At 52.9% G+C, this 114420-nt stretch carries 109 protein-coding genes, 5 tRNA genes, 1 other RNA gene, 1 pseudogene and 1 riboswitch (1 of these 117 only partly in view); of the genes and pseudogenes, 69 read left to right on the top strand and 47 right to left on the bottom strand.

What is annotated here, in order from left to right:
* Positions 1-35: 35 nt before the first annotated feature.
* The 3 genes from fldA to ybfF all read right to left on the bottom strand — a co-directional run bounded on the left by fldA (position 36) and on the right by ybfF (position 1911).
* On the bottom strand, positions 36-566 hold the full coding sequence (gene fldA / locus OGV85_RS22245; protein WP_003022839.1) for a flavodoxin FldA: 531 nt from the start codon (positions 564-566) through the stop codon (positions 36-38).
* A 155-nt stretch (positions 567-721) separates the two neighbouring features.
* Positions 722-1009 carry a LexA regulated protein gene (ybfE, locus tag OGV85_RS22240; RefSeq protein ID WP_003022842.1) on the bottom strand — a complete coding sequence of 96 codons (288 nt, stop codon included), beginning with the start codon at positions 1007-1009 and terminating at the stop codon, positions 722-724.
* Between the two features lie 128 nt (positions 1010-1137).
* Positions 1138-1911, bottom strand: a complete 774-nt coding sequence (ybfF, locus tag OGV85_RS22235) for an esterase (RefSeq protein ID WP_003022844.1) — start codon at positions 1909-1911, stop codon at positions 1138-1140.
* A 194-nt stretch (positions 1912-2105) separates the two neighbouring features.
* On the opposite strand from ybfF, the gene seqA reads away from it, so the two are divergent.
* Positions 2106-2648, top strand: a complete 543-nt coding sequence (gene seqA, locus OGV85_RS22230) for a replication initiation negative regulator SeqA (RefSeq protein WP_003022848.1) — start codon at positions 2106-2108, stop codon at positions 2646-2648.
* Positions 2649-2672: 24 nt separating this feature from the next.
* The gene (pgm, locus tag OGV85_RS22225; protein ID WP_003022854.1) at positions 2673-4313 is read left to right on the top strand and encodes a phosphoglucomutase (alpha-D-glucose-1,6-bisphosphate-dependent); all 1641 of its coding nucleotides are present in this window, start codon (positions 2673-2675) and stop codon (positions 4311-4313) included.
* Between the two features lie 99 nt (positions 4314-4412).
* Here pgm and kdpE read toward each other — a convergent pair whose 3' ends face one another.
* From kdpE to kdpF, 6 genes are read right to left on the bottom strand one after another with little or no spacing between them, the layout of a single operon-like run.
* Complete coding sequence (kdpE, locus tag OGV85_RS22220; RefSeq protein WP_003022856.1) at positions 4413-5090, bottom strand: two-component system response regulator KdpE; 678 nt, start codon at positions 5088-5090, stop codon at positions 4413-4415.
* Positions 5087-7771, bottom strand: a complete 2685-nt coding sequence (gene kdpD, locus OGV85_RS22215) for a two-component system sensor histidine kinase KdpD (RefSeq protein ID WP_016149791.1) — start codon at positions 7769-7771, stop codon at positions 5087-5089. The genes kdpE and kdpD overlap by 4 nt, the downstream gene beginning before the upstream one ends.
* 10 nt (positions 7772-7781) lie before the next feature.
* Positions 7782-8348, bottom strand: a complete 567-nt coding sequence (kdpC, locus tag OGV85_RS22210) for a potassium-transporting ATPase subunit KdpC (protein ID WP_057063307.1) — start codon at positions 8346-8348, stop codon at positions 7782-7784.
* Positions 8349-8356: 8 nt separating this feature from the next.
* Entirely contained in the window at positions 8357-10405 is a 2049-nt protein-coding gene (gene kdpB, locus OGV85_RS22205) for a potassium-transporting ATPase subunit KdpB (RefSeq protein ID WP_286554022.1), read from the bottom strand.
* 20 nt (positions 10406-10425) lie between these two features.
* Entirely contained in the window at positions 10426-12105 is a 1680-nt protein-coding gene (gene kdpA / locus OGV85_RS22200; protein WP_061548074.1) for a potassium-transporting ATPase subunit KdpA, read from the bottom strand.
* On the bottom strand, positions 12105-12194 hold the full coding sequence (gene kdpF, locus OGV85_RS22195) for a K(+)-transporting ATPase subunit F (RefSeq protein WP_001670793.1): 90 nt from the start codon (positions 12192-12194) through the stop codon (positions 12105-12107). The genes kdpA and kdpF overlap by 1 nt, the downstream gene beginning before the upstream one ends.
* A gap of 308 nt (positions 12195-12502) precedes the next feature.
* Between kdpF and OGV85_RS22190 the strand changes: the two genes are divergently transcribed.
* From OGV85_RS22190 to OGV85_RS22175, 4 genes are all read left to right on the top strand, one after another.
* Positions 12503-12709 carry a YbfA family protein gene (locus OGV85_RS22190; protein WP_003022870.1) on the top strand — a complete coding sequence of 69 codons (207 nt, stop codon included), beginning with the start codon at positions 12503-12505 and terminating at the stop codon, positions 12707-12709.
* 89 nt (positions 12710-12798) lie between these two features.
* Positions 12799-13752: a YbgA family protein gene (locus OGV85_RS22185; protein WP_003835465.1), complete on the top strand. Its 954-nt coding sequence runs from the start codon at positions 12799-12801 to the stop codon at positions 13750-13752.
* 20 nt (positions 13753-13772) lie between these two features.
* Complete coding sequence (gene phrB / locus OGV85_RS22180) at positions 13773-15191, top strand: deoxyribodipyrimidine photo-lyase (protein ID WP_048219310.1); 1419 nt, start codon at positions 13773-13775, stop codon at positions 15189-15191.
* 160 nt (positions 15192-15351) lie between these two features.
* Positions 15352-16266, top strand: coding sequence for an Rpn family recombination-promoting nuclease/putative transposase (locus tag OGV85_RS22175; RefSeq protein ID WP_049014679.1), 915 nt, complete (start codon positions 15352-15354; stop codon positions 16264-16266).
* A gap of 50 nt (positions 16267-16316) precedes the next feature.
* Here the strand turns inward: OGV85_RS22175 and dtpD are convergent, their stop codons facing one another.
* Positions 16317-17798 carry a dipeptide permease DtpD gene (gene dtpD, locus OGV85_RS22170; RefSeq protein ID WP_181522610.1) on the bottom strand — a complete coding sequence of 494 codons (1482 nt, stop codon included), beginning with the start codon at positions 17796-17798 and terminating at the stop codon, positions 16317-16319.
* 289 nt (positions 17799-18087) lie between these two features.
* Between dtpD and ybgI the strand changes: the two genes are divergently transcribed.
* The 8 genes from ybgI to nei are packed head-to-tail and all read left to right on the top strand — an operon-like array spanning position 18088 to position 24381.
* Positions 18088-18831, top strand: coding sequence for a radiation resistance protein YbgI (ybgI, locus tag OGV85_RS22165; protein WP_003022887.1), 744 nt, complete (start codon positions 18088-18090; stop codon positions 18829-18831).
* A gap of 15 nt (positions 18832-18846) precedes the next feature.
* Entirely contained in the window at positions 18847-19503 is a 657-nt protein-coding gene (gene pxpB, locus OGV85_RS22160; protein ID WP_061548076.1) for a 5-oxoprolinase subunit PxpB, read from the top strand.
* Positions 19497-20429 (top strand): 5-oxoprolinase subunit PxpC, encoded by a 933-nt coding sequence (gene pxpC / locus OGV85_RS22155; protein WP_061548077.1) that lies wholly within the window; start codon positions 19497-19499, stop codon positions 20427-20429. Before pxpB ends, pxpC begins: the two co-directional genes overlap by 7 nt.
* The gene (pxpA, locus tag OGV85_RS22150) at positions 20419-21153 is read left to right on the top strand and encodes a 5-oxoprolinase subunit PxpA (protein WP_061548078.1); all 735 of its coding nucleotides are present in this window, start codon (positions 20419-20421) and stop codon (positions 21151-21153) included. The genes pxpC and pxpA overlap by 11 nt, the downstream gene beginning before the upstream one ends.
* A gap of 53 nt (positions 21154-21206) precedes the next feature.
* Entirely contained in the window at positions 21207-21929 is a 723-nt protein-coding gene (locus tag OGV85_RS22145) for a DUF969 domain-containing protein (protein WP_003835449.1), read from the top strand.
* Positions 21926-22921 (top strand): DUF979 domain-containing protein, encoded by a 996-nt coding sequence (locus OGV85_RS22140; RefSeq protein ID WP_003847337.1) that lies wholly within the window; start codon positions 21926-21928, stop codon positions 22919-22921. The genes OGV85_RS22145 and OGV85_RS22140 overlap by 4 nt, the downstream gene beginning before the upstream one ends.
* A gap of 9 nt (positions 22922-22930) precedes the next feature.
* Positions 22931-23575 (top strand): pyroglutamyl-peptidase I, encoded by a 645-nt coding sequence (gene pcp / locus OGV85_RS22135; protein WP_016149798.1) that lies wholly within the window; start codon positions 22931-22933, stop codon positions 23573-23575.
* 14 nt (positions 23576-23589) lie between these two features.
* Positions 23590-24381 (top strand): endonuclease VIII, encoded by a 792-nt coding sequence (gene nei, locus OGV85_RS22130; protein WP_049003266.1) that lies wholly within the window; start codon positions 23590-23592, stop codon positions 24379-24381.
* Here nei and OGV85_RS22125 read toward each other — a convergent pair.
* From OGV85_RS22125 to OGV85_RS22115, 3 genes and pseudogenes are all read right to left on the bottom strand, one after another.
* Positions 24378-25424, bottom strand: a complete 1047-nt coding sequence (locus OGV85_RS22125; RefSeq protein ID WP_032948847.1) for an AbrB family transcriptional regulator — start codon at positions 25422-25424, stop codon at positions 24378-24380. The genes nei and OGV85_RS22125 overlap by 4 nt on opposite strands.
* A 175-nt stretch (positions 25425-25599) precedes the next feature.
* Positions 25600-26883 carry a citrate synthase gene (locus tag OGV85_RS22120; protein WP_003022909.1) on the bottom strand — a complete coding sequence of 428 codons (1284 nt, stop codon included), beginning with the start codon at positions 26881-26883 and terminating at the stop codon, positions 25600-25602.
* A gap of 203 nt (positions 26884-27086) precedes the next feature.
* Positions 27087-27197: pseudogene (locus OGV85_RS22115) on the bottom strand (hypothetical protein).
* Between the two features lie 383 nt (positions 27198-27580).
* Between OGV85_RS22115 and sdhC the strand changes: the two are divergent.
* From sdhC to OGV85_RS22070, 9 genes are all read left to right on the top strand, one after another.
* Positions 27581-27985 carry a succinate dehydrogenase cytochrome b556 subunit gene (sdhC, locus tag OGV85_RS22110; protein WP_003831406.1) on the top strand — a complete coding sequence of 135 codons (405 nt, stop codon included), beginning with the start codon at positions 27581-27583 and terminating at the stop codon, positions 27983-27985.
* Positions 27979-28326 (top strand): succinate dehydrogenase membrane anchor subunit, encoded by a 348-nt coding sequence (gene sdhD, locus OGV85_RS22105; RefSeq protein WP_061548079.1) that lies wholly within the window; start codon positions 27979-27981, stop codon positions 28324-28326. The genes sdhC and sdhD overlap by 7 nt, the downstream gene beginning before the upstream one ends.
* The gene (gene sdhA, locus OGV85_RS22100) at positions 28326-30092 is read left to right on the top strand and encodes a succinate dehydrogenase flavoprotein subunit (protein WP_003022919.1); all 1767 of its coding nucleotides are present in this window, start codon (positions 28326-28328) and stop codon (positions 30090-30092) included. Before sdhD ends, sdhA begins: the two co-directional genes overlap by 1 nt.
* Before the next feature lie 15 nt (positions 30093-30107).
* A complete protein-coding gene (sdhB, locus tag OGV85_RS22095; protein ID WP_032948848.1) occupies positions 30108-30824 on the top strand; it encodes a succinate dehydrogenase iron-sulfur subunit SdhB in 717 nt (238 codons plus the stop codon).
* A 257-nt stretch (positions 30825-31081) separates the two neighbouring features.
* Positions 31082-33883, top strand: a complete 2802-nt coding sequence (gene sucA, locus OGV85_RS22090) for a 2-oxoglutarate dehydrogenase E1 component (RefSeq protein ID WP_003022923.1) — start codon at positions 31082-31084, stop codon at positions 33881-33883.
* A gap of 14 nt (positions 33884-33897) precedes the next feature.
* A complete protein-coding gene (gene odhB / locus OGV85_RS22085; protein ID WP_003022925.1) occupies positions 33898-35121 on the top strand; it encodes a 2-oxoglutarate dehydrogenase complex dihydrolipoyllysine-residue succinyltransferase in 1224 nt (407 codons plus the stop codon).
* A 90-nt stretch (positions 35122-35211) separates the two neighbouring features.
* Positions 35212-36378 carry an ADP-forming succinate--CoA ligase subunit beta gene (gene sucC, locus OGV85_RS22080; protein ID WP_003022927.1) on the top strand — a complete coding sequence of 389 codons (1167 nt, stop codon included), beginning with the start codon at positions 35212-35214 and terminating at the stop codon, positions 36376-36378.
* Positions 36378-37247, top strand: coding sequence for a succinate--CoA ligase subunit alpha (sucD, locus tag OGV85_RS22075; RefSeq protein ID WP_003022929.1), 870 nt, complete (start codon positions 36378-36380; stop codon positions 37245-37247). Before sucC ends, sucD begins: the two co-directional genes overlap by 1 nt.
* Before the next feature lie 225 nt (positions 37248-37472).
* The gene (locus tag OGV85_RS22070; RefSeq protein ID WP_008320064.1) at positions 37473-38363 is read left to right on the top strand and encodes a PocR ligand-binding domain-containing protein; all 891 of its coding nucleotides are present in this window, start codon (positions 37473-37475) and stop codon (positions 38361-38363) included.
* Here the strand turns inward: OGV85_RS22070 and cobA are convergent.
* Positions 38342-39130: a uroporphyrinogen-III C-methyltransferase gene (gene cobA / locus OGV85_RS22065; protein WP_003835432.1), complete on the bottom strand. Its 789-nt coding sequence runs from the start codon at positions 39128-39130 to the stop codon at positions 38342-38344. The two genes, OGV85_RS22070 and cobA, sit on opposite strands and share 22 nt — an antisense overlap.
* A 405-nt stretch (positions 39131-39535) precedes the next feature.
* Here cobA and OGV85_RS22060 point away from each other — a divergent pair, with 405 nt between their 5' ends.
* Positions 39536-40438 carry a LysR substrate-binding domain-containing protein gene (locus OGV85_RS22060; RefSeq protein WP_003022936.1) on the top strand — a complete coding sequence of 301 codons (903 nt, stop codon included), beginning with the start codon at positions 39536-39538 and terminating at the stop codon, positions 40436-40438.
* Between the two features lie 82 nt (positions 40439-40520).
* On the opposite strand, the gene cobO is transcribed toward OGV85_RS22060, so the two are convergent.
* The 10 genes from cobO to glmS all read right to left on the bottom strand — a co-directional run bounded on the left by cobO (position 40521) and on the right by glmS (position 51676).
* A complete protein-coding gene (cobO, locus tag OGV85_RS22055; protein WP_286554016.1) occupies positions 40521-41123 on the bottom strand; it encodes a cob(I)yrinic acid a,c-diamide adenosyltransferase in 603 nt (200 codons plus the stop codon).
* Between the two features lie 9 nt (positions 41124-41132).
* The gene (locus OGV85_RS22050; protein ID WP_003022941.1) at positions 41133-42785 is read right to left on the bottom strand and encodes a class I fumarate hydratase; all 1653 of its coding nucleotides are present in this window, start codon (positions 42783-42785) and stop codon (positions 41133-41135) included.
* A gap of 60 nt (positions 42786-42845) precedes the next feature.
* Complete coding sequence (gene glsA, locus OGV85_RS22045; protein ID WP_003022944.1) at positions 42846-43847, bottom strand: glutaminase A; 1002 nt, start codon at positions 43845-43847, stop codon at positions 42846-42848.
* A 125-nt stretch (positions 43848-43972) separates the two neighbouring features.
* Complete coding sequence (locus tag OGV85_RS22040; protein WP_003022946.1) at positions 43973-45277, bottom strand: dicarboxylate/amino acid:cation symporter; 1305 nt, start codon at positions 45275-45277, stop codon at positions 43973-43975.
* Positions 45278-45445: 168 nt separating this feature from the next.
* Positions 45446-45763 carry a DUF4387 domain-containing protein gene (locus OGV85_RS22035; protein WP_008320068.1) on the bottom strand — a complete coding sequence of 106 codons (318 nt, stop codon included), beginning with the start codon at positions 45761-45763 and terminating at the stop codon, positions 45446-45448.
* Positions 45760-47130, bottom strand: coding sequence for an acyclic terpene utilization AtuA family protein (locus OGV85_RS22030; RefSeq protein WP_003022951.1), 1371 nt, complete (start codon positions 47128-47130; stop codon positions 45760-45762). The genes OGV85_RS22035 and OGV85_RS22030 overlap by 4 nt, the downstream gene beginning before the upstream one ends.
* A gap of 3 nt (positions 47131-47133) precedes the next feature.
* Positions 47134-48375 carry a methylaspartate ammonia-lyase gene (locus OGV85_RS22025; RefSeq protein WP_003022953.1) on the bottom strand — a complete coding sequence of 414 codons (1242 nt, stop codon included), beginning with the start codon at positions 48373-48375 and terminating at the stop codon, positions 47134-47136.
* A complete protein-coding gene (locus OGV85_RS22020) occupies positions 48375-49820 on the bottom strand; it encodes a methylaspartate mutase subunit E (protein ID WP_003022957.1) in 1446 nt (481 codons plus the stop codon). Before OGV85_RS22020 ends, OGV85_RS22025 begins: the two co-directional genes overlap by 1 nt.
* 18 nt (positions 49821-49838) lie before the next feature.
* Positions 49839-51227 (bottom strand): methylaspartate mutase accessory protein GlmL, encoded by a 1389-nt coding sequence (gene glmL / locus OGV85_RS22015; RefSeq protein ID WP_003835417.1) that lies wholly within the window; start codon positions 51225-51227, stop codon positions 49839-49841.
* On the bottom strand, positions 51227-51676 hold the full coding sequence (gene glmS / locus OGV85_RS22010; protein WP_003022963.1) for a methylaspartate mutase subunit S: 450 nt from the start codon (positions 51674-51676) through the stop codon (positions 51227-51229). The genes glmL and glmS overlap by 1 nt, the downstream gene beginning before the upstream one ends.
* A 1217-nt stretch (positions 51677-52893) precedes the next feature.
* On the opposite strand from glmS, the gene cydA reads away from it, so the two are divergent.
* The 19 genes from cydA to pnuC all read left to right on the top strand — a co-directional run bounded on the left by cydA (position 52894) and on the right by pnuC (position 64800).
* Positions 52894-54462, top strand: coding sequence for a cytochrome ubiquinol oxidase subunit I (gene cydA, locus OGV85_RS22005; RefSeq protein ID WP_003022965.1), 1569 nt, complete (start codon positions 52894-52896; stop codon positions 54460-54462).
* Positions 54463-54477: 15 nt separating this feature from the next.
* The gene (cydB, locus tag OGV85_RS22000) at positions 54478-55617 is read left to right on the top strand and encodes a cytochrome d ubiquinol oxidase subunit II (protein ID WP_003022968.1); all 1140 of its coding nucleotides are present in this window, start codon (positions 54478-54480) and stop codon (positions 55615-55617) included.
* A 14-nt stretch (positions 55618-55631) separates the two neighbouring features.
* Positions 55632-55745 carry a cytochrome bd-I oxidase subunit CydX gene (gene cydX, locus OGV85_RS21995; protein ID WP_003022970.1) on the top strand — a complete coding sequence of 38 codons (114 nt, stop codon included), beginning with the start codon at positions 55632-55634 and terminating at the stop codon, positions 55743-55745.
* Positions 55745-56038 carry a cyd operon protein YbgE gene (gene ybgE / locus OGV85_RS21990; protein ID WP_003022971.1) on the top strand — a complete coding sequence of 98 codons (294 nt, stop codon included), beginning with the start codon at positions 55745-55747 and terminating at the stop codon, positions 56036-56038. Before cydX ends, ybgE begins: the two co-directional genes overlap by 1 nt.
* Positions 56039-56188: 150 nt before the next feature.
* Positions 56189-56593, top strand: a complete 405-nt coding sequence (ybgC, locus tag OGV85_RS21985) for a tol-pal system-associated acyl-CoA thioesterase (protein ID WP_003835413.1) — start codon at positions 56189-56191, stop codon at positions 56591-56593.
* Positions 56590-57282 carry a Tol-Pal system protein TolQ gene (gene tolQ, locus OGV85_RS21980; RefSeq protein WP_003022976.1) on the top strand — a complete coding sequence of 231 codons (693 nt, stop codon included), beginning with the start codon at positions 56590-56592 and terminating at the stop codon, positions 57280-57282. Before ybgC ends, tolQ begins: the two co-directional genes overlap by 4 nt.
* Before the next feature lie 3 nt (positions 57283-57285).
* Positions 57286-57714 (top strand): colicin uptake protein TolR, encoded by a 429-nt coding sequence (gene tolR / locus OGV85_RS21975; protein WP_003022978.1) that lies wholly within the window; start codon positions 57286-57288, stop codon positions 57712-57714.
* 64 nt (positions 57715-57778) lie between these two features.
* Positions 57779-59035 (top strand): cell envelope integrity protein TolA, encoded by a 1257-nt coding sequence (gene tolA, locus OGV85_RS21970; RefSeq protein ID WP_003022980.1) that lies wholly within the window; start codon positions 57779-57781, stop codon positions 59033-59035.
* Positions 59036-59163: 128 nt separating this feature from the next.
* Positions 59164-60456: a Tol-Pal system beta propeller repeat protein TolB gene (gene tolB, locus OGV85_RS21965; protein WP_003022981.1), complete on the top strand. Its 1293-nt coding sequence runs from the start codon at positions 59164-59166 to the stop codon at positions 60454-60456.
* 34 nt (positions 60457-60490) lie between these two features.
* Positions 60491-61009 (top strand): peptidoglycan-associated lipoprotein Pal, encoded by a 519-nt coding sequence (gene pal, locus OGV85_RS21960; protein WP_003022983.1) that lies wholly within the window; start codon positions 60491-60493, stop codon positions 61007-61009.
* Between the two features lie 9 nt (positions 61010-61018).
* Entirely contained in the window at positions 61019-61810 is a 792-nt protein-coding gene (gene cpoB, locus OGV85_RS21955; protein ID WP_003847309.1) for a cell division protein CpoB, read from the top strand.
* A 165-nt stretch (positions 61811-61975) separates the two neighbouring features.
* Positions 61976-62051: transfer RNA gene (locus OGV85_RS21950), tRNA-Lys, on the top strand.
* Between the two features lie 137 nt (positions 62052-62188).
* Positions 62189-62264, top strand: a tRNA-Val gene (locus OGV85_RS21945).
* A gap of 3 nt (positions 62265-62267) precedes the next feature.
* Positions 62268-62343, top strand: a tRNA-Lys gene (locus OGV85_RS21940).
* 45 nt (positions 62344-62388) lie between these two features.
* Positions 62389-62464: transfer RNA gene (locus tag OGV85_RS21935), tRNA-Lys, on the top strand.
* A 32-nt stretch (positions 62465-62496) separates the two neighbouring features.
* Positions 62497-62572 (top strand) — tRNA-Lys (locus OGV85_RS21930).
* 22 nt (positions 62573-62594) lie between these two features.
* Positions 62595-62728: non-coding RNA, RtT sRNA (locus OGV85_RS21925), on the top strand.
* Between the two features lie 281 nt (positions 62729-63009).
* Positions 63010-64053, top strand: coding sequence for a quinolinate synthase NadA (gene nadA / locus OGV85_RS21920; RefSeq protein WP_003837113.1), 1044 nt, complete (start codon positions 63010-63012; stop codon positions 64051-64053).
* Positions 64054-64080: 27 nt separating this feature from the next.
* Positions 64081-64800 carry a nicotinamide riboside transporter PnuC gene (gene pnuC, locus OGV85_RS21915; RefSeq protein WP_003022990.1) on the top strand — a complete coding sequence of 240 codons (720 nt, stop codon included), beginning with the start codon at positions 64081-64083 and terminating at the stop codon, positions 64798-64800.
* On the opposite strand, the gene zitB is transcribed toward pnuC, so the two are convergent.
* Positions 64797-65738 carry a CDF family zinc transporter ZitB gene (zitB, locus tag OGV85_RS21910; protein ID WP_003022992.1) on the bottom strand — a complete coding sequence of 314 codons (942 nt, stop codon included), beginning with the start codon at positions 65736-65738 and terminating at the stop codon, positions 64797-64799. The genes pnuC and zitB overlap by 4 nt on opposite strands.
* A 113-nt stretch (positions 65739-65851) precedes the next feature.
* Positions 65852-66226 carry a YbgS-like family protein gene (locus tag OGV85_RS21905; RefSeq protein ID WP_003022994.1) on the bottom strand — a complete coding sequence of 125 codons (375 nt, stop codon included), beginning with the start codon at positions 66224-66226 and terminating at the stop codon, positions 65852-65854.
* A 317-nt stretch (positions 66227-66543) separates the two neighbouring features.
* Here OGV85_RS21905 and aroG point away from each other — a divergent pair, with 317 nt between their 5' ends.
* Entirely contained in the window at positions 66544-67596 is a 1053-nt protein-coding gene (aroG, locus tag OGV85_RS21900) for a 3-deoxy-7-phosphoheptulonate synthase AroG (RefSeq protein WP_003022997.1), read from the top strand.
* Between the two features lie 107 nt (positions 67597-67703).
* Here aroG and gpmA read toward each other — a convergent pair whose 3' ends face one another.
* The 7 genes from gpmA to modE form a co-directional block, all read right to left on the bottom strand.
* Positions 67704-68456, bottom strand: a complete 753-nt coding sequence (gpmA, locus tag OGV85_RS21895) for a 2,3-diphosphoglycerate-dependent phosphoglycerate mutase (RefSeq protein WP_003022999.1) — start codon at positions 68454-68456, stop codon at positions 67704-67706.
* A gap of 232 nt (positions 68457-68688) precedes the next feature.
* Complete coding sequence (galM, locus tag OGV85_RS21890; RefSeq protein WP_032948869.1) at positions 68689-69729, bottom strand: galactose-1-epimerase; 1041 nt, start codon at positions 69727-69729, stop codon at positions 68689-68691.
* Positions 69723-70871, bottom strand: a complete 1149-nt coding sequence (gene galK, locus OGV85_RS21885; RefSeq protein ID WP_003845362.1) for a galactokinase — start codon at positions 70869-70871, stop codon at positions 69723-69725. Before galK ends, galM begins: the two co-directional genes overlap by 7 nt.
* Before the next feature lie 3 nt (positions 70872-70874).
* Positions 70875-71921 carry a galactose-1-phosphate uridylyltransferase gene (galT, locus tag OGV85_RS21880; protein WP_032948871.1) on the bottom strand — a complete coding sequence of 349 codons (1047 nt, stop codon included), beginning with the start codon at positions 71919-71921 and terminating at the stop codon, positions 70875-70877.
* A 9-nt stretch (positions 71922-71930) separates the two neighbouring features.
* A complete protein-coding gene (gene galE, locus OGV85_RS21875; RefSeq protein WP_003023012.1) occupies positions 71931-72947 on the bottom strand; it encodes a UDP-glucose 4-epimerase GalE in 1017 nt (338 codons plus the stop codon).
* 217 nt (positions 72948-73164) lie between these two features.
* Positions 73165-74637 (bottom strand): molybdate ABC transporter ATP-binding protein ModF, encoded by a 1473-nt coding sequence (modF, locus tag OGV85_RS21870; RefSeq protein ID WP_003837099.1) that lies wholly within the window; start codon positions 74635-74637, stop codon positions 73165-73167.
* A 67-nt stretch (positions 74638-74704) separates the two neighbouring features.
* Positions 74705-75493: a molybdenum-dependent transcriptional regulator gene (gene modE, locus OGV85_RS21865; RefSeq protein WP_003023018.1), complete on the bottom strand. Its 789-nt coding sequence runs from the start codon at positions 75491-75493 to the stop codon at positions 74705-74707.
* Positions 75494-75623: 130 nt separating this feature from the next.
* Between modE and OGV85_RS21860 the strand changes: the two genes are divergently transcribed.
* From OGV85_RS21860 to modC, 4 genes are all read left to right on the top strand, one after another.
* Positions 75624-75773 (top strand): AcrZ family multidrug efflux pump-associated protein, encoded by a 150-nt coding sequence (locus OGV85_RS21860; RefSeq protein ID WP_003023026.1) that lies wholly within the window; start codon positions 75624-75626, stop codon positions 75771-75773.
* Between the two features lie 199 nt (positions 75774-75972).
* Complete coding sequence (gene modA / locus OGV85_RS21855; RefSeq protein WP_003023029.1) at positions 75973-76746, top strand: molybdate ABC transporter substrate-binding protein; 774 nt, start codon at positions 75973-75975, stop codon at positions 76744-76746.
* A complete protein-coding gene (gene modB / locus OGV85_RS21850) occupies positions 76746-77435 on the top strand; it encodes a molybdate ABC transporter permease subunit (RefSeq protein WP_003023032.1) in 690 nt (229 codons plus the stop codon). Before modA ends, modB begins: the two co-directional genes overlap by 1 nt.
* A gap of 2 nt (positions 77436-77437) precedes the next feature.
* Positions 77438-78496 (top strand): molybdenum ABC transporter ATP-binding protein ModC, encoded by a 1059-nt coding sequence (gene modC, locus OGV85_RS21845; protein WP_003837092.1) that lies wholly within the window; start codon positions 77438-77440, stop codon positions 78494-78496.
* Here modC and OGV85_RS21840 read toward each other — a convergent pair whose 3' ends face one another.
* Positions 78497-79315 (bottom strand): pyridoxal phosphatase, encoded by an 819-nt coding sequence (locus OGV85_RS21840; RefSeq protein ID WP_061548080.1) that lies wholly within the window; start codon positions 79313-79315, stop codon positions 78497-78499.
* Between the two features lie 165 nt (positions 79316-79480).
* Between OGV85_RS21840 and pgl the strand changes: the two genes are divergently transcribed.
* A complete protein-coding gene (pgl, locus tag OGV85_RS21835) occupies positions 79481-80476 on the top strand; it encodes a 6-phosphogluconolactonase (protein WP_061548081.1) in 996 nt (331 codons plus the stop codon).
* 57 nt (positions 80477-80533) lie between these two features.
* Here the strand turns inward: pgl and OGV85_RS21830 are convergent, their stop codons facing one another.
* Positions 80534-81484, bottom strand: coding sequence for a LysR family transcriptional regulator (locus tag OGV85_RS21830; protein WP_061548082.1), 951 nt, complete (start codon positions 81482-81484; stop codon positions 80534-80536).
* A 178-nt stretch (positions 81485-81662) separates the two neighbouring features.
* Between OGV85_RS21830 and OGV85_RS21825 the strand changes: the two genes are divergently transcribed.
* The 3 genes from OGV85_RS21825 (at position 81663) to OGV85_RS21815 (ending at position 86681) form a co-directional block, all read left to right on the top strand.
* Positions 81663-82715, top strand: a complete 1053-nt coding sequence (locus OGV85_RS21825; RefSeq protein ID WP_061548083.1) for a 4-oxalomesaconate tautomerase — start codon at positions 81663-81665, stop codon at positions 82713-82715.
* Between the two features lie 82 nt (positions 82716-82797).
* On the top strand, positions 82798-84231 hold the full coding sequence (locus tag OGV85_RS21820; protein WP_003023047.1) for an anion permease: 1434 nt from the start codon (positions 82798-82800) through the stop codon (positions 84229-84231).
* Positions 84232-84419: 188 nt separating this feature from the next.
* Complete coding sequence (locus tag OGV85_RS21815) at positions 84420-86681, top strand: hydratase (RefSeq protein ID WP_061548084.1); 2262 nt, start codon at positions 84420-84422, stop codon at positions 86679-86681.
* Positions 86682-86734: 53 nt separating this feature from the next.
* Here the strand turns inward: OGV85_RS21815 and OGV85_RS21810 are convergent, their stop codons facing one another.
* Positions 86735-88018, bottom strand: coding sequence for a putative acyl-CoA thioester hydrolase (locus OGV85_RS21810; RefSeq protein WP_003837077.1), 1284 nt, complete (start codon positions 88016-88018; stop codon positions 86735-86737).
* Between the two features lie 224 nt (positions 88019-88242).
* Here OGV85_RS21810 and hutI point away from each other — a divergent pair, with 224 nt between their 5' ends.
* The 5 genes from hutI (at position 88243) to hutH (ending at position 94555) form a co-directional block, all read left to right on the top strand.
* A complete protein-coding gene (hutI, locus tag OGV85_RS21805) occupies positions 88243-89466 on the top strand; it encodes an imidazolonepropionase (protein ID WP_061548085.1) in 1224 nt (407 codons plus the stop codon).
* Complete coding sequence (gene hutG, locus OGV85_RS21800; RefSeq protein WP_003023056.1) at positions 89463-90404, top strand: formimidoylglutamase; 942 nt, start codon at positions 89463-89465, stop codon at positions 90402-90404. Before hutI ends, hutG begins: the two co-directional genes overlap by 4 nt.
* Positions 90405-90491: 87 nt before the next feature.
* Positions 90492-91211, top strand: coding sequence for a histidine utilization repressor (locus OGV85_RS21795; protein WP_003023059.1), 720 nt, complete (start codon positions 90492-90494; stop codon positions 91209-91211).
* 136 nt (positions 91212-91347) lie between these two features.
* Positions 91348-93033 (top strand): urocanate hydratase, encoded by a 1686-nt coding sequence (gene hutU / locus OGV85_RS21790; protein WP_003023061.1) that lies wholly within the window; start codon positions 91348-91350, stop codon positions 93031-93033.
* A gap of 1 nt (position 93034) precedes the next feature.
* Positions 93035-94555, top strand: coding sequence for a histidine ammonia-lyase (gene hutH / locus OGV85_RS21785; RefSeq protein WP_016149818.1), 1521 nt, complete (start codon positions 93035-93037; stop codon positions 94553-94555).
* Between the two features lie 95 nt (positions 94556-94650).
* Here the strand turns inward: hutH and OGV85_RS21780 are convergent, their stop codons facing one another.
* Positions 94651-95127: a kinase inhibitor gene (locus OGV85_RS21780; protein WP_061548086.1), complete on the bottom strand. Its 477-nt coding sequence runs from the start codon at positions 95125-95127 to the stop codon at positions 94651-94653.
* Between the two features lie 57 nt (positions 95128-95184).
* Positions 95185-96474: an adenosylmethionine--8-amino-7-oxononanoate transaminase gene (bioA, locus tag OGV85_RS21775; protein ID WP_003837064.1), complete on the bottom strand. Its 1290-nt coding sequence runs from the start codon at positions 96472-96474 to the stop codon at positions 95185-95187.
* A 76-nt stretch (positions 96475-96550) separates the two neighbouring features.
* On the opposite strand from bioA, the gene bioB reads away from it, so the two are divergent.
* From bioB to bioD, 4 genes are read left to right on the top strand one after another with little or no spacing between them, the layout of a single operon-like run.
* Positions 96551-97591, top strand: coding sequence for a biotin synthase BioB (bioB, locus tag OGV85_RS21770; protein WP_003837062.1), 1041 nt, complete (start codon positions 96551-96553; stop codon positions 97589-97591).
* Complete coding sequence (gene bioF / locus OGV85_RS21765; RefSeq protein ID WP_003035174.1) at positions 97588-98745, top strand: 8-amino-7-oxononanoate synthase; 1158 nt, start codon at positions 97588-97590, stop codon at positions 98743-98745. Before bioB ends, bioF begins: the two co-directional genes overlap by 4 nt.
* Positions 98729-99484 (top strand): malonyl-ACP O-methyltransferase BioC, encoded by a 756-nt coding sequence (bioC, locus tag OGV85_RS21760; protein WP_003035177.1) that lies wholly within the window; start codon positions 98729-98731, stop codon positions 99482-99484. Before bioF ends, bioC begins: the two co-directional genes overlap by 17 nt.
* Positions 99477-100175 carry a dethiobiotin synthase gene (gene bioD, locus OGV85_RS21755; RefSeq protein ID WP_048219262.1) on the top strand — a complete coding sequence of 233 codons (699 nt, stop codon included), beginning with the start codon at positions 99477-99479 and terminating at the stop codon, positions 100173-100175. Before bioC ends, bioD begins: the two co-directional genes overlap by 8 nt.
* Here bioD and OGV85_RS21750 read toward each other — a convergent pair.
* Both OGV85_RS21750 and OGV85_RS21745 read right to left on the bottom strand, forming a co-directional pair.
* On the bottom strand, positions 100141-100863 hold the full coding sequence (locus OGV85_RS21750) for an ABC transporter ATP-binding protein (protein ID WP_061548087.1): 723 nt from the start codon (positions 100861-100863) through the stop codon (positions 100141-100143). The genes bioD and OGV85_RS21750 overlap by 35 nt on opposite strands.
* 11 nt (positions 100864-100874) lie before the next feature.
* Positions 100875-101222 carry a hypothetical protein gene (locus OGV85_RS21745; protein WP_149029355.1) on the bottom strand — a complete coding sequence of 116 codons (348 nt, stop codon included), beginning with the start codon at positions 101220-101222 and terminating at the stop codon, positions 100875-100877.
* A gap of 410 nt (positions 101223-101632) precedes the next feature.
* On the opposite strand from OGV85_RS21745, the gene uvrB reads away from it, so the two are divergent.
* A complete protein-coding gene (gene uvrB, locus OGV85_RS21740) occupies positions 101633-103654 on the top strand; it encodes an excinuclease ABC subunit UvrB (RefSeq protein WP_003831523.1) in 2022 nt (673 codons plus the stop codon).
* A 121-nt stretch (positions 103655-103775) separates the two neighbouring features.
* Here uvrB and yvcK read toward each other — a convergent pair whose 3' ends face one another.
* Entirely contained in the window at positions 103776-104684 is a 909-nt protein-coding gene (gene yvcK, locus OGV85_RS21735) for a uridine diphosphate-N-acetylglucosamine-binding protein YvcK (RefSeq protein WP_061548088.1), read from the bottom strand.
* A 329-nt stretch (positions 104685-105013) separates the two neighbouring features.
* Positions 105014-105159: riboswitch (molybdenum cofactor riboswitch) on the top strand.
* Between yvcK and moaA the strand changes: the two genes are divergently transcribed.
* The 6 genes from moaA (at position 105147) to OGV85_RS21705 (ending at position 108594) form a co-directional block, all read left to right on the top strand.
* On the top strand, positions 105147-106136 hold the full coding sequence (gene moaA / locus OGV85_RS21730; protein WP_003035186.1) for a GTP 3',8-cyclase MoaA: 990 nt from the start codon (positions 105147-105149) through the stop codon (positions 106134-106136). Its footprint overlaps the riboswitch before it by 13 nt.
* A 19-nt stretch (positions 106137-106155) precedes the next feature.
* On the top strand, positions 106156-106668 hold the full coding sequence (gene moaB, locus OGV85_RS21725) for a molybdenum cofactor biosynthesis protein B (protein WP_003035187.1): 513 nt from the start codon (positions 106156-106158) through the stop codon (positions 106666-106668).
* A gap of 2 nt (positions 106669-106670) precedes the next feature.
* On the top strand, positions 106671-107156 hold the full coding sequence (gene moaC, locus OGV85_RS21720) for a cyclic pyranopterin monophosphate synthase MoaC (RefSeq protein WP_003035188.1): 486 nt from the start codon (positions 106671-106673) through the stop codon (positions 107154-107156).
* Positions 107149-107394 carry a molybdopterin synthase sulfur carrier subunit gene (gene moaD, locus OGV85_RS21715; RefSeq protein ID WP_061548089.1) on the top strand — a complete coding sequence of 82 codons (246 nt, stop codon included), beginning with the start codon at positions 107149-107151 and terminating at the stop codon, positions 107392-107394. Before moaC ends, moaD begins: the two co-directional genes overlap by 8 nt.
* Before the next feature lies 1 nt (position 107395).
* Positions 107396-107848, top strand: coding sequence for a molybdopterin synthase catalytic subunit MoaE (gene moaE, locus OGV85_RS21710; RefSeq protein WP_003035193.1), 453 nt, complete (start codon positions 107396-107398; stop codon positions 107846-107848).
* Between the two features lie 41 nt (positions 107849-107889).
* A complete protein-coding gene (locus OGV85_RS21705; protein WP_003035195.1) occupies positions 107890-108594 on the top strand; it encodes a Bax inhibitor-1/YccA family protein in 705 nt (234 codons plus the stop codon).
* Positions 108595-108694: 100 nt separating this feature from the next.
* On the opposite strand, the gene OGV85_RS21700 is transcribed toward OGV85_RS21705, so the two are convergent.
* The 3 genes from OGV85_RS21700 to OGV85_RS21690 are packed head-to-tail and all read right to left on the bottom strand — an operon-like array spanning position 108695 to position 111656.
* Positions 108695-109657, bottom strand: a complete 963-nt coding sequence (locus tag OGV85_RS21700) for a lysylphosphatidylglycerol synthase domain-containing protein (RefSeq protein ID WP_061548090.1) — start codon at positions 109655-109657, stop codon at positions 108695-108697.
* Entirely contained in the window at positions 109657-110898 is a 1242-nt protein-coding gene (gene clsB, locus OGV85_RS21695; RefSeq protein WP_061548091.1) for a cardiolipin synthase ClsB, read from the bottom strand. Before clsB ends, OGV85_RS21700 begins: the two co-directional genes overlap by 1 nt.
* Entirely contained in the window at positions 110895-111656 is a 762-nt protein-coding gene (locus OGV85_RS21690) for an endonuclease/exonuclease/phosphatase family protein (RefSeq protein ID WP_061548092.1), read from the bottom strand. Before OGV85_RS21690 ends, clsB begins: the two co-directional genes overlap by 4 nt.
* Positions 111657-111787: 131 nt before the next feature.
* Here OGV85_RS21690 and OGV85_RS21685 point away from each other — a divergent pair, with 131 nt between their 5' ends.
* Positions 111788-112198, top strand: coding sequence for a YbhQ family protein (locus tag OGV85_RS21685; protein ID WP_003035203.1), 411 nt, complete (start codon positions 111788-111790; stop codon positions 112196-112198).
* Here the strand turns inward: OGV85_RS21685 and OGV85_RS21680 are convergent.
* The 3 genes in view from OGV85_RS21680 to OGV85_RS21670 are tightly spaced (at most 10 nt apart) and all read right to left on the bottom strand, a layout consistent with a single transcriptional unit that may run on beyond the window.
* A complete protein-coding gene (locus tag OGV85_RS21680) occupies positions 112160-113266 on the bottom strand; it encodes an ABC transporter permease (protein ID WP_003837035.1) in 1107 nt (368 codons plus the stop codon). The genes OGV85_RS21685 and OGV85_RS21680 overlap by 39 nt on opposite strands.
* Positions 113267-113276: 10 nt before the next feature.
* Positions 113277-114410, bottom strand: coding sequence for an ABC transporter permease (locus tag OGV85_RS21675; protein WP_003035208.1), 1134 nt, complete (start codon positions 114408-114410; stop codon positions 113277-113279).
* Positions 114403-114420, bottom strand: the 3' end of a protein-coding gene (locus OGV85_RS21670; RefSeq protein WP_003845404.1) for an ATP-binding cassette domain-containing protein. It continues 1719 nt past the right edge of the window; the window shows 18 of its 1737 coding nt (coding positions 1720-1737); the start codon falls outside the window, past its right edge — the gene reads right to left on this strand; it ends in the stop codon at positions 114403-114405. The genes OGV85_RS21675 and OGV85_RS21670 overlap by 8 nt, the downstream gene beginning before the upstream one ends.

Raw genomic sequence — 114420 nt, 5'->3', positions numbered from 1 at the left:
GATGCGGCGCAGATGGAAATCTGCGCCGCACGAAATCAGGCATTAATGATTTCGTCGAGGTGCAGCTCTTCAGAGATCTGCTTAACCCATTTTTCTACGCGTTCTGCGGTCAGTTCAGGTTGGCGATCTTCATCGATAGCCAGACCGACAAAGTGGTCGTCGTCAGCCAGACCTTTGGACGCTTCAAAGTGATAACCCGCCGTTGGCCAGTGACCAACGATGGTTGCGCCGCGCGGTTCGATGATGTCGCGAATGGTCCCTAACGCATCGCAGAAATATTCTGCGTAATCTTCCTGGTCGCCACAGCCGAACAATGCAACCAGTTTGCCGTTAAAATCAATGTCTTCGAGGGTAGGGAAGAAGTCGTCCCAGTCGCACTGCGCTTCACCGTAGTACCAGGTTGGGATGCCGAGCAGCAGAATGTCATACCCTTCGAGGTCTTCTTTGCTGCTTTTTGCAATGTCATGAACATCGGCAACGTCTTTACCAAGCTGTTTTTGAATCATTTTTGCGATGTTTTCGGTATTACCGGTGTCGCTGCCGAAAAAGATGCCAGTGATTGCCATGAGTAAAATAACCTCTTGAAACTTATTGAAATGGTGGTGGCGCATTGCCCACGGATAAGGGCAATCATAGCAGAACAGTCAGGCATGCGGAAACAGCAAACACGCAGGACTGCACTCTGTGCTACACGATTTATGATTTAGAGCAGAAATTCAGACTATGCCTGACCGCGCAATGCGCTGAGTTGGTTCATCAGCATCTCTTCGATGAGTTCACTGCGACTCATGTTGCGTGCCTCAGCCAGCTCGTTCAGAGCGTCAACGGCATCAGCGTTCAGTTTCAGTTCGACACGCTTAAGCCCGCGAACTTTGTCACGCTTAAGCTGATTACGTTTATTAATACGTAACTGTTCATCACGCGAGAGCGGATTAGTTTTGGGTCGTCCCGGGCGACGCTCCTGCGCGAACAGATCTAATGTCGTACGGTCCGTTTGTTCTTTGGCCATGATCTTGGTGACTTCGGGGAAACAATCAGCCAGGCGTCTGCCCGGATGGATAGCGCGCCATAATACATCAGCAGGGGAGACACGCCAACGCCCGCGCGCGTAATCGCGCGCAGACGCTGAGTTTTTAATCAGTTAGCCTGCTCGCTCAGATAACGACGGATGGCGCGCAGCACCGCCTCCGGTTTTTCGGCATGCACCCAATGCCCGGCGCCTGCTATAACGTGCGCACGAGCTTGTGGGAATTGCGCCAGCAGTTGTTCGCGATACGCTTCGGTAACATACGGTGAGTTGCCGCCTGGGATAAACAGCGCCGGGTGCTCCCACGCAGGAATGGTTTCCCAACCGACGATATGCGGATATTGATCCCACAATACGGGAACGTTAAAGCGCCACTCGCCGTCAACAAAGGATTTCAGCAGAAACTGGATAACACCTTCCTCTTGCAGGTGCTGGCGCATGACGCTTGCCGCCTGCTGGCGTGAGGACGCTTGTGCATCGGTTACGGCATTGATTGCCGCAAAAATCTCATCGTGGCGGCGAACATGGTAGTCAACGGGAGCAATGTCGATGGCGACCAGCCGTTCGACGCGTTCCGGAGCCAGAGCAGTCAGCGCCATGACGGCTTTTCCGCCCATCGAGTGGCCAATAAAGATCGCTTTTTCGATCTGCCGATCGTCCAGCGTATCCAGCAGATCTTGCGCCATGGCCGGATAATTCATCTCAGGTGAACGAGGGGAGAGGCCATGGTTTCGCATATCGACCTGGATGATGTCGTGGTCGGCTACTAGATCGCGTGCCAGGATCCCCAGGTTATCCAGGCTGCCAAACAAGCCGTGAACCAGGACGATGGGAGAATTATTGTGCAGGTTTTGCGCAGATTGCGCTCGGATATTCAATTTCATGGCAAAGTTCTTTTTTTCACACTCACGGGTTAGGGTATCATGTTGACCATTCTGCCACATGGCTGCAACAACTACGGTTACTCTGAGTTTTGCTGGCCACCAGGCTTGACGCTATCCGCTGTTGGGATTTGCCTTTACACTACGTGTGTTTACCCCGACAACTTGTATTCAGCTAAACACTGCACTGGATTAAGATGAAAACGATTGAAGTTGATGATGAACTCTATAGCTATATTGCCAGCCACACCAAGCATATTGGCGAGAGCGCATCCGACATTTTACGGCGTATGTTGAAATTTTCCGCCGCATCACAGCCTGTCACTCCGATAGTCAAAGAAGTCCGCGCTGTGCAACCTGTCGTGGAAGCCAAGCCGGTTAACCCCGTAAAAGATAAAGTGCGCGCGATGCGTGAGCTGCTGCTGTCCGACGAATACGCGGAACAGAAGAAAGCAGTAAATCGCTTTATGCTGGTGCTGTCTACACTCTATTCACTGGATCAAAACGCGTTCGCCGAAGCAACGGAATCGTTGCATGGTCGTACGCGTGTTTATTTTGCAGCTGATGAACAGACGCTGCTGAAAAATGGTAATCAAACCAAACCGAAGCACGTGCCAGGCACGCCGTACTGGGTGATCACCAATACCAATACCGGCCGTAAATGCAGCATGGTTGAACACATCATGCAGTCAATGCAATTCCCTGCGGAATTGATTGAAAAGGTTTGCGGAACAATTTAATCCTTGCATTAGAAGGACCAGGCAATGGCAATCCACAATCGTGCAGGTCAACCTGCGCAACAGAGTGATTTGATTAACGTCGCCCAACTGACGGCACAGTACTATGTACTGAAACCAACGGCAGGGAACGCTGAGCACGCTGTTAAGTTCGGTACGTCCGGACATCGCGGCAGTGCAGGTCGTCATAGTTTTAATGAGCCGCATATTCTGGCTATCGCCCAGGCGATTGCTGAAGAACGTGCGAAAAACGGGATTACTGGCCCGTGCTATGTGGGCAAGGATACCCACGCGCTGTCTGAACCGGCTTTTATCTCTGTACTGGAAGTGCTGGCGGCGAACGGTGTTGACGTCATCGTGCAGGAAAATAACGGCTTTACGCCAACCCCTGCTGTATCGAACGCTATCCTGGTCCACAACAAAAAAGGCGGCCCGCTGGCTGACGGCATTGTGATCACGCCGTCCCACAACCCGCCGGAAGATGGCGGCATTAAATACAACCCGCCAAACGGTGGTCCGGCAGACACCAATGTCACCAAAGTGGTGGAAGACAGAGCCAACGCGCTGCTGGCGGCCGGTCTGCAAGGCGTGAAGCGTATGTCGCTGGACGCTGCGCTGGCATCTGGTCATGTGAAAGAGCAGGATCTGGTTCAGCCGTTTGTTGAAGGACTGGCTGACATCGTAGACATGGCGGCGATCCAGAAAGCGGGTCTGACGCTGGGTGTCGATCCGCTGGGCGGTTCCGGTATCGAATACTGGAAGCGTATTGCTAAGCACTACAACCTGAACCTGACTATCGTTAACGATCACGTTGATCAGACTTTCCGCTTTATGCATCTCGACAAAGATGGCGCAATCCGCATGGACTGCTCCTCCGAGTGTGCGATGGCGGGGCTGCTGGCGCTGCGCGACAAGTTCGATCTGGCCTTTGCCAATGACCCAGACTACGACCGTCACGGTATCGTCACCCCGGCAGGGCTGATGAATCCGAACCACTATCTGGCGGTGGCGATCAACTACCTGTTCCAGCATCGTCCGCAGTGGGGCAAAGATGTTGCCGTCGGTAAGACGCTGGTGTCATCGGCGATGATTGACCGAGTGGTCAACGATCTGGGCCGCAAGCTGGTGGAAGTGCCGGTGGGCTTTAAATGGTTTGTTGACGGTCTGTTTGACGGCAGTTTTGGCTTTGGTGGGGAAGAGAGCGCGGGGGCATCTTTCCTGCGTTTCGACGGTACACCGTGGTCAACCGACAAAGACGGCATCATCATGTGCCTGCTGGCGGCAGAAATTACCGCAGTGACCGGTAAGAACCCGCAGGAACACTACAACGAACTGGCTGCTCGCTTTGGCGCACCGAGCTACAACCGCCTGCAGGCAAGCGCGACCTCCGCGCAGAAAGCGGCGCTGTCTAAGCTGTCTCCGGAAATGGTGAGCGCCAGTACGCTGGCGGGCGACCCGATCACCGCGCGTCTGACGGCTGCACCGGGCAACGGCGCTTCTATCGGCGGTCTGAAAGTGATGACTGACAACGGCTGGTTTGCCGCGCGTCCTTCTGGTACGGAAGACGCTTACAAGATCTACTGTGAAAGCTTCCTCGGTGAAGAACATCGCAAGCAGATCGAAAAAGAAGCGGTTGAGATCGTCAGCGAAGTGCTGAAGAACGCGTAAACCGTAGGCCGGATAAGACGCTAGCGTCTTATCCGGCATGAATAATGAAAAAGCCGGACAGCAAATACGCTGGTCCGGTTTTTTATATTCAACTTAACGTCATGGCATGAACCGATAACCAATCCCGGTTTCGGTCAGAAAATGACGCGGACGTGCCGGGTCCAGTTCCAGTTTCTGGCGCAGGTGTCCCATGTAAATTCGCAGATAGTGGCTGTGTTCGACGGCGTTTGGTCCCCAAACCTGATTGAGCAACTGGCGCTGCGTCAGTACCTTTCCGGCATTATTCAGCAGTACCGCTAGCAGGCGAAACTCAATCGGCGTCAAATGAATCTCTTCATCACCACGATGTACTAGTCGGGCGGCGATATCTACTTTTACGTTGGAAAAATGCACCACCGGCTCGGGAGACGTGCCGCTGGCGTGGCGACGCAATGCCACGCGCAATCGCGCCTGTAGCTCGCCAATACCAAAGGGTTTACTGAGATAGTCATCGGCACCGGCATCCAGGGCGGCAATTTTATCACTTTCTTCGCTGCGGGCTGAAAGCACAATTACCGGTATCGCGCTCCATTGTCGCAGGTCACGAATAAAATCAATGCCGTCACCGTCCGGCAGACCGAGATCGAGAATGATGAGATCGGGTTTTCGCGTGGCGGCTTCCAGCAGACCACGTTGCAGCGTTTCCGCTTCATATACACGCAGACCATCGGCTTCCAGCGCGGTGCGCAGAAAGCGACGGATAGCCTGTTCATCTTCAACAATCAGTACGTTCGTCACATATCCTCATGAAAATCTTCAAGTTCAGGGGGGATTTCCTGGGGCAGTGTAACACGGAAACATGCTCCTCCCTGCGCGCGATTGTGGACGGAAATTGTACCGCCGTGCACGTCCACAATGGCCTGGCAGATTGCCAGCCCCAGCCCAACGCCCGGTACAGATGACTCTTTGTTTCCCCGGGAGAACTTGTCAAAAACTCGTTGCTCCATTCCCGATGGAATGCCAGGGCCATTATCCCAGACGTCCAGTTGCAGATGCTCACCATCGACGCTGGCATCAATACCGATTTGCGCCGCTGGACCTGCGTATTTAACAGCGTTTTCCAGCAGGTTAATCAGCACCCGTTCAAATAGCGGGCCATCGACGTGGATCAGCGTCAACGGCGCGGGTAGCGACAAATTAATAGGAGCAGAGAGTCCTGGCTCCAGCATCTGCAGGGCACTACCGACCACCTCTTCCAGCGTTAACCACTCTTTCTTAAGATTAAAGCCGCCAGACTGAATTCGCGCCATATCCAGTAGGTTATTAACCAGTCGGGTCGTATTCAGGACGTGCTGGCGAATTTCGCTGGCTTGGCGCGCGTGCGGCGATCCTTCGCTTGCCAGATCCAGCGTTAAGATCTCTGCCTGACCAAACAACACCGTCAGCGGCGTGCGCAAATCGTGGGAAAGGGCGGCGAGCAGGGCATTGCGAATGCTTTCACGCTCGCTGGCAAACCGGGCCTGCTCTTCGCTGGCGGTGAGCGTCAGGCGTTCCAGCGCACTGGCGACCAGTAAAGTGAAAGTTTCCAGCAGGCGTTGCTGTTCGGGGATCATCAACTGGCGTAAATTTCCTGGTTCCACAACCAGCAGCCCATGCGTTTTGTCGGCGCTTTTTAACGGTAAAATTTGATACGGCACACCGGGTAAGGTGTCAGTGCCTGCGCCGGCCGGTTGCCCTTTATCAAAGCTCCACTGGGCAATGGCGTCATCCCACGGCGTCATGCCCTGTTGATGAGTGAGAGGGGCCAGCTTACCGTTCTCACCGGGCAGTAAAACCTGGCTGCGGGCCTGGAACGTTGAGGCAATAAACTGTTCGCTGGTGGCGGCGATATCCTGCTGGCTCCGTCCGACGGCCAGCGCTTTCGACATCTCATATAAATGACGCGTACGCTGTTCACGATAACGCGCTACCCGTGCCTGATAACGCACTCCGGCGGTGAGATTACCGATAACCAGCCCTACCGTTAACATCACGGCAAAGGTAAGCAGGTACTGGACGTCGGAAACGGCCAGCGTACCGCGTGGGGCAATAAAGAAGAGATCGAAGCTGGCAACGTTAATAAAGGTTGCCAGCACTGACGGCCAGCGTCCGTAAAAGAGGGCGATAACCACCACACCCAATAAATAGACCATCACCAGGTTGGCGGCGTCAAAGGCCATCAACCACTGCATGGCAATCAACGTAATGATGGCGCACAGCGCGACGGCAACCACGCAACCCTGAATTTGAACCCGCCACTTATCCTTAAAGGTGCGGCTATCTGCAGTTTGCAGCACAGGGCGCGAAGGTGGTTCGTCGAGCGCAACAATCATCAGGTCGAGATCCGGTGCGCGATGGGCCAGTTTGTCAGCAAAGGAATCACTGCGCCACCAGCGTCGCGTAGTCGGACGTCCGAGGACAATTTTTCCCAGATTATGCTCACGGGCGTAGCGGATTACTGCTTTATCTTCAGCGGGATCGGAAAGGGTGGCGGTTTCTGCACCCAGCTCTTGGGCTAATCGCAGGGCGCTTAAAATTGCGCGGCGCTGTTTTTCGGGCAGTCGGTGCAGCGCTGGCGTTTCGACATACACTGCATGCCATACGCTGCCGAGGCGCGCTGCCAGACGCGCGGCGGCACGCACGAGCTTTTCGCTGCCGGTGTTGTGTCCAATACACAGCAATATGGCGTCGCGGGTATGCCAGACTTTCTCCTCTCCCGGACGTCCACGCCAGGCACGCATCTGATCGTCAACCCGATCGGCTGTGCGGCGCAGGGCCAGCTCACGTAGCGCGATCAAGTTACCTTTGCGAAAGAAATGCTCGATGGCTCTTTCCGCCTGACCGGCGATATAGACCTTGCCTTCGTTCAGGCGCTGGCGCAAATCGTCGGGGGGAAGATCGACCAGCACCACATCGTCAGCAGCATCGAAAAAAGGATCGGGGACGGTTTCGCGAACCTGAATGCCGGTGACGCCGCTGACCACATCATTGAGGCTCTCCAGATGCTGCACGTTGACGGTAGTAAAAACGTCAATACCGGCTTCCAGCAGCTCTTCAATATCTTGCCAGCGTTTAGGGTGGCGTGAGCCTGGCGCATTACTGTGCGCCAGTTCATCCATCAAAATGAGTGCCGGACGGCGGGCCAGCGCCGCGTCGAGATCGAACTCGCTGATATGACGACCATGGCGCGCCTGTCGCTTTAGCGGCAGAATACTGAGACCGTCCAGCAGCGCGGCGGTCTCTTTGCGTCCGTGGGTTTCCACCACGCCAATCAGCACATCTAATCCCTGCGCCCTTAGCCGCTGGGCCTCTGCCAGCATGGCCCAGGTTTTACCGACGCCTGCACACGCGCCGAAGAAAATTTTCAGTTTTCCCCGGTGCGGAGCGGTGGTCTGCTCCAGCAGGCGATCGGGGTCGGGGCGTAAGGGTTCGTTATGCATGTCCTTTTTCTCAGTGCTTATCCAGCGCTAAATTAAGTTCCACCAGGTTCACCACCGGTTGGCCGATAAAACTGACCAACGGCTTTTGCGTGTATTGTGCAACCAGGCGCGTGACCTCTTCAACGCTGAGGTTGCGAGCCTGCGCCACGCGGGGGATTTGCCAGACCACCGCAGCTGGCGTCAGGTTGTTATCCAGCCCGCTGGCGGAAGCTGTTACCAGCTCTACCGGAACGGCAGGATTTGCCTGCGGGTTAGCGGCACGCAGCGCGGCAATCCGGCTTTGCAGCTGTTTATCCAGTTCCGGGTTGCTGGCTGCCAGATTACTGCCGCCTGAAGCCATTGGATTATAGGGCATTTCCGCTGTGGCTGAGGGGCGTCCCTGAAAATAACCGGCAGCGGTAAACTGTTGCCCAATGAGCTCGGAGCCGCGAACAATCTGACCTTCGCGGAGAAGCGAACCGTTAGCCTGGTGGGGAAACCACCATTGCCCCAGCGCAGTGGTCAGCAGCGGGTATGCCCCGCCGGTGATAAGCATCAGGAAAATCAATGTTGATAATGCAGGACGTAATCCACTCATCAGAAACCTCACACCAGACCCAGCAGGGTCAGCAGTAAATCAATTGCTTTGATACCGATAAACGGCACAACCAGACCACCCAGGCCATAGATCCACAAATTGCGGCGCAGCATCGCGGAAGCGGATAACGGTTTGTAACTCACGCCTTTCAGCGCCAGTGGGATCAGAAAGACGATAACCAGTGCGTTAAAGATAACCGCGCTGAGGATCGCCGAGTCCGGCGAATGCAGCCCCATCACGTTCAGCGCATTGAGCTGCGGGTAGGTGGCGGCGAACGCGGCCGGGATAATGGCAAAATACTTCGCTACGTCGTTGGCGATACTGAAGGTGGTCAGCGAACCGCGCGTCATCAGCATCTGTTTACCAATGTGCACCACTTCAATCAGTTTGGTGGGGTTGGAGTCGAGGTCCACCATGTTGCCCGCTTCTTTCGCTGCCTGGGTTCCGGAGTTCATGGCAACGGCCACATCGGCCTGCGCAAGGGCTGGTGCGTCGTTAGTTCCGTCGCCGGTCATCGCCACCAGACGACCTTCCGCCTGATACTGACGAATCAACGCCAGCTTGGCTTCCGGTGTGGCTTCGGCTAAGAAGTCATCCACTCCGGCTTCCGCGGCGATTGCGGCGGCGGTCAAACGGTTGTCGCCAGTGATCATCACCGTTTTGATCCCCATTTTACGCAGTTGGGCAAAACGCTCTTTAATCCCGCCTTTTACGATATCTTTCAGGGCAATCACGCCAAGTACGTGGGAGCCTTCAGCAACCACCAGCGGCGTAGCGCCAAGGCGTGCGACGTTTTCGACCTTCTGCTCAACGTCGGCGGGGAAGTGGCCGCCGTTGGCCTCGACGTGACGACGAATAGCATCGACCGACCCTTTGCGGATCATACGGTTGTCGATGTTGATCCCGCTCATCCGACTTTGGGCGGTAAACGGTACAAAGGTGGCGTGCAGCGATTGCACGTCGCGTATACGCAGATTAAAGCGCTGTTTAGCCAGAATCACGATGCTGCGGCCTTCCGGCGTTTCATCGGCCAGGGATGAAAGCTGCGCGGCATCGGCCAGCGTTTTTTCGTCCACGCCGTGGGCGGGCAGAAAATCTGAAGCCTGGCGGTTACCTAGCGTAATGGTGCCGGTTTTATCCAGCAGCAGTACATCCACGTCACCCGCCGCTTCTACTGCACGTCCGCTGGTGGCAATGACGTTCGCACCCAACATGCGGCTCATCCCGGCGACGCCAATCGCGGAGAGCAGCCCGCCTATCGTCGTAGGGATTAAACACACCAGCAGCGCAACCAATACCGTGACGCTGACCGCGCTACCGCCCCAGGCGGAAAACGGCCACAGCGTGGCCGTAGCCAGTAGAAAGACGATGGTCAGGGCTATCAACAGGATCGTCAGGGCAATTTCATTGGGCGTTTTACGCCGCTGTGCACCTTCAACCATGGCGATCATCCGGTCGAGGAACGTTTCACCAGGGTTTACGCTGCATTCGATAACCAACCAGTCGGAGAGGATGCGAGTCCCGCCGGTGATGGAGGCGAAATCACCACCGGATTCACGAATCACCGGCGCGGATTCACCGGTAATGGCGCTTTCATCTACCGACGCGCCGCCTTCGATCACCTCGCCGTCACACGGGATAATATCGCCAGCTTCCACCAGCACGATATCGCCTTTACGTAAATCATCGGCAGGGACGTGATCCATTGCCGCGCCGTATTTCGGTTCGCGAAGCTTGCGGGCAAAGGCGGTTTTTTTGACGCCTTTCAGGCTGTTGGCCTGAGCTTTACTGCGTCCTTCCGCCAGCGCTTCAGCAAAGTTGGCGAACAGAACGGTAATCCACAGCCACAGACTTATCGCGCCGGTAAACCAAGGATTACCCTGCATATGGCCTGTTGCCATCGCCACGGTTAACAGGGTCGTTAACAGACTACCCAGCCAGACGATAAACATCACCGGATTACGCCATTGGGTATGTGGGCTTAATTTTTTCACGGCGTCCATCAGCGCCTGTGCGACCAGAGAGGGTTCGAACAGCGCCAGTTGCTTGCGACTCATAGTAATGTGCTCCGCATCACTCAGTGTAATGACAGGTATTCTGCGACCGGGCCAAGCGCCAGGGCAGGAACAAAGGTGAGAGCGCCAACCAGTAACACTGTACCGATCAACAACCCGACAAACAGCGCTCCGTGGGTAGGTAGCGTGCCGGAGCTGGCTGGCTGGATCTTTTTACTGACCAGCGATCCGGCAATCGCCATCACGGGAATGATCACGCCGAAGCGACCGAAGAACATGCATAAGGCCAGCAGGCAGTTCCAGAACGGGCTGTTGGCGCTTAACCCGGCGAAGGCGCTACCGTTGTTGTTCGAGGCGGACGACACGGCATACAGCACTTCGCTAAACCCGTGTGGACCCGGGTTAAGCATGGCGCTGCGGCCAGCTTCGGTCATCATGGCGATCGCTGTGCCGATCAGGACCAGCGCAGGGGTGACCAGAATCGCCAACGCGGTCATTTTCATTTCGCGCACGTCGATTTTCTTACCCAGATACTCTGGTGTGCGGCCAATCATTAACCCGGCGATAAATACCGCCAGCAGCACGAACAGCAGCATGCCGTACAGACCTGAACCCACGCCGCCGAAGACCACTTCACCAATCTGCATTAACCACATCGGCACCATGCCGCCCAGTGCGGTGAAGGAGTCATGCATAGCATCGACAGCGCCGCAAGATGCCGCTGTCGTCACGACGGAAAACAGACTCGTGGCCAGCACGCCAAAGCGGCTCTCTTTGCCTTCCATGTTGATATTGCTGTCTGCACCGAATGCCATCAGGTGCGGGTTGCCCTGAACTTCGGCCCACATCACCACGGCTACGCAGACCACAAATATCAGCGACATGGCCCACAGCAGGGTCCGTCCCTGGCGACGATCGCCCACCACATCACCAAAGGCAAAACACAGCGCGGTAGGAATTAAGAAAATAGCCAGCATCTGTACCAGATTGGTCAACGCGGTAGGGTTTTCAAACGGATGTGATGAGTTAGCGTTAAAGAAACCGCCCCCGTTAGTGCCAAGCATCTTAATCGCTTCCTGTGAGGCGACGGGCCCCATCGGCAGCAGTTGTTTAACCCCTTCAAGGGTGGTGATGGGCTGATAAGGCAACACGTTTTGCAGCACACCTTGCTGAATGAAGAACAGCGCAATGAGCAATGCAATGGGGAGCAAGATCCACAGCGTAATGCGAATCAGATCGACCCAGGCGTTGCCCAAGGTGTTCATACTCTGGCGCGTGAAGGCGCGGGTCAGGGCAAAAATCACCGCAATCCCGGTTGCCGCTGACAGGAAGTTTTGTACGGTCAGCCCGACCATCTGGCTGAAGTAGCTTAAGGTGGTTTCACCAGCATAGGATTGCCAGTTGGTATTAGTGACAAAACTCACCGCGGTGTTAAGCGCCAGATCCCATGAAAGCCCTGGCAGTTGCTGGGGATTTAACGGCAGCAGGTTTTGCGCCATCAGCATCGAAAACAGGACCAGCAGGCCCAGTACATTGAGCGCGAGGATCGCCAACAGATACTGCCGCCAGTTCATCTCCTGCTGCGAGATGCCCAGAGAGCGCCACAGCATATGTTCCACGCCAGCCAGGCCCGGCAGGGACGTATTATTGATCAGTCGAGCCAGCCCAAAGCCCAGCGGTCTGACGACGACAAACAGCACCAGCAAGAAACTGGCAATGAGTAAAAATCCTTGGGCCGCCATCAGAACGCCTCCGCATTAATCAGGGCATACACCAAATAACCTAATAATAAAAAGACCAGCACAATGCCGGTTATCACGCCTGCACTCACGGTGCACCTCCAGTGGCATAAATGTGATAACCAGAGCGTAGATTTTTGCTTGCAAAGATTTCGCAAAAATCAGTGGGTGGGGTGTAAAAAAAGTATAAAAATGGCAAAGACCATTATTTAACTAATGGTTAGTATTAATTTAACTTTTATGTAACTTAATTACAGTTTTTAGCTAAACGGAGCATCAATAGATAAAAATAAGTGGTCGGATGAGTAGCAAAATTACACACAAGGCGGTATTATTTTCATCAGTTAACCAAGTTTATTTTTCCGGTGCGATTCACCGAACAGATATATGGGAGAGGATTATGGACTTTTATAAAGAATATCCAGCACACATTGTTTTCTTGCGCCGTACCTTTGCCGTTGTGGCGGGCGTGCTGGCGCTGCCGGTCATGTTGTTCTGGAAAGACCGCGCCCGTTTTTACAGCTATCTGCACCGCGTCTGGTCTAAAACCAGTGATAAACCGGTGTGGATGGAGCAGGCTGAAAAAGCCACCTGCGATTTCTACTGATAGCTAATAAATCCCCAAAAGCCGCTGATATCAGCGGCTTTTTTGTTCATGATAGCTACACTTATCTCAGGAATGAGAAAGGAGCGATCATGAGCGAGAAAATCCCTGTTGGTATCAGTGCCTGTCTGTTGGGGGAGGCGGTTCGCTATGATGGTGGGCATAAGCGGCTGGCCTTTGCTGTAGAAGAACTGTCGCCGTGGGTCGCGTTCGAACCCGTATGCCCTGAAATGGGTATCGGGTTACCGGTCCCGAGACCTGCGCTGCATCTGGTCAAAGAGGGCGAGGCTGTCTCCCTGCGTTTTAGTGATAAGCGCGAGGGTGATTTGACAGACGTAATGACGGCTTTTAGTCAGCGACAAAGCAATCGTCTGGAGCATTTGTGTGGCTATATTGTCTGTGCAAAATCCCCCAGTTGCGGTATGGAACGGGTGCGGGTCTACGACGTGGAAGGCAAAAACAACCGTAAAGCGGGACGAGGGATCTTTACGTCCGTGCTGATGTCGACGTTACCCTGGCTTCCCGTGGAAGAGGACGGGCGTTTGCACGACCCGCAGATTCGGGAAAATTTTGTTGAGCGCATTTATGCCTTGCACGAGCTCAACGGTATCCGTCAGCAAGGGTTAACGCGCGGCGCACTAATCGATTATCACAGCCGTTACAAGCTATTACTGTTGGCCCATTCCCAGCCGGACTATCGCGAACTCGGGCGTTTTGTCGCGGCGATCGGCGAATGGCAAGATTTGCAGGCTTATTTTGTCGAGTATCGCTTAAGGCTGATGAGTTTGCTGGCGCATCTTCCCTCGCGGCGCAACCATACCAACGTGCTGATGCATGTCCAGGGCTATTTCCGTACGCAATTAAATTCTCGTCAGCGGCAGGAGCTGGCCTCTCTCATTGACGGGTATCGACGTTCGACTCAACCGCTGCTTGCGCCAATAACATTACTCAAACACTATATGGCGGAATATCCGGATGCTTATCTCTCCGGGCAGCGCTATTTCAATCCCTGGCCAGAGGCTCTGCGTTTGCGCTACGGGCGTTAAATTTTTTCTTCAGGAGTGTTATGACCACCCATTTGGTCTGGTTTCGGCGTGATTTACGCCTGCACGACAACCTCGCACTGGCGGCGGCTTGTCGGGATCGTTCTGCGCAGGTGCTGGCGTTATATATCGCTACCCCCGAGCAGTGGAAGGCGCATGATATGGCTCCGCGCCAGGCGGCATTTACCTGCGCGCAGTTGAATGCGTTACAAACAGCGCTGGCAGAAAAAGGCATCCCTTTACTGTTTTACGAAGTGGCTGATTTTGCGGCCAGCGTGGACACCATCAAAAGTGTCTGCCTGCAGCATAACGTCAGTCGATTATTTTATAACTATCAATATGAAATAAACGAACGCCAGCGTGATGCCGCCGTCGAAAAGTCCTTACCTCAGGTGGTATGCGAAGGGTTTGACGACAGCGTGATCCTGCCCCCGGGGGCGGTGATGACCGGCAATCATGAGATGTATAAAGTGTTCACGCCGTTTAAAAATGCCTGGCTGAAGCGGATTAAAGACGGTATTCCAGAATGCGTTAGCGCGCCGAAAATGAGGCACAGCGGCGCACTCAGCACGTCGTTAAGCGCAATAACGCTGAGCTATCCGCAGCAATATTTTGATGCGCAGAGGTTTGTGGCAGATGAAAAATTGGCCATCGCGCAATTACGCCATTTTTGCCAGCAGGCTGCGGGAGAATACGAGCAGCAGCGTGATTTTCCAGCGATTGACGGGACCAGTCGATTATCCGCGAGCCTGGCGACTGGAGGACTATCACCGCGCCAGTGCCTGAATCGACTGCTCGCGGAGCAGCCGCAGGCGCTTGAGGGCGGCAGGGGTAGCATGTGGCTGAACGAGCTTATCTGGCGCGAATTTTATCGTCATCTGATGACTTACCATCCGGCGCTGTGTCGGTATCAACCCTTTATCCGCTGGACCGATCGCGTGCAATGGCAGAATAATCCGACGCATTTACAGGCCTGGAAAACGGGTAGTACGGGTTACCCTATTGTGGATGCGGCGATGCGTCAGCTCAACGCCACGGGCTGGATGCATAATCGTTTACGCATGATTGCGGCCAGTTTTTTGGTGAAGGACCTGCTGATTGACTGGCGTAAAGGCGAACAATATTTCATGTCGCAACTGATTGATGGTGACCTCGCGGCCAATAACGGCGGCTGGCAGTGGGCAGCCTCAACCGGAACCGACGCCGCACCGTATTTCCGTATCTTTAACCCCACGACGCAGGGCGAAAAATTCGACCGTGACGGTGAGTTTATCCGCCAGTGGGTGCCGGAATTGCGCGACGTGCCGGGTAAAGCCATTCATAACCCGTGGTCGTGGGCAGAAAAAGCGCAGGTAACACTAAGTTATCCTCGCCCGATTGTGGATCATAAACAGGCAAGGCTGGCGACGCTGGCGGCATATGAGGCGGCGCGTAAAGGGTAAAGGCATGGTGGATTTTGCGTAATACCTTCCAACAGAATGAACATGTTGCAGTTGGGTGATTTTAGCGCTGAAGCGTGCGCTCAGTACCGTGAATACCCTGCTGCACAAGTTTTCTCTCAGCAGTAAATTTCCGTCATCTGAATGAAAATGACGGAAATTAATGACAACGCCAACGACCTCCACCCCGCATGATGCGGTGTTTAAAACGTTTTTACATCATCCCGAAACTGCACGGGATTTTCTCGACATTCACCTGCCAGCTGAACTGCGGATGCTTTGCGATTTGAATTCGCTGCAACTGGAGTCAGAAAGCTTTATTGAAGCGGATTTACGTTCGCGCTACTCCGACGTGCTCTGGTCTTTGCACACACGCAACGGTGACGGTTATGTCTATGTGGTGATAGAGCATCAAAGTTCAGCCGAGCCACATATGGCTTTTCGTCTGTTGCGTTATGCGCTGGCGGCGATGCAGCGCCATCTGGACGCAGGGCACAAGGAACTGCCACTGGTGATACCGATGCTGTTTTATCATGGCTGCCGAAGCCCCTATCCGTACTCATTGTGCTGGCTGGATGCCTTTGCCGACCCCGTGGCGGCAAGACAGCTTTATTCCAGCGCATTTCCGTTGGTAGACATAACGGTGGTACCCGATGATGAGATCATGGCTCACAGGCGAATGGCGCTGCTGGAATTAATGCAAAAACATATCCGTCAGCGGGATTTGATGGGGCTGATAGAACAACTGACCACGCTACTACTTACTGGATGCGCTAATGACACGCAACTGCAGGCGATGTTTAATTACATCCTACGATCCGGCGATGAATCTCGCTTTAATGAGTTTATGCAAGAGATGGCGCAACGGATCCCCCAACATAAGGAGAGGCTGATGACTATTGCGGAGCGGTTACGGTTAGATGGATTACAGGAAGGTTTACAACAAGGCAAAGAAGTAGGAAAGCGAGAAGCCGCATTACGTATAGCGCAAACTATGCTGGAGCAGGGAATAGATCGCGCAATGGTACTACTAGTGACGGGGCTTACTGAAGAGGAACTCGCTGCAAGTTATGCGTAATTACCCGAAAAAACAGGCCCGAATAGTATTACATCATCGGGCCCTTACACTCAGGATTCTACCGCCAGCGGACGGTTTCTGAACTTAAGCGACTGATATAGCCAAATCAGCAGCACCAACACCACGCAGGCCAGCGCACCCCAGGTAATTTCGCTAAAGACATCAATATACGCATTGATGGAGTAGTTGATAGCGCCTGCAGCATCAAACGAGCCTTGCGACGTCTGAGCGGCGATAACGCCTGCCAGATAGTTGGCGATGGCGCCGGACAGCAGCATATAAATGCCTGTTAATACGCCAGTCACCCCAGGGATCTCAATACGCGTAATTTGCGACATCGCCACCGGGTCGATAAACAGTTCGGCAAAGCCCATGACCGCCAGCCCCAATACCATCAGCGGCATAGAAGAGTGGCCGTAAGCTGCGGACCAGCGGGCGCTTAAGGTCAGAATGCAGAACCCTGCGCTCATTAAACCGAGGCCAAGGGCGAATTTACCCCAAATACGTACGGTACGATTGCCGCCAACGCTTTCTTTGACTACCCAGGCCAGAACGATACCGCACAGCATAACGGCAAAGGCGTTAACCGACTGGAACATCGCGGTCGGGACGGAATACCCAAAAATATCGCGGTTAACGAAGCGGTCAATATACAGGCTAATCGAACTGCCGCCCTGTTGAGCAAAGGCCCAAAACAACAGGCTGAAGAAGGTCAGCGTGACGATAAGCCCCAATTCTTTGCGCTGCTTTTGGGTTTGCGCCTGACGGTAAATCTTCGCCAGAACCGCCAGACCAATAACCGTGGCAACGATCAGTGCGTAAACGGACCACTCTTTCCAGAACAGGACGGTAATCAGTAACGGTGCTGCAACCAGCAGAACTAACAGCCAGGCCCAGTTTGGCAGCATATACTTTTTCGCACACAGCACGGCCTTGTTGACGCCAGTGGTATGAGCGAAATGGCGATTACCGCATAAGAAAATCACCAACCCTGCCAGCATGCCAATCGCAGCCAGCGCGAAGCCCATCGCCCAGCTGTACTCTTCCTGCACGTATCCGCAGGCAATCGGTGCGATGATCGAACCGATGTTACCGGCTGCATAGAGCAGAGAGAATCCACCGTCGCGACGCGGATCTTCAGGTTGATATAACTCGCCCAGCAGGCAACTAATGTTGGATTTAAACAGACCGTAGCCGCAGACAATGATCGCCAGCGACAAATAAAGGAACGCCGGAGCCATTTCGCTTGCGCCCAATACCAGATGTCCCACCGCCATTAAAAATGCGCCGATCATCACCGCCATTCGATTACCGAGCACTTTATCTGCCAGGTATCCCCCGAGAATGGGGGTGACATAGACCAGTGAACAGTAGGCGCTGAACAGTTCATATGCGTGATTATCGTCGTACTTGAGCTGGTTAGTGAGATACAGGATCAGCAGCGCACGCATGCCGTAAAAACTGAAATATTCCCAGATTTGTAGCGCGACGACGTAATAAATCGCCCGTGGTTGAGATGCTTGTTTATTCATTATTTTCTCGAAGTAAATGCCTCGCGACAGGCTGAGCGTACTGTGCGAGTGTGTTTCCTTAAAGTTGTAACTTAGATACAGATCTGATTATTTTTGCAATATGCTGTCTGATTGCATAAATATACATGAATTGGATCGCGTAGTGGTAAGCAAATCATGTTCAAAGCGGGTGTGATTGTTTCTTGATGGGTCAGTGAAATGGCTATCGACGAACGCAGGCGAGGACGCTATTTTAACCTAAGCTGTGTTGCTGATTAGGCAGGCAGAATTAATGACTACGAGGACGATGATGAAAAACACCGAACTGGAACAACTGATCAACGACAAACTGAACAGCGCCGCCATTAGCGACTATGCGCCGAATGGTTTGCAGGTTGAGGGCAAAGAGACGGTGCATAAAATCGTGACCGGCGTGACCGCAAGTCAGGCGCTGCTGGATGAGGCGGTGCGCCTGCAGGCCGATGCGGTTATCGTTCATCACGGTTATTTCTGGAAAGGCGAATCTCCGGTAATTCGCGGCATGAAGCGCCATCGTCTGAAAACGCTGTTGGAAAACGATATCAACTTGTATGGCTGGCACCTGCCGCTGGATGCTCACCCGGAACTGGGGAATAACGCGCAGTTGGCCGCGCTGTTGGGGATTACCGTGATGGGTGAGATCGAACCGCTGGTGCCATGGGGAGAACTCTCCATGCCGGTTCCGGGACTGGAGTTGGCATCGTGGATTGAAGCGCGTTTAGGCCGTAAACCGTTATGGTGTGGTGATACCGGTCCGGAAAAAGTTCAGCGCGTCGCCTGGTGTACGGGGGGCGGTCAAAGTTTTATTGATAGCGCAGCCCGATTTGGCGTCGACGCTTTTATCACTGGTGAAGTTTCAGAGCAAACCATTCACTCAGCCCGCGAGCAGGGGCTGCATTTTTATGCTGCCGGTCACCATGCGACCGAACGCGGCGGCATTCGCGCATTAAGCGATTGGCTTAATGAAAATACCGATTTGGACGTGACTTTTATCGATATTCCTAATCCAGCGTAATAAAGAGGGACGAAAGTGCAGCGAGCGCGTTGTTATCTGTTAGGTGAAACGGCAGTGGTTCTTGAACTGGAACCGCCCATTACGCTGGCGACTCAGAAACGCATCTGGCGTCTGGCCCAGCGTCTGGTTGATGCCCCGAATGTACTGGAAGCTATTCCAGGCATGAACAATATCACGGTGACCTTGCGCGACCCGCAAACGCTGGCGCTGGATGCGATTGAGCGCCTGCAACGCTGGTGGGAAGAGAGTGAAGCACTGGAGCCGGATTCGCGCTTTATTGAAATTCCCGTTACCTATGGCGGTGAGGCCGGCCCCGATCTGGCAGAGGTCGCCCGGCACAGCGGATTAAGTGAAAAGCAGGTTGTGGAACTTCATGCGTCGGTTGATTACGTGGTGTGGTTTATCGGTTTTCAGCCGGGATTCCCCTATCTCGGGAACTTACCTGAACAACTGCATACCCCCAGACGTGCGGAACCGCGTTTGCTTGTTCCGGCAGGTTCTGTCGGTATCGGTGGATCTCAAACGGGGATCTACCCGCTTTCCACGCCTGGCGGGTGGCAATTGATTGGGCGTACCTCCGTTTCGTTATTTGATCCAAAACGGGAGGAGCCGATTCTGTTACGGGCTGGCGATACCGTGCGTTTTGTCCCGCAGAAGGAGGGGATATGTTAAACATCATCCGCGCTGGTATGTACACCTCAGTACAGGACGGGGGACGTAATAGTTTTCGTCAATCCGGAATCAGTCACTGTGGGGCGCTGGATAAACCGGCGCTGAACGTGGCTAACCTGCTGGTGGGTAATGATGCGAATGCCGCAGCGCTGGAAATCACGCTGGGGCAACTGGTGGTGGAGTTTGAAGCCGATGGCTGGTTTGCCCTGACCGGTGCCGGATGCGAAGCACAGCTGGATCGTACGCCCGTGTGGAGCGGATGGCGGTTACCGGTAAAAGCCGGGCAGCGCCTGACGCTAAAACGTCCGCTTCATGGCATGCGCAGTTATCTGGCGGTAGCGGGCGGTATTGATGTTCCCGAAGTGATGGGCTCGCGTAGTACCGATCTGAAAGTGGGCATTGGTGGGTTTGAAGGGCGTCTACTGCGTGATGGCGATCGACTGGCGATTGGCGTATCTACCCGGCAATTCAGCGAGCCGCAAGGTGTTAAGCAACTGATGTGGGGTAATCTCATTCGCGCGCTGCCCGGACCTGAATATCAGGAGTTTGATGAGGTATCGCAGGCTTCGTTCTGGCGCTCACCGTGGCAACTTAGCCCACAAAGTAACCGTATGGGGTATCGTCTTCAGGGGCAGCCGCTGACGCGCACGACCGATCGCGAGCTGCTATCACATGGCTTGCTCCCCGGCGTGGTGCAGGTTCCACATAATGGTCAGCCAATTGTGCTGATGAACGATGCGCAGACGACGGGCGGCTATCCGCGCATCGCCTGTATTATTGAGGCAGATATGTATCATCTGGCGCAGATCCCGCTCGGTCAACCGATTCATTTTGTGCAGTGCTCGCTGGAGGAAGCGCTGAAGGCGCGGTACGACCAGCAGCGTTACCTGGAACAGTTAGCATGGCGACTTAACAATGAAAATTGATCTCAATGCAGACCTCGGTGAGGGATGTGCGAACGATGCAGCGTTGCTGCAATTGGTGTCATCGGCCAACATCGCCTGTGGGTTTCACGCAGGCGATGCGCAAACCATGCTCTCAAGCGTGCGCGAAGCGCTAAAAAATGGCGTAGCGATAGGTGCGCACCCCAGCTTTCCGGATCGGGAAAATTTTGGCCGTAGTGCCATGACCCTGCCTGCGCAAACGGTGTATGCGCAGACGCTGTATCAAATTGGCGCGCTGGCTGCCATCACGCGGGCGGAGGGCGGTGTGATGCATCATGTCAAACCGCATGGCATGCTCTATAACCAGGCAGCGAAAGATCCTCAACTGGCTGATGCGATTGCGAAAGCGGTTCATGCCTGCGATCCGTCGCTGGTTTTAGTGGGACTGGCGGGAAGCGAACTGATTCGTGCTGGAGAACACTATGGCCTGGTAACGCGTCAGGAGGTGTTTGCCGATCGGGGTTATCAGGCCGATGGCAGCCTGGTGCCGCGTAGTCAGCCGGGCGCACTGATTGAGGATGAAGAGCAGGCGTTGGCGCAAACGTTAGAAATGGTGCAATCCGGCAGAGTAAAAAGCCAAAGTGGGACATGGGCGAGCGTGACTGCCCAGACGGTATGCATTCATGGGGATGGCGAGCACGCACTCGCTTTTGCCCGCCGCTTGCGTAGCGCCTTTGAAGCATGCAATATTCAAATTAGCGCATAAATTTATTCATACAAAACAATAATATATTACACAACAACATAAGGGATTTAATTATGGGAGAGGCTATTTCTCTCTGGCCATTGACGGGGATCGCCGTCATCGTGGTCGGATTTCTTTTACGTTTTAACCCGGTATTGGTGGTTATTATTGCCGGGATTGTCACGGGGCTGGCGGCGCATATGCCTATCGCCACTATTCTCGAGAAACTGGGTGAAGGTTTTCTTAACACCCGCAACCTACCGTTTATCCTGCTGATCCCACTGGCGGTAATCGGTCTGCTGGAACGTCACGGTCTGAAAGAGCGTGCGCAGGCGTGGATTGCAAAAATCCGCAGCGCTACCAGCGGCCGCCTGCTGATTGTCTATCTGTTCATTCGCGAAGCGACCGCTGCATTAGGACTCACCAGTCTGGGGGGGCATCCGCAAATGGTGCGTCCGCTGCTGGCGCCGATGGCGGAAGGGGCCGCTGAGAAAAATCACGGCGAGATACCTGGGGCGGTACGCTATCGACTGCGCGCAATGTCAGCGGCGACCGATAACGTCGGGCTGTTTTTCGGTGAAGATATCTTTGTTGCTTTCGGCGCTATCATCTTCATGCATAACTTTATGCTGGAGTCTGGTGGGATCCAGACCGAACCGCTGCATATCGCCCTATGGGGGATCCCAACGGCAATTTGTGCTTTCCTGATCCACGGCACACGTTTGTGGCGTCTGGATAGCTATTTGCAACGTGAGGTGGCGAAAGCGAATGCCGCAGCGAAAGGGGAAGCGCAATGAATTTTCAACAAAGTTATCTCTACTGGCTGGCGGGCGCGGTATTACTGATTGTGGCCGTCATGTCCTGGCAGGATAAAGCGAACCCGCGTCGTTTCACCACTGGCCTGTTTTGGGGCATATACGGCGTACTGTTTCTGCTTGGCGACTGGACATTCTCGCTGTTTGGCGACAAGCGCGCGGTGCATATTGCCGTCGGTATTGCGGTGGTCGTCCTGGCGCTGATCGCCGGTTTTGGCGGCGTGAAGCTGGGAAGTTACCATCAACGGACGCAGCAACAGCGCGAAGAAAGTGCCAGTCGCCTGGGCAACCGCCTTTTTTTTCCGGCGCTGGCGATCCCGGTGGTAACGGTTATTGGCGTGCTGATGTTCAACCATATTCCGGGCTTACAGGATGCGCTGTTTGGGCCGGGTAATCACGCCACGCTGGTGACGCTTTTTTCCATGACCGCAGGTTCGTTGATTGGTCTGGCGATGGCAATAAAAATGACCCATGAGCGGGTGCATCAACCGATCCAGGAGGCGCGCCGTCTGCTGGACTCCATCGGCTGGGCGTTCATCCTGCCACAGATTCTGGCTACGCTCGGGCTGTTGTTTACGGCAGCGGGCGTAGGCAGCGGCATTTCATATCTGACGCAGGAATATCTGGCGGTAGACAGTCGCTTTATCGCAGTGGCGGTGTACACCATCGGCATGGCATTGCTGACTATGGTCATGGGCAATGCGTTTGCTGCTTTCCCGATCGTGACCGCTGGGATTGGTATTCCAATTCTTGTACTGCAACACGGTGGTAATCCGGCGGTAATGGCGGCGATTGGTATGTTCTCCGGTTATTGCGGGACACTGATGACGCCGATGGCGGCGAACTTTAACATTGTCCCTGCTGCGCTGCTGGAACTACCGGACAAAAATGCGGTGATTAAAGCGCAGGTGCCAACCGGCATACTGCTGCTATTGGTCAACGTGTTCCTGATGTATTTCCTGATGTTCTTGTAAGGTGACAGGATGAAAACAGTACTCATCACGGGATTTGAACCCTTTGGCGGCGAGTCAGTTAACCCTTCCTGGGAAGTGGTCTCGGGACTCGATAATGCTATCATCGGTGGATGCCGCGTCGTTGCCCGCCAACTGCCGTGCGTCTTTGGCGAGTCTCTTGCCGTACTCAATGGCGCGATTGACGCGCTGTCGCCATCGCTGGTTCTGGCGGTGGGGCAGGCGGGTGGTCGCACGGATATCACCGTGGAACGCGTGGCGATTAACGTTGACGATGCGCGTATTGCGGATAATCAGGGGCAACAGCCGGTAGATGTGCCGGTTGTAGCCGATGGTCCAGCGGCATGGTTTAGCACGCTGCCGATCAAAGCGATGGTTATGGCTATGCGCAACGCGGGAATTCCGGCTTCGGTTTCCCAGACCGCTGGCACTTTCGTGTGTAACCACGTGATGTATGGCCTGCTGCATAAACTACGCGACGCACCGGCGGTGAAGGGCGGCTTTATTCACATCCCTTATTTGCCGCAACAGGCCGCACAGCATCCCGGGGCGCCAAGTATGGCGGCTGAAACAGTACGCCGGGCGCTGGAAGTCGCAATTGCCACCGCCTTGCAGGTGGAAAGCGATATCGCAGTCACGGGCGGCGCAACACATTAACAAAGGACAGTATTATGCCTGAAGGCCCGGAGATCCGCCGCGCGGCGGATAACCTGGAGGCGGCTGTCAAAGGCAAACCCCTGACGGAAGTCTGGTTTGCCTTTGAGCAGTTAAAACCGTATGAATCTCAACTAATTGGGCAGAGTGTTACCCAGCTTGAAACGCGAGGGAAAGCATTACTGACCCATTTTTCCAATGGCCTGACGCTGTACAGTCACAATCAGCTCTATGGCGTGTGGCGCGTGGTGGATACGGGCAACATCCCGCAGACCTCGCGGGTACTCCGTGTCAGATTGCAAACGCAAGACAAAACTATCCTGCTGTATAGCGCGTCTGATATCGAAATGCTGACGCCAGAACAGCTCGCCACCCATCCGTTCCTGCAACGGGTAGGACCGGATGTACTGGATTTACGTTTAACGCCCGATGACGTTAAAGCGCGTCTGTTATCTCCGCGTTTTTGCAATCGTCAGTTTTCTGGCCTGCTACTGGACCAGGCTTTTTTGGCGGGATTAGGTAACTACTTGCGGGTAGAGATCCTTTGGCAGGTTGGGTTGACCGGGCAGCATAAAGCGTCGCAGCTTAGTGATGAGCAACTGGATCAACTGGCACATGCGCTGCTTGATATTCCACGTCTGTCTTATAACACCCGTGGGCTGGTGGATGAGAACAAACATCACGGTGCGTTGTTTCGCTTCAAGGTCTTTCATCGGGACGGCGAAGCCTGTGAGCGTTGTGGTGGGACTATCGAGAAAACGATGCTCTCTTCGCGACCTTTTTACTGGTGTCCGGGATGTCAGCACTAAGCGGGCCGTTTTGGCGCGTGCACCGAAATAAACCGCGCGACTGCGGGGCCAGTTAACAAAATGCTGAACAGTCGCAGGGTTTGCATCGCCATGATGAGCGCCATATCAGCGTGGCTTCCTGCGGCGATCACCGCAACAGAATCCACTCCTCCAGGACTGGTTGCCAGATAGGCAGTGAGAAAATCTATCTGCATGTAATGCGCCAGTCCCCAGGCCATAGCGGCGCAGATCGCCATCAGTGAAAAAATGGACAACAGGATCTGCGGCAAAGGGCGCAGCGCCATTAAAAATATCTGCTTGTCAAAGCCCAGGCCGATTTGCCAGCCGATGGCCATATAGGCTATCGCCAGTAGCCATTCCGGCAGTTCAATCACCATCACTCCGCTTGCATTCAGCAAGGCACCCACCAGCATCGGCAATAGCATGACGCCAGAGGGAATACGCAGTAAGCGTCCAGCCGTGCCGGCAACGGCGGCCAGCATCAGAGTGCTGAAAAGATTGCCGCTTAGAGGCGGAAACCAGATGATTTGTTCACTGACCGCCTGCGCCTGGTCGCCCATCACCAGACGGGTGACCATCGCCGCCGCGCCGACCACCAACAGTACGCGCAGATACTGCATAAACGCCACCAGTCGGATGTCGGCACCATAATCCTGCGCCATCGCCACCATTGCCGCTGCGCCGCCTGGTGACGAGCCCCATGCGCCGGTGTTACCCGGTAGCGTACTGTAGCGAACCAGCAGCCAGCCGATTATCGCGCTGCTGATAAGGGTTGCCAGCAGGATAACAATCACCATCGGCCAGTGGGCTGCAAGGGTTGTGAAGATTGAACCGGTCAGATTTTGGGCAATCATGCAGCCGAGAATCGCCTGCGCGCCAAGAAATGTGCAGCGGGGAGGATGCAGAGTGATGCCGCGCAGACTGAAGATGATGCCGACGATCATCGAACCGAGCAGCAAGGGTCCTGGAAGATGGATAAACAGAAAGAGCAGGGAAAGCAGGAGCGATAGCACAAACAACAGGCTCCACTGCAAAACAGGCATCCCATGCTCCTGAGTAAAATGTGAGAAATCTCAGTAAATCATAGAGAAAGCACGATAAGAATAAAATAATGTGGATCAAATAAAAACAGGCCGGATACAGGCATTACCGCCTTGTCCAGCCTGGGAGCGTTTATAACTGCAAGCCGGACAGACGCTGGCGCCATCCGGCAGACAATTAACGCTTAATATCAGATTTAAAATCGCGCTTGTCGTAGCCGGTGTACAGCTGACGCGGACGGGCGATTTTCATGCCGTCGGTGTGCATTTCGTTCCAGTGTGCAATCCAGCCAACGGTACGCGCCATGGCGAAGATAACGGTGAACATGGAGGACGGAATACCCATCGCTTTCAGGATTATGCCGGAGTAGAAGTCTACGTTCGGGTAGAGTTTCTTCTCGATGAAGTATGGGTCGTTGAGCGCAATGTGCTCAAGTTCCATCGCCACTTCCAGCAGATCATCTTTGGTGCCCAGTTCTTTCAGCACTTCGTGGCAGGTTTCACGCATGACGGTAGCGCGCGGGTCATAGTTTTTATAAACACGGTGACCAAAGCCCATCAGGCGGAAGGAATCATTCTTGTCTTTCGCGCGGCGAACAAATTCCGGAATGTGTTTAACAGAGCTGATTTCTTCCAGCATTTTCAGCGCAGCTTCGTTTGCGCCGCCGTGTGCCGGTCCCCACAGGGAAGCGATACCAGCCGCGATGCAGGCAAACGGGTTAGCGCCAGAAGAGCCCGCGGTACGTACGGTAGAGGTTGAGGCGTTCTGTTCGTGGTCAGCGTGCAGGATTAAGATACGATCCATTGCGCGTTCCAGAATCGGATTCACTTCGTATTTTTCGCACGGCGTAGAGAACATCATGTTCAGGAAGTTACCGGCGTAGGAGAGATCGTTACGCGGGTACACGAACGGCTGCCCGATGGAATACTTATAGCACATCGCTGCCATGGTTGGCATTTTGGACAGCAGGCGGAAGGCGGCGATTTCACGGTGACGCGCGTTGTTTACATCCAGCGAGTCGTGATAAAACGCTGCCAGCGCTCCGGTGACACCGCACATAACGGCCATCGGGTGAGAGTCGCGGCGGAAACCGTGGAACAGACGCGTGATCTGCTCGTGGATCATGGTATGGCGAGTGACTGTGGTTTTGAACTCGTCGTACTCTTCCTGCGTCGGTTTTTCGCCGTACAGCAGGATATAACACACTTCCAGATAGTTGGACTCGGTCGCCAACTGGTCAATCGGGAAGCCGCGATGCAGCAAAACACCTTCGTCACCGTCGATGAAAGTAATTTTGGATTCGCAGGATGCGGTAGAGGTAAAACCTGGGTCAAAAGTAAACATCCCTTTTGAGCCAAGGCTACGAATATCAATAACGTCCTGACCGAGCGTACCTTTCAGCACATCCAGTTCAATAGCAGCATCACCATTTAGAGTGATTTTTGCTTTAGTATCAGCCATTTACGGTCTCCTTAGCGCCTTATTGCTTAAGACTGCCGGAACTCAAATTTGCCTTCGTGCATCAATAAACCGTTACCAGTTTGTTATTTGGCTCGCCGCTCTGCGAAAGAGGGGATGACCTGGGTACAGAGCTATGGGCGCTTGCAGGTAAAACGGTCTTTTTATGGCGAATAAACTGCAAATCAAGAACTTAGCAATCCGAATTATTTAACCTGTCTATCACTAATAACTGTCCTGAAGGTATTGGTCAATACTTCCACACTGTTACATAACTAAATCTCCGGTGAAAGAGTGACCCCATAACTTTTACGCATTATATGCTTTTTCTGGTGTCGTTTGTAACAACTTTGTTTAATGATTGTCAAATCAGATGATTAAAAATTAAAATAATGTTGTTATCGTGACCTATGTCACTGTTCGGGATAAAACCCGACAAACTATATGTAGGTTAATTGTAATGATTTTGTGAACGTCCTATACTGCCGCCAGGTCTCCGGAATACCCTGCAATCCCGAGCCAACCAGCGTTGTAACGTGTCGTTTTAGCATCTGGAAGCAGTGTTTTATATGACGCGTAGTTATAGTAAGGACGCTGTCTGACCCGCACGCAGACCGGAGGAAGGAAATCCCGTCGTCTTTCAGGCTACAGGTGTCTTCATCTTCTGTACCCGAAGTCTAAAGGGAATAATAAGAACAGCATGTGGGCGTTATTCATGATAAGAAATGTGAAAAAACAAAGACCTGTCAATCTGGATCTGCAAACGATCCGGTTCCCAATCACGGCGATAGCGTCCATTCTCCATCGCGTATCCGGAGTGATCACCTTCGTGGCGGTCGGGATTCTGTTGTGGTTATTGGGTACCAGCCTTTCCTCCCCTGAAGGTTTCCTCACCGCGTCATCCATTATGAATAACTTCTTTGTGGAGTTAATTCTGTGGGGGATCCTGATTGCGCTGGCATATCACGCCGTAATGGGCATTCGCCATCTGTTGATGGATTTTGGCTATATCGAAGAAACCCTCGAAGCAGGGACACGCTCCGCCAAAATTTGTTTCGTTATCATTGTCGTGCTTTCACTTCTCGCAGGAGTCCTCGTATGGTAAGCAACGCCTCCGCATTAGGACGCAACGGCGTACATGACTTCATTCTGGTCCGTGCTACCGCTATCGTTCTGACGTTATACATCATCTTTATGGTCGGTTTCTTCGCCACCAGCGGCGAGCTGACGTTTGAAGTCTGGACCGGTTTCTTCTCATCGGCATTCACCAAAGTCTTTACCCTGCTGGCACTTTTCTCCATCTTGATTCATGCCTGGATCGGCATGTGGCAGGTGTTGACCGACTACGTTAAACCTCTGGCTGTGCGCCTGATTCTGCAACTGGCTATCGTTGTTGCGCTGGTGGTTTACGTCATTTATGGATTTGTTGTGGTGTGGGGTGTGTAATGAAACTGCCAGTCAGAGAATTTGATGCTGTTGTGATTGGTGCCGGCGGCGCAGGTATGCGCGCGGCGCTGCAAATTTCCCAGAGCGGGCAGACTTGTGCGCTGCTCTCTAAAGTGTTCCCAACCCGTTCCCATACCGTATCCGCGCAGGGTGGCATCACCGTTGCGCTCGGTAATACCCATGAAGATAACTGGGAATGGCACATGTACGACACCGTTAAAGGGTCGGACTACATTGGTGACCAGGACGCTATTGAATATATGTGTAAAACCGGTCCGGAAGCAATTCTGGAGCTGGACCACATGGGGCTGCCGTTCTCTCGCCTCGACAATGGCACAATTTATCAACGTCCGTTTGGCGGCCAGTCGAAGAACTTCGGCGGTGAGCAAGCGGCACGTACTGCGGCAGCGGCAGACCGTACCGGTCATGCGCTGTTGCACACGCTGTATCAGCAGAACCTGAAAAACCATACCACCATCTTCTCAGAATGGTATGCGCTGGATCTGGTAAAAAATGCCGATGGCGCGATTGTCGGTTGTACCGCGCTGTGTATTGAAACCGGTGAGGTAGTTTACTTCAAAGCCCGTGCGACCGTGCTGGCGACCGGCGGTGCTGGCCGTATTTATCAGTCCACCACCAATGCCCACATCAATACTGGTGACGGTGTTGGTATGGCTATCCGCGCTGGCGTGCCGGTGCAGGATATGGAAATGTGGCAGTTCCACCCAACCGGCATCGCCGGTGCGGGCGTTCTGGTAACAGAAGGCTGCCGTGGTGAAGGTGGTTATCTGTTGAACAAACACGGCGAGCGCTTCATGGAGCGTTATGCCCCGAATGCGAAAGACCTGGCGGGTCGTGACGTGGTGGCGCGTTCCATCATGATCGAAATCCGTGAAGGTCGCGGCTGTGACGGCCCGTGGGGTCCGCACGCTAAGCTGAAACTCGACCACCTGGGTAAAGAAGTGCTGGAATCCCGTCTGCCGGGTATTCTCGAACTGTCCCGTACCTTTGCTCACGTTGACCCGGTTAAAGAGCCGATTCCGGTTATCCCAACCTGCCACTATATGATGGGCGGTATTCCGACCAAAGTAACTGGCCAGGCGCTGACCGTGAATGAGCAGGGCGAAGATGTGGTGATCCCTGGGCTGTTTGCCGTTGGTGAAATCGCCTGCGTATCGGTTCACGGTGCCAACCGTCTGGGCGGCAACTCGCTGCTGGACCTGGTGGTATTTGGTCGTGCGGTGGGTCTGCATCTGCAGGAGTCTATCGCCGAGCAGGGCGACCTGCTGGATGCGACCGAAGATGAAATCGACGCTTCTCTGGCGCGTCTGAATCGCTGGAACGGTAACCGTAACGGTGAAGATCCGGTAGCCATTCGCAAAGCGCTGCAGGAATGTATGCAGCACAACTTCTCGGTATTCCGCGAAGGCGATGCGATGGCGAAAGGTCTGGAAGAGCTGAAAGCGATTCGCGAACGCCTGAAAAATGCCCGTCTGGACGATACCTCCAGCGAGTTCAACACCCAGCGCGTTGAGTGTCTGGAGCTGGATAACCTGATGGAGACCGCGTACGCCACTGCAGTATCTGCAAACTTTCGTACCGAAAGCCGTGGCGCGCATAGCCGCTTCGACTTCCCGGAACGTGATGATGAAAACTGGCTGTGCCATTCCCTGTACCTGCCAGAGTCGGAATCCATGACGCGACGTCAAGTCAATATGGAACCGAAGCTGCGCCCGGCATTCCCGCCGAAGATTCGTACTTATTAATGCGGAGACAGGACAATGAAACTCGAGTTTTCAGTTTATCGCTATAACCCGGATGTTGACGACGCTCCGCATATGCAGGATTACACCCTGGAGGCGGAAGAAGGGCGCGACATGATGCTGCTGGATGCATTGATGCAGCTGAAAGAAAAAGATCCGTCTCTGTCGTTCCGCCGCTCCTGCCGTGAAGGGGTCTGCGGCTCCGACGGTCTGAATATGAACGGCAAAAATGGACTGGCCTGTATCACACCTATTTCTGCGCTGAATCAGCCGGGCAAGAAAATTGTCATTCGCCCGCTGCCGGGTTTACCGGTTGTGCGCGATTTGGTGGTAGACATGGGGCAATTCTACGCACAGTATGAGAAGATTAAGCCTTACTTGTTGAATAATGGGAAAAATCCGCCGGCTCGTGAGCATTTACAAATGCCTGAGCAGCGTGAGAAGCTCGATGGGCTGTATGAATGTATTTTGTGTGCATGCTGCTCAACGTCCTGCCCATCATTCTGGTGGAATCCGGACAAGTTTATTGGCCCGGCAGGCCTGCTGGCCGCGTATCGCTTCTTAATTGATAGCCGCGATACCGAGACCGACAGCCGCCTGGAAGGTTTAAGTGACGCTTTCAGCGTATTCCGCTGCCATAGCATCATGAACTGCGTCAGCGTATGTCCTAAAGGACTGAACCCGACGCGCGCCATCGGCCATATTAAGTCGATGCTGCTTAAACGTAGCGCATAAATTGTAGTGGTTGCCCGATGGCGACGTAAACGTCTTATCCGGCCTATAAGGGACATACCCGTAGGCCTGATAAGCTACGCGCCATCAGGCAATATAAGTGCAGGAAACCTCTAAAAACTGCCTCTTATCTCTGACAGTTTTTAAAGGTTCCTTCGCGAGCCAAACAAAAAGAGCTCGCAAGTGAACCCCGGCACGCACATCGGTGTGCGTGGTAGTATCCACGGCGAAGTAAGCATACAAATGCTTAAGGGATCACGATGCAGAACAGCGCTTTGAAAGCCTGGTTGGACTCTTCTTACCTCTCTGGTTCTAACCAGAGCTGGATAGAACAGCTCTATGAAGACTTCTTAACCGACCCTGACTCGGTAGATGCTAACTGGCGTTCGACGTTCCAGCAGTTACCTGGTACCGGAGTCAAACCGGATCAACTCCACTCAAAAACACGTGATTATTTCCGTCGACAGGCGTTGATTACCCCACGTTACTCTTCTTCTATTTCCGACCCTGATGCCAATGTGAAGCAGGTTAAAGTCCTGCAGCTCATTAACGCCTACCGTTTCCGCGGTCATCAGCATGCGAATCTTGATCCGCTGGGACTGTGGCAGCAAGAAAATGTGGCTGATCTGGACCCGTCTTTCCACGATCTGACCGATGCGGATTTCCAGGAAAGCTTTAACGTAGGTTCTTTTGCCGGCGGCAAAGACACCATGAAGTTGAGCGACCTGGTTGTTGCGCTGAAACAAACTTACTGCGGCCCAATTGGCGCCGAGTATATGCACATCACCAGCACCGAAGAAAAACGCTGGCTTCAACAGCGTATCGAGTCTGGCCGTGCCGCATTCAGTAGCGAAGAGAAGAAACGCTTCCTGAGCGAACTGACCGCAGCAGAAGGTCTGGAACGCTACCTGGGCGCTAAGTTCCCGGGCGCGAAACGCTTCTCGCTGGAAGGCGGTGATGCGTTAATCCCAATGCTCAAAGAGATGATCCGCCACGCTGGTAACAGCGGTACCCGTGAAGTGGTGCTGGGTATGGCGCACCGTGGTCGTCTGAACGTTCTGGTTAACGTACTGGGCAAACGCCCGCAAGAACTGTTCGACGAATTTGCGGGCAAACATAAAGAACACCTCGGCACCGGTGACGTGAAGTACCACATGGGCTTCTCGTCTGATATCGAAACCGAAGGCGGTCTGGTACACCTGGCGCTGGCGTTTAACCCGTCGCACCTGGAAATCGTTAGCCCGGTGGTTATCGGCTCCGTACGTGCACGCCTGGATCGTCTGGACGAGCCGAGCAGCAATAAAGTACTGCCAATCACCATCCACGGCGATGCGGCGGTAACCGGGCAGGGCGTGGTTCAGGAAACCCTGAACATGTCGAAAGCGCGTGGTTACGAAGTGGGCGGTACCGTGCGTATCGTCATTAACAACCAGGTTGGCTTTACTACCTCTAACCCGTTGGATGCGCGTTCTACGCCGTACTGCACCGACATCGGTAAGATGGTTCAGGCGCCGATTTTCCACGTTAACGCGGATGACCCGGAAGCGGTCGCTTTCGTGACGCGTCTGGCTCTGGATTTCCGTAACACCTTCAAACGCGATGTGTTCATCGATCTGGTGTGCTACCGCCGTCACGGCCACAACGAAGCCGACGAGCCGAGCGCAACCCAGCCGCTGATGTATCAGAAAATCAAAAAGCATCCGACCCCGCGTAAAATCTACGCTGACAAGCTGGAAGCGGACAAAGTCGCCACGCTGGAAGATGCGACCGAAATGGTCAATCTGTACCGTGATGCGCTGGATGCTGGCGAATGCGTGGTGAAAGAGTGGCGTCCAATGAACATGCACTCCTTCACCTGGTCGCCGTACCTCAACCACGAGTGGGACGAAAGCTACCCGAACAAGGTTGAGATGAAGCGTCTGCAGGAGCTGGCAAAACGCATCAGCACCGTGCCTGAAGCCGTTGAAATGCAGTCGCGTGTTGCCAAAATTTACGGCGACCGTCAGGCCATGGCCGCAGGCGAGAAGCTATTCGACTGGGGTGGTGCAGAGAATCTGGCTTACGCCACGCTGGTTGACGAAGGCATTCCGGTTCGTCTGTCGGGTGAAGACTCCGGTCGCGGAACCTTCTTCCACCGTCACGCGGTCATTCATAATCAGGCGAACGGTTCAACCTACACGCCGCTGCAGCATGTGCATAACGGCCAGGGCACGTTCCGCGTATGGGACTCCGTGCTGTCTGAAGAAGCGGTGCTGGCGTTTGAATACGGTTATGCCACGGCAGAACCGCGCACGCTGACCATCTGGGAAGCGCAGTTCGGCGACTTCGCCAACGGTGCGCAGGTGGTTATCGACCAGTTCATCTCTTCCGGCGAGCAGAAATGGGGCCGTATGTGCGGTCTGGTGATGCTGCTGCCGCACGGCTACGAAGGTCAGGGTCCGGAGCACTCCTCCGCGCGTCTGGAACGTTATCTGCAACTTTGCGCTGAGCAAAACATGCAGGTTTGCGTCCCGTCTACCCCGGCACAGGTTTACCATATGCTGCGTCGTCAGGCGCTGCGCGGTATGCGCCGTCCGCTGGTGGTGATGTCACCGAAGTCGCTGCTGCGTCATCCGCTGGCGGTGTCTACGCTGGACGAACTGGCAAATGGCACCTTCCTGCCAGCCATTGGCGAAGTCGATGAACTTGATCCGAAAGGCGTGAAGCGTGTCGTGATGTGTTCTGGTAAGGTTTATTACGACCTGCTGGAGCAACGCCGCAAGAACGACCAAAAAGATGTTGCCATTGTGCGCATCGAACAGCTCTATCCGTTCCCGCATAAAGCGGTGCAGGAAGCGCTGAAACCGTTTGCTCATGTACATGATTTTGTCTGGTGCCAGGAAGAGCCGCTCAACCAGGGCGCATGGTACTGCAGCCAGCATCATTTCCGTGAAGTAATTCCATTTGGGTCAGCTCTGCGTTATGCAGGTCGCCCGGCCTCTGCCTCTCCGGCAGTAGGGTATATGTCCGTTCACCAGAAGCAGCAACAAGATCTGGTAAATGACGCGCTGAACGTCGATTAAATAAAGGATAAATAATGAGTAGCGTAGATATTCTTGTTCCCGACCTGCCTGAATCCGTAGCGGATGCAACGGTTGCAACCTGGCACAAAAAACCGGGCGATGCAGTACGTCGTGATGAAGTACTGGTAGAAATCGAAACTGACAAAGTGGTACTGGAAGTACCGGCATCAGCGGACGGTATTCTTGATGCGGTTCTGGAAGATGAAGGGACAACCGTCACTTCTCGCCAGATCCTTGGTCGCCTGCGTGAAGGCAACAGCACCGGTAAAGAAACCAGCGCTAAGTCTGAAGAGAAAGATTCTACTCCGGCACAGCGCCAGCAGGCGTCTCTTGCTGAGCAGAACAACGATGCCCTGAGCCCGGCGATCCGTCGCCTGCTGGGTGAGCATAACCTCGAAGCCAGCGCTATCAACGGCACCGGTGTCGGCGGTCGTATCACGCGTGAAGATGTTGAAAAACATCTGGCGAAAGCCCCGGCTGCGAAAGCCGAAGCCAAAGCGCCGGCAGCAGCACCTGCACCACAGGCTCAACTGGGCGCGCGTGGCGAAAAACGTGTTCCGATGACCCGTCTGCGCAAACGCGTAGCCGAGCGTCTGCTGGAAGCGAAAAATTCCACCGCCATGCTGACCACCTTCAACGAAGTCAACATGAAGCCAATCATGGACCTGCGTAAGCAATACGGTGATGCGTTCGAGAAACGCCACGGTATCCGTCTGGGCTTTATGTCTTTCTACGTGAAAGCGGTTGTTGAAGCGCTGAAACGCTATCCGGAAGTGAACGCGTCCATCGACGGCGATGACGTGGTTTATCACAACTACTTTGATGTCAGCATGGCGGTCTCCACGCCGCGTGGTCTGGTCACGCCGGTCCTGCGTGATGTGGATCTGCTGGGTATGGCTGACATCGAGAAGAACATTAAAGAACTGGCAGTTAAAGGTCGCGACGGCAAGTTGACGGTTGAAGATCTGACGGGCGGTAACTTCACCATCACTAACGGTGGTGTGTTCGGTTCCCTGATGTCCACGCCGATCATCAACCCACCGCAGAGCGCCATCCTGGGTATGCATGCCATCAAAGATCGTCCGATGGCGGTAGACGGCAAGGTTGAAATCCTGCCGATGATGTATCTGGCGCTGTCTTATGACCACCGTCTGATCGATGGTCGTGAGTCAGTAGGCTTCCTGGTAACCATTAAAGAGTTGCTGGAAGATCCAACGCGTCTGCTGCTGGACGTGTAGTTAATAAGAGTATCACCTGCCCCGTAGGTCTGGATGCTTATCAGACCTACGGGTAAAAGATAACGATTACCTGAAGGATGGACAGAACACATGAACTTACATGAATATCAGGCAAAACAACTTTTTGCCCGCTATGGCTTACCGGCACCGGTGGGTTATGCCTGTACTACTCCGCGTGAAGCAGAAGAAGCCGCTTCAAAAATCGGCGCTGGCCCGTGGGTAGTGAAATGTCAGGTTCACGCTGGTGGCCGCGGTAAAGCGGGCGGTGTGAAGGTTGTGAACAGCAAAGAAGACATTCGCGCTTTTGCTGAACACTGGCTGGGTAAACGTCTGGTTACTTACCAGACAGACGCTCATGGCCAACCGGTAAATCAGATTCTGGTTGAAGCCGCGACCGACATTGGTAAAGAACTTTACCTCGGCGCAGTTGTTGACCGTAGCTCCCGTCGCGTGGTCTTCATGGCCTCTACCGAAGGCGGCGTGGAAATCGAAAAAGTAGCGGAAGAAACCCCGCACCTGATCCACAAAGTGGCGCTCGATCCGCTGGCAGGCCCGATGCCTTACCAGGGTCGCGAGCTGGCGTTCAAACTGGGTCTGGAAGGTAAACAGGTTCAGCAGTTCACCAAGATCTTCATGGGTCTGGCGACTATCTTCCTGGAGCGCGACCTGGCGCTGATCGAAATCAACCCGCTGGTTGTCACCAAGCAGGGTGACCTGATCTGCCTCGACGGCAAACTGGGCGCTGACGGCAACGCGCTGTTCCGCCAGGCTGACCTGCGCGAAATGCGCGACCAGTCTCAGGAAGATCCGCGTGAAGCGCAGGCTGCGCAGTGGGAACTGAACTACGTTGCGCTCGACGGCAACATCGGTTGCATGGTTAACGGTGCGGGCCTGGCAATGGGCACCATGGACATCGTTAAGCTGCACGGCGGCGAACCGGCTAACTTCCTCGACGTTGGTGGCGGTGCGACCAAAGAGCGTGTAACCGAAGCGTTCAAAATTATCCTCTCAGATGACAATGTTAAAGCCGTACTGGTTAACATCTTCGGAGGTATCGTACGTTGCGACCTGATCGCTGACGGTATCATCGGCGCGGTAGCAGAAGTAGGTGTAAACGTTCCGGTCGTGGTACGTCTGGAAGGTAACAACGCTGAACTCGGCGCGAAAAAACTGGCTGATAGCGGCCTGAATATTATTGCAGCGAAAAGTCTGACGGATGCAGCTCAGCAGGTTGTTGCCGCAGTGGAGGGGAAATAATGTCAGTTTTAATTAATAAAGATACCAAGGTTATCTGCCAGGGCTTCACCGGTAGCCAGGGGACATTCCACTCCGAACAAGCGATTGCTTACGGTACGCAGATGGTTGGCGGCGTAACGCCAGGTAAAGGCGGCACCACGCACCTGGGCCTGCCGGTGTTCAACACCGTACGTGAAGCCGTAGAAGCGACGGGCGCGACCGCCACCGTTATCTACGTTCCGGCACCGTTCTGCAAAGACTCCATACTGGAAGCGATTGATGCTGGTATCAAACTGATTATCACCATCACCGAAGGCATCCCGACGCTGGATATGCTGACCGTGAAAGTGAAGCTGGATGAAGCTGGCGTGCGCATGATCGGCCCGAACTGCCCAGGTGTTATCACCCCGGGCGAGTGCAAAATCGGCATCATGCCGGGCCACATTCACAAGCCGGGTAAAGTGGGTATCGTTTCCCGTTCAGGTACCCTGACCTATGAAGCGGTTAAGCAGACTACCGACTACGGTTTCGGCCAGTCCACCTGTGTGGGCATTGGTGGCGACCCGATCCCAGGTTCTAACTTCATCGACATCCTGAAGCTGTTCCAGGAAGATCCGCAGACTGAAGCGATCGTCATGATCGGTGAGATCGGCGGTAGCGCTGAAGAAGAAGCGGCGGCATACATTAAAGATCATGTAACCAAGCCGGTTGTGGGTTACATCGCGGGTGTGACTGCGCCGAAAGGTAAGCGTATGGGTCACGCGGGTGCGATCATCGCAGGTGGGAAAGGTACGGCGGATGAGAAATTCGCTGCGCTGGAAGCCGCAGGCGTGAAAACTGTTCGTAGCCTGGCCGATATCGGCGAAGCGCTGAAAACCGTTATTAAGTAATAAATAAAAAACAGCCCTGACTCTCTGCGTAGTCAAGGGCTGGTCCCGTTTCGACATGGTTGGCCATCTGATGATGGCCTTTTTTTATTTTTAGTTATCTGAATCTTGCAAATTACTCATAATCATCTGCATAAATAAGATTATTTTTTGCGGTGAACATCATTCTTTCTCTTGATTAAATTCTGCATATTACCGGCTTTAATTTGATTAATGCCGGAGGATACCGTGTCGTTGAAAATTCAGGATGATTACCTACAATGTTTTTTCTCAATAGCAAAGGTATTTTCCAGTGCGACTGGATTAGCCACCGTCGTGGTTGATGTTACCGGAAAAATTCTCTCGGATTGTCATAATTTTAATTCGTTCTGCACATTAATGCGGGCGGATGAACGCTATTGTGTGAGTTGTCAAAAGTGTGACAAGTATTGTGCTTTTGAAGGATTAAAACACCTTAAACCCAGAATACTCAGCTGTCATGCGGGGCTAAGTCTGTTTTCTATGCCATTAATTCGCGAGGGGAATCTGTACGGTTTTATGCTCTGTGGGCAGGTGCGGGCAAAATATCAGGAATATAAAACTATCATTATTGATAATGAATACTCATGGATGGATGAACCAAAAATAAAAACTGAATGGAGTAAGGTGGCGGTAGTCGATAATAATACGCTGGTGGCATCAGCAAATTTATTGAATTTTATTATTGATAATTTTGAGACAGAACAACAATCTGATGAGATTGTTATCCCAGCGACCAGTTACATGCGTCATTATTTTACAGAACCTTCCCGACACGAGAAAAAGCTACTGGCAGCGTTGCGTTATATCGATGAGAATTTGTATGGTGAATTATCCCTTGAATCCGTAGCAGCTCACGTCTGCTTAAGCGCAAACTATTTCAGCCGTTTTTTTAAGAAACGGCAGGGCGTTAACTTTAAAACCTGGGTGAATCAGAAAAAAATGCAAAAAGCGGGGGAGTTATTGCACGATCCCGTTCATTCCATAGATAGCATTGCCCGGAAACTCCAATACGCACAAACCAGCTACTTTTGCCGCGTTTTCCGGGCGGCGCATCAAACGTCGCCCCAGTCTTTTCGTCATGCCAGACTGTCACAGTAAAGGTTTTCTGGCAGCTTGAAGGCTTCAGGGATAAAAGAGAGCCGATCGCTCAGGGTTACCACATCACCAATCACTATCAGTGCAGGGGGAAGGATGTTAGCTTCCTGCGCCTTGCTCAGTAGTGAACCGAGCGTACAGGTCAGTCGGCGTTGATTATCGCGGGTGGCAGACATAATAAGCGCTGCAGGCGTATCTGCTGATTTTCCACCCATCAATAATTCCTCACAGATAAACGCCAGATTGGCGATACCCATGACGATAACCAGCGTACCATTCAGTTTTGCCAGTTGACGCCAGTCCTGCTGTTGGTTGCCCTCCCGCGTATGGCCGGTCACGACGTGAAATCCCGAGGCGAAATCGCGGTGTGTTACCGGAATCCCGGCATAGGTCAGGCCACCAATGGTTGAGCTGATACCCGGCACCACTTCAAACGGGATGCCCGTCTCGACGAGATCCTCAACTTCTTCAGCCCCGCGTCCAAAAACATACGGATCGCCACCTTTCAGGCGTACAATATTATTGTGAGTTTGGGCATACTGGACAAGCAGCGCATTGATTTCATCCTGGGGTACACAATGGAAGCCTGGGTTTTTGCCGACATTGATAAGCAGGCAATCTGGTAATGCCCATTCCAAAATTTTAGGATTGACCAGCCGATCGTAAATAATGACGTCAGCCTGTTTAATGCACATCATTGCTTTGAGGGTGAGCAATGAAATATCACCGGGACCTGCCCCAACGAGCCAGACCTTTCCGAAAGTTTTCACATTGTGTCCTTTATCACGTCTAACAAAAAAAGGCAGAAACTACATCAAGGAATGATAAAAAGCAGTCGTTTGCCCGTAAGTTATAACGTGAAATTATCCAAAATTATCGCATTGATAATATTGATTAATCTCGCAAAGTTTTTTCTGCAATAAACAAGATGACTTGAAAAATTATTAAGAACTTATTGGCACTATTTGCTTAAGTTTAACCTTATTTAAATTGTGTTTATTGTTTCCCTTAAGTATTATTGGTTAATATTTACCCGTCATCAGTGTGAGTAAATCATGGATTGGATCAATGACATCAATGGATAAAATAAAATATAACTCTCGATGCTTATCTGGGTGTCTTGAATTATTTTTTATAAATTAAACTATTTTTGTACGCTGCAAATGGAAGAGGTTATGAGAGGAAAAATACCCAAGACGGAGTTGCTGGTAACTTTTGAAGTGGTTGCGCGTCACGAAAGTTATACCCGGGCAGCTGAAGAGCTGGCTTTAACACAAAGTGCTGTTTTCCGCCAGGTAAATGCACTGGAGGATTTTCTCAATACCGCGCTATTTAATCACGCCAAAAAACGCATTTTTTTAAATGCGGCGGGCAAACACTATTTAAGCATCGTTAAAGAAACGTTAAATAAGCTTGAACGAGATACGACGACGATAATGACCTGGCAGCCGACGGTACAGGTTATTGAGCTGGCGGTGAATCCGACGTTCAGCACGCACTGGCTGATCCCAAACCTGCGTGAATTTAACAAACTTAATCCTGATATTATCGTGAACATTCATTCCCTGGCGAATATTGGTGATTTTCTCAATCGAGAGTATGACGCGGCAATCATGCGCGAAGACTTTTATTCGCCATGGTCAGGGGTTGAGTACCTGTTTGAAGAGGAGATTCTGCCGGTATGCAGTCGCTGTTTGCTGGCCGAACCGGAACGAAAACTGGCGGTAAACGAATTACTAAACGAATTCCCGCTATTGCACCAAAGCACGCGCATTAAAGGGTGGCAGGAATGGTTTGCGCTGTCAGATGTCAGCAGTCCGTTGGTGAATAAAGGTCCGAGATTTGATTTGTTATCGATGCTGATCGCGGCGGTCCGCTCTAATCTGGGCGTTGCGCTGCTCCCGCGTTTTGCCATTCAGCACGATCTGGACAGTGGCGATATGGTCATTCCTTGCGATGTTCCGATGCGTACCGGGAATCGATTTATTATGACGTGGCGTGAAGAAAAATCGGAATCCGAGCATTTACAGATTTTCCGCAACTGGTTGCTCAGTAAGTCCGTAGTATCGGCTGCCTGAGGGTGGCTTATGCCTTATCAGGCCTACAACGATGGGTAGGCCGGATAAGACGCGTTAGCATCGTTATCCGGCAAAAGAACGGCTACCAGTCGATCCCAATCTGTGCCTGAATACCGCGGTCAAACGCGTGTTTGACCGGGCGTATTTCACTGACCGTATCGGCCAGTTCCAGTAACAGCGTATGGCATCCGCGTCCTGTGACGATAACGCTCTGACCGGCAGGACAATTTTCGATGGCGCTGATAACCTCTTGCGTATCCAGATAGTGGTAAGCCAGCATGTAGGTGAGTTCATCCAGCACCACTAGATCGTAATGCGCATCAGCCAGCATGCGCTTACTTTCCTGCCAGACAACCGTTGCCGCCTCGATATCTGCTTGCCGATTTTGGGTTTCCCAGGTAAATCCGGTACCCATAATATGGAATTCGACGCCGAGCGGTTGCAGTGTGTTGTACTCACCATTATCCCACTGACCTTTAATAAACTGCGCGATGCCAACGGTTTTTCCGTGACCCACTGCGCGCGTTGCCGTGCCAAAGGCTGCGGTGGATTTTCCTTTTCCGTTGCCGGTGAAGACAATCAGGATCCCTTTCTTCTCCGTTGCCGCCGCTACGCGGGTATCAACCTGCTCTTTCAGCTTCTGCTGACGCTGACGGTGTCTGTCGTTATTGGCGCGCGCTTCCATGGAAACTCCTTAATGCCCTGCCGGACAGGTTGCGCAGCGATGCTGCTGCTCGAACTGGCTGAAGAAGTTATTACCTTTGTCATCCACTAATACGAAGGCGGGCATATTTTTAACTTCCATCATCCACACCGCTTCCATTCCCAGTTCTGGATATTCAAGACACTGCAGACTCTTCACGTACTGTTGCGCCAGTAGGGCTGCGGCACCGCCAATGCTGCCGAGGCTAAATCCACCGTGTTTGTGACAGGCATCAGTGACCTGCTGGCTGCGGTTACCCTTGGTGAGCATAATGAGGCTGCCGCCTTGTGCCTGGAAAGCATCGACATACCCATCCATGCGCCCGCCGGTGGTGGGTCCCATTGAGCCACAGGCCTGATTTTCCGGGGTTTTGGCTGGACCAGCATAGTAAACGATATGCTTTTTCATGTATTCCGGCATCGGTTCACCGTTATCCAGTCGCGCTTTGATGTTCGCGTGAGCGATATCGCGAGCCACAACAATCGGGCCGCTTAACGACAGACGTGTACCAATGGGCAAGGCGGAGAGATCATGCAGGATCTCACGCAGCGGACGGTTCAGATCCAGTTGTACGGTCTGGGCGCCGTTTTCTACCCGGTGAGAATCGGGGATAAATTTGCCCGGATTATGCTCGAGTTTTTCCAGCCAGATACCGTGTTTATTAATTTTGGCTTTAATATTGCGGTCGGCAGAGCAGGAGAGGGCCATCGCGATTGGGCAGGAGCCGCCGTGGCGCGGTAAGCGAATTACGCGAATATCGTGGGCAAAGTATTTGCCGCCAAACTGCGCCCCGATGCCAAACTCACGGCTGGCATTGAGCAACTCGGCTTCCAGCGCCGTATCACGGAACGCCTGGCCCAGCTCGTTCCCGCTGGTGGGCAGATTATCGTAATATTTGGTTGAAGCCAGTTTGGCGACTTTCAGCGTCTGGTCGGCGGATAAGCCCCCAACCACAAAAGCGATGTGATACGGCGGACAAGCGGCTGTACCCAGTGATTTCATTTTTTCGATCAGGAACGCAGTGAGCTTTTCCGGCTGCAGAATGGATTTGGTTTCCTGGAATAACGCCGCCTTATTGGCAGAACCGCCGCCTTTGTTAACGAACAGGAATTTATATTCATTACCCGGCGTGGCGCTGATGTCAATTTGCGCCGGCAGGTTTGTCTGAGTATTGACCTCGGTATACATGTCCAGCGGGGCATTTTGCGAGTAGCGCAGATTGTTTTCGGTGAAGGTGGTATACACGCCTTTGCTTAAGGCTTCGGCGTCATCGCCGCCTGTCCAGACATGTTGTCCTTTGCAGGCCACAATGGTTGCCGTCCCGGTGTCCTGGCAGTTAGGCAGTACACCTTTAGCTGAAACCTCTGCATTGCGCAGCAGCTGCAATGCGACGTACTTATCGTTACCGCTGGCCTGTGGGTCGTGCAAAATGCTGGCAATCTGTTTTAAATGTCCGGCGCGCAGGAAAAATGAAGCCTCATAAAACGCCTGCTGTGCTAACAAGGTTAACGCTTCCGGTGCAACCTTGATAACTTCCTCTCCGTCTAACTCCGTTACCGTAACGTGCTGGTTACTCAGTAATTCATATTCGGTACTATCTTTACTCTGAACAAAGAGTTCCTGCCAGACAAATGGTTTAGACATGTTTACTTCTCACCTCTTCGTATTGTTTTCCGGATAAGCAATGTGCCATCCGGCGTAAAGTTATTTGGCTAAAAAGACGTTGGCTTTTGTCGCTTCGGCGACATATTCGATAGTTTTCTGGGCACGAACGCTGTTTCCGGCTTCATCAAGCGGCGGAGAATAGACCGCAATCGCATATTCGCCTGGGACGACGGCAACCATGCCGCCGCCGACGCCGCTTTTCGCCGGAATGCCAACGGTGTACAGCCATTTACCGCTGCCGTCGTACAGTCCGGCAATTGCCATTTCTGCCAGTACCTGTGGAACATATTTCTCATTCAGCAACTGTTTGCCGTTGAACGGAGATTTGCCTTTGTTCGCTAGTACGGCACCCATTTTGGCCAGTTGCTCAACGGTGATATCCACCGAGCACTGGCGGGTATAAATTTCAACGGCTTCGTCAGTGTTGCCATAGAAGCTGTTATAGGATTCCATCAGTTTGGCCAGCGCCTGATTGTGCTGGTTGGTTTCCATTTCAGATTTGAAAACCGGTTCGTTCACGGTGAGAGTGGCATCGGCCCAGACGTTCAGGTTGTCGAGGATTTTGTTCCAACGATCGGTTTTGTCTTTGGCTTCAATCAGGCTAACGGTGCTCATGGCCCCGGCGTTTACCAGTGGGTTTTCAGGCGCGCCTTTGGTCAGTTCAACGGCCAAACCTGAGTTGAACGGCATGCCGGTGGCATTGGCGCCAAGTTTATCCAGCACTACCTGAGGACCGTGCTGCTCCATGGCGAGCGCCATGGTGAACACTTTACTCAGGGATTCCATTGGGAAAGGTTTGTTAACATCGCCAACCTGGTAGATCTTGCCGTCCACCGTCGCAATGGTGATGGCAAAATTTTTCGGGCTATAGGTCGCCAGAGCAGGGATGTAGTCGGCGACTTTTCCATCGTTATTACTTTTGTACTTCTGATGAGCCTGTTCTATCAGCTTGGCGTAGTCGGGCGTGGTTTGCGCGAATGTGGTTGCGCTAAACAAGACACTGAAAGAAAAGAGACTCACGCCGATAATTGTTTTATTCATTGTGCGTTCCTGTTGGTGTGCTCATCTTGGTGCCGGATGGCGGCGTACCGCCTAATCCGGCCTACGGATAGTTAAACGTTATGTAGGCCGGATAAGCGCAAGCGCCATCCGGCAATAACGTAGTATCAGGACAAAGCGACTTCCGTTTCGGTAACCGGGCGTTCCTGTTCCGGTGACTTCACTGGCGCAGTTCCACGGCAACCCTGGCCGAAGTGTTCGCCTTCCCAACGGCCCACAATGGCAGCGCCCATGGCGTTACTCATGACGTTGGTAGCGGAACGACCCATATCGAGGAACGGATCGACACCCATAAGCAGGATCAAACCCGCTTCCGGAATGTTGAATTGGTTCAGTGTGGCGGCGATAACGACCATCGAGGCACGCGGTACACCCGCCATCCCTTTAGAGGTCAGCATCAGAATTAACAACATGGTAATTTGCTCGCCCATGCTCAGTTCGATGTTGCACGCCTGAGCAATAAAGACGGTGGCAAAGGAGCAGTAGGCCATGGAGCCGACCAGGTTAAAGGAGTAACCGATAGGCAGAACGAAGCTGGCAATTTTTGAGGAAACGCCGAATTTTTCCAGCTTGTCCAGCGTACCCGGGAAGGCGGCTTCAGAGCTTGAAGTGGTAAAGGCCAGCAGAGCGGGTTCGAGGATTGATTTAGTTAACCGTGCGATGCAAGGCCCGACGATCATAGTAGACAGGCCAATCAGGATCGCCCACAGCATACCCAGCGTCAGGTAGAACTCACCCATGAAGATCCCGGCGCTAACCATCACACCCAGACCACGTTCGGCAATCAGACCTGAAATAGCGGCAAAAACGGTCAGTGGCGCAAACAGCATGACGTAACCCGTCAGCTTCAGCATCACGTGCACCAGTGAATCCAGCACTTTCACAATAGGGTCGGCTTTTTCACCAATCGCAGCGAGGCTGCAACCAAGGAAGATGGAGAATACGACGATCTGCAGAATTTCGTTACGCGCCATCGCATCGACAATACTGGTCGGTACCGCGTGTGAGATGAACACTTTCAGCGTGAATGGCTCTGACTTAACGGCGGCAACAGCGCCGACGTCATGTGGCACAAAGTTGATACCTGCGCCTGGCTGGAAGATATTAACGATAACCAGACCCAGCGCGATTGACAGCAATGACGCGCAAATAAACAGGAAGAAGGTTTTCGAAAATATACGTCCGAGCGTTTTGGCATCACCCATTTTGGCAATACCCACAACCAGAGTTGAAATAACCAATGGTGCGATAATCATTTTCACCATACGTAAGAATATAGTGGTAAAAATGGAAATGTCTGCTGCATAAGATTTTGCTGTTTCAGCCGCGGCCATATTATTTATGGCCACCCCGGCAATCATGCCGAGTATCAGGCCTAATATGATCATCTTCGTTAAACTTATTTTCTTCATGTGTACTCCATCGGATAAAGGTTGGTAATTGGAATTGTGTAGGGTGGCGTGCGCCTGAGCCTGGACAGCAGCTCAGACGCACGCCTGTTGTGACCAACCGCATGAATAATTCGAAGCACTGTGATACAGCTGAATTCTGTGCCCCAATGGTTGTTATTGTGTTTTTTGTTACAAGTCGAACTCAATACTTAATAATGGTGCGTGTTGCTGTGCACCATAAACATCATTGTCACCGACGTTGCCGGAAATAATATCGCGCGGCATGACGATTTTTACGGCATTCGCCGGATCGAACCATACAATATTGTGAATAAAGTCAGGTTTAACGTTATATAAACCGGCAATAAGCTGCGGTGTTAATTGCTCTGAGCGTTTTACGCGCTGATAATCTTCCCGGGTTTTAAATAAAATATCTAAAACCAGTTCGTACGGTCCGGCGTTTTTCGAGCGAATAACTTGTGCCAGTGAACAAATTGAGTGTTTCATGCCTGAACTCCTTCTGGCGTCACCTGTTCAATGTGGAAATCAAAACGCAGCGCATCGCTCGCTTCAATCAGGTGATAGATCGAGAACTCATACACCGGTCCACTCTGAATATCAGATGGCGAGAACGGGAAGGCGAGGTTGCCCGCAGTCGCAATGCGATTTTCATAGCCGTAGTGCAGCAGGGTAGAGCGCACCAGCGAGCAAACGCTGTTGGCGATGTCCTGCGTCGGCGCAACGACATCCAGTAAAATTCCCAGTTCATGGCCCGCTGTTTTCATCGGCTCATGGTTGCCCATCACACCGTTCTTACCGTACAAGTGGAACGTCATGCGGATACTGTCGTCATTCAGGGAGAGGTTACGTGCAACGCTTGCCTGTACCTCTTCAAGAATCGTGTCAATCCCGGCAATCATAATCGGGTCGCGTGTTCCGGCGATGGTCAGGCAACGGAAGCCAACCTGGCGTGCACCTTCCAGTTTCAACGCATACGGTGTTTCTTCATGGCGTGAACCGCTGACATACACTTCACCCTCGTTAACCTGGGTGAAAGTGCATGCTTTCAGGTTCAGCACACCGCCTGGCCCTGGCAGGAAGTAAGGATCTGACTTCTCGTACAGGGTGTGCGCCGCAGCAGAAGTTTCAGTGAACTTACGCTTGGGATTGAACGCCTTCAGCGTAAAGCCGTTGTCGTCGATAATCCCCATCGCACAATCGGAGCCGGAGCCAGGGGTGGCGGCAATGGCAGCACACTCAAGGATCTTACCGCAATGAAGCGCCAGACCTTCATCAAAGCCCTGCATAATCGGCAGCGCGGCGAAGCAGGCCGGATCGTAGGCTCGTCCGCCCAGGACCACCTGTGCACCGGCTTTCAGCGCACGCTGGAAAGGCTCGACGCCCATCTGCGCGACAATGTAGGTGCTCTCTTCAATGGCCTCGTGAGTCAGTTCAGGTACAAAATCGAGCGCGGTGATTTTGCCGTTATCCAGTGCCTGATGAACGATTTCTTTGTCGACATCAGACGGAATTAGCGCCATTGAGAAAGACAGTTTTTCTTCCTGCGCGATCTCATGGATTATTTGGCGACACCACTCCAGATGCGGAGCTGCGCCAGAACCACCGGCTGTGCCGATCACTACCGGGATGTTGTTCTTAACGCCTGCCACAATCATATAGCGCAGATCGCGTTTCACACCGGCCCTGTCAGTAAAGGGTTTACCTGCCCCCAGGTAGTGGGGGCCAGGATCGGAGGAACCTGCGTCAACAGCAATAAGATCCGGTGACTCTTCCATGGCTTTACGAAAACTTTCTTCCGGGAAGCCATAACCCAGGATAGCCGTAGGCGATAAGATCTTAAATGTGCGTGCCATCTCTTAATCCTTAGTTTGCAACAGCGCGATGGTGCGGTTCATTTCGTTAAACACGATGTTGAGACCTTCATCGAAACCCATACCCGGTTTGATCAGCATGCGCATTGGACGCGCGGCCAGCGCGACGTGTACGCAGGTACGAGCACTGATTTCCGTTTCGTTACAGGTACCGCCCTGATAGGCTTCCATTCCGTGTTTGTTGCAATACAGCACTGCATCAACGATGTTGTGAATACCGCCCAGATCCGGGGTTTTAATCTGCACCATGTGGCAGCTGCCCGCGTCGGTGAAGTCCACGATGTCCTGATAGGTGTTACACCATTCATCCGCAACGATTTTCACGCCGGAACCCAGACGAGTCAGCTCCTGAGTGATCTCGGTTAACATGCGGATCTGATCCGGCTTGTTACCGGCATCAACCGGGCCTTCAATGTACAGCGGTAGACCTTGAGCTTCGGCTTCCAGGCTGGCGATGTATTCGGCGCAACGCACTGGATCCATATCGAAGATCAGACCAATGGTGCCGTAGACATCAATATGCAGTGTCGGGTGATAGCTTTCGTTGGTGCGCAGGCTCAGGATGCGGTTAGACAACCAGCGGACGTACTCACGCAGTTTTTCACCTTTAAAGCCCAGCTTCTCTTCAACGTTATTGATCAGGGCATGCGGCAGGACATCCACACCTTTGAGGATCATCTTGTCGACGGCGATATAACGGTCGTCGCCGCTCTGACCAAATAACGGAATGGCTTCCGGAACGCATGGCAGTTGCCATTCATCACAAACCACTTCGGCTTTCAGACGACCGGTAGCCAGTGCCGCCGCGTCGAGCAGTGCCTGAGACAGACCATAACGTACGGCGGTATGCAGTAGATGGCCGTCAATACGCAATTCATCAAAGAAACGGGCGTTGGTCAGGAACGAATCAACGTCACGACCTTCCAGCAACGGCTTGATGTGGTCGTTGAGGAACGGAATGAAGTTTTCAGCCAGGAACAGCGGGTCACGACCGCCTGCACCTGAATATTGCACCGCTGCGCAATCGCCCACAGCTACCGCGCCGTTTTCCAGAATCAGTTGTACGGAAACACATTCACCCGCCTGACGAACAGAGGTAAATCCAGGCGTGACCGGATCGCCGGTGTAGATAAACCCGTCATGACCGGCGCCATTTTTGATGGCCTGCTGATCGTCAAAATAAAATGAGGAGTAGCCAGCGGTGAAAAGGGCCTTTTTGATTTTCATTATGGTCTTCCTATTAATTTACTGTGGGATACGGCGTTGATGTCATCAATGACCATCTGGAAAGAAGGCTTGCGGCCTTCAAAATGTGCGCGCTCTGCGACATAGTCGTGGTGCAGGGCGAGAATATCTTTCGGCAGCGGCACGGCACCGGCTTCAAGAATACGGATTGCGCCTGTGTTATCGCGAACAGGCAGGATCTTACCGGCGTTACAGGCGGCAGGAGCGAAAGGTACATCCAGCACGCCAGCTTCAAAGGCCAGCACCGTACCGCGCGCAATGTCGCCATTGCCCAGTTCGAAGACTTTCTTCAACACCGCGCGGACTTCGCTCTTAATCAGGTCAACTTCCTGCTCCACAGCAGCGCACTGCGGGAATTTCTGGTCGCTGACCATGTTGAGCATCTGGCGTGACGCTTTCAGACCCTGGGCGTTAGCTGCCGCGGTTGGGATACCGAACGCTTCGTGCGGGCTTTTGGTGATCACTTTTGTGGCACCCGACATACCAGCAACCGCTGCACCCCAGGCGATAACAGAGAAGGCTTTCGCTTCATCTTCCGGGAATCCGCCCATCCACTGGTGGAAAACGGTGCTCAGTTCGTAATCGTCGAAACCATGGTTATGGAAGTATTCGTGGGACAGTTCACGCAGCGCCTGAATAGCGGCGATATCCTGCGTCAGGCTACCGACCTGGCCGTAGCCGACGGTAATGGATTTCACGCCTTGTTCCAGCGCCAGCAGACCTTCAATAATCGCCACCGAGTGGGACATAAACGGCGGGATCAGGGTACCGGTCAGCGGGCCAAACGGCTCACGGTTGATGCGAATGCCGTTCTCTTCGTACAGACCCATCAGACGGTCGCAGTACTGCCAGTCGCGAATGGATTTTTCCAGGGTGACGCGTTTGGCGTAAGGGATGTTGTAGGAGATACCGCCGCCTTCGTAGCTGGTGAAGCCACTGGCCATGGCGATTTCTGCCAGCAGGCGCGCATCCGGCGTACCGTGGCGAACCTGGATCGGTTTTTCCAGCGATTCAGTCATCCGGCGGCAGGCAGCAACCCCGTGATTGACGACTGGTAAACCATTCAGCTTGGAAGTACCTGCTTCGATGGATTTCTGGATCCCGACAGCGGCTTCTTCATAGCGGTTCAGACGGGTATAGGCATCGATAGTACTCGGCAGGAGGTCGCACTCTTCCTGCAATGTTTTGAGCAGCGCAATATGCTCATCCATTAATGCTACGCCTGCACGCGGCTGGCTCAGGGTTTTACCTTCCTGATCGGCTTTCAGCAGGGCAAGGGAGAAGCGTTTTTTATCTGGAATTGATTGCTGGTACTTCACGCCATCTTCGAAGTTCTCAACGTCTTTGCCGGTTTCCCAGGTTTGTAATACCTGATGCCTTTCGGTCATGAATTCGTCATGGGTCAATTTTTTATTTCGAAGTTCCATTCGTAGCTGCCTTAAGTTTTATAGGGTTAAACACTGAATGCTGGTGCGAGCAGCGGCTTGCGGGTACAGCCTGGCGACGTTTGCCAGAAGCGGGAGCAGGCCATTTGAATCGCGGTAATACTCAAACTGATTCGGTAACAGAATTCTTTTCCCCTGGTCGTCCAGCTCCCGGTATTTGAGCCAGTTATGGATATCGAACTGGCTGGCGCGAGAGAGCCATCCCCCTGAACCGACGACTTTGCGTACGGTGGTGAGATCGCGACCCATCTGTAAATCCACGTTACCCACGCAGGTGCAAACCTGCTTTTTAGTGCCCGCGTGGCGCTCAGCGGCATAGCCCACGCATAAACCTGCCAGCAGGGTGTCGTAATATTTCTCTTCCTCACTGAGTGGCAGGTAATCCGGTTGCCCTACCAGATGGCGCAGGTAGCGATAAAACGCTTCCTCGCGCTGTGGTTGTTGGGCGAAGATGACTTTCACCATATCCTGCGTGCTTTCTCCCACCACGACGGCGGAAACGCGCATGCCCAGGTCGCCTTCTACGGTACGTTTGACGAACGGTTCAGGAACACCATGCAGGACGGTATCGGGGGAGAGGGTATTCGCGCTGGCCGAATAGACATCCGTGGTGGCTCCGCCCATATCAATCAGCATGAATTCCTTCCATGCGCTGTCGTAATCGCTAATGGCTTTCACTAACTCATATACCGTCCATGGCGTCGGCATTGGCTCTTCGCCTGTTTCGCCAACAATGACGTCCAGACCTTTGCCTTTGACAATGCGTGACAAGAACACATCACAAATCGCCTGGCGTGCGGCAAACGGATTCGGGTGATCGAGGTCAGGCAGAATGTTGTCTACCGTGGTCAAATCCTTATGTCCCAGAATCGTTTGTATTTCGTCCTGAATGTCCCGGTTTCCGGCGTAGATAATGGCGCAATCAAGCTTTGAGCCTGCCAGCGCATGCGCATTCGCCAGGCCGTAACTTTCTTCGCCACCATCTGTACCGCCGGTAAACAGCAGAATATCTGGAGGGGATGACTCCAGCTCCTGGATGTCATGACGGTTCAGCTTGTACGAATAATATTGCGCGATTTTCGCTCCTGCCGAATGGGCGGTAACTTTTGCCGATTCCAGCGTAATGGAAGGCACCAGCCCCATTGCTGCAACGGCAAGCCCACCTTTCGCTGAGGAGGAGTATTTCAACTGCACTTCACCACTTTTCAGTAACGGGCGAGCATCGGCAACATTCAGCACCTGATTCAGGCTGGCAAAAAAACCGTCTGCCAGATGATGTGTGGTGGTTGGGGTCAGGACATGGTTTATCAGGGTTAAATCCTCGCCTTCATGGGCGAAGAGGGCTGCCTTGGTCCATGTCGAGCCGATATCGACAGAAACTGTTTGCATCAGATGGCCTCTTCCAGGCAACGCTGTTCGAGGCCATTGTGTTGGTGAATATCATTAGTGATAAGCGCGCAAACATCTTCCAGATCGTGACTGGGGGCGAAGACCCGGTTAAAGCCCATCTCTTTAAACTTCACTTCCACATCGGCGAAGTCATGTTTACCGACGACCAGGTTGCCGCCCACGTACAGCAGAATGTCGCCAAGGCCGCGTTCGATGCAGCGCTCACGTAATCCGAGGCAATCAATGTCGCCATGACCGTAGATAGAGGACACCACGATGGCATCGGCGCCTGTTTCAATCGCAGCATCAATATATTCATCCTGGCTCACCATCACCCCGAGGTTGATTACGTGAAAATCATGAGCGGTAAAAACGCGATCCAGAACTTTATTACCTACTGCATGGCAGTCAGCACCGATGACGCCAATAACAAGTGTAGATTTCTTCATGGGTAATCCTCTGTAGGGCTGATGGTCAATAAGTGAAATTATTTTCTAATATTTAGAACATGGATTGTGACAACCTCTTAATAGGGTTGGAGTTTCTGTGGAAGCGAAAAAGGAAGCAATTGATCTATTTTCAAAATATCCTGAGAAAAATGATTGTTATATTTGGTTGCTATAAAAGCCCTTTATAATCAGATGGATATATCATATTTTCTTGGCCGGTTTTAATTTATTAGAAAATTGGGTAATAAATTACTTGCCATGTTTGTGATCGAAATCTTATTTTGTTATGCGCGCCATTTATGTCGTGTTTTTAATAATTTCAAAAATCAGAATTACTAATTAACTTGTGAACGACGTAACGGTTTTTTATTTTTTAATCTTATATGTCACAATTCATTTTTGTTAATTTTAGGATAAAAATGATAATGAAATGTTTGTGGCATATTTAATCTTTGCCACATAAGTGCAGAGTGGGCGTTAAAGATAACTTTCAGTGATGATTTAAGCGAAAAGCCAGCGTTCTCTCGCAGAACACCAAACGCAATGCATCGGTCAATGTGGAACGTTTTCTCTTCCAGCTGAGATAGTTACATCTTGGTGTTAATTATAAGTAAAATTTAAATGAATAATTTGTATGAAATAACAAGTCCATGACTTGCTAAACAAAAAACTGTGAGCTACCTAGCATTAGTGATTCTTTATCTGCTATCAATTTTGTCAGCCTGGCTGGTTAAAAGATCGTGTACATTTAAATAAATATCCTATCATTTGTAGTAACGGCAATTACTCATTGAAAAACATGTTGTTAACATCGCGTTCACTAGTCATGCGAGTGTTAAACACTATTAACATTAAATTTGAAAATTGATTTAAATCAATGTTTAAAACTTGGAAAACAGCACTAAAAGAGGTTAAATTGCTACAGATCAAATTGGTCTGAAAGTGGTAAATTAGCTATAAATTGATCACTATCGAAAAATGCAAATTTGTCTCGATAAAAACCTGTTTATTGTAAGGATTTTACGGCGTAATATAATTGCGGGATCAATTTGAGTGTTTTATTAACATGTTTGTAACCTTTCTCCATTGTCCTTTCTTCACAAGAGAAGAAAGAGTAGCGGCGTAAGGAAGCAGATAAATTTGTATTGGGGCATGCGTGTGACCCTTTCTAACGGGGTTCACTCTCGGAGTCTTCATGCGATGAGCAAGGAGTCATGATGTTAGATATAGTCGAACTGTCGCGCTTACAGTTTGCCTTGACCGCGATGTACCACTTCCTGTTTGTGCCACTGACGCTCGGTATGGCGTTCTTGCTGGCCATTATGGAAACGGTCTACGTCCTTTCCGGCAAACAGATTTATAAAGATATGACCAAGTTCTGGGGCAAGTTGTTTGGTATCAACTTCGCTCTGGGTGTGGCTACCGGTCTGACCATGGAGTTCCAGTTCGGGACTAACTGGTCTTACTACTCCCACTATGTAGGGGATATTTTCGGTGCGCCACTGGCGATCGAAGGTTTGATGGCCTTCTTCCTCGAATCCACCTTTGTAGGTCTGTTCTTCTTCGGCTGGGACCGTTTGGGTAAAGTCCAGCATATGTGTGTCACCTGGCTGGTGGCCCTGGGTTCTAACCTGTCCGCGCTGTGGATTCTGGTTGCGAACGGCTGGATGCAGAACCCAATCGCAGCGGATTTCAACTTCGAAACCATGCGTATGGAGATGCTGAGCTTCTCTGAACTGGTGCTCAACCCGGTAGCACAGGTGAAATTTGTTCACACTGTGGCATCTGGTTATGTATGCGGCGCGATGTTCGTTCTGGGTATCAGCTCCTACTATATGCTGCGCGGTCGTGACTTCGCGTTTGCTAAACGTTCTTTTGCCATCGCGGCCAGCTTTGGTATGGCTGCCATTCTGTCTGTTATCGTTCTGGGTGATGAATCTGGTTACGAAATGGGCGACGTGCAGAAAACCAAACTCGCAGCGATTGAAGCAGAATGGGAAACTCAGCCTGCACCGGCTTCCTTTACGCTGTTCGGTATTCCGGACCAGGATGCGCAGGAAAACCATTTTGCGATTCAAATTCCTTATGCGCTGGGCATCATCGCCACCCGCTCTGTTGATACACCGGTCATTGGTCTGAAAGACCTGATGGTGCAGCACGAAGAGCGTATCCGTAACGGGATGAAAGCGTATCAGTTGCTGGAAGAACTGCGTGCTGGTACTACCGACCAGGCCGTTCGCGACCAGTTCAACAGCATGAAGAAAGACCTGGGTTATGGTCTGCTGCTGAAACGCTATACGGATAACGTCACCGACGCGACCGAAGCGCAAATTCAGCAGGCAACGAAAGATTCTATCCCTCGCGTTGCGCCGCTGTACTTCGCTTTCCGTATCATGGTGGCATGCGGCATTCTGATGCTGGCAATTATCGCGGTGTCCTTCTGGACAGTGCTTCGTAACCGTATCGGTGAGAAAAAATGGCTGCTGCGCACTGCGCTGTACGCGATTCCTCTGCCGTGGATTGCTATTGAATCCGGTTGGTTTGTCGCAGAGTACGGTCGTCAACCGTGGGCGATTGGTGAAGTGTTACCAACAGCCGTAGCGAACTCTTCGCTGACTGCTGGCGACCTCATCTTCTCGATGCTGTTGATTTGCGGCCTGTATACCCTGTTCCTGGTGGCTGAACTGTATCTGATGTTCAAGTTCGCACGCCTTGGGCCGAGTAGCCTGAAAACCGGTCGTTATCACTACGAGCAGTCCACTGTGACTTCTCAGCCGGCACGCTAAGACAGGAGTCGTCAAATGATCGATTATGAAGTATTGCGTTTTATCTGGTGGCTGCTGGTTGGCATTCTGCTGATTGGTTTCGCGGTCACTGATGGCTTCGACATGGGGGTGGGCATGCTCACCCGTTTCCTCGGTCGTAATGATACCGAGCGTCGAATTATGATTAACTCCATCGCCCCGCACTGGGACGGTAACCAGGTTTGGCTCATCACCGCGGGTGGCGCACTGTTCGCTGCCTGGCCGATGGTGTATGCCGCTGCATTCTCCGGTTTCTATGTGGCGATGATCCTGGTACTGGCGTCTTTGTTCTTCCGTCCGGTCGGTTTTGATTACCGCTCCAAGATTGAAGACATGCGCTGGCGCAACATGTGGGACTGGGGCATCTTCATTGGTAGCTTCGTGCCACCGCTGGTGATTGGCGTGGCGTTCGGCAACCTGCTGCAAGGGGTTCCGTTCCACGTAGATGACTACATGCGTTTGTACTACACCGGTAACTTCTTCCAGTTGCTGAATCCGTTTGGTCTGCTGGCTGGTGTCGTGAGCGTTGGGATGATCATCACCCAGGGTGCGACCTATCTGCAGATGCGTACGGTAGGTGAACTGCATCTGCGTGCTCGTGCAACTTCACAGGTTGCGGCGCTGGTGACTCTGGTCTGCTTCGCGCTGGCCGGTGTATGGGTGATTTACGGTATTGACGGTTATGTTGTGACCTCAGCCCTGGATCATCATGCCGCCTCCAACCCGCTGACCAAAGAAGTGGCTCGCGTGGCTGGCGCATGGATGGTGAACTTTAACAATGCACCTATCCTGTGGCTGGTTCCTGCACTGGGCGTGGTTCTGCCGCTGTTGACCATTCTGACTTCTCGTATGGAGAAAGGGGCCTGGGCATTCGTCTTCTCTTCACTGACGTTAGCCTGCATCATCTTGACTGCCGGTATCGCAATGTTCCCGTTTGTGATGCCATCCAGCACCATGATGAACGCAAGTTTGACCATGTGGGATGCAACGTCCAGCCAGCTGACGCTGAATCTGATGACGTATGTAGCTTGTGTGTTCGTACCGATCATTCTGCTGTACACCGGCTGGTGTTACTGGAAGATGTTTGGTCGCATCACTAAAGAAGATATTGAAAGCAACACCCACTCTCTGTACTAAGTAAGGAGCTTAAAATGTGGTATTTCGCATGGATTTTGGGAACGCTTCTTGCCTGTGCATTTGGGATAATCACAGCGCTGGCGCTTGAGCACGTTGAATCAGGCAAAGCCGGACAAGAAGATAGCTAATGACCAACATTATCGCGATGTTATACAACGCGATGGACAAGCGCCCCTTGCGGGCGCTTTCATTTGTGCTGGCAATCGTATTGGCCGGCTGCATATTCTGGGATCCGTCACGTTTCGCGGCCAAAACCAGTGAGCTTGAAATCTGGCATGGTTTTCTGCTGATGTGGGCGGTCTGCGCAGGCATCATTCACGGCGTTGGCTTTCGTCCTCGTGCCGTACACTGGCAGGGTATCTTCTGCCCGCTGATCGCGGATATCGTCCTCGTTGTTGGTCTGTTTTTCTTCTTCTTTTGAATAAGAAACATCCTTAAATATTTATGGGCTTGCATAAGCCCATAATTTTTTACTCTCCGTTTACTTTCCCCCATTCCAAAGCACCATTCCCGCGCGTATAGTAGCGAAGTTTGAAAGCACTAACCTTTTGTTGCATTACCGGGATGTAAAGTGAATACAACGCTGTTTCGATGGCCGGTTCGTGTCTACTATGAAGATACCGATGCCGGTGGGGTGGTTTACCACGCCAGCTACGTCGCTTTTTATGAAAGAGCGCGCACAGAGATGCTGCGTCATCATCACTTTAGTCAGCAGGTCCTGTTGGCTGAACGTGTAGCCTTTGTGGTGCGCAAGATGACCCTCGAGTATTTTGCGCCTGCCCGGCTCGACGATATGCTCGAAGTTCAAACCGAAATTACGTCAATGCGTGGCACCTCTTTGGTTTTCACGCAACGCATTGTCAACGCAGAGAACACCGTGCTGAATGAAGCCGAAGTTCTGATTGTTTGCGTTGATCCACTCAAAATGAAGCCTCGTGCGCTTCCCAAGTCTATTGTCGCGGAGTTTAAGCAGTGACTGACATGAATATCCTTGATTTGTTCCTGAAGGCAAGCCTTCTGGTTAAACTTATCATGTTGATTTTGATTGGTTTCTCAATCGCATCCTGGGCCATTATTATCCAGCGGACCCGTATTCTTAATGCTGCTTCACGTGAAGCCGAAGCATTTGAAGACAAGTTCTGGTCTGGCATTGAATTGTCGCGCCTGTACCAGGAAAGCCAGGGGCGTCGTGATAATTTGGCTGGCTCAGAACAAATTTTCTACAGCGGGTTCAAAGAATTTGCCCGTTTGCATCGGGCAAATAGCCACGCGCCGGAAGCGGTCGTTGAGGGGGCTTCCCGTGCGATGCGTATCTCGATGAACCGTGAGCTGGAAACGCTGGAAACGCATATTCCATTCCTCGGAACCGTTGGCTCCATCAGCCCGTATATCGGTCTGTTCGGTACCGTTTGGGGGATCATGCACGCATTTATCGCGCTGGGCGCGGTAAAACAGGCGACACTGCAAATGGTTGCACCGGGTATCGCGGAAGCGTTGATTGCAACGGCTATCGGTCTGTTTGCGGCAATCCCGGCGGTTATGGCCTACAACCGTCTGAACCAGCGCGTGAACAAACTGGAACTGAATTACGACAACTTTATGGAAGAGTTCACCGCGATTCTGCACCGCCAGGCGTTTACCGTTAGCGAGAGCAACAAGGGGTAAGCCATGGCCAGAACGCGTGGACGAGGTCGTCGCGAACTCAAGTCCGAAATCAATATTGTACCGCTGCTCGACGTACTGCTGGTGCTGTTGCTGATCTTTATGGCAACCGCACCGATCATTACGCAGAGTGTGGAAGTCGACCTGCCGGATGCGACCGAATCGCAAGCCGTCAGCAGTAACGACGAACCCCCGGTCATTATTGAAGTTTCCGGTATTGGGCAATACAGCGTGGTGGTTGAGAAAGATCGTATGGATCAACTGCCGCCGGAGCAGGTTATCGCGGAAGCGAAAAGTCGCCTGCAGACCAATCCGAAAACGGTCTTTTTAATCGGTGGTGCGAAAGACGTGCCTTATGATGAAATAATTAAAGCGCTGAACTTGTTACACAGTGCAGGCGTAAAATCGGTTGGCTTGATGACGCAGCCAATCTGATGACGGCGTTTTGCTGGCTTGAAAGATAGCACGTAACAGGCGAACAGTTTTTTGGGAACCGAGAGTGTCAAAGGCAACCGAACAAAACGACAAGCTCAAAAGGGCGATAATTATTTCAGCGGTGCTGCATGTCATTTTATTTGCAGCGCTGATCTGGAGTTCGTTCGATGAGCACATTGATGCTTCAGCCGGCGGCGGTGGCGGTTCGTCCATCGACGCCGTTATGGTCGATCCTGGAGCCGTTGTGCAACAGTACGACAGGCAGCAGCAACAGCAGGCAAGCGCGAAACGTGCTGAAGAGCAGCGTGAAAAGCAGGCGCAGCAGCAAGCTGAAGAACTTCGCGAGAAACAGGCAGCTGAGCAAGAGCGACTGAAGCAGCTGGAAAAAGAACGCTTAGCCGCGCAGGAAAAAGTGCGCGAACAGGCGGAACAGCAGAAGCAAGCTGAAGCCGCCGCCGCGAAAGCGCAAGAGCAACAGAAACAGGCTGAAGAAGCTGCGGCGAAGGCTGCTGCAGACGCGAAGGCTAAAGCTGATGCACAGGCGAAACAAGCGGCAGATGCCGCGAAGAAAGCCGCTGCGGACGCACAGAAAAAAGCTGAGGCGGAAGCTGCTAAAGCCGCTGCTGATGCGAAGAAAGTTGCCGAAGCACAAGCTGCTAAAGCTGCCGCGGACGCTGCGAAGAAAGCACAGGCTGAAGCCGCTAAGCAAGCAGCAGCCGAGAAAGCTGCCGCTGAGAAAGCAGAAAAAGCCGCCGCCGCGAAAGCGGCCGCTGCTGAAAAAGCGGCGGCTGATAAGAAAGCCGCAGCGGAAAAAGCAGCAGCAGACAAAAAAGCTGCAGCCGAGAAAGCCGCTGCCGATAAGAAAGCTGCGGCAGATAAAGCAGCTGCTGCTAAAAAGGCTGCGGCCGAAAAAGCCGCTGCAGCCTCTGGCGTTGACGACTTGTTGGGTGACCTGAGCTCCGGTAAGAATGCACCGAAATCGGGCGGTGGAGCGAAAGGAAACGGCCAACCGGCGAAAGATAGTGGTACAAGTGGTGCCAATGGCGGTGCATCTGGTGCTGATATCAGTGCTTACGCATCTCAAATTCGTAATGCGATCCAGAGCCGTCTGTATGGTGCAGATTTGTATGCAGGTAAATCTTGCGTATTACATATCAAGTTAGCACCCGATGGTCTGTTACTGGATGTGACCGAAGAGGGTGGGGATCCAGCATTGTGTCAGGCTGCGCTGACGGCTGCGAAAACTGCCAGAATTCCTAAACCGCCTAGCCAGGCAGTTTATGAAAAAGTAAAAGATGCCAAACTGGACTTCAAACTGTAATAACGACCCCTGAGAAATCAGGGGAAACGGTCTAAGGTTGATACTGAGTTGTGGTAGTTTTGTGTATTTGAGTTTGTTAACATTCTGCTAAATTATCGTGGGCTTTCCGTCCAGATAAGGGAGATATGATGAAGCAGGCATTACGAGTAGCATTTGGTTTTCTGATGCTGTGGGCAGCGGTGCTGCACGCAGAAGTACGTATCGAGATCACCCAGGGGGTGGACTCGGCGCGCCCGATTGGTGTTGTCCCCTTCCAGTGGGCAGGACCGGGTGCTGCACCTGAAGATATCGGTGGTATCGTAGGTGCTGACCTGCGTAACAGCGGTAAATTTAACCCGTTAGACCGTTCTCGTCTGCCTCAGCAGCCTGGTACCGCGCAGGAAGTTCAACCTGCCGCTTGGTCTGCGCTGGGCATTGATGCCGTAGTCGTCGGCCAGGTTACGCCGAACCCGGATGGTTCTTACAGCGTTGCCTATCAGCTGGTTGACACCGGTGGCGCACCGGGTACCGTACTGGCACAGAACACTTATAAAGTGAACAAGCAGTGGCTGCGTTACGCGGGGCATACTGCAAGTGACGAAGTGTTTGAAAAACTGACCGGCATTAAAGGTGCATTCCGTACCCGTATCGCTTATGTTGTTCAGACCAACGGTGGTCAGTTCCCGTACGAATTACGTGTGTCCGACTACGATGGTTACAACCAGTTCGTGGTACACCGTTCTCCGCAGCCGCTGATGTCTCCGGCGTGGTCTCCGGACGGATCAAAACTGGCGTACGTAACCTTCGAGAGTGGTCGTTCTGCACTGGTTATTCAGACGTTGTCTAATGGCGCGGTTCGTCAGGTAGCGTCGTTCCCACGTCACAACGGTGCGCCTGCGTTTTCTCCGGATGGCAGCAAACTGGCGTTTGCCCTGTCTAAAACCGGTAGCCTGAACCTGTATGTCATGGACATTGGTTCCGGTCAGATCCGTCAGGTGACGGATGGTCGTAGCAACAATACGGAACCGACCTGGTTCCCGGACAGCCAAAATCTGGCCTTTACATCTGACCAGGCCGGTCGTCCGCAGGTATATAAAGTTAACGTCAACGGCGGTGCTCCGCAGCGTATTACCTGGGAAGGTTCGCAAAACCAGGATGCGGATGTGAGCAGCGACGGTAAATTTATGGTAATGGTAAGTTCGGCCAACGGTCAGCAGCACATTGCCAAACAAGATCTGGTAGCGGGTGGCGTACAAGTTCTGTCGTCAACGTTCCTGGACGAAACGCCAAGTCTGGCACCTAACGGCACTATGGTAATCTACAGCTCTTCTCAGGGGATGGGATCCGTGCTGAATTTGGTTTCTACAGATGGGCGTTTCAAAGCGCGTCTTCCGGCAACTGATGGACAGGTTAAATTCCCTGCCTGGTCGCCGTATCTGTGATAATAAATAATTGATTAATAAAGGAATCATTGAAATGCAACTGAACAAAGTGCTGAAAGGGCTGATGATTGCTCTGCCTGTTATGGCTATTGCAGCGTGTTCTTCTAACAAGAACGCCAGCAATGACGGCAGCGAAGGCATGCTGGGTGCCGGCACTGGTATGGATGCAAACGGCAGCGGCAACATGTCTTCTGAAGAGCAAGCGCGTCTTCAGATGCAACAGCTGCAGCAGAACAACATCGTTTACTTCGATCTGGACAAGTACGATATCCGTTCTGATTTCGCTGCAATGCTGGATGCTCACGCTAACTTCCTGCGTAGCAACCCGTCTTACAAAGTCACCGTAGAAGGTCATGCGGACGAACGTGGTACTCCTGAGTACAACATCTCCCTGGGTGAGCGTCGTGCGAACGCCGTTAAGATGTACCTGCAGGGTAAAGGCGTTTCTGCTGACCAGATCTCCATCGTTTCTTACGGTAAAGAAAAACCTGCAGTACTGGGTCATGACGAAGCGGCTTACGCCAAAAACCGTCGCGCCGTACTGGTTTACTAAGAGAATTGCATGAGCAGTAACTTCAGACATCATCTGTTGAGTCTGTCGTTACTGGTTGGCATAGCGGCCCCTTGGGCCGCTTTTGCTCAGGCGCCAATCAGTAGTGTCGGCTCAGGCTCGGTCGAAGACCGTGTCACTCAACTCGAGCGTATTTCTAACGCTCACAGTCAGCTTTTAACCCAACTCCAGCAACAACTCTCCGATAATCAGTCCGATATTGATTCCCTGCGTGGTCAAATTCAGGAAAATCAGTATCAGTTGAACCAGGTTGTTGAACGCCAGAAGCAAATATTGTTGCAGATTAATAATCTTGGCAGCGGTAGTGCGCCTGCGGCGCAGTCTGCAGGTAGCGATCAGAGTGGGGCAGCAGCAACTCCTACGCCTGATGCGGGCGCAGCGGCAGCGTCAGGAGCTCCGGCGCAGACTGGCGATGCGAATACTGATTACAATGCGGCCATTGCTCTGGTGCAGGATAAATCCCGCCAGGATGATGCGATTGAAGCATTTCAGAACTTCATCAAAAAGTACCCAGACTCGACTTACCTGCCAAATGCGAATTACTGGCTGGGTCAGTTGAATTACAACAAGGGGAAAAAAGATGATGCAGCGTTCTATTTTGCTTCAGTAGTTAAAAACTTCCCGAAATCACCAAAGGCTGCAGACGCGATGTATAAAGTCGGCGTCATCATGCAGGACAAAGGTGACACAGCAAAAGCTAAAGCCGTTTATCAGCAGGTTATCACTAAATACCCTGGCACTGATGGCGCGAAACAAGCGCAAAAACGCCTTGGCGCGATGTAATGAACACCATGCGACCAGAAATCGTGTTAATTCTGGTCGCGTCGTGTGATTCCTAAGCAGTTGAGTTATTTACATCGAAATTTTTGTTGCGCTAAAATCTGAAATCAGTAATATATGCCGCCGTTGCCAAGGGATATCAAACAGCCCGAAAGCGGCAAAAAAAGTGGGTCGTTAGCTCAGTTGGTAGAGCAGTTGACTTTTAATCAATTGGTCGCAGGTTCGAATCCTGCACGACCCACCAATCGCTAAGGTGGAACGCGATTGTAAAACGTGAAGGATAACGTTGCGTAAGCAACGGCCCGTAGGGCGAGACGAAGTCGAGTCATCCTGCACGACCCACCACTAACTCAGTTAGTAAGTAGTATCCAGCGTAGTATCGGGTGATTAGCTCAGCTGGGAGAGCACCTCCCTTACAAGGAGGGGGTCGGCGGTTCGATCCCGTCATCACCCACCACTCGGGGCGTTAGCTCAGTTGGTAGAGCAGTTGACTTTTAATCAATTGGTCGCAGGTTCGAATCCTGCACGCCCCACCAATTTATTGGTGGTACCGAGTAAAAATTTTCAGGTTATACCCGAGCGGGTCGTTAGCTCAGTTGGTAGAGCAGTTGACTTTTAATCAATTGGTCGCAGGTTCGAATCCTGCACGACCCACCATCCTGAAAGTATAAAGAAGTAAACCCCATAAGGGGGCGTTAGCTCAGTTGGTAGAGCAGTTGACTTTTAATCAATTGGTCGCAGGTTCGAATCCTGCACGCCCCACCAGTGTAAAAAAGCGCCCTAAAGGCGCTTTTTTGCTATGCGCAGGATTTCATGATTCGAACCTGCAGCAGGTTCGGGTCGAACGAAGTGAGACAACGGAGCCGTTTACGGCGATGGCCCGAAGGGCGAGCGTAGCGAGTCATCCTGCACGCCCCACCAGTGTAAAAAAGCGCCCTAAAGGCGCTTTTTTGCTATGCGCAGAATCAACGATTCGAACCTGCTTGCCTGATGCGCTTCGCTTATCAGTCCTACAGATGACACTATTCACGTAGGCCGGATAGGACGTCAGTCGCCATCCGGCATTCATCACACGCAATTATTGTGACTTTCTTACGCCAATCCGCTATCTTGTTTAGCATATAAAACAAATCTAACCGAATACGGCGTGCGTCACGCTTTTAATCGGTTATTTCGTTAAGCTAGTAAAACGAGAAAGCAAGATGAGCGTGATGTTTGATCCAGAAGCAGCAATTTATCCGTTTCCGCCGAAGCCAGCCCCGCTGAGTGTGGATGAAAAGCAATTTTATCGTGAAAAAATCAAGCGCCTGTTGAAAGAGCGTGATGCCGTTATGGTCGCGCACTATTACACCGATCCTGAAATTCAGCAATTGGCCGAAGAGACCGGTGGCTGTATTTCTGATTCTCTGGAGATGGCGCGGTTCGGCTCAAAACATTCTGCCTCTACGCTGTTGGTTGCAGGAGTGAGGTTTATGGGGGAAACCGCCAAAATCCTCAGCCCGGAAAAGACCATCCTGATGCCGACCTTACAGGCGGAATGTTCATTAGATCTGGGTTGCCCGATTGATGCTTTCAGCGCGTTTTGCGATGCGCATCCTGATCGTACTGTGGTGGTTTACGCCAATACCTCCGCTGCCGTTAAAGCACGTGCGGACTGGGTCGTCACGTCCAGTATCGCGGTAGAACTTATTGAGCACCTTGATAGTTTAGGTGAAAAAATCATCTGGGCTCCGGACAGACATCTGGGCAACTACGTGCAAAAACAGACCGGTGCAGACGTTCTTTGTTGGCAGGGGGCCTGTATCGTCCACGACGAATTTAAAACTCAGGCTTTAACACGCATGAAGGGGCTTTACCCTGATGCTGCGGTGTTGGTGCACCCGGAGTCCCCTCAGTCTATCGTTGATATGGCCGATGCGGTTGGCTCAACCAGCCAGTTAATCAACGCAGCTAAATCGTTACCGCATCAACAGCTGATTGTGGCGACTGACCGGGGCATTTTTTACAAAATGCAGCAGGCCGTTCCGGATAAAGAATTGCTTGAAGCGCCGACGGCTGGCGAGGGGGCAACCTGTCGCAGCTGTGCGCATTGTCCGTGGATGGCGATGAACGGCCTCAAGGCGATTGCTGAGGGCCTGGAACAAGGCGGGGCGGCTCATGAGATACATGTTGATGCTGCGCTGCGAGAAGGGGCGTTGTTGCCGTTAAACCGCATGTTGGAATTTGCGGCTACACTTCGAGCTTAATTAATTTTTTTTGCTCTGGGGGAAAAGATGGACTTTTTTAGCACGCAGAACATTCTGGTACATATTCCGATCGGCGCTGGCGGTTACGATCTGTCGTGGATCGAAGCTGTGGGGACGATCGCCGGGTTGCTGTGTATTGGTCTGGCGAGCCTTGAGAAAATAAGCAATTACTTCTTCGGCCTGATAAACGTCACGCTGTTTGCGATTATCTTCTTTCAGATCCAGCTCTATGCAAGCCTGTTGCTGCAAGTTTTCTTCTTTGCCGCCAACATCTACGGCTGGTATGCCTGGTCCAGGCAAACTAACCAGCATGAAGCGGAACTGAAAATTCGCTGGCTGCCGTTACCAAAAGCGATCGGCTGGCTGGCGGCTTGCGTGGTAGCGATCGGTCTGATGTCGGTCTATATCGACCCGGTCTTTGCATTCCTGACCCGCATTGCGGTGAACATTATGCAGGCATTAGGATTACAGGTTGTTGTGCCTGAGTTGCAACCCGATGCATTCCCGTTCTGGGACTCCTGCATGATGGTGTTGTCGATTGCGGCGATGATCCTGATGACGCGCAAATACGTCGAAAACTGGCTGCTGTGGGTGATCATTAACGTAATAAGCGTAGTGATTTTCGCCCTACAAGGCGTATATGCCATGTCGCTGGAGTATATGATCCTGACGGTTATCGCCCTGAATGGTAGCAGGATGTGGATTAACAGCGCGCGTGAGCGGGGTTCCCGCGCGCTGTCCCATTAATGGTGATGATGTGAATGGCCGGACACGCCTTGGTACAGGTGGCAGTCCGGCCCATTGCACGGCTGATACTCCATCTGGATCGTCGCGTGTTCAATCTGGTAGTGGTGGATAAGGAAATGCTGAATACGTTCCAGCAGGGCATCATGATCGTGCGGCGGGATCACCTGCACATGCAGCGTCATTACCGGTTTTTCACCCACCATCCAGACATGGACATGGTGTACATTGCGGACTTCGGGGATATCCCGGCTGAGATGGCGCTGCAGTGCGGCAATATCCAGCGTCAGCGGGGCACCTTCCAGTAATTCATTAACGCTATCCTTTAACAGTCGCCAGGCGCTGCGCAGTACCAGCACGGAAACCAGAATCGAGAGAATCGGGTCCGCAGGCGTCCAGCCCGTCCAGATAATAATAAGCGCAGCGATGATCGCCCCGACCGAGCCGAGTAAATCGCCCATCACATGTAGTGCCGCAGCGCGGACGTTCAGGTTTTTCTCCTCACTGCCGCGGTGTAGAACCCAAAAAGCCAGCACGTTGGCGAGTAAACCCGCGACAGCTATAACCATCATCATGCCGCCTGCCACGGGGCGGGGCGTATGGAAGCGCTCAATGGCTTCCCAGACGATTAAAATGGTGATCACGACCAATGCGATGGCATTAACAAACGCGGCCAGTGTCGTGAGCCTCAGCCAGCCGAAGGTGTGTCGTATTGTGGGCGGTCGATGGGAAAACCGGACGGCCAGCAGCGCGAAAAGGAGCGCTGCGGCATCAGTGAGCATATGCCCGGCATCAGCCAACAAGGCCAGTGAACCTGAAAGTATTCCACCTACCACTTCAACCAACATAAATCCGGCTGTAATGCAGAATGCAAACATCAAGCGGCGGGCATTATTGTCCTTGGGTTGCTCAGAGGAATTATGAGTATGCGAGTGCGCCATTATGCCATCCCTTTGTTATTCTCATCTTTACTGTATGCCATCATACCGTTTTTGGGATGATAAAATTAAAAAGGAGAGCTATTGCTCTCCCGTTATTAGCTTTATTTTCAGCGTTACTGCGTAGTGCCATCAGTTTTTGTCTCGGCATCATTATTAATGCCGTTTCCGGTCTCAACCTTCTTATTCACATCAGGGCAGCGACCGTCCTTACACATGGTGTTTTTGTGCATCTCGTCTTTGGTCATCCCTTCATGGTTCATTGATGAACCGTTCGGGTGCAGCATTGTGCCACCCGAATTCACGTTACTGTTGTCGACATTATTTGGTGCCACGTTTTCGCGTGCGTCTGGGGCGACCTGACCGGCATCCGCCGAGGAATTTGCCTGGCCGTTATTGGACTGCGTATTGGTTTCAGCAGCCAGCGCCGCGCCGCTGGCGAGGCTGAGTGTAGCGGTAAGAAAGAGTGAAGCCAGCTTTGTCATATGCATAATATGCTCCTGTTATGGTCGATATGTCGGATAACGTCTTCCAACAGTGCATGTGCCAGTTACATCATTAATATGTGGTTAATAGTTTTGCCTGAGAAATCAAACCCAGCATAGAATCTTGAAATTTATGAAAATTAAAGCTGTTACAGTTATAAATTGTAGGTTGGATCTCGTTTTTCGCTACTTTATTGCGTTTTTTTGGCCAATTCCAGGATTAATCCGTCCAAAGTGTAAAACCCAGTTTACACTTTATGACTGAAGATATAGATTGGAGGGATTGCATTCATTTATATAAGTATGGCAACGCTGGAATAATCATGAATTATCAGAACGACGATTTACGCATTAAAGAGATCAACGAGTTATTACCGCCAGTCGCATTGCTGGAAAAATTCCCCGCTACTGAAAATGCCGCAAACACGGTGGCTCATGCCCGTAAGGCGATTCATAAAATTCTGAAAGGGAGCGATGATCGCCTGTTAGTGGTGATTGGGCCGTGCTCTATTCATGATCCGGCAGCCGCTAAAGAGTACGCCGCCCGCCTGCTGGCGCTGCGCGAAGAGTTAAAAGGCGAGCTTGAAATTGTCATGCGCGTCTATTTTGAAAAACCGCGAACCACCGTCGGCTGGAAAGGGCTTATCAACGATCCGCACATGGACAACAGCTTCCAAATCAACGATGGGCTGCGCATTGCACGTAAATTGCTGCTGGATATCAACGATAGCGGATTGCCGGCTGCGGGTGAGTTCCTCGATATGATCACACCGCAATACCTTGCCGACTTGATGAGTTGGGGCGCGATTGGGGCTCGTACCACTGAGTCTCAAGTACACCGCGAGCTGGCATCAGGTCTGTCTTGCCCGGTTGGTTTTAAAAACGGTACCGATGGCACGATCAAAGTTGCGATTGATGCAATCAACGCAGCAGGGGCGCCACACTGCTTCCTGTCTGTGACCAAATGGGGTCATTCAGCGATCGTGAATACCAGCGGTAACGGCGATTGCCATATTATTTTGCGCGGCGGCAAAGAACCTAACTACAGCGCTCAGCACGTTGCCGACGTGAAAGAAGGTCTGATCAAAGCAGGGCTCTCTGCACAAGTGATGATCGACTTTAGCCATGCCAACTCCTGCAAGCAGTTCAAAAAGCAGATGGATGTTGCGAAAGACGTTTGCGGACAAGTCGCTGGTGGAGAAAAAGCGATTATTGGCGTGATGATCGAAAGCCATCTGGTCGAGGGTAATCAGAACCCGGATAGCGGCGAGCCGCTGACCTACGGTAAGAGCATCACTGACGCCTGCATTGGCTGGGAAGACACCGATGCGGTCTTACGCCAACTGGCAGAAGCGGTAAAAGCACGCCGCGGGTAAAAACGCATCCGGGCTACGCTCGGTAGGCCGGATAAGGCAACGCCACTATCTGGCAATAAAAAAGCGTGGAGCATTCCACGCTTTTTTCGTTTGACCCAGGATGAAAATTACTTCGCTTTACCCTGGTTCGCAACGGCTGCCGCTTTTGCTGCGATCTCGTCAGCGTTACCCAGATAGTAGTGTTTGATCGGTTTGAAGTTTTCGTCGAACTCATATACCAGCGGTACGCCGGTCGGAATGTTCAGTTCAAGGATCTCATCTTCGCCCATGTTATCCAGGTATTTAACCAGCGCACGCAGAGAGTTACCGTGAGCGGCGATAATCACACGCTCACCGCTTTTCATGCGCGGCAGAATGGTTTCGTTCCAGTAGGGGATAACGCGATCGATGGTCAGCGCCAGGCTTTCGGTAACCGGTAACTCTTTGTCGGTCAGCTTCGCATAACGCGGATCGTGACCCGGATAACGCTCGTCATCTTTGGTCAGTTCCGGTGGCGTTACCGCAAAGCCGCGACGCCATTGTTTAACCTGCTCGTCACCGTATTTTTCAGCGGTTTCAGCTTTGTTCAGACCCTGCAGCGCGCCGTAATGACGTTCGTTCAGTTTCCAGGATTTCTCAACCGGCAGCCAGGCCTGATCCAGTTCGTCCAGTACGTTCCACAGGGTGTGGATGGCACGTTTCAGCACAGAGGTATAAGCAAAATCGAAGCTGTAGCCTTCCTCTTTCAGCAGTTTACCTGCCGCTTTTGCTTCGCCCACACCTTTCTCGGACAGATCAACGTCATACCAACCGGTAAAACGGTTCTCGTTGTTCCACTGACTTTCACCGTGACGTACCAGAACCAGCTTAGTTACAGCCATACACTCACTCCTATAAATCATATTTAATGATAATAATTCTCATTATATTGCCGTAATGCGTCAGCGGCAATCCTTACGCATAACCATAGCGAAAATAGCGCCACAGTGTAAGGTTCTTGTGAACTCAAGGTTGCGATTTTGTCTTTGAACGGTGGGGATTTGAGCGGTTCTACTGTGATAAACAAGCAACAGGCCCGATACGTTACGTCATCGGGCCTGGGAGGGGGAGCGATTAAGCTGGAATAAACCGGTATTCCGTCACGCTGGCGTACTCTTCGCCAGGACGCAGGAAGCAGTCTGGCTGCGGCCATTCCGGATGGTTCGGGCTGTCCGGCAGGAACTCGCTTTCCAGCGCCAGACCTTGCCAGTCGGCGTAGGCATCAGGACCACGGGATGGCGTACCGCCGAGGAAATTCCCGGAATAAAACTGTAATGCCGGGGCGGAGGTGTAGACCTCCATCTGCAGTTTTTCATCCTGGGACCACAGTCGAGCGACCGGCGTATGCGTATTGCCCTGTGCCTGGAGCAGGAAGGCGTGATCGTAACCTTTTACCTTGCGCTGATCGTCATCGGCAAGAAATTCACTGCTGATGATCTTAGGCGTACGGAAATCGAAAGTGCTACCAGCGACGGATTTCAGTCCGTCATGCGGGATGCCCATTTCATCAACCGGCAAGTACTCGTCGGCGAGGATTTGCAGCTTGTGTTGACGCACATCCGTTTTGTCACCGTCGAGGTTGAAATAAACGTGATTCGTCAGATTCACCGGGCAGGGCTTATCGACCGTGGCGCGGTAGGTTATCGAAATACGATTATCGTCAGTCAGGCGATACTGCACGGTAGCGCAAAGATGGCCAGGGAAGCCCTGATCGCCATCGTCAGACGTTAAGGCGAACAGCACCTGGCGGTCATTTTGATTGACTATCTGCCAGCGACGTTTGTCGAAACCGTCCGGCCCGCCGTGCAGCTGGTTGTCGCCCTGACTTGGTATTAATTCAACGGTTTCGCCAGCAAAGGTATAGCGGCTGTTGGCGATACGGTTAGCGTAGCGACCAATCGAGGCCCCCAGAAATGCAGCCTGTCCCGGGTATTGTTCCGGGCTGGCACAACCGAGTAATGCTTCGCGCACGCTACCATCGCTGAGCGGAATACGCGCAGAGAGTAGGGTCGCGCCCCAGTCCATCAGCGTGACCACCATCCCTGCGTCATTGCGCAGGGTGAGCAGGCGAAACGGCTGACCGTCCGGAGCCTGCACGGGGATTTCGTTTAACATTGTCCGGCTCCTTGAGAAGGTTTGCAGACGTAGAATGTTTCTTTAATTCCAGTTTTTGCTTCGTACTGCTCAGCGACAGCTTGCTGTACGGCAGGCACCAAATCTTGCGGGATCAGCGCCACGATACAGCCGCCGAAGCCGCCGCCGGTCATGCGTACACCGCCTTTATCGCCAATGGTCGCTTTGACAATCTCAACCAGCGTATCAATTTGCGGCACGGTAATTTCAAAGTCATCGCGCATTGAGGCGTGAGATTCCGCCATCAGTTGGCCCATACGCAGCAGGTCGCCTTTTTCCAGCGCCTGTGCTGCTTCAACGGTACGCGCATTTTCCGTGATCACGTGGCGAACGCGTTTGGCGACGATCGGATCCAGCTCGTGGGCGACGGCGTTAAACGCTTCAAGGTTAACATCACGCAGCGCTGGCTGCTGGAAGAAACGAGCGCCGGTTTCACACTGTTCGCGACGGGTGTTGTATTCGCTACCGACCAGCGTACGTTTAAAGTTACTGTTGATGATCACCACCGCTACGCCCTCAGGCATAGAAACTGCTTTGGTGCCAAGCGTTCGGCAGTCGATCAGTAGCGCATGATCTTTCTTACCAAGTGCCGAGATCAACTGATCCATAATGCCGCAGTTACAGCCGACAAACTGGTTTTCAGCTTCCTGACCGTTCAGGGCAATCTGCGCGCCGTCGAGCGGCAGATGATAGAGCTGCTGGAATACCGTACCCACAGCGACTTCCAGCGAGGCAGAAGAACTTAACCCCGCGCCCTGTGGGACGTTACCGCTGATCACCAGATCAGCACCGCCAAAGGCGTTATTGCGCTTTTGCAGATGTTTCACTACGCCACGCACGTAGTTTGACCACTGCTGGCTGTCGTGGGCGATAATCGGCGCATCAAGCGAGAACTCATCAATCTGATTGTCGTAATCAGCGGCGATCACGCGGACTTTTCGATCGTCGCGTGCCGCACAACTGATAACGGTTTGATAGTCGATGGCGCAAGGCAGAACGAAGCCGTCGTTATAATCGGTATGTTCGCCGATCAGGTTTACACGACCCGGTGCCTGAATAGTATGGGTGGCAGGGTAGCCAAATGTTTCTGCAAACAGAGATTGTGTTTTTTCTTTCAGACTCATTATTTAAACTCCGGATTCGCGAAAATGGATGTCGCTGACCGCACGCAGTCGTTCAGCCGCTTGTTCTGCCGTCAGGTCGCGCTGGGTTTCTGCCAGCATTTCATATCCGACCATAAATTTACGCACGGTCGCGGAACGCAGCAGCGGCGGATAAAAGTGTGCATGCAACTGCCAGTGTTGGTTTTCTTCACCGTTAAACGGTGCGCCGTGCCAGCCCATGGAGTAGGGGAATGAACACTGGAACAGATTGTCGTAACGACTGGTCAGTTTTTTCAACGCCAGCGCCAGGTCAGCACGCTGTTCTTCGCTCAAATCAGTGATACGCAGCACATGCGCTTTAGGCAGCAGCAGCGTTTCGAACGGCCACGCGGCCCAGTAAGGCACAATCGCCAGCCAGTGCTCGGTTTCTACGACCGTACGACTGCCGTCCACCAGTTCGCGCTGGACGTAATCAACGAGCATCGGTGCGCCTTGTTCGGCGAAGTATGCTTTCTGCAGGCGATCTTCACGTTCGGCTTCGTTAGGCAAAAAGCTGTTGGCCCAAATTTGTCCGTGTGGGTGCGGGTTCGAGCACCCCATCGCTGCGCCTTTATTCTCAAATACCTGCACCCAGGGGTAGATTTTCCCTAAGTCTTCGGTCTGCTCCTGCCACGTTTTTACGATTTCTGTCAGTGCAGGGACGCTGAGTTCCGGCAACGTTTTGCTGTGATCGGGTGAGAAGCAAATCACGCGGCTGGTACCGCGCGCGCTCTGGCAGCGCATCAACGGATCGTGACTGTCCGGCGCGTCCGGTGTATCGGACATCAACGCAGCAAAGTCATTGGTAAAGACATAGGTCCCGGTGTAATCCGGGTTTTTGTCGCCGGTAACGCGCGTATTGCCAGCGCACAGGAAGCAGTCCGGGTCATGTGCAGGTAGTACCTGCTTAGACGGAGTTTCCTGCGCCCCTTGCCACGGGCGTTTGGCGCGATGCGGTGATACGAGGATCCACTGCCCGGTGAGCGGGTTAAAACGGCGGTGTGGATGATCGACAGGATTGAATTGCGTCATGATTGGTCCTTAATCCGAATATCCCTGTGGGTGGCGTGACTGCCAGTGCCAGGTATCTTGCGCCATTTCATCCAATGTGCGGGTCACGCGCCAGTTGAGCTCGCGATCGGCTTTGCTGGCATCAGCCCAGTAGGCCGGAAGATCGCCGTCACGGCGCGGGGCGAAATGGTAATTCACCGGTTTACCGCAGGCTTTGCTGAAGGCGTGGACCACGTCCAGCACGCTGCTGCCGATGCCTGCACCGAGATTATAAATATGCACACCCTGAATGCCTGCCAGTTTTTCCATGGCGGCAACGTGGCCGTCGGCGAGATCCATCACATGGATGTAGTCGCGTACGCCGGTGCCATCTTCAGTAGGGTAGTCATTGCCAAATATGGCAAGAGACTCGCGGCGGCCAACCGCAACCTGCGCGATGTAAGGCATCAGGTTGTTTGGAATACCTTGCGGATCTTCCCCCATATCTCCTGACGGATGAGCGCCAACTGGGTTAAAGTAGCGCAGCAGGGCAATGCTCCAGTCGGGCTGAGCTTTTTGCAGATCGGTCAGGATCTGTTCCACCATCAGCTTGCTTTTGCCGTACGGACTTTGCGGTGTGCCGGTGGGGAAGCTTTCAACGTAAGGAATTTGCGGCTGATCGCCATAGACGGTCGCGGAGGAGCTGAAAATGAAGTTTTTCACGTTGGCTGCGCGCATTGCATTCACCAGACGCAGAGTGCCGTTGACGTTGTTGTCATAGTACTCCAGCGGCTTGGCAACGGATTCTCCAACGGCTTTTAAACCGGCAAAATGGATGACCGTATCAATGGCATGATCGTGCAGAATTTCGGTTATCAGCGCTTCGTTACGGATGTCTCCTTCCACGAAGGTCGGATGCTTGCCGCCTAAACGCTCAATGACGGGCAGTACGCTGCGCTTGCTGTTGCAGAGATTATCCAGGATCACCACCTCGTGACCGTTTTTCAGCAACTGCACGCAAGTGTGGCTTCCAATGTAACCGCTACCACCTGTAACCAATACTCTCATAATTCGCTCCGTTAAGCCTATGGTATGCAATAACCATAGCATAACAAAGATGCGAAAAGTGTGACACGGAATAAATTAGTGGAATCGTTTACACTCCAAGATTTTCACTCGATGCTGCTGGTTACTTTATTATAAATCATTATGTTAGGTTGTTATTACAGCGATTGTCTGAAAAAAAAACAGAAAAAAGGGCGTGATAAACGCCCTGGCATGAAAATTAACGCAGAGAGGTTTGTCGATAGCCATAGATATCGCCCTCGGGTACAAACTCTAGCCGATGGGTAATGCAGGCCGGGGCATCTTCGGCGTGATGAGAGACGAACAAAAGCTGAGTTTCGCCTTCACCGATCAGGACATCCACAAACCGACGGATCAGTTGGCGGTTGAGCGGATCTAATCCTTGCAAGGGTTCATCGAGGATCAGCAATGTAGGATGTTTCACCAGAGCACGAACAATCAACGCCAGCCGCTGCTGTCCCCAGGAAAGACTATGAAATGGCGCATCCGCGGTACGTTTATCGATGCCAAGAATATCCAGCCACTGTTGTACCAGCTTGTGCTGCCTGTCGGAGACGGCCTGATAAATGCCGATTGAATCGAAATAACCGGAGAGAATAACGTTGCGAACTGTCGTACTTACCCGGTAATCCAGATGCAGGCTGCTGCTGACATAGCCAATGTGTTTTTTGATATCCCAGATAGTTTCACCGCTGCCCCGGCGTCGGCCAAACAGGGTCAGGTCGTTGCTATATCCCTGGGGATGATCGCCGGTGATTAAACTGAGCAGGGTTGATTTCCCCGCACCGTTGGGGCCGACGATTTGCCAGTGTTCCCCCGGATTTACCCGCCAGCTCAGATGATGCAGGATAGGGCGATCGTTATACGAGACAGTGCCATCTTTAAGCACAATGCGCGGCTCGTTATCTGACAATGTGTGGCGTACTGAAGGCTCATCCGGCTCGGGTAACTGGATGCCTTCCAGCCGCTCGCTATGGGCAAGTTGAGCGATTAATGCCTGTTGCAGAAGGTCGATTTTTGCGCCGGTTTCCGTCAGTGTGCAATCGGCAAGCACGCCGGCAAACTGCACGAATTCGGGAATTTCATCAAAGCGATTAAGCACCAGTACCAGCGTTAAACCGGCCTGGTGCAGCTCATCGAGCAGTTCTGCTAACTGGCGGCGGGACGCGACGTCCAGCCCGTCAAAGGGTTCATCAAGGATCAGCAAATCTGGCGTGGACATTAATGCCTGGCAGAGCAGAGTTTTGCGTGTTTCACCGGTGGAAAGGTATTTGAAACGCCTGTTGAGTAGGGCTGAAATGCCAAACTGCTGCGCCAGCGCAGCGCAGCGGGCGGGATCGTTGACCTCATCCTGAATGATTTCTGCGGTGGTGCGCCCTGTGTCGTCTTCACCGGGACTAAGAAGATCGGTGTTGTTCCGCTGCCACTCGTCGCTGACCAGCTTTTGGAGCTGCTCAAAGGAGAGTCGGGTAATACGTGTGAACTGGCAGCGGCGTTCGCCTTTCAGGAGCGGCAACTCGCCCGCCAGCGCGCGGGCCAGCGCAGATTTCCCGCTACCATTAGAGCCAACAAACGCCCAGCTATCACCCGCGTTTAACGTCAACGCATCTAACTGGAGCGTTTTTGTGTCGCTAAGACGAAACATGCCTTGCGAAATTTGCAACGATGACATTTTGTATCCCATTATTTGCAGCGATGAATAACAGGGATACGTGTTCTTCAGGCTGATGTCAATTAACTCAGCACAGTGTGGCGATAATCACTCTGTCCGCATTAAAATATGCTGTGACGTTAGCGCCTTCAGTTAATGTGTGGGTCTGATCTATCGGCAACGTCGCGCAGAGCGTCTGGCCATCTGGCAACGTCATCAGCACTTCACACTGTTCCGCACCGCGTTCAATATGGCTAATCGTGCCCTGCAACTGGTTATCGGCAGCCTGAGCAATGGCGTCGTCCTGAGTGATTCCCACCCACGGCGCTTTCAGCAGAATCAGTACTTCTTTGCCTTCCTCAAGACCCAGACGCTCACCGCTTTGCGCAGTGATTGCCACTTTCAGGCGCGTTTCACCATCGGCCAGCAGGACGTCAACATGCTGCTGGACCTGATCGTGGTCGCGAGCGGTAATAGTGCCAAACCACTGGTTACGGGCGCTGGTTTGCAGTGAAAAACGCGAGATAGCTGCCAGCAGGCTGTTGAGCGGTAGCGCATCGTCATCGCTCAAAACATCAAACGCTTTTTGTTGGATTTGCGCCAGTAAATCATATAACTGGATTAAACGTTGGCCATAGCGCGTTAACACCGCGCCACCGCCGCCTTTACCGCCTGTGGCACGTTCAACCAGCGTCTGCTCGCTGAGCTGGTTCATTTCGTTAATCGCATCCCAGGCGCTTTTGTAGCTGATACCTGCATCCTTCGCGCCCTGACTGATGGAACCGGAAAGCGCAATGTGCTTAAGCAGAGAAATGCGACGGGGATCAGCAAACAGTTTTTGCTGAAGTTTCAGCGTAAGAAGGATTTCGGCCTGCATCACAAGCTCCTGGCAAAAAAGGGTATTGTGACGGAAAACCGTGCCTGAGCAAAGCCGACCGCACAAAAGGGGAGTGCTTTTCTGCGTTATGTGGTTAGAATACAACTAAGGACTATATCTGGAGTTGACCATGTTAGAGTTATTGAAAAGTCTGGTATTCGCCGTAATCATGGTACCTGTGGTAATGGCCATCATTCTGGGTCTGATTTACGGACTGGGTGAAGTGTTCAACATTTTCTCCGGTATCGGTCAGAAAGACCAGTCCAGACAGAATCATTGATTCCCCAAACGCCCGCTCAGTCGGGCGTTTATATTTTTAGCCTTCCTACTCGTTTTCTCTCGCTACAGTTTCTCAAGATCCTGCTTTCCCTGCCGATATTTTCTTTGTGTAACCTCTAATTGGTATCAATAACCACTGGGAAAATCCTGGTTTAATCGTTATATTTGCGCCTACATAACGAAACGCAAAGGAGTTACAGATGGCACGTACATGGTTACGCTTGTTTGCAGGGGCAACACTTTCTCTTACTGTTGCCGGACATGCGCTGGCGGATGAAGGAAAGATTACCGTTTTCGCAGCGGCTTCGCTGACCAACGCGATGCAGGACATTGCAACGCAATATAAAAAAGAGAAGAACGTTGATGTTGTCTCCTCTTTTGCTTCTTCTTCCACACTGGCGCGTCAGATTGAAGCAGGCGCACCGGCCGATCTGTTTATTTCTGCCGATCAGAAATGGATGGATTACGCGGTAGACAAGAAGTCGATTGATACCGCAACGCGTGAAACGCTGTTGGGTAACAGCCTGGTGGTGGTTGCGCCGAAAGCCAGCGCACAGAAAGACTTCACCATCGACAGCAAAACCAACTGGACCAGTCTGTTGAACGGTGGGCGCCTGGCTGTTGGCGATCCGGAACATGTTCCGGCAGGCATTTATGCCAAAGAAGCGCTGCAAAAACTGGGTGCATGGGATACCCTGGCCCCGAAACTGGCTCCTGCTGAAGACGTGCGCGGTGCGCTGGCGCTGGTAGAGCGTAACGAAGCGCCGCTGGGGATCGTCTATGGTTCTGATGCCGTCGCCAGCAAGGGCGTAAAAGTTGTGGCGACCTTCCCGGAAGATTCGCACAAAAAAGTGGAATACCCTATCGCGATTGTTGATGGGCACAAAAACGCAACGGTTAGCGCGTTCTATGATTACCTGAAAGGACCGCAGGCTGCTGAAATCTTTAAACGTTATGGATTTACGACCAAGTAATGATACTGACCGATCCTGAATGGCAGGCCGTTATACTGAGCCTGAAAGTTTCTTCCCTGGCCGTGTTGTTTAGTCTGCCATTTGGGATCTTCTTTGCCTGGCTACTGGTGCGATGCAAGTTCCCGGGCAAAGCGCTGCTCGATAGCGTACTGCATTTGCCGCTGGTTCTGCCGCCTGTGGTGGTGGGGTATCTGCTGTTGGTCTCTATGGGACGGCGCGGATTCATTGGCGAATGGCTGTACGACTGGTTTGGCATCACTTTTGCCTTTAGCTGGCGTGGGGCGGTGCTGGCCGCTGCGGTGATGTCCTTCCCGCTCATGGTGCGGGCTATTCGTTTGGCGCTGGAAGGTGTCGACGTCAAGCTGGAGCAGGCGGCCCGCACGCTGGGAGCCGGACGCTGGCGCGTCTTTATGACCATTACGTTACCGCTGATGCTGCCCGGCATTATTGTTGGTACGGTGCTGGCGTTTGCGCGTTCCCTTGGGGAATTCGGCGCAACCATTACCTTTGTTTCCAACATTCCTGGTGAAACCCGCACCATTCCTTCGGCGATGTATACCCTGATCCAAACCCCGGGCGGCGAAAGCGCGGCGGCGAGGTTATGTATCATTTCCATTGTGTTGGCGCTGATTTCGCTGCTGATTTCTGAATGGCTGGCGCGTATTAGCCGTGAGCGGACGGGGCGATAATCATGCTTGAACTTAATTTCTCCCAGACGCTGGGGACGCATTGTCTGACGCTCAACGAAACGCTGCCAGCCAGCGGCATCACCGCTATTTTTGGCGTTTCCGGTGCGGGCAAAACCTCACTGATTAACGCCATCAGTGGTCTGACGCAGCCGCAGTCCGGGCGCATCGTGCTCAACGGTCGGGTCTTAAACGACGTCGAGAACGGTATCTGTTTAACGCCGGAAAAACGCCGGGTGGGCTATGTTTTCCAGGATGCGCGCCTGTTCCCGCACTATAAAGTGCGCGGCAACCTGCGTTACGGAATGGCGAAAAGCATGGCCGGACAGTTTGATAAGCTGGTGGCGTTGTTGGGCATTGAACCGCTGCTTGACCGTCTACCAGGCGGTCTTTCTGGCGGTGAAAAGCAGCGTGTCGCCATCGGTCGGGCGCTGCTGACCGCGCCTGAGTTATTGCTGCTTGATGAGCCGTTAGCCTCGCTGGATATACCGCGTAAACGCGAACTGCTGCCTTATCTGCAACGCCTGGCGCGGGAAATTAATATTCCGATGCTGTACGTCAGCCACTCGCTTGATGAGATTTTGCACCTGGCAGATAAAGTGATGGTGCTGGAAAACGGGCAGGTCAAAGCGTTTGGTTCGTTGGAAGATGTCTGGGGCAGCAGCGTGATGCACCCCTGGCTGCCTAAGGAACAGCAAAGCAGTATTCTGAAAGTCAGCGTGCTGGAACATCATCCACACTACGCGATGACCGCGCTGGCGCTTGGCGATCAGCATCTGTGGGTCAACAAGCTGGAGCAACCGTTGCAAACCGCGCTGCGTATTCGTATTCAGGCCTCTGATGTTTCATTGGTACTGCAACCGCCGCAACAGACCAGTATTCGTAATGTTCTCCGGGCAAAAGTCGCGCAATGCTATGACGATAACGGTCAGGTGGAAGTTCAGCTTGAGGTGGGCGGTAAGACGCTGTGGGCGAAGATCAGCCCGTGGGCCAGGGATGAACTGGGTATCAAACCTGGCCTGTGGTTGTACGCGCAAATTAAGAGCGTATCGATTACCGCCTGATTACAGCAGGTGAGAGTAGATAAATTTCGCGATGCTGTCGGTGGTGTTATCACCAATCACGATGTTGGCGCGGGCTTTGACCGCGTCATCCGCGTTGCCCATCGCCACGCCAGTGCCTGCGACTTCCAGCATGCTGATATCGTTAAAGTTATCGCCAAAGGCAATCACGTTTTCCATTGACCCGCCCTGTGCTTCTATCCACTGGGTCAAGCGTCGTCCTTTACTGTTGCCTTTACGGGCAATGTCGACCTGATCGTGCCAGGACCATTCACACTCCAGCCCCAGCTGTTGCTCGACATACCGGCCAAACCGCTGCAGTTTCGGAATATCTTCGTCGGTCAGAGCAAATTTCCAGACGGCGTTAACGTCATGCGCCGCCTGCGCCAGCGAAGGAACCTGGGTGAAGGTCGGGCGCTGTTCCGGCGGCAGCGTTTGTGCCCAGTTAGCGGTACGCACTACATGCCCGGTAGGGCGCTCATACAGCATGGCCTCATCCACATACATCAGCCCGTGGATCTGATGTTCATCCAGCATTTCGATCAGCTGTAATGCCTGGTCTACTGGAAGTGGATCGGATTCCAACACCTTTTTTGCTTGATAATCATACAAATAGGTACCGTTACAGCAAATTGCAGGTGTATCCAGCGCCAGTGCCTGATAAAAAGGATGAATAGCAACGTGATGGCGACCTGTGACAATGATAAGTTGGTAGCCTGCTTCTCTGGCGCGCGAGAGCGCTTCGAGAGAGGATGGCAGCAAGGTTTTTTTCGGGGTCAAGAGGGTACCGTCTAAATCCAGGGCAATCACGCGTGCGGTCATAGGTTTATCCAGATTAAGGTTGAGAATTATGTCTGTTGGAATGGTACACCGAGACGGGAGCCGGACAAAATTCTGAGCCTTAATTAAGCATTCACCGTTAAAAGCGTCTACCTTAGGCGTGTGTCAGGCAATTGCAGCCACCTGCCAAAAAGCAAAGGAGTATTCATGAAGCAAACCGTTTATACCGCCAGCCCTGAAAGTCAGCAAATCCACGTCTGGAGCCTGAATCACGATGGTTCTCTGACGCTGACACAGGTGGTTGATGTGCCGGGTCAGGTACAGCCGATGGTCGTCAGCCCGGATAAGCGTTACCTCTATGTTGGCGTGCGCCCGGAGTTTCGCGTGTTGGCTTATCGTATTGCGCCTGATGACGGTGCGCTGACCTTCGCGGCAGAGTCTGCGCTGCCGGGTAGCCCGACGCATATTTCTACCGATCATCAGGGACGTTTCGTGTTCGTGGGTTCTTATAACGCTGGCAGCGTGAGCGTCACGCGTCTGGAAGATGGTCTGCCGGTGGAACTGGTTGACGTGGTTGAAGGTCTGGATGGTTGCCACTCAGCCAACATCTCTCCGGATAACCTTACCCTGTGGGTTCCGGCGTTGAAACAGGATCGTATCTGCCTGTTTGATGTAAGCGATGATGGCCATCTGGTCGCGCAGGAACCGGCTGAAGTGACTACCGTGGAAGGCGCGGGCCCGCGTCATATGGCGTTCCATCCGAATAAGCAATATGCCTACTGTGTGAACGAGCTGAACAGCTCTGTTGATGTCTGGGAGCTGAAAGATCCGTACGGCAAAATTGAGTGTGTGCAGACGCTGGATATGATGCCTGCAGATTTCGCTGATACCCGTTGGGCAGCAGATATTCATATCACACCTGATGGGCGTCATCTGTATGCCTGTGATCGCACCGCCAGCCTGATTACGGTCTTTAGCGTGTCTGAAGACGGTAGCGTACTGACTAAAGAGGGTTTCCAGCCTACCGAAACTCAGCCACGTGGTTTTAATATCGATCACAGCGGAAAATACCTGATTGCCGCCGGGCAAAAATCGCACCATATCACGGTGTATAAGATTGCAGGCGAACAAGGACTGTTGACAGAGAACGGTCGTTACGCGGTAGGACAAGGCCCGATGTGGGTGGTGGTTAACGCGTACTAAAACGTCAGGTGTTACAAACGATCCGCAATCTTGTGAAGATTGCGGATTTTTTTATGTTCATCCAACAATCGGTAGATTTTCATGACGTTCAGCAACGGATGTCCAAAGACAGTCTTTGTCATCTGCCCACAAATTAAGCAGAAGAGAGAAGAAACGTTCAGCGGGAGGTGAGAGAATAGCGTCTTTACGCCGAATAACTCCCAGCGTGCGTCTAATAACAGGCTCAACCAGTGGGATACTTGTCAGGGTGGGATGCGGCGTTTGCGGCATTGCTAACCCTGGTAAAGCGGAAACGCCCAGTCCAGCTTCAACCAGACCCAGCGAAGTGGACAGATGACGAACCTCGTAAAACCAGTTCAACTTCCATGGTTTATCGGCCAAATGTTGTTCAATCAATAATCGGTTACCGCTTGAGGAGCGAACGCCTATCAATTTGTAATTCAGCAATTCCTGCCACTCCACCAACTGTTTATTGGCGAGTGGATGATCGCGCCGACAGGCCAGAACAAACGGTTCATTAACCAGTGGAGTGAACTCGATAGAGGAATTTGTGATGTTGTTCATATTTATTCCAAAATCAGCCTCATTGCAAAGTACGGATTCCATACAATTATTCGTACCTTGTTCAATAATTCGCACTTTGATATTGGGATACCGCTCATTAAATTTTCCTATTGCCAACGGCAAGAAATAGAAAACCGCGGTAGGAATACAGGATAATGTCACTATGCCATGATGATGAACATTCACATCACTAATATTAAAAATAGTTTCATCTAATGCCCTAATTAATTCTCTGGCTTCAGGTAAAAGCATTTTTCCCGCTTTTGTTAATGTGACTTTGCGAGTTGTTCTTTCAAAGAGTTGAGTGTGTAAATACTCTTCCATCTTTTTAATCCTGCGTGTTAATGCAGGTTGCGTAATATTAAGTAACTTGGCGGCATTGTTAAAAGAATCGGACTCTGCCAGTGTGACAAACGCCTTCATGCTTGATAATTCGTGTTTCATTCTGACTCCGGACTAAATCGGGGAAGCCCCTGTCTAAGATGAAAGTGTTCAGTGTATCTGCAATTCATAATTTTTAATTAATAAAAATAAATCACTAATCACGAAAATGAAGTCATTAGTCACCCTAATCATGACATGCAACCATGTACATAGTGAAAATAATATCGAGAGCATAATCATGAAAAAAATACCTTGCGTTATGATGCGCGGAGGAACATCCAGGGGCGCATTTTTATTAGCACAAGATCTACCGCAAGAAGAAAAACTGCGTGATGAAGTATTGATTAAAATTATGGGTTCTGGCAATGCGCTGGAAATAGACGGCATTGGTGGTGGCAATCCGTTAACCAGCAAAGTAGCGATCATTAGTCGTTCAAACGACCCGAAAGCTGATATCGATTATTTATTTGCTCAGGTATTGGTGCATGAGCAACGGGTCGATACCACGCCGAACTGCGGCAATATGCTTTCCGCCGTTGGCGCGTTTGCTATTGAAAAGGGATTAATTAATGCCGAAACGCCGACCACCCGCGTTCGTATTCGCAATGTAAACACCAACACGTTTATCGAAGCTGATATACAGACACCAAACGGCGTTGTTGAGTATGAAGGAACAGCAAGAATTGACGGTGTCCCGGGAACATCGGCCCCGATTGCATTGACGTTCCTGAATGCCGCAGGTTCTAAAACCGGGCATATTTTTCCAACGGGCCAACACATCGATTATATCAACTCCGTTCCCGTGACCTGTATGGATATGGCGACACCTGTCGTAATTATTCCTGCCGAATACCTGGGGAAAACGGGTTATGAATCCGCGCAAGATTTAGATGCAGACCGCGAATTATTGGCGCGCATCGAGTCTATTCGTTTACAGGCCGGTGAAGCTATGGGCCTGGGAAATGTCAGTAATAAGGTTATCCCTAAACCTATTCTCATCTCGGCGCCTCAGCATGATGGCGCAATTAATGTTCGCTATTTTATGCCGCATTCTTGCCATAAAGCACTGGCAATTACTGGGGCGATAGCGATCGCCAGCAGTTGCGCCATTAACGGTACCGTTACGCGTCAGGTAACCGCAGGCGCGCATTACGGGAATATCACTATCGAACATCCAGGCGGCGCTCTTAATATTTATTTAACCAATGAAGGGGATGAGCCTGAAACTATCAGAGCTTCGGTTATTCGCACCGCCAGAAAAATATTCGCCGGTGATGTTTATCTTCCCTGACAGCATTGGCCACATGTTGCTGTGATTATGGAAAATCGAAAAACATTCTGTATTGCTTGTACAGATTATTCAGGACCCCAAAATGAACGTTAAATCATTATGGAAGCTAATATTAATATTGGCCATCCCTTGCATTATAGGACTTATGCCAGCACCGGCAGGATTAAGTGAACTGGCCTGGGTGCTATTTGGTATTTATCTCGCAGCCATTGTCGGGCTGGTGATCAAACCGTTTCCTGAACCGGTGGTATTATTGATTGCTGTTGCCGCTTCAATGGTGGTTGTCGGAAATTTAGGCAGCGGCGTACTTAAAACCAGCAGCGTGCTGAGTGGCTATGCTTCCGGTACGACATGGCTGGTGTTCTCCGCGTTTACTTTAAGCGCTGCTTTTGTGACGACGGGACTGGGCAAGCGAATTGCCTATATTCTGATTGGTAAAATAGGTAACACCACGCTTGGCCTGGGCTACGTGACCGTATTTCTTGACCTGGTATTAGCCCCGGCAACACCGTCAAATACGGCGCGTGCGGGAGGCATTGTCTTGCCCATCATCAATAGCGTGGCGGTGGCGTTAGGCTCTGAGCCGGACAAGAGCCCCCGACGCGTCGGCCACTACCTGATGATGACGGTGTATATGGTCACTAAAACGACCAGCTATATGTTTTTTACTGCGATGGCAGGAAACATTCTGGCATTGAAGATGATCAACGATATCTGTCATTTACAACTAAGCTGGGGAGGATGGGCTCTTGCGGCAGCTGTGCCTGGACTGGTTATGCTGTTGGTAACGCCTTTAGTCATCTATTTTATGTATCCACCTGAAATTAAAAAGGTAGATAACAAGACTATCGCCAAAGCCGGACTTCAGGATTTAGGTCCAATGAAAGGGCGCGAAAAAATGCTGCTGGGCATTTTCGTCCTCGCGCTATTAGGATGGATCTTTAGTAAAACTCTCGGCGTTGATGAATCAACGGTTGCCATTGTAGTAATGGGGACGATGCTTTTGTTTGGCGTAGTCACCTGGGATGATGTGGTTAAAAATAAGGGCGGCTGGAATACCTTAATCTGGTACGGTGGTATTATCGGTTTGAGTTCGCTGTTATCGAAAGTGAAATTCTTCGATTGGTTAGCCGAACTCTTCAAGAATAACCTCGACTTTGGTAACCACGGCAATGTTGCGTTCTTTGTTATTCTCTTTTTGAGCATTATTGTTCGTTATTTCTTTGCCTCTGGCAGCGCCTATATTGTGGCAATGATGCCGGTATTTGCCATGCTGGCGAACGTTTCTGGTGCGCCACTGATGTTAACTGCATTGGCATTACTCTTTTCTAACTCTTACGGCGGTATGGTTACCCATTATGGCGGCGCCGCGGGACCGGTTATTTTTGGCGTTGGATATAACGACATCAAATCGTGGTGGCTGGTTGGCGCAATGCTGACGTTCTTGACGTTCCTCGTCCATATTACGCTGGGCCTTTGGTGGTGGAATATGTTGATTGGCTGGAACATGCTCTAACTATACCCGTCATACTTCAAGTTGCATGTGCGTTGGCTGCGCTCGCTCACCCCAGTCACTTACTGGAGTAAGCTCTTGGGGATTCGCTCCCTTGCCGCCTTCCTGCAACTCGAATTATTTAGGGTATAAATTACATCGTTCATTGGTTGTCTGTGCTCTGGTTGGAGCACAGCAATGCGGAGTATCTAATGATTAAATTATATGAGAAAGGGATTTACCTCTCCGGTAATAATGAAATTATCGCTGAGGATGGGGTGTCTGAACCAATCTGTAAAGAAGAGGCGAAAAAAGGAACTATCGCGTGGTCGATTATCTCAGAGCATAATACGTCCGGTGACATGAATAAGCTAAAAATTAAGTTTGATTCATTAGCCTCACACGATATTACCTTTGTCGGTATTATTCAGACCGCTAAAGCATCAGGAATGGAGCGCTTTCCTTTACCGTACGTTCTGACGAACTGCCATAACTCATTATGCGCGGTAGGGGGAACCATTAACGGTGACGATCATATGTTTGGTCTGTCTGCGGCACAGCGTTACGGCGGAATCTTTGTGCCGCCACATATTGCCGTCATCCATCAGTACATGCGTGAAATGATGGCCGGGGGCGGCAAAATGATCCTCGGCTCAGACAGCCACACGCGTTACGGTGCATTAGGCACGATGGCGGTAGGAGAAGGGGGCGGTGAGCTGGTCAAGCAGCTGTTAAACGATACCTGGGATATTGATTATCCTGGCGTTGTTGCCGTTTATCTGACCGGCAAGCCTGTTGCGGGCATCGGCCCGCAGGATGTGGCTTTGGCTATCATTGGCGCGGTGTTTAAAAATGGCTACGTCAAAAATAAGGTCATGGAGTTTGTCGGCCCTGGCATTCGCCATCTCTCAACGGATTTTCGCAACAGCGTTGATGTAATGACCACCGAAACCACCTGCCTGAGCTCTGTCTGGCAAACGGATGATGAAACTCGCAGTTGGCTGGCATTACACGGTCGCGAACAGGATTATCGCCCGCTCAACCCGCAGCCGATGGCCTGGTACGATGGGTGTATTTATGTCGATCTGAGTGCGGTTAAGCCGATGATTGCGCTGCCATTCCATCCAAGTAATGTCTATGAGATTGCTACACTCAATGAAAATCTGACGGATATTCTCCGGGAGATTGAAGTTGAATCTGCGCGAATCGCGCAAGGTAAAGCCAGCCTCTCGTTGTTGGATAAAGTGGAGAACGGACGCTTAAAAGTACAGCAGGGGATCATTGCTGGATGCTCGGGCGGCAACTTTGAAAACGTGATTGCTGCGGCGCAGGCATTACGTGGTCAATCCTGCGGTAATGATGCTTTCTCGCTGGCTGTCTACCCCTCGTCACAGCCGGTGTTTATGGATTTAGCGCAGAAAGGTGTCGTTACGGATTTACTGGGAGCGGGGGCCGTCATCAGAACCGCATTCTGTGGTCCATGCTTTGGTGCGGGCGATACGCCAATCAACAATGGTCTTAGCATCCGCCATACCACGCGCAACTTCCCTAACCGTGAAGGCTCGAAACCGGGCAATGGTCAAATGTCAGCCGTTGCGCTGATGGATGCGCGATCAATTGCGGCTACGGCAGCAAATGGAGGATTTCTCACTGCCGCGACGGATCTGGACTGCTGGGAGGCTGTACCTGACTATGCGTTTAATCCTGCGCCATATAAGAGCCGCGTATACCAGGGGTTTGTGAAAGGGGCCACGCAACAGCCGCTCATTTACGGCCCGAATATTAAAGACTGGCCGGAACTGGGCGCGTTAACAGAAAATATTCTGCTGAAAGTGGCCTCAAAAATACTTGATGACGTGACAACGACGGATGAGCTTATCCCGTCCGGTGAAACCTCTTCGTATCGTTCCAATCCTTTGGGGCTGGCGGAATTTACCCTTTCCCGACGCGATCCTGGGTATGTGGGAAGGAGTAAAGCGACGTTGGAGCTGGAAAAGCAACGTCAGGCGGGTGACGTTAGCGAACTGGCGTCCGTTTTCGCACGCATTCAGCAGATTACAGGTCAAGAAAACACGCAACCACTGGAGACTGAAATTGGCAGCATGATTTATGCCGTCAGGCCTGGAGATGGTTCTGCGCGCGAGCAGGCGGCAAGCTGTCAGCGAGTGATCGGTGGACTGGCAAACATCGCCGAGGAATATGCCACCAAGCGTTACCGTTCCAATGTCATTAACTGGGGAATGTTACCGCTACAAATGGCTGAGAAACCTTCTTTTGAGGTCGGGGACTATATCTATATTCCTGGTATTCGCCGTGCGCTGGATGAGTGCAGCCGCGAGATAACAGCGTACGTTCTTCATGATGATGGCGCGATGCGTGAAATCAGCTTGTATATGGAAAGCCTGACCGCCGAGGAGCGTGAGATTATTAAAGCGGGGAGTTTGATTAACTTTAATAAATCGCGTTTGGTGTAACGCCATAAAAAAGGTCGCCAGCGTAAATATGGCGACCTTTTTTTACTCTGGGATTACTGCTTCGGCTCGGCAACCACTTTGCTACCGATACCGCGGTTGTTGTATTCCCACATGCGGTTGAAGTTGGTGTCGTTCAGGTTGCGCTGGATTTCACCTTTGTCATCTTCCGCACCGGTATTACCGGCAAATGGGCGTTTTGCGATAACGCTGTCAGCCCATGGTTTTGCCATGTTAAAGCCTTCGTTAATCACGCTGTCACGGATAACGACCTGACCGTTAGTGTTGGAATCGACATCCAGCGATCGGCCTAACTGCGCCACGCCATCGCCGCTTGCCGTGAAGCGGCTATTAATCGCCAGGAAACCGTAGTAGATGTTTGACAGAGTAGCCGGTGCGAACACGTAACCTTCCTGCTGCGTACGGGAATTCACAACACGGAAATCGGTGTTCTCGAACACCACTGCGCCACGACCAGAAACGATATCCACATCACCTTCAATGTAGCTGTTGGTTACCAGCGTGCGAGGCTGACGATCGTTTTCCAGACGGTTTTGTACGCCGCTGTTGGTTACAAAGAACGTATTCTGACGACCCAGAATATTGACCTTGTTGATCTGCACTTTATCGCCATCGGTACGCAGTGCAACGGCCGGGTGGTTACCCGCATCAACGCTGTCACCGAGGTTGTTTTCGATGGTCAGGTTCTGCAATTGCAGACCGTTGTTTTGCGACCAGACGACGGCAGAACACATCACACCAATATTTGTGCCACGTTTGTTCTGGCAATTATCAAACATATACCACGCAGGTTTACCCGGCATATATTTACCGCCTGGGTTCACCGTACGACGCCAGTCTGCGGTGCTCATGTCACCGTCAATGGCCTGGCCAATTTTTACATCCAGCGGTTTTTCGCCCATACCGTACAGCGTCAGGCTACCCGTTGCTGCCGGGATGTATACCGTGCCCTGATACTCGCCCGGCATAATCGCGATGTACTGACGTTTGTTCGTACGTTTGATGATTGCCGCATCCACCGCAGCCTGAATGCTGGTATGGGTTACGCCCTGAGTGCCTGCCGGACCAACGACGAAGTCAGGTTGTGCAGGCAAAGAAATTGAAGAAGGGCTCCATGGCGCGGTGTTTGGCGTCAGCGCGGAAAAATAGTGCGCAGCAACGAAGTTTTTCGCTTCATTGGCCGACAAGATCGGGCGCGAAGAGGTACCTGGCGCGGTCTGATCGGAAGGAATTTGATCGGGCGGCGTAGAGCTACAGGCGGTCAGCGTCACGCCAAAAGCCATTGCCAGCGCCAGACGGGAAACTGATGATATGTTCACAGGTTGCTCCGGGCTTTGAAAGTTATCCATTAAAGCCTGCTTTTTTATACTAAGTTGAGCGAAACGGGAAGGCGAAAAGGTAAAAAGTTGTTTTTTATCGCAGCAATGTCTGGCGCGGAGAGTCTTTATATCACAAATAGATAACAATTATGGCTCTTCAGGTTGACAACATCCCTATAATCAAAAATAAATGTCTATACAACCTATGACAAGTGGTGAGTCGAATGCAGCAATTCTTCCCTGATGATGTTATCTGGCGCAATGTTCGTCTGGCGACTATGGATCCTGAACGTGGTACCCCATATGGGCTGGTGGATGGTCACGCGCTGATCGTCCGCCAGGGCAAGATTCGCGATATCGTCCCGGAATCATCGTTATATCTCACACATGACAATACTTTTGATATGCAGGGCCGGCTGATTACGCCTGGCCTGATTGATTGCCATACGCATCTCGTCTTTGGCGGAAACCGCGCAGGTGAATGGGAGCAGCGGTTAAATGGTGTCTCCTACCAGCAGATAAGTGCTCAGGGTGGGGGGATCAATGCCACCGTATCGGCGACCCGCAGCGCCACGGATGAACAACTCTTACACGTAGCCCATCAGCGGATGGAACAGCTGATTAAAGAAGGTGTTACGCTGTTGGAAATAAAATCCGGCTACGGCCTGGATTTGCCGACAGAAGAGAAAATATTGCGCGTGGTGGCAGCGCTGGCGGCAGAGAATATCGTTGAAATCAGCCCGACGCTGTTGGCTGCGCATGCGACGCCAACGGAATTCAGGGATGATCCTGACGGCTATATTACGCTGGTGTGCGAGACCATTTTGCCGCAGCTGTGGGAACAAGGGCTGTTTGAGACCGTTGATCTGTTCTGTGAAAGCGTTGGTTTTTCGTTGGCGCAGAGTGAGCGGGTGTTTCAGGCTGCGCAGGCGCTGGGCATCCCGATTAAAGGCCATGTCGAACAACTGTCATTGCTTGACGGCGCACAGTTGGTAAGCCGCTACCACGGGCTATCCGCCGATCATATTGAATACCTCGATGAAGCGGGCGTGGCGGCAATGAGCCAAAGCGGTACGGTCGGCGTGCTGCTGCCCGGCGCATTCTATTTCCTCAAAGAGCAGCAGCGCCCACCGGTAGCGTTGCTGCGTCAATATCAGGTACCGATGGCGGTAGCGACAGATTTTAACCCCGGTACCAGCCCGTTTATCAGCCTGCACTGGGCGATGAATATGGCCTGCGTTCAGTTTGGCTTAACGCCGGAAGAAGCATGGGCGGGCGTAACCCGTCATGCGGCCCGGGCGCTGGGGCGTCACGACACCCACGGTCAATTGAAGGCCGGGTTTGTGGCCGATTTTGTGGTGTGGGATGCAACACTTCCTGTTGAGATCCTGTATGAACCCGGGCGCAACCCGCTCTACCAACGCGTATTCAAAGGACAAATAGCATGACTCACTGGCAACCTGCTTCACCTGCGCTATGGCAGGGACGTGATGACCGGGCCGAATCGCCGAATGCGCTGCGCCTGTTTCAGACTATCACCCAGAGCCCGACGTTTAGCCCAGAAATGTATCGCGAGCAGATAGCGTTGCTCGGGTTTGCTTGCGACGAAGGTGTTAAACGTAATCAGGGGCGCACGGGAGCTGCCGGAGCGCCCGATGTGCTGCGCAAGGCGCTGGCGAATTTAGCCAGCCACGATGGGCATCATCGACTGGTGGATCTGGGCAATATTGTGGCGCAGGCCCCCGATCTTGAGGGCGCGCAGCAGGCGCTACGCAATGCAGTACAGCGTTGCCAGCAGGAAAATATGCGCACCTTTGTTTTGGGTGGCGGACACGAAACCGCATATGCCCATGGTGCAGGTGTGCTGGACGCATTCCCGCAGGCGAAAGTGGGGATAGTCAACTTCGATGCGCATCTCGATTTGCGCCATGCCGGGCAGGCTACATCCGGTACGCCGTTTCGCCAGTTGGCGCAGCTTTGCGATGAACAACAGCGTGAATTTCACTATGCCTGTATCGGCGTCAGCCGGGCGGCAAACACCCAGGCGCTTTGGGATGAGGCCCAGCGGCTCGGTGTGACCGTAGTGGAGGATCTGCATTGTGGTACGGCGCAGGCGCAGCTAGCGCAGTTCATTGCCAATCTGGATGTCATCTATCTGACAATCGACCTCGACGTGCTGCCGGTGTGGGAAATGCCCGGTGTGTCGGCCCCCGCCGCGCTTGGCGTACCGTTGGCGACGCTGCTGAGACTGATTGAGCCTCTGTGTTGTAGCGGTAAACTACAGGCGGTGGATATGGTTGAATTTAATCCACGCTTTGACGATGATGGCAGGGCGGCGCGGGTTGCGGCGCGATTAGGCTGGCAAATCGCCCACTGGTGGCACTGACATACCTGATGGCGTTGCGCTTATCAGGTTCGGGTAATGCCTGTAAACTGTACCCACTCACATTTTCAGCTTAAGGAAGGCTCACGCATGCTCCCATCCCGTTCTGCTCCGGCTCCTTTTTACGAAAAGGTCAAACAGGAGATCAGCGAAAAAATTGCCAGCGGTATCTGGCAGCCTCACGATCGCATTCCGTCTGAGGCAGAGTTGGTGGCGCAGTATGGTTTCAGCCGCATGACCATCAACCGGGCGCTGCGTGAGTTAACGGATGAAGGTTTACTGGTGCGTTTGCAGGGCGTGGGGACGTTTGTCGCCGAGCCAAAAGGTCAGTCCGCGCTGTTTGAAATTCGCAGCATCGCGGATGAAATCAACGCCCGTCAGCATCAGCACCGGTGCGAAGTGCTGACGCTGGAAAGAACCCGGGCAAACGCGCAGCAGGCTTTGGTATTAAACGTCAAAGAAGGCACCTCTATTTTTCACTCTGTCATGGTGCACTACGAGAACGATCTGCCGGTACAGATTGAAGATCGCTGCGTGAATGCCGAAATTGTGCCGGAGTATCTGGCGCAGGATTACAGCCAGACTACGCCGCACGCTTACCTGTCGCTGATAGCCCCCTTGACCGAAGGTGAGCATATTGTTGAAGCGGTACGTGCCAGCGCCGAAGAGTGCGCGCTGCTGAACATCAAAGAACACGATCCCTGCCTGCTGATCCGCCGCAAGACCTGGTCCGCGTCATCCATTGTCTCTCATGCCCGTTTACTGTTCCCTGGTTCCCGCTATCGACTGCAAGGGCGGTTTATGTCCTGATACAGGAGATGAAAACCGTGATTGCTGACGCAATATAATAAAAATGTATCTTAATTGTTAAAATCATCCTTGCGGTGACTTGTATAGACAAGTATATGTTACTTATCTATCCGACGTTCGCGAGGAGTTTTCTGTCATGTCCCATAGCAAATATCGTCAGCAGGATATTCGTGCCCCACGCGGCACCACCTTAACGGCCAAAAGCTGGCTGACCGAAGCGCCGCTGCGCATGTTAATGAATAATCTGGATCCCGATGTGGCGGAAAATCCGCATGAGCTGGTGGTTTACGGCGGGATTGGCCGCGCCGCACGGGACTGGGAATGCTATGACGCCATCGTCAACGCGCTGACCAAACTGGAGACCGATGAGACGCTGCTGGTCCAGTCCGGAAAACCGGTAGGCGTATTCAAAACTCACGACAACGCACCGCGCGTGCTGATTGCCAACTCCAACCTGGTGCCACATTGGGCTACCTGGGAACACTTCAACGAACTGGACGCCAAAGGGCTGGCGATGTACGGCCAGATGACCGCCGGGAGCTGGATCTACATCGGCAGCCAGGGCATCGTGCAGGGGACTTATGAAACCTTCGTTGAGGCCGGGCGTCAGCATTATCAGGGTAACCTGAGCGGGCGCTGGGTACTGACCGCCGGACTGGGCGGTATGGGCGGGGCGCAGCCGTTAGCCGCTACGCTTGCGGGGGCATGTTCGCTGAACATTGAATGCCAGCAAAGCCGAATCGATTTCCGTCTGCGTACCCGTTACGTGGACGAGCAGGCGACATCGCTTGACGATGCGCTGGCGCGTATCGACAAATACACTCGCGAGGGTAAAGCGGTCTCCATTGCGCTGTGTGCGAACGCCGCCGACGTTGTGCCGGAACTGGTGAAGCGCGGTGTGCGCCCGGATATGGTCACCGACCAGACCAGCGCCCACGATCCGCTGCATGGTTATCTGCCGTCTGGCTGGAGCTGGGAAGAGTATCAGGCAAAAGCGGTGTCCGATCCGCAGGGCACGGTGCAGGCGGCGAAACGTTCAATGGCAACGCACGTTGAGGCGATGCTGGCGTTTAGCAAAATGGGCGTGCCAACGTTTGATTACGGCAACAACATTCGCCAGATGGCCAAAGAGATGGGCGTGGAAAATGCCTTTGATTTCCCCGGCTTCGTACCTGCTTATATTCGACCGTTGTTCTGTCGCGGCATTGGCCCGTTCCGTTGGGTGGCGCTTTCCGGCGATCCGCAGGATATTTATAAAACAGATGCCAAAGTGAAAGAGATCGTGGCTGATGATAAGCACCTTCATCACTGGCTGGACATGGCTCGTGAGCGGATTAATTTCCAGGGTTTACCGGCGCGTATCTGCTGGGTCGGCCTGGAGTGGCGTCAGAAACTAGGGCTGGCGTTTAATGAAATGGTGCGCAGCGGTGAAGTATCCGCGCCGATTGTTATTGGCCGTGACCATCTGGACTCCGGTTCTGTTGCCAGCCCGAACCGCGAAACTGAAGCTATGCGTGACGGCTCAGACGCCGTATCCGACTGGCCGCTGCTGAACGCGCTGCTTAACACCGCCAGCGGCGCGACCTGGGTGTCGCTGCATCACGGTGGCGGGGTCGGTATGGGCTTCTCTCAGCATGCCGGGATGGTGATTGTTTGCGATGGCACCGATGAAGCCGCGGCGCGTATCGCCCGGGTCTTACATAACGATCCGGCGACCGGGGTGATGCGTCACGCCGACGCCGGATATGACATTGCGGTGGAATGCGCCGTCGAAGAAGGGCTAAATTTGCCGATGGTTACCGCGACGCAGGAGAAACGCTGATATGAACACCATGACACTCACGCCGGGCCATCTGAGTTTTATCCAGCTACGTGAAATCTGGCAGCAGCCGGTCAAACTGAGTCTGGATGCCGGGGCGATCGATGCTATTAACGCCAGCGTCGCCTGCGTCAATAATATTGTCGCTGAAGGCCGTACGGCGTATGGCATTAATACCGGCTTTGGCCTGCTGGCCCAGACCCGTATCGCCACGGAAGATTTGCAGAATTTGCAGCGTTCGCTGGTGCTTTCCCATGCGGCAGGTGTCGGCGAGGCGCTGGACGACGCGATGGTGCGTCTGATTATGGTGCTGAAAATCAACAGCCTGGCGCGCGGTTTTTCCGGTATTCGCCTGAGCGTGATTGAAGCGCTGATTGCGCTGGTGAATGCCGAGGTGTATCCACTGATCCCGGCGAAAGGCTCCGTGGGGGCATCGGGTGACCTGGCGCCGCTGGCGCATATGTCTTTGACGCTGTTGGGAGAAGGGAAGGCGCGCTGGCAGGGTGAATGGCTCCCGGCGACCGAAGCGCTGAAAAAGGCCGGGCTGGAGCCGATAACGCTGGAGGCAAAAGAAGGGCTGGCGTTGCTCAACGGCACCCAGGCTTCGACGGCCTTTGCGCTGCGTGGGCTAATTGAAGCTCAGGAACTGTTTGCGTCTGCAACGGTGTGCGGGGCGCTGACCACCGAAGCCGTGCTGGGTTCCCGTCGTCCGTTTGACGCCCGTATTCACGCCGCGCGAGGGCAGCGTGGGCAGATTGATGCCGCAACGCTGTATCGTCACGTATTGACCGACACCAGCTCGCTTTCGCAGTCGCATCATAACTGTGAGAAAGTGCAGGATCCGTATTCTCTGCGCTGTCAGCCACAGGTGATGGGGGCATGTCTGACGCAAATGCGCCAGGTGATGGATGTTCTGCTGGTGGAAGCCAATGCGGTTTCCGACAACCCGCTGGTATTTGCCGAAGAGGGGGATGTCATATCTGGTGGCAACTTCCATGCTGAACCGGTGGCGATGGCAGCAGATAATCTGGCGCTGGCGATTGCGGAAATCGGCTCGTTATCGGAGCGACGCATTGCGTTAATGATGGATAAACACATGTCGCAACTGCCGCCGTTTTTGGTGAAAAACGGTGGGGTGAACTCCGGCTTTATGATTGCTCAAGTCACGGCTGCCGCGCTGGCGAGTGAGAACAAAGCGCTGGCGCATCCGCATAGCGTAGACAGTTTACCGACGTCCGCCAACCAGGAAGATCACGTATCTATGGCTCCGGCGGCGGGGCGCAGACTGTGGGAGATGGCAGCAAATACGCGCGGCGTGATTGCCGTAGAGTGGCTGGCGGCGTGTCAGGGGATTGACCTGCGTGAAGGGTTAACTTCAAGCCCGCTGCTGGAGCAGGCGCGCCAGGCTTTACGCGAGCAGGTTGCTCATTACACGCAGGATCGCTTTTTCGCACCGGATATCGAGTGCGCGACCGAACTGTTAGCGCAAGGAACGTTGCTGAAATTGCTGCCTGAATTTCTGTAGAAAATTGCCTGATGGCGACGCTGACGCGTCTTATCAGGCTTACGGTCGGCTTTGTACGCCGGATGAGGCTAAGCCGACATCCGGCACAACAGAACTTAGCTAAATATTGCGGTAACAGAAGCGCTGGCGAGCGAGTGGAAATGGACGTTAAATCCAACCATCGCGCCGCTGGCATCCTCATCGACATCAATACGCTCCACATCCAGTGCGTTAACTGTAAAGATATAGCGGTGGGTTTCCCCCTTCGGCGGCGCAGCGCCACCATAACCGGCTTTACCAAAATCCGTGCGTGTTTGCAGCACGCCTTCCGGCAACGCAACCAGCCCCGAGCCGTAACCTTGTGGTAAAACCCGGGTATCTGCAGGCAGGTTAACCACCACCCAGTGCCACCAGCCGGAGCCGGTTGGCGCATCAGGATCGTAACAGGTCACGACAAAGCTTTTAGTCCCGGCGGGCACATCATCCCATGCCAGGTGCGGGGAAATATTATCCCCGTCATATCCCATGCCGTTAAAGACGTGGCGATGAGGAAGCTTTTCGCCATCGCGCAGATCGTTACTGATTAGTTTCATGCTGACTCCTCTCGTTAGCCAAAAAGTGTAGCCAGAAACCGTAGAGCTTACCGCCGATTAATCGCTAAAAAATGTTGCATTGCGCACAGCCTCGTTGACGGCCTGCGTCAGGCTGCGCAGTTGTTCGGGCTTGATGATGTACGGCGGCATCAGATAAATGAGCTTACCAAACGGTCTTACCCACACGCCCTGTTCGACAAAGAACTTCTGTAACGCGGCCATATTCACCGGATGCGTGGTTTCTATCACGCCGATGGCACCAAGCACGCGCACGTCGGCGACCCAACGGGAATCTGCCGCCGGGGCGAGTTCTTCACGCAACTGCGCTTCAATGGCCGCGACCTGCGAGCGCCATTCGCCGGTTTCGAGCAGCGACAGGCTGGCAGAGGCGACGGCGCAGGCCAGTGGATTGCCCATGAAAGTCGGGCCGTGCATAAAACATCCGGCTTCACCGTTGCTGATGGTTTCCGCAACCAGGCGCGTGGTCAGGGTGGCGGAAAGGGTCATCGTTCCGCCGGTTAACGCTTTGCCAAGGCACAAAATGTCCGGAGTGATATCGGCATGCTCACAGGCAAACAGCTTGCCCGTGCGACCAAATCCGGTGGCGATTTCATCGGCAATCAACAAAATGCCTTCCCGGTCACACATCTTACGGATGCGCTTTAACCACTCAGGATGGTACATGCGCATGCCGCCAGCGCCCTGTACAATCGGCTCAAGGATCACTGCCGCAATTTCGTGGCGATGTGCGGCCATCAGACGGGCAAAAGGCACCATATCCAGTTCGTCCCATTCGCCGCCCATCCGGCTTTGCGGAGCGGGCGCAAACAGGTTATCAGGCAGATAACCCTTCCACAGACTGTGCATCGAGTTGTCAGGATCGCAGACCGACATCGCGCCGAAAGTATCGCCGTGATAACCGTTACGAAATGTCAGGAAACGCTGACGGGATTCACCTTTGGCCTGCCAGTATTGCAGCGCCATTTTCATCGCGACTTCCACGGCGACCGAACCAGAATCAGCGAGAAAAACGCACTCCAGCGCCTCGGGCGTCATCGCCACCAACTGGCGACACAGCGCAATAGCCGGGGCATGGGTAATGCCGCCAAACATCACGTGCGACATGGCATCAATCTGCGTTTTCATCGCGGCATTCAGCTGCGGGTGATTGTAACCGTGGATTGCCGCCCACCAGGATGACATGCCGTCAACCAGCTTCTCACCGCTGGCTAATATCAGTTCACAACCTTCGGCACTGGCCACCGGATAAACCGGTAGCGGGGAGGTCATGGAGGTGTAAGGGTGCCAGATATGGCGTTGGTCAAACGCAAGATCGTCCGTTGTCATAATCGACTTGTAAACCAAATTAAAAAGATTTAGGTTTACGAGTCTACACCAAACTAACAACGAAACGTATACCAATATGGCTCATTCTTCTCGCTGGACAATGTCGCAAGTCACCGAATTATTTGAAAAACCGCTGCTGGATCTGTTGTTTGAAGCGCAGCAGGTTCATCGTCAGCATTTCGATCCGCGGCAGGTACAAGTTAGTACGCTGCTGTCGATTAAGACCGGTGCTTGCCCGGAAGACTGCAAATACTGCCCGCAAAGTTCCCGCTATAAAACCGGACTGGAAACGGAACGTTTGATGGAAGTTGAACAGGTTCTGGACTCTGCCCGTAAGGCGAAACAAGCCGGTTCAACGCGGTTTTGCATGGGCGCGGCGTGGAAGAACCCTCACGAACGCGATATGCCGTACCTGGAACAAATGGTTCAGGGCGTGAAAGAACTGGGGCTGGAAGCCTGTATGACGCTGGGCACGCTGGACGAATCTCAGGCCCAGCGCCTGGCCAATGCGGGTCTGGACTACTACAACCACAACCTCGACACCTCGCCGGAATTTTACGGCAATATCATTACCACCCGTTCGTATCAGGAGCGCCTGGATACGCTGGATAAAGTGCGTGAGGCGGGCATTAAAGTTTGCTCCGGCGGGATTGTGGGGCTGGGTGAAACGGTGACCGACCGCGCGGGTCTGCTGCTGCAATTAGCGAATCTGCCGACGCCACCGGAAAGCGTGCCGATCAACATGCTGGTGAAAGTGAAGGGCACGCCGCTTGCCGATAACGACGACGTGGATGCTTTTGATTTTATTCGTACTATCGCCGTCGCGCGTATCATGATGCCGACCTCATACGTACGTCTTTCTGCCGGGCGCGAGCAGATGAACGAACAAACCCAGGCAATGTGCTTTATGGCCGGGGCCAACTCGATTTTCTACGGCTGCAAACTGCTGACCACGCCGAACCCGAACGAAGATAAAGATTTATTGTTGTTCCGAAAGCTGGGTCTTAACCCCCAGCAAACGGCGGTACTGGCGGGTGATAACGAACAGCAACAACGTCTGGAGCAGGCGCTGCGTACCCCGGATACCGACGATTACTACAACGCGGCAACCGTATGACCTGGCAGCAAAAAATCGACGATGCGCTAACGGCGCGTCGTCGTGCTGATGCGTGGCGTCGGCGCTATGCAGTGACACAGGGTGCTGGTCGCTGGTTACAGGCTGGCGGTCGTCAGTATCTGAATTTCTCCAGCAACGACTATCTCGGCTTAAGCCACCATCCGCAAATTATCTGCGCGTGGCAGCAGGGTGCTGAGCGTTTTGGCGTCGGCAGTGGCGGCTCGGGCCATGTCAGCGGTTATTCCGTTGCGCATCAGGCGCTGGAAGAAGAGCTGGCGCAGTGGCTCGGCTATTCCCGGGCGCTGTTGTTCATCTCCGGTTTTGCCGCTAATCAGGCAGTGATAGCCGCATTGATGGAAAAAGACGATCGCATTGTCGCCGACAGGCTTAGCCATGCCTCGCTGTTGGAGGCCGCCAGCCTTAGCCCTGCTGTTTTACGTCGCTTTACCCATAACGATCCGCAACATCTGGAGCGTCTGCTGACTTCCCCCTGTCCGGGGCAGCAGCTGGTGGTCACTGAAGGCGTATTCAGCATGGATGGCGATAGTGCGCCGCTGGCAAAAATCCACGCGGTGGCGAAACGGCAGGGCGCGTGGCTGCTGGTGGATGATGCGCATGGGATTGGCGTAAGCGGTGAGGAAGGGCGCGGTTCGTGCTCTCGACAGCAGGTGAAACCTGAGCTGCTCGTAGTGACGTTTGGCAAAGGGTTTGGCGTCAGCGGTGCGGCGATCCTGTGTTCTGATAGCGTGGCCGACTATCTGCTGCAGTTTGCCCGCCATCTGATCTACAGCACCAGTATGCCTCCGGCGCAGGCGCAGGCTTTACGCGCCGCGCTGGCGGTGATCCGCAGCCGTGAAGGCGATGAACGCCGGGAAAAGTTAGCGATGCTGATCCAGCGTTTTCGCGCTGGGGTGAATACTACGGATTTGACGCTGGCGCATTCAGACAGCGCTATTCAACCGCTGATCGTTGGCGACAATCATAAAGCCCTGCAACTGGCACAGACATTACGGCAACAGGGATGCTGGGTGACGGCGATTCGCCCACCAACGGTGCCCATTGGTACGGCCAGATTACGGCTGACGCTGACCCAGGCGCATGAGGTGCAGGATATCGATCGTCTACTGGAGGTGTTGCATGGCGCAGGTCAATAAACAGGCGATTGCCGCCGCGTTTGGCCGCGCTGCCACCCACTATGAGCAACACGCAGAGCTACAGCGTCAGAGCGCCGATGCGTTACTGGCACAACTCGATGGCCGGGCGTTCTCACGGGTTTTGGACGCGGGCTGTGGGCCTGGGCGTATGAGTCGCTACTGGAGGGAGCAGGGGAGTGAGGTCTGTGCGTTGGATCTTTCGGCGCAAATGCTGGCTGAAGCGCAGCGTCACGATGTTGCCCATCACTATCTGCTGGCGGATATCGAAGCCATTCCGCAGGCCGCTGCCACTTTCGACCTGGCCTGGAGCAATCTGGCCGTGCAGTGGTGCAGCGACCTACGCGGTGCGTTAAGCGAGCTATACCGGGTGGTGCGTCCTGGCGGAACGGTGGCGTTTAGTACCCTGGCGCAAGGTTCGATGCCGGAACTTCGTCAGGCGTGGCGAACAGTTGATGACCGGGAGCATGCCAACCGTTTTTTGCCCGTGGAGCAACTGGAAAACGCGCTGTGCGGCTGGGACGTTGAATACCAGTCTCATGCCGTCACGCTGTGGTTTGACGATGCGCTGAGCGCCATGCGCTCGTTGAAGGGTATTGGTGCGACGCATTTGCATGATGGACGCGAGCAGCGTGTGCTGACCCGCTCGCAACTGCGTCAGCTACAGCTCGCCTGGCCCTGTCAGCAGGGGAAATATCCGCTGACCTATCATCTTTTTTTGGGAGTGATTCAACGTGACTAACACGTATTTTGTCACCGGGACGGACACTGAAGTAGGTAAAACTATCGCCAGTTGTGCGTTGCTTCAGGCGGCGGGACAGTTGGGATTGCGAACCGTCGGCTATAAGCCGGTGGCGTCAGGCAGTGAAATGACGGATGAAGGTCTGCGAAACAGTGATGCGCTGGCGCTACAGCGCAACAGCGTTGTAGCCGTGGATTATGCAGCCATCAATCCGTATACCTTCGCGGAACCTACCTCACCGCATATCATCAGTGCTGACGAAGGGCGCCCCATTCAGGCCTCCGTGATGTCTGCGGGTTTACGCTTGCTTGAAGAACAGGCTGACTGGGTATTGGTGGAAGGTGCAGGCGGATGGTTTACGCCGCTTTCGCCTACGTTGAGTTTTTCTGACTGGGTAAAAGCGGAACAACTGCCGGTGATTCTGGTGGTTGGCGTTAAGCTCGGTTGTATCAATCATGCCATTTTGACCGCTCAGGCGGTGCAGCAGGCCGGGCTGACGCTCGCCGGATGGGTTGCCAATGATGTGACGCCACCCGGCAAGCGTCATGCTGAATATATGGCGACGCTAAAGCGTGCGCTTGCGGCTCCGCTGCTGGGGGAAATTCCTTGGCTGGCAGAAGAGCCGGAGCAAGCATCGACAGGTCGTTATATCGATCTTAGCGTTTTGTCTCTGGCATCCACCAGTCGTTGATTAGCGGGTCGCTGAATTGTGTTATTTGCCCTTGAGCCACGTTGCGGCCACGATGTAACAAGCAATAGCAGTCGGCGACCCGACGAATGAACGGCAGGCTCTGCTCCGCGAGCATAATGGTGATGCCAAGCTCCTGACTTAGCCTCACAATCAGATTCCCCAGTTTGTGGATATACGCCTGGCCTGTTCCTCGTGTGGGCTCATCGAGGATCAGCAGACGCGGGCGAGTGACCAACGCACTGGCGAGTGCAAGCTGGTGCTGATTTTCCTCCGACAATGCCACCCCTTTGGCCTGACGCAGTACAAACAGCTGTGGAAACAGGCGGTAAATATCTCTGCTGTTCATTGCTTCGCTTTCCTCAACCGCCTGGCGCGCAATGTGCAGATTTTCCTCTACCGTCAGTTGCGAAAAAATTCGCCGCTCCTGTGATACACAGTTAATACCTAGTGCAATGCGCTTTGCCGCCGGAATCTGAAGCAGATCGCAAGGTGGTGCGCCAGCCTGATGCCAGAACATAGTTCCGCTCTCAATCGGTAAATTGCCGATGATGCAATTGGCAAGCGTAGTCTTTCCCATCCCTGGAAGACCCAGCACGGCGGTACATTTACCGGGCAACAGGTCGAGATCGACATCCCAAAGCGAGTGTTGATTACCGTAATAGTGATTCACTGCACGAAGACTCAACATAGATTTCTCCCTCATGATGATATCCGCCTCGCGGACTGGTGGTCGGGAGAAAACTGCAAATCTCTTGCCAGAAGCGGAATTGGGGAAAAATACAGCAGGATGGCGTGCAGCGCTGGCGGTAAATTCTTACTGACCGCATTCCTGACGTTCTTTTGTGCACATTGGCAGTGCCTGGTGGTGTCGTGATGGTGCAGGCAGGAAAATGATGAAAATGCGAGCAAGATCTCGGCCATCCGAGGTCGCTTCGTTAGCTGATAAATATCAAAAAATAGCGATAATTTTTTTTTATCCCACCAGAAAAGACCATCAGGACGTTTTTGCCAGGCTACAGTCCATACGGGCTGGAGGCAGTTATCCACTATTCCTGTGGATAACCTTGTGTATTAGGGTTAGAAAACACAATGTAAGCGAGAGAAGACGCGGCCTGCGACTAAATTGATGCGAAAGACGGCTCGAGATAATAATCATTAAATTACAGGATGTTAGATAAATGCAATGGCTGTCGCAGAAGTGTCATGCGTTGCCACAAAACTTTCATCGAGTAGCTTGACAAATGTTAAAAAAGTCATTGGTTTGGGGATAACACATTTTTGCTGGTGTTTTATCTTGCCTGCGGACAAATTTTAGCCTGTAGTCACGGCCATTTTGCTGGGGTAACAGAAATATTCTGGCGCGTTACTGTTTTTTCATCCAGTATATTTTACTGGCAAAATATACGGCTGCGAGTAAAATTACACACCTGCCCGCCCATTGCTTCAGGTAGCTGCTCATGAGTAAACCGTTCAAACTAAATTCCGCTTTTAAACCCTCTGGCGATCAGCCTGAGGCGATTCGTCGCCTGGAAGAAGGTCTGGAGGATGGTCTGGCGCATCAGACGCTACTGGGGGTGACGGGGTCGGGGAAAACATTCACCATCGCTAACGTGATTGCGGACTTGCAGCGTCCTACCATGGTGCTGGCCCCCAATAAGACACTTGCTGCTCAGCTGTACGGTGAGATGAAAGAGTTCTTCCCGGATAACGCGGTGGAGTATTTCGTCTCTTACTACGACTATTATCAGCCGGAAGCCTACGTACCCAGTTCTGACACCTTCATCGAGAAAGATGCTTCGGTCAACGAACATATTGAGCAGATGCGCCTGTCGGCAACCAAAGCGCTGCTGGAACGTCGCGATGTCGTTGTCGTGGCGTCGGTTTCGGCGATTTATGGTCTGGGTGACCCGGATCTGTACCTGAAAATGATGTTGCACCTGACGGTGGGGATGATTATCGACCAGCGTGCGATCCTGCGTCGTCTGGCGGAGCTGCAATATACCCGCAACGATCAGGCGTTCCAGCGCGGGACCTTCCGCGTACGTGGTGAAGTGATCGACATTTTCCCGGCAGAATCCGACGACATCGCGCTGCGCGTGGAACTGTTTGATGAAGAGGTCGAACGTTTATCGCTGTTTGACCCGCTGACCGGGCAGGTCGAATCCACAATTTCGCGCTTCACCATCTATCCTAAAACGCACTACGTGACGCCGCGCGAACGTATTGTACAGGCGATGGAAGAAATTAAAGTTGAGCTGGCAGAGCGGCGTAAGGTCCTGTTGGCAAATAACAAACTGCTGGAAGAACAGCGCTTAAGTCAGCGTACCCAGTTCGATTTGGAAATGATGAATGAGCTGGGTTACTGCTCGGGGATTGAAAACTACTCCCGCTATCTGTCCGGTCGCGGCCCTGGCGAGCCGCCGCCGACGCTGTTTGATTACCTGCCTGCCGATGGCCTGTTGGTGGTGGATGAATCCCACGTGACTATCCCGCAAATTGGCGGCATGTATCGCGGCGATCGGGCGCGTAAAGAAACCCTGGTCGAATACGGATTCCGTCTGCCGTCGGCGCTGGATAACCGTCCGCTCAAATTTGAAGAGTTCGAGGCGCTGGCTCCGCAAACTATCTACGTTTCGGCGACGCCGGGCAACTATGAGCTGGAGAAATCCGGTGATGAAGTGGTCGATCAGGTGGTACGACCGACCGGCCTGCTGGATCCGGTCATTGAGGTGCGTCCGGTGGCGACGCAGGTTGACGATCTGCTGTCGGAGATCCGCACCCGTGCGGCGATTAACGAACGTGTGCTGGTCACCACGCTGACCAAACGGATGGCAGAAGACCTCACAGAATACCTCGAAGAACATGGCGAGCGGGTGCGTTATCTGCACTCTGACATCGATACTGTGGAACGCATGGAAATCATTCGTGACCTGCGTCTGGGCGAGTTTGACGTACTGGTGGGTATCAACCTGTTACGTGAAGGTCTGGACATGCCTGAGGTCTCCCTGGTGGCGATTCTGGACGCAGACAAAGAAGGGTTCCTGCGTTCTGAACGTTCGCTTATCCAGACCATCGGTCGTGCGGCGCGTAACATCAACGGTAAGGCTATTCTCTACGGCGATAAAATTACCGCCTCAATGGCTAAAGCGATTGGTGAAACCGAACGTCGTCGTGAGAAACAGCAACTCTACAACGAAGAGCACGGTATTACGCCGCAGGGCCTGAATAAGAAAGTGGTCGATATTCTGGCGCTGGGTCAGAATATTGCGAAGACCAAGGCGAAAGGCAAAGGGAAGTCACGCGCAGGCGCGAAGTCTGAAGTTGTGGAACTGGATATGACGCCAAAAGCGCTGCAGCAGAAGATTCACGAGCTGGAAGGGCAGATGATGCAGCATGCGCAGAATCTCGAATTTGAAGAGGCAGCGACGATCCGTGACCAGTTGCATCAACTGCGCGAGTTGTTTATCGCAGCATCATAAGAGTGTGCCGGATGCGGGGTAAACCCCTTATCCGGCTACGGCAAAGATCGCGTTCGTAGGTCGGATGCCGGAGCAGAGCGTTTTGTAGGCCTGATAAGCGCAGCGCATCAGGCTAATCCGTTTAGCCCAGCGCCTGCACCGCTTTCTCCAGCGCACTATGTAATAGCTGGCGGTCATGGCGATACGGAATATCGCTGGCTTCCAGCACTTCCTGAATGACAACGCGGTCGGTAACGGCGGAAGCATCCACTTTCGGTCCGACAACCACCGCATCAATGACTTTTTTCCCGACGTACTGTTCGATGATGGTCAGCTTGTCGTTAAGCGTCAGGCTGGCGGCTGGCAGGCTTAATTCGCGCCCAAGATTGCCTATATAGACCATCGGAGCCGGTGTGCGACGTAACGCCTGCGCCATTTCGTCGAGCAGCAGGATCGGCATCAGGCTGGTGTAAAAACTGCCTGGCCCAATTAAAATCAAATCAGCTTCAGCGATAGCCTCTACCGCTTCGCGCGTGGTTGGCACTTTTGGCGACAGCATCAGCTCCTGAGGCGGGATGGTGAGCTGATCGATATTCACTTCGCCATACACCTCATGCCCCTGATCGTCGATAGCCATTAAATCGACCGGCAGCTCAGACATCGGAATTAAATGCGCGTCGACTTTCAGTAGGCTACGAATTAAATTTATCGCCTCCAGAGGCCGCACGCTCAGGTGATCCAACGCCTTTAACATCAAATTTCCGAGGTTATGCCCGGAAAGCTCGCCATTACCGCCAAAACGGTACTCAAACATCGCGGATGCGACGCTGGGCTGGGTAATTAACTGGTTCAGACAGTTACGCATGTCTCCCCAGGCTATCCCGCCTTCAGAGCGACGAATACGACCTGTCGACCCGCCGTTATCCGTGGTGGTGACGATACCCGTCAGGCGGGAACCTAATGGGGAAAGAGAGGAGAGAACGCGTCCTAATCCATGCCCTCCGCCGAGAGCGACAACGCGGTCCAGATCTGCCAGCGTGCGAGTGCGCATATATTTTCCTGATATCAATTGATCGGCGCTACAGTAACGTAAATAGCGTGTTTTCAGCAATTATCCAGTCGGCATCTGCCGTAATTATTTTCTGCGATCTACTCCTTTCTGACGAGATCCACCTGATGGCAAGATGATGTATATCAATGCAAAACTGTGGTTTTTGCTTATTCTGTAGCGAAATTGCACGATCATGTCGTTATGTATGTATTTATACAACGAAAGTGTACATGGCAAAAGCGTCATTTACACGCTAGTATCGGCATAACCACTAAGTACTCTTAATAATTTGAGTTGCCGGAAGCCAACGCATCTGCAACACGAAGTATGACGAGTATAAACACTCTAGCCTCTGCACCTGGGTCAAATGATACGGTGCTTTGGCCGTGACAAGACTTGAAAAAGTTTGTCACCAGGGCGCAGGAAGAAATGACTACGTCTCCCGTATTTGGAAAGGTGTACATGGGCTCTCAACTTACCGATGCTTTCGCACGTAAGTTTTACTACTTACGTTTGTCGATTACCGATGTGTGTAACTTTCGTTGCACCTACTGCCTGCCGGATGGCTATAAGCCCGGTGGGGTCACCAATAACGGCTTTCTGACCGTTGATGAAATTCGCCGTGTCACGCGCGCGTTCGCCAGTCTGGGAACGGAAAAAGTGCGTCTGACAGGGGGCGAACCTTCACTGCGTCGCGACTTTACTGACATTATCGCCGCCGTGCGCGAAAACGACGCCATCCGTCAGATTGCGGTAACCACCAATGGTTATCGTCTGGCGCGCGATGCTGCTGCCTGGCGCGATGCCGGACTGACCGCGCTCAACGTCAGCGTCGACAGCCTGGATGCCCGTCAGTTTCATGCCATTACCGGGCAGGACAAGTTTCAACAGGTGATGGCAGGCATTGACGCCGCCTTTGATGCGGGTTTTGAAAAAGTGAAAGTCAACACCGTGCTGATGCGCGATGTAAACCATCATCAGCTGGACACCTTCCTTGCGTGGATCCAACCTCGGCCAATCCAACTGCGTTTTATTGAACTGATGGAAACGGGCGAAGGCAGCTCTCTCTTCCGTAAACACCATATCTCCGGACAGGTACTTCGCGATGAGCTGCTGCGTCGCGGCTGGATCCACCAGATCCGACAGCGCAGCGACGGCCCGGCTCAGGTTTTCTGTCATCCTGATTATGTTGGTGAAATTGGTCTGATCATGCCTTATGAGAAAGACTTCTGCGCCACCTGTAATCGTCTGCGCGTTTCCTCTGTTGGCAAGCTTCATCTGTGTTTATTTGGTGAAGGCGGCGTAAGCCTGCGTGATTTGCTGGAAGATGACGCTCAGCAGTCGGCGCTGGAAGAACGTATTTCAGCCGCGCTGCTGGAGAAAAAGCAGACCCATTTCCTGCATCAGAACAATACCGGTATTACGCAAAACTTATCTTACATTGGCGGCTGATCGCTAAAAGGAGTTTTTCATGAGTCAGGTAAGCGCTGAATTTATCCCGACACGCATTGCTATTCTTACTGTTTCCAACCGTCGTGGCGAAGAAGATGACACCTCCGGCCATTATCTGCGTGACTCGGCGCAAGAAGCGGGTCATCAGATTGTTGATAAGGCGATTGTCAAAGAAAACCGTTACGCCATCCGCGCCCAGGTTTCTGCCTGGATTGCCAGTGATGATGTACAGGTAGTGCTCATTACCGGCGGTACCGGGTTAACCGAAGGGGACCAGGCGCCGGAAGCGCTGCAACCGCTGTTTGACAGAGAAGTTGAAGGGTTTGGCGAAGTCTTCCGTATGCTGTCGTTTGAAGAGATTGGCACCGCGACGCTGCAATCCCGCGCGATTGCCGGAGTGGCCAATAAAACGCTGATTTTCGCCATGCCGGGTTCGACCAAAGCGTGTCGTACCGCCTGGGAAAATATCATTGCGCCGCAGCTTGATGCCCGTACGCGTCCGTGTAATTTCCACCCACATTTGAAGAAATAAGTATGTCGCAACTGACTCATATTAACGCCGCTGGCGAAGCGCATATGGTGGATGTCTCCGCCAAAGCGGAAACTGTACGCGAGGCGCGTGCTGAAGCATTCGTGACTATGCGTAGCGAAACTCTGGCGATGATTATCGATGGCAGCCACCATAAAGGTGATGTATTCGCCACGGCGCGTATTGCGGGTATTCAGGCCGCCAAACGTACCTGGGATCTTATCCCGCTGTGCCATCCGCTGATGCTGAGTAAGGTGGAAGTCAATCTTCACGCTGAACCGGAGCACAACCGCGTACGGATTGAAACGCTGTGTCGCCTGACCGGTAAAACCGGCGTTGAAATGGAAGCGTTAACGGCGGCCTCCGTGGCGGCGTTGACCATCTACGATATGTGCAAAGCGGTGCAAAAGGATATGGTGATTGGTCCGGTGCGTCTGCTGGCAAAAAGCGGCGGCAAGTCCGGAGATTTTAAGGTAGATGCGCATGATTAAGGTTCTCTTCTTTGCTCAGGTACGCGAACTGGTAAACACCGATGCGTTAGAGGTTGCCGCCGAGTTTGCAACGGTAGAAGCGCTGCGCAAGCATCTTGCCACAAAAAGCGATCGCTGGGCGCTGGCGCTGGAAGACGGCAAGCTACTGGCGGCGGTAAACCAGACGCTGGTCGATTTTGACCATCCCCTTAACTCAGGTGACGAAGTGGCTTTCTTCCCACCGGTAACCGGAGGCTAAGATGGCGGAAACGCGAATTGTTGTTGGCCCTGCGCCGTTTCGCGTCGGGGATGAGTATCCCTGGCTGGCAGAGCGCGATGAAGACGGCGCGGTAGTCACTTTCACCGGTAAAGTGCGCAATCACAATCTCGGTGACAGCGTTAAGGCGTTAACGCTGGAACACTATCCGGGAATGACCGAAAAAGCGCTGGCGGAGATTGTCGACGAAGCGCGTTTGCGCTGGCCGCTGGGTCGGGTGACGGTGATTCATCGCATTGGCGAACTGTGGCCGGGTGACGAAATCGTGTTTGTTGGCGTGACCAGTGCGCATCGCAGCAGCGCGTTTGATGCCGGGCAATTCATTATGGATTACCTGAAAACCCGCGCGCCGTTCTGGAAACGCGAGGCCACGCCGGAAGGTGAGCGCTGGGTTGATGCCCGCGACAGCGATAAGCTAGCAGCAAAACGCTGGTAGAGTACAATTGTTGTAGGCTCATACTGATTCAGGAGATTGTCATGGACCGATTCCCACGATCCGATTCTATTGTACAGGCCCGTTCCGGCCTGCAAACGTATATGGCGCAGGTATACGGCTGGATGACCTGCGGACTGATGCTGACGGCGTTTATCGCCTGGTATGCGGCAAATACACCCGCGGTGATGATGTTTGTCTTCTCCAGCAAAATCACCTTCTTTGGCCTGATCATCGCTCAACTGGCGCTGGTGTTCGTCCTGTCCGGCATGGTGCAAAGGCTGAGCGCGGGTATGGCGACCACGCTGTTTATGCTCTATTCGGCATTAACCGGGCTGACGCTATCAAGCATTTTTATCGTCTATACCTACTCGTCTATCGCCAGCACCTTCGTGGTTACCGGAGGGATGTTCGGGATCATGAGTTTGTATGGCTACACCACCAAACGTGATCTGAGCGGCTTCGGCAATATGCTGTTTATGGCGCTGATCGGTATTGTGCTGGCCTCACTGGTTAACTTTTGGCTGAAGAGCGAAGCGCTGATGTGGGCGGTGACCTATATCGGGGTGATTGTGTTTGTTGGTCTGACCGCCTATGACACGCAGAAGTTGAAAAATATCGGTGAGCAGATTGACCTGCGCGACAGCTCCAATCTGCGTAAATACGCGATTCTTGGGGCCTTAACGCTGTATCTGGACTTCATCAACCTGTTCCTGATGCTGCTGCGTATTTTCGGCAATCGTCGTTAATTCTCTGTTGCCGGATGGCGCTGCGCTTATCCGGCCTACCGCTTGGTATCAAAAGTAGGCCGGATAAGGCGTTACGCCGCATCCGGCACTATATACACCATCATTTCGCCATCGCCTTCTCGTTTTTTACCCGCAACTTTTTTGCCCGACTCTCCAGCAGCAAATAACACACCAGTGCCAGAAGCAGCGGAATAAAATAGTACAACACGCGATACGCGAGCAGGGCAGCAATGATTGTTCCCTGAGACGTGTCCTCTCCTGCCAGCAGCGCCATAAACACCGCTTCCAGCACGCCGATCCCCGCGGGAATATGCACGATTACGCCGGCAATACTGCTCACCAGCAGCACGCCCAGCACGAAGAAATAATCGATATTCTGACCGAGCAACAACCAGATAATCGCCCCCATTACCATCCAGTTCGCACTGGATATCGTCATTTGCGCGAGGGCAAATTTCCAGGAGGGCAGCACCAGTTTTTGGCCCTTGATGGTGATGTGACGATGTTTAGCGAAGGCGCAAAACCACAGATAAACAACAATAATCAGCAGCAGCGCAATGCCTAAGATGCGCAATGTGCCTTCATCGATATACCAGTGTGCGGGCAGTTCGACGACGCCGAAGGTAAATATAAAACCGCCCAGCAGAATATAGCCCAGCCAGTTAGTGGTAATACTCAGCGAAAAAATCCGCGTTATTGTGCCCCCCGGCAATCCGAGGCGCGAGTAAAGGCGATAACGCATCCCTATACCACCCACCCAGGTGCTCAACGTCAGGTTGAAGGCGTAACAGATAAACGACACCAGCATGACCTGGCGTTTTGCCAGTTTGTGGCCGCAGTAGTAGCGCCCGAGCAGATCATAACAGCCGTAAAGTAAATAACTGACGATCACCAACCCCACGGCGCTGAGCAGGGCGATCCGATTGTAATCGCGAATTACCGTCCACACTTCCTGCCAGTTGACCTTGCTGGCATAAACAACCAGCAGCACGATCACCGCAATAAAAAACAGCCATGTGACGATCTTTTTCGCTAACCGCCAGCGTCGGTGGCTTTTTGCCATCAGGTTTTCCCTCCTGCATCCTCAGTTTGTATACGGTCCTGAGTTTCCAGAGCGGGCTGTGCGGGCGGCTCTACCTCGGCCAGATGCGGGGTATGCGCCGGCAGCCAGCCGACCAGTGCCGGGAAGTGGCGTAAAAAGTGGAAGGCCAGTACGCTCTTGGTCAGGTTCCACCAGGTGCGTTTTGGCAACATGGATTCATCAACCCGCTTGCAGTCCTGCGCAATAATAGGGTTCAGGTTGTCACGCAGGGTCTGATTAAACGTACGGTCATGAATAATCAGATTTGCCTCCAGATTCAGTGACAGGCTCAGTGGATCAAGATTGCTGGAGCCCACCGTCGCCCAGTGATCGTCCATCAGCGCCACTTTGCCATGCAGAGGTTTACGGCGGTATTCATAGACATGGACGCCGCCTTTTACCAGATAGTTGTACAGCAGGCGGGCGCCCACTTTCACAATCGGAATATCTGGTTCACCCTGCACGATGAGTTTTACCCGAACGCCCCGTCGGGCCGCTTTACGCAGGGCATGCAGAAAGCGATAGCCGGGAAAGAAGTAGGCATTGGCGATGATCACTTCCCGCCGTGCCTGGGTCAGCATTTTCAGATAGTGGCGTTCAATATCATCACGATGTTCTTCGTTATCGCGCCAGACAAACAGCGCCTGCGCTTCGCCGGGTCGATGATTGTCGATTGCCCGGTGATGACGTCGCCACCAGCGTCGTACAGCGCTCTGTCCGGGCAAGTTTTCCAGCACGAATTTCAGAATGTCAGCAACGACTGGACCTTCAACGCGCACGGCGTAATCCTGCTTGGCCTCCGGACCGTAATCAGACATGTGTTCAGCGGAGTAATTGATGCCGCCAACAAAGGCAACACGATCATCAATGACCACAATTTTGCGATGCATACGGCGAAAGAGATTAGTGCGCATCCCGAACAGACGCGGACGCGGATCGTAGTAGCGGAAAACAACGCCGGCTACGGTGAGCTCTTCGACAAAACTGTCGCTAAGATCCGGCGAGCCGTAGCCATCCAGCAGCACCTCTGCTTTGATTCCTCGCCGGGCGGCTTCGAGCAACGCGGCATGCAGCTGTTTTCCTACCGCATCTTCAAACCAGATAAAGGTCTCGAGGATTATTTTTTGCTGCGCCTGTTCAATGGCGTCAAAGACGGCGGGGTAGAATTGATCGCCGTTTTCCAGTAGTTGAATTTGATTGCCTTCACGCCAGCCATATTTCATAAATGAATCTCCGCACTCAGAGGGGCATGATCGGACAAATGTCGCCAGTGACGCAGCGCCAGCGTCGTTGGGGTACTGGCATTCGCGTTTTTCACATAGATCCTGTCCAGACGCAGCAGGGGAAACTGCACCGGAAATGTTCGCGCCGGGCGGCCGTGGGCGCGGGTAAAAATCTCGTCAAGGCCAGCTTTGGCTTTCAACGGGCGATTGGCCGTTTGCCGCCAGTCGTTAAAATCCCCGGCAATCACCACCGGCTCCGCATCGGGCAGGGCGTTAACCCAGTCTGCCAGCATCGCGAGCTGGGCCTGGCGGTGAGCTTCACGCAGGCCGAGGTGCACACAGATCACATGGATGGGGTGGGAGAGCATTGGCGGTACGATTCGGCAGTAAAGGACTCCGCGCTTTTCACTCGCGCCGACCGACACATCACGATTTTCATAATGCTCAATGGGATACCGCGACAGCACAGCATTACCGTGATGTCCCTGCGGGTACACGGCGTTACGCCCGTAGGCGAAGTCGCTCCACATCGTGTCCGCCAGAAATTCGTAGTGGCTGGTATCCGGCCAGTTCTCAATGTGCAGCGAATGAGCTTCGTGCGCACCCATCACTTCCTGCAGGCATACAATGTCTGCACCGACCGTTCTGACGGCCTCCCTTAGCTCAGGTAAAATAAAACGCCGGTTGAAGGCGGTGAACCCTTTGTGAGTATTAATGGTGAGCACATTGAATGAAAATTGAACTCCCGATCCGCTCATGAGCCTCCCGTTGGCGTCACTTCCTAAATAAAATAGTGTAGTCATCGTCACAAAAAGATGCAGTGTTGCGGAATTTTCCGTAAAGTCCGGTACTCTGAACAATTAGTTGAAAATCCTTCAGGAGAAAAGCCATGAGGTGGCAACAACGTGTTCGTGTCGCAACGGGTCTAAGTTGCTGGCAGATTGTGTTGCATTTACTGGTAGTGGCGTTGCTGGTAATGGGCTGGATGAGCGGCACGCTGGTGCGCGTCGGCCTGGGATTATGCGTCGTTTACGGCGTAACGGTTTTATTAATGCTGGCCTTGCAACGTCACCATGAACAACGCTGGCGCGACGTCGCTGATGTGCTGGAAGAGCTGACTACCACGTGGTATTTCGGTGCCGCAATGATCGTGCTGTGGTTGCTGTCGCGCGTGCTGCAAAACAACGTCTTGCTGGCACTGGCGGGTCTGGTGATCCTGGCCGGACCCGCCGTGGTCTCGCTGCTGGCGAAAGACAAAAAGCTACATCACCTTACGTCGAAACATCGCATACGCCGCTGAGCCGGTTGTGGCCGCTATCACCAACAGCGGCCACAAACTTCCCCAGACAATCTGCAGACTCGCATCCTTCAGGTAAATCTGTTTCGTGATGTCTGTAAAATGGCGGATCGGGTTTATCCACGTCAGATTCTGCAACCAGACCGGCATGTTTTCGACCGGTGAGACGTAGCCCGAGAGTAAAATCGCCGGCATCATAAACACAAACACGCCGATAAACGCTTGCTGCTGGGTGGCGCACAGCGATGAAATCAGCAGACCAAAGCCGACCAGCGACAGCCCGTAAATTACCATTGTGAAATAGAACAACCCCAGTGAACCGGCAAATGGAATGTCATAAGCCCAGATACCAATTGCTAGCACAATGGTGGCCTGAAAAGTAGCCACAATCAGCGCGGGCACAGCTTTACCGATGAAAATCTGCCAGGTGGTAAGCGGGGAGACCAGCAGCTGATCCAGCGTACCTTGCTCGCGCTCGCGAGCAACCGAAAGCGAGGTGACGATCATTACGCCGATAGTGGTGATCATGGCGATCAGCGACGGCACCACGAACCATTTATAATCCAGATTCGGATTGTACCAGTTACGCACGACCAGCTCGCTGTTGTTTGGTTTCGGCTTGCCGTCCATCAGCTCCTGCTGATACGTCTTAACGATTTGCTGCAGGTAATTGGCGGCAATTTGCGCGCTGTTGGAGTTACGCCCGTCGAGGATAATCTGCATAGGAGCTTGCTGGAAGGTGTCCAGGTTGCGCGAAAAATTGGCCGGGAAGCGCACCAGCAGCAGGGCTTTTTGCGTATCGATGGTAGGCTTAATCTCCTGCGGGCTTTTCAGCAGCAGAACATGCGTAAAAGCGCTGGCGCGGGCGAAGCGCTGGGTAAGCTCAACCGAATGTTTACCGTTGTCTTCGTTATAGATAGCGATCGTGGCGTTGGTGACTTCCAGCGTTGCCGCGAACGGGAACAGGATCACCTGAATCAGCACCGGTAAAATCAGAATGGCTCGCGTCTGCGGTTCGCGTAATAGCGATTGCAGCTCTTTGCGAATTAATGTCCATAAGCGATGAAACATGCCCGTCCCCTTAATCCAGCCGACGTTTGGTTTTAAGCCACGTCAGGCCAATAAACATCACCGCCGAAGCGATTAAAAACAGCACGTTAATAATCAGCACCACTGGAATATTTCCCGCCAGAAACAGGCTTTGCAGGGTACTGACGAAATAACGAGCCGGAATAATGTAGGTTACCGCCCGGATAATCGCGGGCATGCTATCTATCTGGAAGATAAAACCTGACAGCATAATCGAGGGCAGGAAAGCGGCGTTCAGCGCGACCTGCGCGGCGTTAAACTGGTTGCGGGTGATGGTGGAAATAAGCAACCCCATGCCAAGCGTACTGAGCAGAAACAGGCTGGTAATGAAAAACAGGATCAGCAACGAGCCGCGATAGGGCACGCCAAGAATAAATACCGACACCAGCATACACAGCAACATCGCCAGCATGCCGAGGAAATAATAGGGGATCAGTTTGCACAGCAGCAGTTCGACGCGGGTGACTTCGGTAGAAAGCAGTGCCTCCATGGTTCCGCGTTCCCATTCGCGCGCCACCACTAATGAGGTGAGGATCGCGCCAATCACCGTCATGATGATGGTTACCGCCCCGGGAATAATGAAGTGCTGGCTGATGGCCGCCGGGTTAAACCAGTAGCGTGTTTGCACGTCGATCAAAGGCTCGAACGATTCCCCACGATCTTCCGCCCGCTGTTGCTGCCAAATCTGCCAGATACCTTCGACATAACCCTGCACAAAGTTGGCGGTATTGGGTTCGCTGCCATCGGTGATCACCTGGATCGGTGCCACGTCATTAGGTCGCGCCATCTGCTGGGCAAAATCCACAGGGATCACCACCAGCCCACGAATGCGCCCGGCCTGCATTTTCTCAATCAATTCCTGCCGGTTATCGCTGATGGTGGCGTCAATATACGGCGAACCGGTCATAGTATGGGTAAAATCCAGCGCCTCTTCGCTTTGCTGTTCGAGCAAAATCCCGACCCGCAGCTTGCTGGAGTCGAGGTTTATCCCGTAGCCGAAGATAAACAGCAGCAGCAGCGGGATCACCACCGCAATCAGCCAACTGCTGGGGTCGCGAACGATCTGGCGGGTTTCTTTCACGCACAGCGCACGTACGCGACGCCAGGAGAGAGCGGAGTTACTCATGCGTATGCTC

The sequence above is a fragment of the Citrobacter sp. Cf132 genome, assembly GCF_030333885.1.
Lineage (GTDB): Bacteria > Pseudomonadota > Gammaproteobacteria > Enterobacterales > Enterobacteriaceae > Citrobacter > Citrobacter freundii.
Note: the sequence above shows the minus strand (reverse complement) of the source record. Positions and strands in the feature narration are given on the sequence as shown.

What these genes read in the sequence shown, in the direction of transcription:
- nadA (WP_003837113.1), top strand. Translation starts at nt 63,010, where the DNA reads ATGAGCGTGATGTTTGATCCAGAAGCAGCAATTTATCCGTTTCCGCCG.
- OGV85_RS21905 (WP_003022994.1), bottom strand. Translation starts at nt 66,226, where the DNA reads ATGCATATGACAAAGCTGGCTTCACTCTTTCTTACCGCTACACTCAGC.
- OGV85_RS22020 (WP_003022957.1), bottom strand. Translation starts at nt 49,820, where the DNA reads ATGGAACTTCGAAATAAAAAATTGACCCATGACGAATTCATGACCGAA.
- sdhA (WP_003022919.1), top strand. Translation starts at nt 28,326, where the DNA reads ATGAAACTGCCAGTCAGAGAATTTGATGCTGTTGTGATTGGTGCCGGC.
- pgl (WP_061548081.1), top strand. Translation starts at nt 79,481, where the DNA reads ATGAAGCAAACCGTTTATACCGCCAGCCCTGAAAGTCAGCAAATCCAC.
- OGV85_RS22040 (WP_003022946.1), bottom strand. Translation starts at nt 45,277, where the DNA reads ATGAAGAAAATAAGTTTAACGAAGATGATCATATTAGGCCTGATACTC.
- modE (WP_003023018.1), bottom strand. Translation starts at nt 75,493, where the DNA reads ATGCAGGCCGAAATCCTTCTTACGCTGAAACTTCAGCAAAAACTGTTT.
- OGV85_RS22025 (WP_003022953.1), bottom strand. Translation starts at nt 48,375, where the DNA reads ATGAAAATCAAAAAGGCCCTTTTCACCGCTGGCTACTCCTCATTTTAT.
- bioA (WP_003837064.1), bottom strand. Translation starts at nt 96,474, where the DNA reads ATGACAACGGACGATCTTGCGTTTGACCAACGCCATATCTGGCACCCT.
- modA (WP_003023029.1), top strand. Translation starts at nt 75,973, where the DNA reads ATGGCACGTACATGGTTACGCTTGTTTGCAGGGGCAACACTTTCTCTT.
- bioF (WP_003035174.1), top strand. Translation starts at nt 97,588, where the DNA reads ATGACCTGGCAGCAAAAAATCGACGATGCGCTAACGGCGCGTCGTCGT.
- gpmA (WP_003022999.1), bottom strand. Translation starts at nt 68,456, where the DNA reads ATGGCTGTAACTAAGCTGGTTCTGGTACGTCACGGTGAAAGTCAGTGG.
- OGV85_RS21675 (WP_003035208.1), bottom strand. Translation starts at nt 114,410, where the DNA reads ATGAGTAACTCCGCTCTCTCCTGGCGTCGCGTACGTGCGCTGTGCGTG.
- ybgE (WP_003022971.1), top strand. Translation starts at nt 55,745, where the DNA reads ATGACCAACATTATCGCGATGTTATACAACGCGATGGACAAGCGCCCC.
- sdhD (WP_061548079.1), top strand. Translation starts at nt 27,979, where the DNA reads ATGGTAAGCAACGCCTCCGCATTAGGACGCAACGGCGTACATGACTTC.
- OGV85_RS21705 (WP_003035195.1), top strand. Translation starts at nt 107,890, where the DNA reads ATGGACCGATTCCCACGATCCGATTCTATTGTACAGGCCCGTTCCGGC.
- hutH (WP_016149818.1), top strand. Translation starts at nt 93,035, where the DNA reads ATGAACACCATGACACTCACGCCGGGCCATCTGAGTTTTATCCAGCTA.
- OGV85_RS21825 (WP_061548083.1), top strand. Translation starts at nt 81,663, where the DNA reads ATGAAAAAAATACCTTGCGTTATGATGCGCGGAGGAACATCCAGGGGC.
- zitB (WP_003022992.1), bottom strand. Translation starts at nt 65,738, where the DNA reads ATGGCGCACTCGCATACTCATAATTCCTCTGAGCAACCCAAGGACAAT.
- kdpD (WP_016149791.1), bottom strand. Translation starts at nt 7,771, where the DNA reads ATGCATAACGAACCCTTACGCCCCGACCCCGATCGCCTGCTGGAGCAG.
- cpoB (WP_003847309.1), top strand. Translation starts at nt 61,019, where the DNA reads ATGAGCAGTAACTTCAGACATCATCTGTTGAGTCTGTCGTTACTGGTT.
- bioC (WP_003035177.1), top strand. Translation starts at nt 98,729, where the DNA reads ATGGCGCAGGTCAATAAACAGGCGATTGCCGCCGCGTTTGGCCGCGCT.
- moaD (WP_061548089.1), top strand. Translation starts at nt 107,149, where the DNA reads ATGATTAAGGTTCTCTTCTTTGCTCAGGTACGCGAACTGGTAAACACC.
- OGV85_RS22190 (WP_003022870.1), top strand. Translation starts at nt 12,503, where the DNA reads ATGGACTTTTATAAAGAATATCCAGCACACATTGTTTTCTTGCGCCGT.
- cobO (WP_286554016.1), bottom strand. Translation starts at nt 41,123, where the DNA reads ATGGAAGCGCGCGCCAATAACGACAGACACCGTCAGCGTCAGCAGAAG.
- sucC (WP_003022927.1), top strand. Translation starts at nt 35,212, where the DNA reads ATGAACTTACATGAATATCAGGCAAAACAACTTTTTGCCCGCTATGGC.
- modC (WP_003837092.1), top strand. Translation starts at nt 77,438, where the DNA reads ATGCTTGAACTTAATTTCTCCCAGACGCTGGGGACGCATTGTCTGACG.
- glmL (WP_003835417.1), bottom strand. Translation starts at nt 51,227, where the DNA reads ATGCAAACAGTTTCTGTCGATATCGGCTCGACATGGACCAAGGCAGCC.
- galT (WP_032948871.1), bottom strand. Translation starts at nt 71,921, where the DNA reads ATGACGCAATTCAATCCTGTCGATCATCCACACCGCCGTTTTAACCCG.
- nei (WP_049003266.1), top strand. Translation starts at nt 23,590, where the DNA reads ATGCCTGAAGGCCCGGAGATCCGCCGCGCGGCGGATAACCTGGAGGCG.
- OGV85_RS21680 (WP_003837035.1), bottom strand. Translation starts at nt 113,266, where the DNA reads ATGTTTCATCGCTTATGGACATTAATTCGCAAAGAGCTGCAATCGCTA.
- ybfF (WP_003022844.1), bottom strand. Translation starts at nt 1,911, where the DNA reads ATGAAATTGAATATCCGAGCGCAATCTGCGCAAAACCTGCACAATAAT.
- OGV85_RS22035 (WP_008320068.1), bottom strand. Translation starts at nt 45,763, where the DNA reads ATGAAACACTCAATTTGTTCACTGGCACAAGTTATTCGCTCGAAAAAC.
- moaC (WP_003035188.1), top strand. Translation starts at nt 106,671, where the DNA reads ATGTCGCAACTGACTCATATTAACGCCGCTGGCGAAGCGCATATGGTG.
- pnuC (WP_003022990.1), top strand. Translation starts at nt 64,081, where the DNA reads ATGGACTTTTTTAGCACGCAGAACATTCTGGTACATATTCCGATCGGC.
- OGV85_RS21815 (WP_061548084.1), top strand. Translation starts at nt 84,420, where the DNA reads ATGATTAAATTATATGAGAAAGGGATTTACCTCTCCGGTAATAATGAA.
- odhB (WP_003022925.1), top strand. Translation starts at nt 33,898, where the DNA reads ATGAGTAGCGTAGATATTCTTGTTCCCGACCTGCCTGAATCCGTAGCG.
- moaB (WP_003035187.1), top strand. Translation starts at nt 106,156, where the DNA reads ATGAGTCAGGTAAGCGCTGAATTTATCCCGACACGCATTGCTATTCTT.
- hutG (WP_003023056.1), top strand. Translation starts at nt 89,463, where the DNA reads ATGACTCACTGGCAACCTGCTTCACCTGCGCTATGGCAGGGACGTGAT.
- OGV85_RS21685 (WP_003035203.1), top strand. Translation starts at nt 111,788, where the DNA reads ATGAGGTGGCAACAACGTGTTCGTGTCGCAACGGGTCTAAGTTGCTGG.
- cydA (WP_003022965.1), top strand. Translation starts at nt 52,894, where the DNA reads ATGTTAGATATAGTCGAACTGTCGCGCTTACAGTTTGCCTTGACCGCG.
- aroG (WP_003022997.1), top strand. Translation starts at nt 66,544, where the DNA reads ATGAATTATCAGAACGACGATTTACGCATTAAAGAGATCAACGAGTTA.
- ybgI (WP_003022887.1), top strand. Translation starts at nt 18,088, where the DNA reads ATGAAAAACACCGAACTGGAACAACTGATCAACGACAAACTGAACAGC.
- hutU (WP_003023061.1), top strand. Translation starts at nt 91,348, where the DNA reads ATGTCCCATAGCAAATATCGTCAGCAGGATATTCGTGCCCCACGCGGC.
- OGV85_RS21690 (WP_061548092.1), bottom strand. Translation starts at nt 111,656, where the DNA reads ATGAGCGGATCGGGAGTTCAATTTTCATTCAATGTGCTCACCATTAAT.
- kdpA (WP_061548074.1), bottom strand. Translation starts at nt 12,105, where the DNA reads ATGGCGGCCCAAGGATTTTTACTCATTGCCAGTTTCTTGCTGGTGCTG.
- OGV85_RS22145 (WP_003835449.1), top strand. Translation starts at nt 21,207, where the DNA reads ATGGGAGAGGCTATTTCTCTCTGGCCATTGACGGGGATCGCCGTCATC.
- sdhB (WP_032948848.1), top strand. Translation starts at nt 30,108, where the DNA reads ATGAAACTCGAGTTTTCAGTTTATCGCTATAACCCGGATGTTGACGAC.
- modF (WP_003837099.1), bottom strand. Translation starts at nt 74,637, where the DNA reads ATGTCATCGTTGCAAATTTCGCAAGGCATGTTTCGTCTTAGCGACACA.
- galE (WP_003023012.1), bottom strand. Translation starts at nt 72,947, where the DNA reads ATGAGAGTATTGGTTACAGGTGGTAGCGGTTACATTGGAAGCCACACT.
- fldA (WP_003022839.1), bottom strand. Translation starts at nt 566, where the DNA reads ATGGCAATCACTGGCATCTTTTTCGGCAGCGACACCGGTAATACCGAA.
- glsA (WP_003022944.1), bottom strand. Translation starts at nt 43,847, where the DNA reads ATGAATAAAACAATTATCGGCGTGAGTCTCTTTTCTTTCAGTGTCTTG.
- OGV85_RS22030 (WP_003022951.1), bottom strand. Translation starts at nt 47,130, where the DNA reads ATGGCACGCACATTTAAGATCTTATCGCCTACGGCTATCCTGGGTTAT.
- hutI (WP_061548085.1), top strand. Translation starts at nt 88,243, where the DNA reads ATGCAGCAATTCTTCCCTGATGATGTTATCTGGCGCAATGTTCGTCTG.
- OGV85_RS21860 (WP_003023026.1), top strand. Translation starts at nt 75,624, where the DNA reads ATGTTAGAGTTATTGAAAAGTCTGGTATTCGCCGTAATCATGGTACCT.
- OGV85_RS21795 (WP_003023059.1), top strand. Translation starts at nt 90,492, where the DNA reads ATGCTCCCATCCCGTTCTGCTCCGGCTCCTTTTTACGAAAAGGTCAAA.
- galK (WP_003845362.1), bottom strand. Translation starts at nt 70,871, where the DNA reads ATGAGTCTGAAAGAAAAAACACAATCTCTGTTTGCAGAAACATTTGGC.
- OGV85_RS21780 (WP_061548086.1), bottom strand. Translation starts at nt 95,127, where the DNA reads ATGAAACTAATCAGTAACGATCTGCGCGATGGCGAAAAGCTTCCTCAT.
- dtpD (WP_181522610.1), bottom strand. Translation starts at nt 17,798, where the DNA reads ATGAATAAACAAGCATCTCAACCACGGGCGATTTATTACGTCGTCGCG.
- moaA (WP_003035186.1), top strand. Translation starts at nt 105,147, where the DNA reads ATGGGCTCTCAACTTACCGATGCTTTCGCACGTAAGTTTTACTACTTA.
- OGV85_RS22050 (WP_003022941.1), bottom strand. Translation starts at nt 42,785, where the DNA reads ATGTCTAAACCATTTGTCTGGCAGGAACTCTTTGTTCAGAGTAAAGAT.
- uvrB (WP_003831523.1), top strand. Translation starts at nt 101,633, where the DNA reads ATGAGTAAACCGTTCAAACTAAATTCCGCTTTTAAACCCTCTGGCGAT.
- OGV85_RS21820 (WP_003023047.1), top strand. Translation starts at nt 82,798, where the DNA reads ATGAACGTTAAATCATTATGGAAGCTAATATTAATATTGGCCATCCCT.
- tolB (WP_003022981.1), top strand. Translation starts at nt 59,164, where the DNA reads ATGAAGCAGGCATTACGAGTAGCATTTGGTTTTCTGATGCTGTGGGCA.
- moaE (WP_003035193.1), top strand. Translation starts at nt 107,396, where the DNA reads ATGGCGGAAACGCGAATTGTTGTTGGCCCTGCGCCGTTTCGCGTCGGG.
- kdpB (WP_286554022.1), bottom strand. Translation starts at nt 10,405, where the DNA reads ATGAGTCGCAAGCAACTGGCGCTGTTCGAACCCTCTCTGGTCGCACAG.
- pxpC (WP_061548077.1), top strand. Translation starts at nt 19,497, where the DNA reads ATGTTAAACATCATCCGCGCTGGTATGTACACCTCAGTACAGGACGGG.
- OGV85_RS22060 (WP_003022936.1), top strand. Translation starts at nt 39,536, where the DNA reads ATGAGAGGAAAAATACCCAAGACGGAGTTGCTGGTAACTTTTGAAGTG.
- ybfE (WP_003022842.1), bottom strand. Translation starts at nt 1,009, where the DNA reads ATGGCCAAAGAACAAACGGACCGTACGACATTAGATCTGTTCGCGCAG.
- OGV85_RS21840 (WP_061548080.1), bottom strand. Translation starts at nt 79,315, where the DNA reads ATGACCGCACGCGTGATTGCCCTGGATTTAGACGGTACCCTCTTGACC.
- pcp (WP_016149798.1), top strand. Translation starts at nt 22,931, where the DNA reads ATGAAAACAGTACTCATCACGGGATTTGAACCCTTTGGCGGCGAGTCA.
- sucD (WP_003022929.1), top strand. Translation starts at nt 36,378, where the DNA reads ATGTCAGTTTTAATTAATAAAGATACCAAGGTTATCTGCCAGGGCTTC.
- OGV85_RS21750 (WP_061548087.1), bottom strand. Translation starts at nt 100,863, where the DNA reads ATGTTGAGTCTTCGTGCAGTGAATCACTATTACGGTAATCAACACTCG.
- OGV85_RS22175 (WP_049014679.1), top strand. Translation starts at nt 15,352, where the DNA reads ATGACAACGCCAACGACCTCCACCCCGCATGATGCGGTGTTTAAAACG.
- cydB (WP_003022968.1), top strand. Translation starts at nt 54,478, where the DNA reads ATGATCGATTATGAAGTATTGCGTTTTATCTGGTGGCTGCTGGTTGGC.
- OGV85_RS21830 (WP_061548082.1), bottom strand. Translation starts at nt 81,484, where the DNA reads ATGAAACACGAATTATCAAGCATGAAGGCGTTTGTCACACTGGCAGAG.
- OGV85_RS22185 (WP_003835465.1), top strand. Translation starts at nt 12,799, where the DNA reads ATGAGCGAGAAAATCCCTGTTGGTATCAGTGCCTGTCTGTTGGGGGAG.
- cydX (WP_003022970.1), top strand. Translation starts at nt 55,632, where the DNA reads ATGTGGTATTTCGCATGGATTTTGGGAACGCTTCTTGCCTGTGCATTT.
- pxpA (WP_061548078.1), top strand. Translation starts at nt 20,419, where the DNA reads ATGAAAATTGATCTCAATGCAGACCTCGGTGAGGGATGTGCGAACGAT.
- galM (WP_032948869.1), bottom strand. Translation starts at nt 69,729, where the DNA reads ATGTTAAACGAAATCCCCGTGCAGGCTCCGGACGGTCAGCCGTTTCGC.
- clsB (WP_061548091.1), bottom strand. Translation starts at nt 110,898, where the DNA reads ATGAAATATGGCTGGCGTGAAGGCAATCAAATTCAACTACTGGAAAAC.
- OGV85_RS21700 (WP_061548090.1), bottom strand. Translation starts at nt 109,657, where the DNA reads ATGGCAAAAAGCCACCGACGCTGGCGGTTAGCGAAAAAGATCGTCACA.
- yvcK (WP_061548088.1), bottom strand. Translation starts at nt 104,684, where the DNA reads ATGCGCACTCGCACGCTGGCAGATCTGGACCGCGTTGTCGCTCTCGGC.
- OGV85_RS22120 (WP_003022909.1), bottom strand. Translation starts at nt 26,883, where the DNA reads ATGGCTGATACTAAAGCAAAAATCACTCTAAATGGTGATGCTGCTATT.
- OGV85_RS22140 (WP_003847337.1), top strand. Translation starts at nt 21,926, where the DNA reads ATGAATTTTCAACAAAGTTATCTCTACTGGCTGGCGGGCGCGGTATTA.
- modB (WP_003023032.1), top strand. Translation starts at nt 76,746, where the DNA reads ATGATACTGACCGATCCTGAATGGCAGGCCGTTATACTGAGCCTGAAA.
- pal (WP_003022983.1), top strand. Translation starts at nt 60,491, where the DNA reads ATGCAACTGAACAAAGTGCTGAAAGGGCTGATGATTGCTCTGCCTGTT.
- kdpC (WP_057063307.1), bottom strand. Translation starts at nt 8,348, where the DNA reads ATGAGTGGATTACGTCCTGCATTATCAACATTGATTTTCCTGATGCTT.
- pgm (WP_003022854.1), top strand. Translation starts at nt 2,673, where the DNA reads ATGGCAATCCACAATCGTGCAGGTCAACCTGCGCAACAGAGTGATTTG.
- tolR (WP_003022978.1), top strand. Translation starts at nt 57,286, where the DNA reads ATGGCCAGAACGCGTGGACGAGGTCGTCGCGAACTCAAGTCCGAAATC.
- glmS (WP_003022963.1), bottom strand. Translation starts at nt 51,676, where the DNA reads ATGAAGAAATCTACACTTGTTATTGGCGTCATCGGTGCTGACTGCCAT.
- OGV85_RS22125 (WP_032948847.1), bottom strand. Translation starts at nt 25,424, where the DNA reads ATGCCTGTTTTGCAGTGGAGCCTGTTGTTTGTGCTATCGCTCCTGCTT.
- sucA (WP_003022923.1), top strand. Translation starts at nt 31,082, where the DNA reads ATGCAGAACAGCGCTTTGAAAGCCTGGTTGGACTCTTCTTACCTCTCT.
- sdhC (WP_003831406.1), top strand. Translation starts at nt 27,581, where the DNA reads ATGTGGGCGTTATTCATGATAAGAAATGTGAAAAAACAAAGACCTGTC.
- phrB (WP_048219310.1), top strand. Translation starts at nt 13,773, where the DNA reads ATGACCACCCATTTGGTCTGGTTTCGGCGTGATTTACGCCTGCACGAC.
- seqA (WP_003022848.1), top strand. Translation starts at nt 2,106, where the DNA reads ATGAAAACGATTGAAGTTGATGATGAACTCTATAGCTATATTGCCAGC.
- bioB (WP_003837062.1), top strand. Translation starts at nt 96,551, where the DNA reads ATGGCTCATTCTTCTCGCTGGACAATGTCGCAAGTCACCGAATTATTT.